Origin of the sequence: Sphingomonas quercus (assembly GCF_018863195.1) — a bacterium.
GTDB classification, from domain to species: domain Bacteria; phylum Pseudomonadota; class Alphaproteobacteria; order Sphingomonadales; family Sphingomonadaceae; genus Solisphingomonas; species Solisphingomonas quercus.
Window position 1 is genome coordinate 224437 of the sequence record NZ_JAHKRT010000004.1, and the last position, 109072, is coordinate 333508.

Here is a 109072-nt window from a genome sequence, read left to right on the forward strand (position 1 = left end):
GGATGGCCATAAGGTGCTGATCGGCGCGACCAACCTCACCAACGGCAAATTCTACGTCGCCGACATGCGCGAGGTGGCGCGCAACGGCGCTGCCGCCGATGCCTGCTACACCGAATGGCTGCTCGCCTCGGCGGCGGTGCCGGCCTCCTTCCCGCCGCGCTTCATCGACGGCCACGGCTATGTCGATGGCGGCGTGCGATTCGGCGCGTTTCTCGGCAACGACGTGCAGCGCGTGGTGCGGCGGACCCGCGCGCCGGGCGATCCCCTTGCCGATGCCGATGTGCGGGTGAACCTGATCGCGCTGTTCAACAATCCGGTCACCGCCAACAGCCCGGCACGGGATCCGGCCGCCGCGCTCGCCTGCGACCGGTCGACGCTGGCCACCGCGGCGCGGGATTGCCCGGCGGTGAAGAACAAGCTGATCGACCTCGCGCTGCGCTCGGCCGGCGATATCATGACCCACCAGGTCTATCTCGACTCGCTCTATCGCCTGCAGCGCGAGCTGGAGGCGGCGGGCATCCTCGGCCTCAGCAAGTTCATCTATGCCGCGCCGGCGCAGATCGCGGCCAAGGGCTGCCGCGCGACGACGAGCGACCAGTTCGACCGCGGCTACATGGATTGCCTGTACCAGCTCGGCTACGAGATCGCCCAGGATCCGGCGCGGTGGCAGAATTTCGACACCGTCCCGCGCGGCGCGCGGGCCAATGAAAGGCGTTGATCCATGGCCGCCGCACCCGCCCCCTTCGCGCTCGAGCGGCGCGATCCGGACTATGCGATCATCGAGATCTTCGCCGGCGACAATAACCTCGCCAACTTCGTCGCACCCGACCTGCAGGAGGCGCTGAACGGGCTGGGCAGCGCCGGGTCGATGCTGGCGCTGGTCGATTATGCCTCGCGGCCGACCGAGGTGCTGGAGATCACCAACGGCCGCGCACGGCGGATCGAGGCGCCCGGCGAGATCGACACCGGCGACGCGAAGACGCTCGCCACCTTCCTCGCCCGCGCGCTGGCGAGCTATGCCGCCGACGTGCCGGTCGCCATCGGCTTCTGGGATCACGGCAGCGGCGTGTTCGACGAGCGCGACCGCAACGGGGAGCTAGTGTCCCTCGCCCGCGATGCCGCAGCGCGGCCGCCGCGGCGGCTGGTGCCGTCGGGCAGGCTGTTCGGCCGCGGCGCCAGGGGCAGCGCCGGCGACGTCCGCATCGAGGCGATGCTGAACGACGACAGCAGCGGCGGCCTGCTGACGACGCGCGAGGCTGGCGCCGTGCTGCGCGCCGCCGTGCGCGACGGCAAGCGCAAGGTGACGGCGATCTTCTCGGACGCCTGCCTCAACGGCATGGTCGAGGTGGTCCACGAATTCGGCGACATCGCCGAGGTGGTGATCGGCTCGCAGGAGCTCGAGCCCGGCGACGGCTGGGACTATACCGGCTTCCTCACGCAACTGGCGGCGCCCTATGACGCGCCCGCCTTTGGTCGCGCCGCGGTCGAGGCCTATGGCGCCTGTTATCGCACCCGCCTCGACCAGCAGCCGATAACCCTGGGCGCGTTCCGCACCGGGGACGGGATCGCCACCGCCTTCAAGGCGCTCGTCCAGGCCGCGGAAGCGGGCGGCGATGCCGCCTTTCGCCTGCTCGATCGCGCGCGCGCGGCGGCGACCAGCTTCGCCGGGCGCGACAGCTACGACCTGATCGAGTTCGCGCGCGCCGTGGTGAAGCTCGGCGCCGGGCCGATCGCGGCTGCGGCGACGGCGCTCGCCGAGGCGGGCGAGGCGGCGCGGATCGACAGCGTCGCGATCGGATCGCAGGTGGCGCGCGCCACCGGCCTGTCCTTCTGGTTCCCGCGCGATGCCGCCGCGCTGGCGCGCGATCGCGACACCTACCGCACGCTGCAGTTCGACAAGGCGACCGGGTGGAGCGCTTATCTCGACCGCCATCGCAGCATCGCCACGGCCGGCCATGCCCGCGCCGCGCCCGCAGCCGGCCGCAGCACCCCGCGCGAGCCCCTCGCCCTCGGCACCAGGGCGGTGCCGACGGTGGTCTACGTCCACGGCATCGGCAACAAGCCGCCGGCGGCGGTGCTGAAATGCCAGTGGGACCGGGCGTTGTTCGGCAACGAGATCGGCGACCGCAGCCGCATGTGCTATTGGGTCAATCGCGATTATTACCCGGTGCCTGCCACCGACAGCTGCGCGGGCAGCGACGTCGTCCAGGTCGACGATGCGGAGATATCGACCCGCGCCGTGATCGCGCTCGCGTCAGGCGAGGAGGGGTCGGAGGCCCGCGCCATCGCCGGCGAGATCGAGGCGCTCGCCAGGACCCCCAAGCAAAAGCGCACGCTGGCGGCGATTGCCGCCAAGCTGGAGGCGAGGCGCGATCCGCCGGCCGCCGCCGCGCTCGATGTCTCGGCCAGGCTGATCCCGCTGCCGGACACGTTGCGCGACCTGATGGCCGGGAAATTGACGAGGGCGTTCCTGCGCGACGTCAACGATTTCCTGTTCAAGCCCGAGCGTCGCGAGGCGATGAAGCAGGCCGTGCGCGAGCGGCTGGGCGATGGCGGCACCTACGCGATGGTCGCGCACAGCCAGGGCACGATGATCGCCTTCGACGTGCTGCACGATCTCGATCCGGCGAAATATCACGTGCCGCTGTTCCTCACCATCGGATCGCCGCTCGGCATGGAAGAGGTGAAGGATCGCTTCAAGACGTGGAAGGTGCCGCGCGAAATCCCGCCCTGCGTGCAGCGCTGGGTCAATGTCGCCGACATGCTCGACCCGGTCGCGATCGATTCCGACCTGTCGGGAGATTATGCCGGCGGCGTCGAGAACCATAACCGCTTCTTCCTCAATCCCGATTCTCCCCGCCATCCGCATTCGGCGACCGGCTATCTCGGCACCGGCTTCGCACGGAAGCCGGTGATGGAGACGGTCGGCGCCTCGTTCGGCCAGATCATCGCGCCGGTGGTCATCGCCAAGGATCTTGTCGAGCTCATGGAGAATGCACGCCACGACGAACGCCAGAATGTGCTGATCCAGCTCGCCAGCGCGACCTCGGCAACGGCGGCGGACCTCGACGCGGCGGCGTCCGGCATCGAGGCGCGGATCCACGCGCTGGTGGCGGCGGGCGGCGGCGACCCGGACGATGCGCAGGTCGACCGGCTGCGCCGCTATGTCGCCGCGAGGCTGACGCGCGGTGAGATGGACGGCCTGCGCGCCGCCTATCGCGACCTGTCGATCAAGATGGCGTGGCGCGACAGCGAGAAGCGCGCGCTGATCGCGGATTCGACCAACACCATCCAGGCGAGGCCGGCCAATCTCGGCTATGGCGCCGACGGCCATGACATCGCTTGGGCGGTGCTCGACAGCGGCATCTGCGCCGACCATCCCCATTTCGCGCGCACCGGCTATGGCCGCAACGCGGTGATCGCCCAATATGATTGCCTCGGGCGCGGCGCGCCGCAGCGGCTGGTGCCGGGCGATGCCGCGTTCGGCCGCCTCGACGGCAATGGCCACGGCACCCATGTCGCCGGCATCATCGCCGGCGAGGGCCAGGCGATGCGCGACGGCGTCGCCACCTGGTTTCGCGGCATGGCGCCGGCGGCGCGGCTTTATGGCTTCAAGGTGCTCGACGATGACGGCCGCGGCCGCGATTCGGCGATCATCAAGGCGCTGGACGCGATCGCCGACATCAATGAGCGCGCCGGGCGGCTGGTCATCCACGGCATCAACCTCAGCCTCGGCGGCGCGTTCGACCCCAGCGTCTATGGCTGCGGCCACACGCCGCTCTGCGAGGAGATCAAGCGCCTGTGGCGGCAGGGCGTGCTCACCGTCGTCGCCGCCGGCAACGAAGGCTATGCCGTGCTCGACGGCGCGAGCGGCGCGATCCAGGCCAACATGGACCTGTCGATCGGCGATCCCGCCAATCTCGACGAGGCGATCGCCGTCGGATCGGTCCACAAGACCAATCCGCACAGCTACGGCATCTCCTATTTCTCCTCGCGCGGGCCGACCGCGGACGGGCGCGCCAAGCCGGACCTCGTGGCGCCGGGCGAACGCATCATCTCGGCCCGATACGACTGGCAGACCAGCCGCGCGGCGATCCCCGAAGTCGAGACGCTCTATGCGGAGATGAGCGGCACCAGCATGGCCGCCCCCCATGTCTCGGGTCTGCTCGCCGCATTCCTGTCGCAGCGGCTGGAATTCGTCGGCGAGCCCGACAAGGTGAAGCGCATCCTGCTCAACGGCTGCGTCGACCTGCGTCGGGATCGCTACATGCAGGGATCGGGACTGCCGAACCTGATCAAGATGCTCGCTCTCGAATAGGCGCCCACGGCCGGTCTTCCTTCCGGCGGGCGGGCTCCCTAAATGCCGGCCATGGCCCCCTCCCCCTCCGATGCGCTGAAGCGAGCCGCCGCCGAGGCCGCGGTCGACGAGGTGAAGTCGGGGATGATCGTCGGCCTCGGCACCGGCAGCACCGCCGCCTTCGCCATCGAGGCGCTGGCACGAAAGGCGCGCAACGGGCTCGACATCCGCGCCGTGGCGACGTCGGAGCGCAGCGCCGCCCAGGCGCGGGCGGAAGGCATCACGCTGATCGACATGGACGGACTGGCCGCGATCGACCTCGCCATCGACGGCGTCGACGAGATCGACGCCCGGCTCCGCGCCATCAAGGGTGCCGGCGGGGCGATGCTGCGCGAGAAGATCGTCGCCGCCGCCGCCCGCCGGATGATCGCCGTCGCCGACGTCTCCAAGGCGGTGGACCGACTCGGGCAGAGGCCGGTGCCGGTGGAGGTGCTGCCGCTGGCGCAGGGCTATGTCGCGGCGGCGATCCGCGCCCTTGGCGGCGATCCGGCGCTGCGGGCGGGCACGCGCACCGATCAGGGCAATGTCATCCTCGACTGCCGCTTCGCCGCGCTCGACGATCCGGCGGCGCTCGCCGACCGGCTCGCGGCGATCCCGGGCGCTCTCGGCCACGGCCTGTTCGTGACGGAGATCGACGCGCTCTATCTGGCGACGCCCGGCGGGATCGTGGTGCGGGCGCGGCCGGGCTGATCCAAATTAGTTCGGGCCGGCGTGCATCCTTCCCCGGGACGCCGGCGTTGCGCCCCTGCCCCCGCAAGGATTGATCCCTTCATGACTGCTGCCCCCTCGCCCGAGCGGCTCGCTATCGACACCATTCGCACGCTCGCCATGGATGCGGTGCAGAAGGCCAATTCCGGCCATCCCGGCACGCCGATGGCGCTGGCGCCGGTCGCCCACACCTTGTGGTCGCGCTTCCTGCGCTACGATCCGGCGGCGCCCGACTGGCCCAATCGCGACCGTTTCGTGTTGTCCTGCGGCCATGCCTCGATGCTGCTTTACGCATTACTCCACCTGGCAGGGGTCGAAGAGATCGACGCGGACGGCAACAAGACCGGCCAGCCGGCGGTGAGCCTCGACGACATCAGGCAGTTCCGGCAGCTCGGCTCGAAGACGCCGGGCCATCCCGAATATCGCATCACAACCGGCGTCGAGACGACCACCGGCCCGCTCGGCCAGGGCTGCGGCAATTCGGTCGGCATGGCGATCGCGGCGCGCTGGCTGGCGAGCCGGTTCAACCGCGACGGCTTCACCCTGTTCGACAATGACGTCTACGTCTTCTGCTCGGACGGCGACCTGATGGAAGGGGTGGCCAGCGAGGCGGCCTCGATGGCGGGGCACCTCAGGCTCGGCAATCTCTGCTGGGTCTATGACGACAACCACATCACCATCGAGGGCGACACCGCACTCGCCTTCGACGAGGACGTGCCGGCGCGGTTCGCGGCCTATGGCTGGCAGACGATCGTGCTCGACGATGCCGAGGATGTGGAGGCGTTCGCCCGTGCTCTCGACCAATTCAGGGCGACCGACGACCGGCCGACGCTGATCGTCGTCAAGTCGATCATCGGCTATGGCTTCCCGACCCGCGCCGGCACCCACAAGGCGCATAGCGACGCGCCCGGCGAGGAGGAGATACGCGGCGCCAAGAAAGCCTATGGCTGGCCGCAGGACGCTCAGTTCCTCGTGCCGGAGGAGGCGAAGCGCTCCTTCACGGAGGCGGTCGCCGGGCGCGGCCGGCCGCTGCGCGAGGCGTGGGAGGAGATGTTCGCGCGCTATCGCGAGGCGCATCCGGAAATGGCGGAGGCGCTCGACCAGCTGCGCCGCGGCCGCATGCCGGACGATTGGGCGGCGGCGCTGCCCGGCTTCCCGGCCGATGCCAAGGGCATGGCCAGCCGCGAGGCGAGCGGCAAGGTGCTGAACGCGATCGCCGCCAAGGCGCCGTGGCTGGTCGGCGGCGCGGCAGACCTGTCGCCCTCGACCAAGACCGACGTCAAGGACGCGCCCTCGCTGGAGGCGGACAGCCCGGGCGGGCGCAACATGCATTTCGGCATCCGTGAGCATGCGATGGGCTCGATCGCCAACGGCATGGCGCTGACCTATCTGCGCCCCTACACCGGCACGTTCATGGTCTTTTCGGACTATATGCGCCCGCCCATCCGGCTGGCCGCGATCATGGAATTGCCGGTGATCTTCGTCTTCACCCATGATTCGATCGGCGTCGGCGAGGACGGGCCGACCCACCAGCCGATCGAGCAGCTGGCGGCGCTGCGTGCCATTCCCGGCCTCGACACGATCCGCCCCGGCGATGCCAACGAGACGGCGGTGGCGTGGAAGGTGGCGCTGACCCACACTCACGAGCCGACCGCGCTGATCCTGTCGCGTCAGCCGATCGCGACGCTCGATCGGGGACGCTATGCCCCCGCGGATGGACTGGAGAAGGGCGGGTATGTGCTCGGCGACTGCGCGGGCACGCCGGAGATCATCCTGATCGGCACGGGATCGGAGCTGCCGCTGGTCGTCGCCGCCCATGAGCGGCTGGCCGCCGACGGGGTGCGATCGCGGGTGGTGTCGATGCCGAGCTGGTATCTGTTCGAAAAGCAGGATCGCGCCTATCGCGACACCGTGCTGCCGCCAGGCGTGCGCGCGCGGCTGGCTGTCGAGCAGGGCGGCGCGATGGGGTGGGATCGCTATGTCGGCACGGACGGCGAGACGGTGACGATGTCCACCTTCGGCGCGTCCGCCCCGATCGCCAAGCTGCAGGAGAAATTCGGCTTCACCGTCGATCAGGTCGTGGACAAGGCACGGGCGCTGGCGAAGCGGCTCGGCGACAACTGACTTTTGGCACAGACAAGGAAGGAAACCGGCGCATGCGCTTGGCAATGATCGGCCTCGGCCGCATGGGCGCGAATATCGCGCGGCGCTTGATGCGCGGCGGGCACGAGATCGTCGCCTATGATCGCGACCATGCAGCGGTCGAGGCGCTGGCGAAGGATGGCGCTGTCGGCGCCGCCTCGCTGGACGCGGTGAGCGGCATGCTGGACGGCCCGCGCGTCTTCTGGGTGATGCTGCCCGCCGGCGAGCCGACCGAAACGACGATCGCCGCGCTGCTCGATCGGGCCGGCCCCGGGGACGTGATCATCGACGGCGGCAACACCTTCTACAAGGACGATATCCGCCGCGCGAAGCTCTGCGCGGAGCGGCAGGTCGCCTATGTCGATGTCGGCACTTCGGGCGGCGTGTGGGGGCTGGACCGCGGCTATTGCATGATGATCGGCGGCGACAAGGCGGTGGTCGACCGGCTCGACCCGATCTTCGAGACGCTGGCGCCCGGCCTCGGCACCATCCCGCGCACGCCCGACCGGCTGAACCGGGAGGGCTGCGATCCGCGTGCCGAGAAGGGCTATATCCATTGCGGCGACGCAGGCTCCGGCCATTTCGTGAAGATGGTCCATAACGGCATCGAATATGGGCTGATGGCCGCCTATGCCGAGGGCTTCGACGTGCTGAAGAGCAAGTCGTCGGAGCGGCTGCCCGAAGACGAGCGGTTCGACCTCAACCTCACCGACATCGCGGAGGTGTGGCGGCGCGGCTCGGTGATCTCGTCCTGGTTGCTCGATCTCACCGCCTCGGCGCTGGCCAAGGACCAGGCGCTCGAAAATTTCAGCGGCAAGGTCGCGGATTCCGGTGAAGGCCAGTGGACGATCCATGCCGCGATGGAGGAGGCGGTGCCGGTCTATGCGCTGTCGGCGGCGCTGTTCGCGCGCTATCGCAGCCGTGTCGACACCACGTTCGGCGACAAGCTCCTCTCCGCGATGCGCTTCGGCTTCGGCGGGCATGTCGAAATGCCGCAATGAGCGAGGCACCACGGGCGCCGGCCGCCACCATCGTCATCTTCGGCGCGATGGGCGATCTCGCCCGCCGTCTGCTGGCCCCGGCCCTGCTCAATCTCGAAAAGGCCGGCCTGCTCGACGCCGACACCTCCATCCTCGGCATCAGCCATGGCGAGGGGGACGATGCGCGGCTCGCCGAACATCTCTCGGCGATGGTCGAGGACAAGGCGGCGTGGCAGGGCTTCGCCGGGCGCATCCATTATCTGCGCGGCGATTTCGCGGAGGACGGGCTCTACGCCGCGCTGAAGGAGCGGCTTTCGGGCAACGCCGTCTTCTACCTGGCGACGGCGCCGTCCTTCTTCGCGCCGGTGGCCGAGCGGCTCGGCAAGGCCGGGCTGCTCGGCGAGGCGGACGGGTTTCGCCGCGTCGTCATCGAGAAGCCGTTCGGCACCGACCTCGCCTCCGCGCAGGCGCTCAACCGTTGCGTGCTGGCCCATGCGAGCGAGGCGCAAATCTACCGGATCGATCATTTCCTCGGCAAGGAGACGGTGCAGAACATCGCCGTCGCCCGCTTCGGCAATCCGCTGATCGAGGCGGTGTGGAACAGCCGCTACGTCGATCATGTGGAGATCACCGCCGCCGAGAGCGTCGCGGTCGGCACCCGCGGCAAATTCTATGACGAGACCGGCGCGCTGCGCGACATGGTGCCCAATCATCTGTTCCAGCTGCTGGCGCTGGTCGGCATGGAACCGCCCAACAGCTTCGATGCCGAGGCGGTGCGGAGCGAGAAGGCCAAGGTTATCGCCGCCGTGCGGCCGATCGCGCCGGAGGATGCGGTGCGCGGCCGCTATCTGGGGGGCGAGGCCGGCGGCGAGGCGGTGCCCGCCTATCGCGACACGGCCGACGTGGCGGCCGACAGCCGCACCGAGACCTATGTGGCGATGAAGGTCGCGGTGGAGACGTGGCGCTGGCACGGCGTGCCCTTCTACCTGCGCACCGGCAAGGCGCTGGCGGCGCGCGATACCGAGATTGTGCTCACCTTCCGCGAGGCGCCGCTGACGCTGTTCCGCGACACCGCCGCGCCGACCCTGCCGCCCAACCGGCTGGTGCTGCAGATCCAGCCGGACGAGGGCATCCATCTCGACATGGCGGTGAAGAAGCCCGGGCCGCTGATCGAGACCGCGCCGGCCACGCTCGACTTCGCTTATGGCGAGCATTTCGAGCTGGGCCATCGCACCGGCTATGAGACATTGCTCTATGACGTGCTGATCGGCGACCAGTCGCTGTTCCAGCGCGCCGACCAGATCGAGGGCGGATGGCGCGCGGTGCAGCCGCTGCTCGATGCCTTCAGGACCGGCGAGCCGGAGGATTATGCGCCCGGCGGCACCGGCCCCGCCTCGGCCGATGCGCTGCTCGCGCGTGACGGCCGGACATGGAACCCGATCGCATGACCGATATCCGCCTGCTCATCTCCGATGTCGACGGCACGCTCGTCCGCTCCGACAAGACGCTGAGCGACGCCGTCATCGCCGCCGCCGGCCGGCTGGAGGCGGCGGGGATCATGATGTCGCTGATCAGCGCGCGGCCGCCGAGCGGCATCGGCTGGATCGCCGGGCGGCTCGGCCTCAAGGGCGCGATCGGCGCGTTCAACGGCGGCACCTTGCTCGGCGGGGACGGCTCCATCCTGCGCGCCGAGCGGCTTGCCGCTGACACCGCCGCCGCCGCGCTCAGCGCGATCGACCGGCCCGACGTCATCAAATGGCTGTTCGCCGACGGGCAATGGCACACCGACCGGCTCGACGATCATTACACCCCGCGCGAGCGGCGATCAGCCAATCAGGAGCCGGTGGTGTGCACCGATTTCGGCCGCTTCCTCGACCGGGTCGACAAGATCGTCGCGGTGTCGGCCGATCACGCCATGCTGGCCGGGCTGGAGGCCGCGGTGGCCGGCACGCTCGGCGACGGCGCCAATGTCGCGCGCTCCCAGCCCTATTATCTCGACATCACCGCACCGGCCGCCAACAAGGGCGACGGCGTCGCCGCGCTGGCCGAGGCGGCCGGCGTGACGCTGGACGAGGTGGTGGTGATCGGCGACCAGTATAACGACCTGCCGATGTTCCGCCGCGCCGGCCGCGCCATCGCCATGGGGCAGGCGCCGGAGGATGTCCGCCGCGCCGCCGCCGACGTGACCGACAGCAATGACGAGGACGGCGTCGCCAGCGCCATCGACCGGCTGCTGGCCCGATGAAGCAGCTTATCGCCTTCGACCTCGACGGCACGCTCGCGGAGAGCAAGCAGCCGCTTGGCGAGGAGATGGCCGGCCTGCTCGGCGAGTTGCTCGGCGTGGCGATGGCGGCGGTGATCTCCGGCGGGGACTGGCCGCAGTTCCAGAAGCAGGTGGTGGCACGGCTGCCCGCCGCGACCCGGCTGGATGGCCTGTTCATCATGCCCACCACCGGCACCAAGCTCTATCGCTTCGAGGGTGGCGACTGGCGGCAAATCTATGCCGACAGCTTCGACGCGGCCGAGCGCGACCGGATCGTCGCGGCGATCCGCACCGCCGTCGACAGGACCGGCCTCGCCGAGGCCCGTACATGGGGCGAGACGATCGAGGATCGCGGCACCCAGATCACCTTTTCCGGCCTCGGCCAGCAGGCGCCGCTCGACGCCAAGGCGGCGTGGGATCCTGATCGCGCCCGGCGCACGAAATTGCAGGCGGCGCTGCGCGAGATGCTGCCCGATCTGTCGATCAATGTCGGTGGCTCGACCTCGATCGACATCACTCGCCAGGGCATCGACAAGGCCTATGCCATTCGCCGGCTGACAGCGGCGAGCGGCGTGACGGCGGCAGGCATCCTGTTCATGGGCGACGCCATCTATCCGGGCGGCAACGACGATCCGGTGCGCGAAGCCGGCGTCGACACGATCGCGGTTCGCGATCCGGCGGAGACCGCCAATGTCGTACGCGGCATCATCGCCTGCCTCAGCGGGCGTGGGGCCGGCTGAGATAGGGCGAACCCCTGAGGCAGAACCGCCATGGCGTCTCCACGCCGCGGGTGATGCCGATACGCGGACCGATGGCGATTTCCGCCGCGCCGGTCGCCGGCAGCAGGGCGAAGGGCGGGCGATCGAGCGGCAATCCGTCGAGGCGCCGGTCGATGGCCAGCGCCTGACAGAGGCGGCCCGGCCCCGAGCAGAGCCGCGCCGGTTCGAGGCCGCCGCGGCGGGCCTGCATGATGTCGAGGCCGGCCAGGGGCTCGAGCGCGCGCACCAGCACGGCGCTGCCGATGCCGTCGCCACAGACGAAGTTCAGGCACCAGTGGATGCCGTAGATGCGATAGACATAGGCGTGACCGGCCGGGCCGAACATGCTGGCGTTGCGCGCGGTGGGGCCGCGAAAGCTGTGCGACGCCGGGTCCATCGCATCATAGGCCTCGGTCTCCACGATGCGGCCGCCGACGCCGTCGACGAGCAGGGTGGCGCCGATCAGCGCGCGGGCGACCGTTTCGGCGCGGTCCGCGAAGAAACCCGGCGGCAGTGTGATCGCCGGGCTGCCTATTTCAGCCGGCCGGCCGCCGCGTCGAGCGCGTCGCGGTCATTGCCGTGGCGCGCGATCAGCTCTTCGGCCTGGGCGCGGGTGATGCCGTGCTTGCGAGCGAAATAATCGACCTCATAGCCTTCTCCGCCCGCCACCTGGCGGCGATCCGCGCCACCCACCTTGGTCTTGTCGTCGGACATCGTCTCTCTCCTTCGCCGTCGAGAATCGGTGGCGGGGGGCGTTGGTTCCCGTCCTCGAATGGCGAGTGTCGGCGGGCGGAGCTTAACCGCGGACGCATTAGCCGCTATGAAGGCGCTCCGGAAGATCGACCCCGAGAGGACCAAGGCCGCCATGTGATCCGCCCCTGACCGCAAAGCCCATGCCGCCTTGCCGTTCGGGAGATCCTTGTGTCCGCGCCTTCGCTTTCCGTTGCCGATATCTGCTGGTCCACGCCTGATGGACGCCGTGTCCTGTCCGGACTTTCGCTCGATTTCACACAGGAGCGCGCTGGGCTGGTCGGGCGCAACGGCGTCGGCAAGAGCACGCTGCTGCGGCTGCTCGCCGGCACGCTGGCCCCCGATCGCGGCCGCGTCGTCCGCTTCGGCACGGTCAGCACCATGCGCCAGCTGGTTCGGATCGAGCCCACCGAGACCATCGCCGGGCTGATGGGCATTGCGCCCGGGCTCGACCTGCTGCGGCGGGCCGAGACCGGGCGCGCCTCGCTCGACGAACTGGCCGAGGCCGACTGGACGCTGGCGGCGCGGGCTGCCGAGGCGCTGGCCCAGGTCCGGCTCGGCCTGCCGCCAGAAACACCGCTGATCGCGCTTTCAGGCGGGCAACGGACCCGGGCGGCGCTGGCCGGGGCGGTGTTCGCCGCGCCCGACTTTCTGTTGCTGGATGAGCCGACCAACGATCTTGACCGGGATGGGCGCCGCGCCGTCGCCGAGCTGCTGGCCGGCTGGCGGGCCGGCGCGATCGTCGTCAGCCACGACCGGGAACTGCTCGACACGATGGACGCCATTGTCGAGCTGACCAGCCTCGGCGCCACCCGCCACGGCGGCAACTGGAGCGCGTATCGCGCGCGCAAGGAGACGGAGCTTGCTACCGCCGAGCAGCATCTCGCCCTCGCCGAGCGCCGCGCCGGGGAGGTGAAGCGCCGGGCGCAGGCCGCCGTCGAACGGCAGCAGCGGCGCGACGCCGCCGGCCGACGCAAGGGCGCCCGCGGCGATATGCCGCGCATTCTGATCGGCGCACGTCGCGACAAGGCGGAGAACAGCGGCGGAGACAATGCCCGGCTCGCCGAACGGCAGGGGTCCGCTGCCGAGCGCTCGCTGAGGGAGGCGCGGAGCCGGGTGGAGCGGCTGGAGCCCCTTGTCGTCACGATCGCGCCAAGCGGGTTGTCACCGGCGCAGCGCGTGCTGGTCGCGGACGGGCTCACTTATGGCCATGTTCACGGCAGTGCGATGCTGCGGGAATTCAGCCTGACCGTCACCGGGCCGGAGCGCATTGCGCTGCGCGGTCCGAACGGCGCGGGCAAGTCGACCCTGCTGGCGCTTCTCGCCGGACGGCTGAAGCCATGGTCGGGCAGCGCCCGCGTCCTCGTGCCCTTCGCCTGGTTCGATCAGGGCATGTCGATGCTCGACCCGGAAGCCTCGGTGGCGGCGAATTTCGCGCGCCTCAATCCCGGCATGGGCGGCAATGCCTGCCGCGCGGCGCTGGCCCGCTTTGGATTTCGCGGGGACGACGCCGACCGGCTGACCGGCGATCTGAGCGGAGGACAGATGCTCCGCGCCGGCCTCGCCTGCGTGCTCGGCGGCACGCGCGCGCCGCAGCTGCTCATCCTCGACGAGCCGACCAACCACCTCGATCTCGAGGGGATCGCGGCGGTGGAGGCAGGACTTGCCGGCTATGACGGCGCGCTGCTCGTCGCTAGCCACGACGAGGCGTTCCTGCACGCGCTGCGCATAACGCGGCCGCTCGCCATCGGGTAGCGAGCGGCCGGTTCAGCGTCAGAAGTGGAAGACGACGCCGGCCATCGGCCGGATGCTGTCGAAATCATAGGTCTTGGCTTCGAGGCGAAGGCGCGGACCGGCAGCGCCGCCGAACAGGCCGCCAAGGCCGATATCCTTGGGGCCGACCTCCAGGCCGACGCCGTAGATCCAGGAGCTGCGATCGGGATAGCCGCGGCTGCCCTTGCCCTTTTCCCACTGATAGCCGGCCGAGACATAGATCAGGCCGCTATCGCCGGCGCGCGCGCCGACACGGCCGGACACGCCATATTCCCAATCGATATCCTTGAAGCCCTTGGCGACATTGCCCTCGGCACCGACGAACATCGGGCCGAGCGGCAGGTTCACGCCGGCGACGCCCTCGATCAGCGCGCCGTCCATCCGTCCGCGCGAGCCGGAGGTGCCGAGCTCGCTCTGACGATCGAAGCTGTGATAGCCGCCGAGCACGCCGACATAGGGCTCGAGGCCGAAGGGCCGGGAGCCGTCCGGGGCGCTATCCTGCGCAGATGCGGCAGCGGGGATAGCAGCCGCGGCGATCGCAACCAGCATCAAGCTCTTCATGGTGAACTCCTTACGCAACAAATACATGGCCGCCTTGGACGGTCCGGCAGCTAACGGGCGGGGGAGGGTATGTTTCCGTTTGAGGTCATTCCGGACGGCAACTGTTGTCGCAATGCAACACATCGGATGACGCGGGTTGCCAGGCCGGGGCGGAACCTTGCGCGGTCTCGCTCGTCCCCGCTGCGATGGCCGCCACCCCCTCGCGCATTGCCCGCGCCACCATGCTCGCGGGCGCCCTGGTGGCGGCGTTGCTGCTCCTCGTCGCGGTGGCGTTTCCGGTCGGCTGGCTGAAGGCCGCGGCGGAGCGGCAGCTTTCCGCCCATTTTGGTACGCCGGTGCGCATCGGCGCGATGGAACGCGAGAGCCGCCTCTCATTGCGTCCGGTGATCCGGCTGGCGGACGTGCATGTCGCGCAAGCGCCCTGGGCCGGCACCGGCGAGCTGGCGGCGATCGGCGCGCTGCGCGTCCGGCTGCACCTGCTCCCGTTGCTCGTCGGGCTTCTCGACACCGATCTGATCGCCGTGCGCGATGCCCGCCTCGATCTGGTGCGTGCCGCCGACGGCCGGCGCAACTGGGCGCAGAGCGAGCAAGATGGCGGCGGCGGCGCCGGGCTGACCGGCGTGCGGATCGAGCGCGCGCACATCCGCTATCGCGATGCCGTACAGAATCGCTGGGTCGCGATCGACCTCGACATCGACCCGCAGGCGCGGCTGACGGCGGTCGGCCGCGGCGCGGTGGACGGCGCGCCGATCTCCGTCCGCATCGCCGGCGCGCCGGCGGCCGGCGGGCGCTGGGGGTTCGACGCCGCGCTTGATGGCGCCGCCCTCTCCATGCGCGCCACGGGCAGCATGGCGCGCATGCTCCGCGCCGACGACATGGCCTTTCGCGTCACCGCGCGCGCCGATGACCTGAAGCGTATCGACCGGGTGATCGAGGCGGGCCTGTTCGGCACCAGGGCGGTGACGCTGGCCGCCGATGTCCGGCACACGCCGGACACCTGGACGATCGGCAAATTGTCCGGGACGATCGGCCGCAGTGACCTGACCGGCCGGCTCACCGTCCGCAAGCAAGAAGGGCGCACCCGGCTGGATGGCGAAGTGCGGTTCGGACAGCTCGATTTCGACGATCTGGCGAGCGAGGCCGGCCGGGCGAGCGCCGCGGCGCTGGAACGCGCCCAGGGACTGAGGCTGGTGCCCGACACGCGCGTCAATATCCGCCGGATCGATCACACCGATGGCCGCATCGCCATTCGCGCGGACCGGGTGCTGGCTGGCCGACGGCCGAGCGCGATCACCGCGGTGAGCGGCGTGCTGACGCTCGACCACCGGCTGCTGACCGCCGATCCGTTGCGCATCCAGTTGCGGCGCGGCGCCATTACCGGCCGCGCCGTCGTCGACCAGCGTCAGGGCCAGGCCGAGCCGCTGGTGACGCTGGCCCTCGACATGACCGGCAGCAGCATCGCCGCGCTGGCCGACAGCGGGGGCGGCAAGGTGGATGCGCGGGTCGACGGCCGCGCCCGGATCAGCGGCGTCGGCAGCACGATCCGCGCCGCGGTCGGGCGGTCGAGCGGCACGCTGGCGCTCGTTGCCCGCGACGGCATGCTGCCCGAGCCGATCGCGGCGCTGCTCGGCTTCGATATCGGCAAGGGGCTGTTCGGCGATGACGAAAAGGGGGTGGCGCTCCGCTGCGGCGTCATCCGGCTGGCGATGCGGGACGGCGTCGGCACGATCGATCCGCTGCTCGTCGATACCGGCATCAGCCAGACGCAGGGGCGCGGCACCGTCCGCTTTCCGGACGAGGCCCTCGATATCACGCTGAGCGGCGCGCCGAAGGACGGCGCCGCCCTGCGCTTGCCGGGGACAGTGCGCGCCGGGGGCACGATCCGCGATCCGGATATCGTCATCCCCAAGGGCACGCGATCGGTGCGCAACATCCTCAAGGCGGTCGGCCGAGCGCTGTCCGGGCGCGAGGCGCCGCCGCCCGAGGATGCCGACTGCGCGGCGCTGGTCCGCGCCGCGCTCCGCTAGCGGACGCTGTTCTCGACCGCCGCGTTGCCGGCCGCCTGGAGGGCGTTCTGAGCCGTCGAATTGGGTGCGGAGAGATCCCCCGTGGCGCCGTCGTTGCGGATCGCCTCGGCCTGATCATTGAGCGCCGCGGCCGCGGCCGGATCGCTTTGCGCGGCAGCGTTGTCGAGCGCCTCGGCCGTATCATGGCTCTTGCCACAGGCGGCGAGCGCGAGGCCGCCGAACAGGATCACCGTCAAATGTCGCATCCGCATCATCTTGCTCCTTCGCAGAACAAGGCAAACGCCGCACGGCAATCACCGTTGCACCATTTCCGCCACGTCAATCATCGAGATGGCAAAAACGGCTATAAATAAGAAACTGAGATGAAACGACTTTATTTTCAGGCAGCGGATATCCCGGCGATTGGCGCGCGTTCATCCCCACACCGATAAAGGAGAGGACAATGCGTATCTTCGTCATAGGAATGGCGGCGTTCGCGACGATGAGTTCGGCAGCCGTGCTGGCGCAGGGCGCGATGAATCCGGGTACGCCGCCAACCACCGGCAACCCGGCCAGCTCCGGCGGCATGCAGCCGCAGCCGACCGACCCGATGCAGGCCAATCCGGCCATGCCCGAGACGCCTGCCGGGCCGGACAATAGCGGCCGGATGATGCCCGGCCAGGCGCCGGGCGCGAGCACGGCGACCCCCTCGGGCGACCGCAGCACGACGATGCCGGACAGCACCGCCGCCGGCGATCGCACCACCAACTCGACGACCACCAACGATATGCACAACAAGAAGGCGAAGCGGCCGCGCTGATCCGACGTGACACTGGCGCAGTGTCGCGCCTTCGAGGGACCGGGAGGCCGAGGCTTCCCGGTTCCGTTTCGTCAGCCGCCCGCCAGCAGGCCGAGAAGCGCGCGCACGGCCCGCTCGAGGTCCCGCGGCGCCGGATTGGTAACGCCGAGCAGCAGCCCGCGCACCCCCGCCTGCTCCACATACCAGGGCGATAGCGGCGCCGGCGCCAACCCCCGCGCGACGGCCGCCGCGGCGAGGCGGACATCGTCGACGTCGGGCGCGAGCCTGACCAGCACGGCAAGCCCGGCCATCATCGTCTCGTCGCCGCCGAGGCCGAGACGGGCGACGAGCGCGCGGCGCCGCTCACCATAAAGGCGCTTCATGTGGCGCAGGTGGCGCAGATAATGGCCATCCGCGATGAACGCCGCGACCGCCATCTGCGTGGCGATGTCGGGCGCCGGACCAAGCAGGGCGGCGGCCTCCGCGAAGCGCTCCGCCAGCGCCAGCGGCAACACCGTGAAGCCGAGGCCCAGCGCCGGCGACAGCGTCTTGCTGAAGCTGCCGATATGGATGACGCGGCCGTGGCGATCCCCGGCGAAGAGGGCGGGCGCCGGGCGGCCGCGCAATTGCAGCTCGCTGAGATAGTCGTCCTCGATCACCCAGGCGCCGGCGCCGGCCGCCCAGTCCAGAAGGGCGCGACGGCGCGCGGGCGAAAGCGCAACGCCGAGCGGCGCCTGCTGGCCCGGCGTGACGATGGCGAGCGCGGCCCCCGGCGCCTTCGCAATGCCGCACGCGACGTCTAGCCCCTCGCCGTCGACGGGCACCGGCACGGCCTCCAGGCCGGCCAGCGTCAGCGCGCGCCGGGTGAGCGGAAAGCCGGGCTCCTCCGTCCACACCTCGGCGCCGGCCGGCAGCGCGAGCGCGCGCAACGCCAGCGCAAGGCCGCCGCGAAAGCCGCCCGTGACCAGGATCTGGTCGGGCACGCAGGCGATGCCGCGCGCCATCGCAAGATAGGCGGCGAGCTGCTCGCGTAGCGCCGGCTGGCCGCGCGGATCGGCATAGCTGGTCGGGCCCAGCGCATCGGCCCGCACCGCACGCAAGCGCGCCCGCGCCCAGCTCTTGGCGGGAAAGCCATCCTGCGCCGGCACGCCCATCTGGAATGCGAGGGGCGGCTTCGAGAAGCCGTGGATCATGTCGGCGAGCGGACGCCGGATCGCCGCCGGCTCGGCGGCGCCGGCCGCGACGGTCGCGGCCGGCGCGGCGACGCGGGTGCCGGCGGCGCCCGCCGTCGCCACCAGCATCTCATCGGCGAGGCGATCATAGGCGGCGCGCACCGTGCCGCGCGCGACGCCGAGCTGTGTGGCGAGATCGCGCCATGACGGCAGCCGCGCGCCGGCCGCGATCCGCCCCTCCAGAATTGCCGCACGCAGCGAGAGGTGGATCTGCTCGGCCAGCGGCAGCGCGCCGGCGCGATCCAGGTTCAGATCGGGCAGCCCGGCGGTTGGTGCAGGCATTTCGTCCTCTCTTGGTCCTGTGCGACCATAACGCGGACTCGTAAGAGATGCGTTATGGAACGGAGCGAACCCCCTGTCGAGCCGCGGCCGACGGTCAGCCTCTATGGCGCCTCGGTCGAATATGCGCTGCACTGCATGATGTGGCTCATCCGGCCGCGCGAAAAGCCGGTGAGCGCGCGTGATCTCGCCGCGATGCAGGGGGTGTCGCCGAGCCTGCTCGCCAAGATCATGCCACGGCTGGAAAAGGCGGGGCTGGTCGAATCGACCGGCGGCATCGGCGGCGGCTACCGGCTCGCCTCGCCGGCCGACGACATCACCGTGCTCGACGTGGTCGACGCGGTGGAAGGCGGGCGGCGGCTGTTCGAATGCCGGGAGGTGCGCCGCAACTGCACGCTGTTCGACGGCGAGCCGCCGGCCTGGTCGAGCTGCGGCACCTGCGGCATCCACGCCGTGATGCTCCGTGCCGAACGCGCGATGCGCGCCGAGATGGAGCGTACCTCGCTGCTCTCGCTGGCGCGTAGCGTCCGCTACCCGCCGGAATTCCAGGCGCAGGTGAGCGAGTGGTTCGACGAACGCGCCGCCGCCCGCGAAGACGCGCGGGTCACCGCGATCCGCGCCGGCGCCGGCCGACGACGAGGCCCTTCGGCCCCCTGACCCACCCCTCACCAACGGTCACCAACGACGGAGCGGCGCTCCGGCGGGCGACCCGTCATGCCCCAATCCACCAAGGAGGTTTCACCATGTCTCAACGCATCGTCATCGTCGGCAGCGGCTTTGCTGGCCTCTATGCCGCGCTCGCCGCGGCGCGGCTACGCGACTGCCATGGCGTCGCCGACGAGGCGCTGGACATCGTCGTCGTGTCGCCCGAGCCGGTGCTGACCGTGCGTCCGCGCCTTTACGAGCGGCTGCCCGGCGACATGAAGGCCGACCTCAGCGCGCTGTTCGACGAGACCGGCATCGGCTTCCTCGCCGGCGAGGTGACGCGCATCGACGCCGCGGCGCAGGCGATCATGGTCCATACCGAAAGCGGCGAGGAGCGGCTCGGCTATGACCGGCTGGTGCTCGCCGCCGGCAGCCGCGCGGCGCATCCGCCGATCCCGGGCCTCGCCGAGCATGCCTTCAGCAACGACCAGCGCGACACCGCCGACCGGCTGTGGCGGCATGTCCAGTCGCTGGCCGGCCGCCCGGCATCAGAGGCGCGGGACACGGTGATCATCGCCGGCGGCGGCTTCACCGGCATCGAGACAGCGGCCGAATTTCCGCACTGGCTGCGCGAGGCGCTGGGTGCCGAAGCGCGGCCGCGCGTGATCATCGTCGAGCGGGCCGACACGATCGGCCCCGATCTCGGCCCCGGCCCGCGCCCGGTGATCGAGGAGGCGCTGGATATGCTCGGCATCGAGCGGCGGCTCGGCCATGCGGTGGCGGCGATCGACGCGGACGGCGTCGTCCTCGACAATGGCGAGCGGATCTACAGCGCCACGGTGGTGTGGACTGGCGGCCTCCGCGCCACGCCGCTCAACGCCGATATCGCCGCGCCCAAGGACGCGCTCGGCCGGCTGATTGTCGACTCCGGGCTGCGCGTGCCGGGCGTCGCGGCGATATTCGCGGCGGGCGATACCGCCAACGCCGCCACCGACGAGGCCGGCAACCGCACCCTGATGTCGTGCCAGCACGCGATGCCGCTCGGCCGCATCGCCGGCCACAATGCCGCCGCCGAGCTGCTCGGTCTGCCGACGATGATCTATGAGCAGCCGGTCTACGGCACCTGCCTCGACCTCGGGCCGTGGGGCGCGGTGGTGACGCAGGGGTGGGAACGGCAGGTCGTGCTCGCCGGCGCCGAGGCCAAGGCGCTCAAGACCCAGATCAATTCGGTGTGGATCTATCCGCCCGCCGCCGAGCGCACCGCCGCCTTCGCGGCCGCGGAGCCCGGCACCTACGCCACCGTCTGACCCGTCGGGATAAGGAGTTTTCGTCATGCGACACGTCATCACCGCCATCACCCTGCTGCTCGGCGCCACCGCAGCGCAAGGCGCCGGAGTTTCCGCCCGGCCGAGCTTCGCCGCCGCGATCCCGAACATCCCGGGCAAGTCGCTCAAGGTCGTCGAAGTCAGCTTCGCGCCGGGCGCCGTGGACGGATCGCATCGCCATGCCAGCAGCGCGTACATCTACGCGCAGGTGCTGGAAGGCGCGATCCGCAGCCAGGTGGAAGGCGAACCGGCCCGCATCTTCCGCGTCGGCGAGCATTGGGACGAGAAGCCCGGCGCCCACCATATCGGCGCGGCCAATGCCAGCAAGACCCGTCCCGCGCGCCTGCTCGCCGTGTTCGTCGTCGACACCGACGACACCATTCTCACCACCCCCGACAAGAAGTGAAGGAGGCTCCAATGACCGATCGTCTCGACATCTATAAGGTCGCGCCCGACGCGATGAAGGCGCTGGCCCAGACCCATGGCTACCTCACCACCCAGACGGCACTGCCGAAGACCCTGATCGACCTCGCCTTCCTGCGCGCCTCGGAGATCAACGGCTGCGCCTACTGCATCGACATGCATTCGCGCGACCTGATCAAGCAGGGCGTATCGGCGGACAAGCTGTTCCTGGTCCCCGTGTGGCGGGAAGCGGCGTGGCTGTTCGACGCGCGCGAGCAGGCCGCGCTGGCCTGGGCCGAGACGGTGACCAACGTCGCCGCGAGCCATATCCCCGACGAAGCCTATCAGGCGGCGCTGGCGGTGTTCGGGGACAAGGACCTCGCCGACCTGACCGTCGCGATCGCGCTGATGAACGCCTATAACCGGATCGGCGTCGGCTTCCGCATCAAGCCGGCGGCCAGGGCCTGATGCCGAACAGCCGGGGGGAAGCCATGAATGCGCACATCCTGACCAGCCTCGTCTTCCTGCTCGCCGGCGCGTGCCACGCGCAGGAGGAGCGGCAGATGCCCGATCCACAGGCCGCGGCGCCGCGTCCGGACGATAATGGCTATGTCGCCGAGGATCCGCAGCTTGCCGCGCTGGTCGGCCGGCCGGCACCGGCGATGACGCTGAGGACGGTCGACGGCGGCGCCCTCGACCTCACCAGCCTCTATGGCACCCAGCCCGTCTATCTGAAGCTGTGGGCGACCTATTGCATCCCATGCCGCGTGCAGATGCCGGGTTTCGAGAAGCTCTATGAGAATTATGGCGACCGCATGAAGGTCGTCGCCGTCAATGCCGGGTTCGGCGACGACGCCGCCAAGGTCCGCGCCTTCGTCGCCCGGGCGGGGATGCGGATGCCGGTGGCGATCGACGACGGCAGCCTCGGCGCGTGGCTGCACATGGAGGCGACGCCGCTGCACCTGCTGATCGGCCGGGACGGCCGCATCACCTATGCCGGCCATCAGGACGGAGCGCCGCTCAACGCCGCGATCCGCAAGCTCGTCGCCGAGGCGACGGCAGCCGGACCGGTCGCCTCGGCCCGGGTCGAGACGGTGCCGGCGCTCAGGCCGGGCGACGCCGTTCCGGCGCTGATGCTGCGCGACGCCGACGACCGGCCGATGCCGCTGACGGCCGGCGCCGCACCCAATGGACGCGCCATCCTGTTCACCGCGAGCTGGTGCGAAAGCTATCTTGCCGAGACGGAGCCCGCCAACGCCGCGCAATGCCGCAAGGCCCGCGAACAGGCCGGGGCCGAGGCGAAGAAAGGCGGGCGGGACTGGACCGTGGTCGTCGCCCATCTGTGGACGACGCCGGATGCGATCAACCGCTTCCGGGCCGGGTTCGACGGGCCGGTGCGGATGGGCTTCGACCGGGACGGCCTCGCCTTCCGCCGTTTCGGCATCAGCCATTTCCCGGCGGTGGCGCTGATCACGCCCGATGGCCGGCTGGAGAAGATCGTCTCGCCGGCTGGCGGCTGAATTGAACCGCCAGCCGACTTCGCGGCATTCACATGCGGGCGCTGGACAGGGTCGACCTGATATAGTCCCATGGTCCGGGCTATCGCGAGATCGAAATGGTGAGCATCCTTCCCTTGCGCGGGCGGCCGCATGATCAGGTCCGGCAGCTGCTCGCCTGGTATGTCAACGGCACGCTGACGGCGCCGGAAACCGCGATGGTCGAGGCGCATCTCGCCGCCTGCGCCGAATGCCGGGCGGAGCTTGCCGCCGAACAGGCGCTGGCGGGCGCGGTGAAGGACATTCCGGTCGTCGCGGGCGATGGCTGGGCGGCGATGGCGGCGCGCATCGCCGCCGGCGAGACGCCGGCCGGCGATGACGATGACGATGACGATCTTGCCGACATCGCCGCCGATCGCCGCAACATGCCGGTGCCGTTCCTGAAGCGGCGGGTGGCGATGGGCTGGGTGGTCGCCGCCCCGCTCGCCGCGGCCTGCGCGGCGGGGATGATCGTCGCCGCCCTGCCGGAACGGGCGGCGGCACCCGCCACCTATATCGCGCTCGGCACCGCGCCCGCCGCGCGGCCCGGCAACCTCCTCCTCCAGTTCCGGCCCGACACCCGGGAGGCGCGGGTGCGCGCGCTGATCGGCGCCGCCGGGGCGCGGCTGGTCGACGGGCCGACGGCGACCGGGGCCTATGTCCTGCGCGTCGACCCCGAACGCCGGCCGGCGGCGGTCAGGCTGCTCGGCGGCGCGCCGGAGGTGACCCTCGCCCAGCCGATCGATCCCGGCCCCTGACATGATCCCGAGGCTCCTGAGAGGCGCGGCGCTGATGCTGGCGCTGGCGCTCGCGCTCGTGGCGCTGCCCACGCCGCCGGCCGCCGCCGCCGCCGCGGAGACGGTTGCGACGGCCGGCGACGCGCAGATCCTTGTCATGCTCCGCATCGCCCCGCCGCGCCTGCGGCCGGGCGCCGGCTATGGCGGCAGCTATGGCGATGCCGCGGCGGTGGCGGCGCGCAAGCGGCTGGCGCGCGGCATCGCCCGGCGCAACGGGCTGACGCTGGTCGACGGCTGGCCGATGCCGATGCTCGGCGTCGACTGTTTCGTGATGCGCGTGCCGCGCGACAAGCCGGTCGACGCGATGATCGCGGCCATTGCCCGGGACGCCAATGTCGCCTGGGCGCAGCCGATGCAGACCTACGAGGCGCGGGGCAATCCGCCCGCCACCGGCGACCCGCTCTACCTCGCCCAGCCCGCCGCCTCCGCGTGGCATCTCGACGCGCTGCATCGGGTGGCCACCGGGCGGGGCGTGCGCATCGCCGTCATCGACAGCAAGGTCGAGACCCGCCATCCCGATCTCGCCGGCCAGTTCGTCGCCGACGAGGATTTCGTGTCGACCACGGCTGCGGCCCCGGAATGGCATGGCACCGGCGTCGCCGGCATCATCGGCGCCAGGGCCAATAATGGCATCGGCATCGCCGGCATCGCGCCGGGGGCGCGGATGATGGCGTTGCGCGCCTGCTGGCAATCGAGCCCGGCGACCATCCGCGCGCCGACCCTGTGCAGCAGCCTGACCCTCGCCCGCGCGCTGCAATTCGCCATTGAGCATCAGGCCGGCGTCATCAACATGAGCCTGAGCGGGCCGCCCGATCCATTGCTCGCGCGGCTGATCGCCATCGCCCTTGATCGCGACATCAGCGTCGTCGCCGCCTATGATGCGCGCCTGCCGCGGGGCGGTTTTCCGGCGTCGCTGCCGGGGGTTGTTGCCGCCACCAATGAAAGCATGCAGAAGCTGGGCGGGGAGGTCTACAGGGCCCCCGGCGACGACGTCCCCACCACGCAACCGGGAGGCAAATGGGCTCTCGTCAATGGCTCCTCCTTCGCAGCCGCCCATAGCAGCGGCCTCATCGCGATCGTCCGGGAGCGCAGCCGCGGCGGCAAGGTGGCGCTGGCGCGGCTGGCCAATGGCGCGATCGACGCCTGCGCCACGCTCGCCCGCAGCCTGCCGGCCGACTGCCGCTGCGGCTGCGACCTTGCCGGCGTCGCCGCTGCCGACGGCGCCCTTCGATCCGCCCGCTAGGGCCCGCCGGCAGCTCTGGCACGCGGCCGCCGTCCTCATCCTCCAGCATCCGCTGACCGGGGCGGCCCCCGCCCAGCTCGGCGGCGGCATCGGGGTCGAAAGCGACTATCGGCTGCGCGGCTATTCGCTGAGCGCGGGCCGGCCGGTGGCGACCGGCCAGCTCGGCTATGATCACTCCTCCGGCCTCTATGTCGACGGCTACGCCGTGGCGATGTTCGCGCAGGGGCGCGCCCATTTCCTCGGCTGGGATACCAATATCGGCTATGCGCGGCGGCTCGGCACCGGCGCCGCCGCCGATCTCGGCGTGATCCGCCGCCAGTATCGGGCGAGCTACGCCGGCGGGCGCGCCAGCCGCTACACCGAGCTTTATGCAGGCCTGACCCTGCAGCCGATCGTGGTGCGCCTCTATTATTCGCCCGATTCCTTCGTCCGTGACGCTTCCACCCTTTACGGCGAGGTGGAGGGGACGCTGATCCCGTCGCGCGACTGGCGTATCGGCGGGCACGTCGGCGCGCTCGCCTTTGTCGACGACGGCGGGGGCCGGCCCGTCCGCTATGACTGGCGGCTGTCGGCCACCCGCCTGCTCGGCAGCTTCGATGTCCACGCCGCGCTATCCGGCGGCCGGCCCGGGCGGCAATATTATGACGGCCGCGCCCATGACCGCACCGCGCTCACCGCCGGCGCAAGCTGGAACTTCTGACCGACGCGATTGAACCGGCTTGCATCGCCGCGCCACCTACGGGCATCCCGGGCGGAGGTCGTCTTGACTGGACAGGGCATGGCAGATCGGCGTGACGCGACGCGCCCAGGCGACAGCGGCGAGGCGGCGCTGATCGAGCGGGTGCGCGCGCGAGACCTGAAAGCGTTCGAGGAGCTTTATCGCCGCTATCATCCACGCCTGTCGCGCTTCCTCACCAACCTCGTCCGCCGACCGCATCTCGTCGAGGAGGCGCTGAACGACACGATGATGGTGGTGTGGCATCGGCTGGACGGGTTCAACGGCGCCAGCAAGCTTTCGACCTGGATCTTCGCCATCGCCTATCGCACCGCGATGAAGGCCGCCCGCCGGCAGGACGTGCCGATCGAGGACCCCGCCGCCGCCACCCGCGAGAGCGCCGATCCCCTGCCCGACGAGGGCGTCGGGAAAGCGCGCATCCAGCGCGCGCTGGCCGAGGCTATGGCGGGATTGTCGCCGGACCACCGGCTGGTCGTCGACCTCACCTATTTCCATGACATGGGCTATCGCGAAATCGCGGAAATCATGGGCTGCCCCGTCGATACCGTGAAGACGCGGATGTTCTATGCGCGGCGGCGGCTGAGGGGCGCGCTGGCCGGCGAGCTGCCCGACTGGCTCTGACCCGGTGTCCAACATCATCCCGCTCCATGACCGCCACGAGGCGACGCGGCAGCTTCTGCCCTGGTACGCCAATGGCTCGCTCGACGGCGCCGAGGCGGCACGCGTGGCGGCGCACCTTGCGGGCTGCGCAGGCTGCCGCGCCGAGCTTGATGCCGAGCATCGCCTGAAGCGGGTGGTGGCGGCGCTGCCTTCCGATCCGCGCGCAGGCTGGGCGGCGCTGCGCGCGCGCGTCGCCGCCGGCGAGGCGCCCCGTCCGCGCCGGCCGGGCTGGCTGATCGCGGCGCAGGCGGCGGCGCTGATCGCCGCGACGGCCATCGCCTTCCGCCCCGCCGCCATCGACACCGCTCCGGCCTATCACGCGCTCGGCTCTGCCCGGCAGGGCGACGCCGGCAACGTCATCGTCCTGTTCCGCCCCGAGGCGCGCGAAACCGAGATGCGCGCGGCACTGCGCGCGGCCGATGCCCGGCTGGTCGGCGGGCCGACCGCGGCCAACGCCTATCTGCTCAGCGTCGCCGCCGCCGAACGGGGGCGTGCGGTGGCGCGGCTCCAGGCCTCGCCCGTCGTCCGCCTCGCCCAGCCGATCGACCAGGACCCGGCGTCCTGAGCTCAGGGCGCGGGAAAGCTCTTCTCCAGCCAGCGCAGGATCGTCGCCGCCAGCGCGATGCGGTGATCATTGTAGCTATGGTCGGTGGTCATATGCACCGTCTCCGGCTTCGGGCCACCGGCAGCGGCGATGGCCCTGGCGGCCGCCTCGCCGGTCGGCGCCAGCCCGTCGTCCGAGGTCAGCACCAGCACTGGCCGGCCGGCCATCAGCGCCGCGCGCCTGTCCCAATCCCAGTCGGCGGCGTGAGCGCGGGCATCGGCGATCAGGCTGTCGATGCTGGCATTGGTGTAGCCGGCATCATCGGCAAAGCCGCCGCGCCGGCCGGGATTGTCGGCCAGTGCCAGGGCGCTGCGCCCCATGTTCGCAGCCGAGATCAGCACATAGCCGGCCACCGCCCTGTCGTCGCCGAGCATCACGGTGGCAAAGCCGCCCATGCTGTGGCCGAGCACGACGATCCGCTTCGGATCAATGCCGTGGGCAGCAGCGGCAGGCGAGCGCAGCCAGGCCAGCGCCGCATGGGCATCCTCGACGACATGGCCGAAGCTGAACTGTCCCGGCCCGCCCCACACGCCGCGATAATGGACGGCCATCACGTTCCAGCCGGCGCGCTGGAAGACGCGGGCGAGATCGAGGTTCAGCTCGGTGCCCGGAAAGCCGTGCAGCAGCAGCATCGTCGGATGCGTTCCCGCCCCGCCGGCGACGAACAGCCGCGCCGGCACCTCCAGCCCGCCGGTGGGGTAGCGGATCTGCTCGAGCCTGGCGGGGTGGCCGGCGACGGCGGGCGGATCGCGGGTGAGCGCGTCGGGCAAGGTCTGCGCGCCCGCCGGCACCGCCAGCAGCGCGAGGATGGGAAGGATGCGTCTCATTCGTTGCCTCTCCGAATCGACTGTCGAGCCCAGATTAGCGCGGCGATCAGGCAGCGTCGTGGAAGATGATGCCGAGCGTGTGGCGCCGGCCCGAGCGCAGGCGGCTGACGCCGTGGCGCATGTGGACGCGATAGTCGCCGCGCGCGCCGCGCACCGGCCGGTCGTTGACGGCGAAAGCGACGCCATCCCCCTGCCCGAGCGGCACCACCTCGCAGCGGCTCTGCATGCGCGGGCGCTGCTCGGTCAGCACGAACTCGCCGCCGGTGAAGTCCTCGCCCGGCACCGACAGCAGGATGGCGACCTGAATGGGGAAGACATGCTCGCCATAGAGATCCCGATGGAGGCAATTATAGTCGCCCGGGCCGTAGCGCAGCAGCAGCGGGGTCGGCCGCATCTGCCCGGCCGCGTGGCAGCGCTCGAGGAAGCCGGCATGGTCGGCCGGATAGCGTACGGCGTTGCCCATCCGCGCATTCCACCGGTCGGCAAGGCCGGCGAAGCGCGGGTAGAGCGCGCTGCGCAAGGCCGCGACCGGATCGGGCAGCGGATAGCGGAAATAGCGATATTCGCCCCGCCCGAAGCCATGCCGCGCCATTTGCACATGGCTGCGGAACCGGTCCTCCTCGTCATAGAGCGCGGCGGCGGCGCGGCATTGCGCGGGCGAAAGCAGGCCGGGCAGGACGGCGCAGCCGCGTTCGTCCAGCTCGTCGATGAGCGATGTCCAGTTCATGCCGTCACCCTGCCGCCGATCGTGAACCGCGGCTTCCCGGCGCTTGCGGTCAAACCCCGCAGGCCGCGGCGCGGGCGAGAAGGAAGGCCCTTTCGCGTTCATTGCCGGTGAGGCTGGCGGCCCGCTCGAACTGGGGCCGGGCTTCGGCGAGGCGCCCGGCACGGAACAGGAAATCGCCGCGCGCCGCCGGCAGGGGCGCATAATTGCGGAGCAACGCCGCCTCAGCGAGTGCGTCGACCAAAGCGAGCCCGGCCTCCGGGCCGAAGGCCATGCTGTGGGCGACGGCGCGATTGAGCTCGACCACCGGCGACGGCATCGCCTCGCGCAGCCGATCATAAAGGCCGGCGATGCGCGGCCAGTCGGTGTCCTCGAACCGGCGGGCGCGGGCGTGGCAGGCAGCGAGCGCGGCCTGGAGCGCATAGGCGCCCCCCGCCCCGCCAAGGGCCTCGGCGCGGGCGAGCGCGGCGAGGCCCCGGCGGATGAGCAGCTGATCCCAGCGCGCGCGGTTCTGCTCGCCAAGCGGCACGATCGCGCCGTCCGGGGCGGCGCGGGCGGCGAGGCGCGAGGCCTGGATCTCCATCAGCGCGACGAGCCCGAACACCTCGGCGTCCTCCGGCATCAGCCCGGCGAGGATGCGGCCGAGCCGCTGCGCCTCCATGCACAGCGACGGGCGGATCGCATCCTCGCCCGCCGTCACCGCATAGCCCTCGTTGAAGATCAGGTAGATCACCTCCAGCACAGAGGCGAGCCGCTCGGCGCGCTCCCCGCCGCGCGGCACCGCGAAGGCGATGCCGGCGTTGCCGATCGTCTTCTTGGCACGGACGATACGCTGGGCGATGGTCGGCTCGCTGGACAGGAATGCGCGGGCGATCTCGCCGGTGGTCAGCCCGCCGACCAGCCGCAGCGTCAGCGCGGCGCGCGCCTCGGCCGAGATCACCGGGTGGCAGGCGGCGAAGATCAGGCCGAGCAGCTCGTCGCCGAGATCGTCATCCATGGCGGCCTCGATCTCCGCGACCGCGGCCGAGCGGTCGCTCTCCTCGAGCGTGTGGGCGATTTCCGCGTGCTTGCGCGCGCGCATGCGATCCCGGCGCATGAGGTCGAGGGCGCGGCGCCGGGCGGCGGTCATCAGCCACGCGCCGGGCCGGTCGGGCACGCCCCTCTTCGGCCATTCGGCAAGCGCCGTGATCAGCGCGTCCTGCGCCAGCTCCTCGGCGCGGTCGACATCGCGGACCAGCCGGGCGAGGCCGGCGATCAGCCTCGCCCGCTCGATCCGGAACACCGCCTCGATCGCCCGGTTGGTCTCGTCCGCCGCCATGCCGCCTTGTCGGCGATGGCAGCGGACGAGACAAGCGGCGAGAGCTTACCGCCCCTCGAGCGCCTCGCGGTTCTGCTCGAAACGCTCCTTCAATTCCGGGGTCAGCACTTCGGCGAAGTCGGCCATCTCGTAATGGGGACGGATTTCCAGCTCGCTCGGCCCGGGCATGGGATTGGGGCAGCGCTTGGCCCAGGCCACCGCCTCGTCCATGTCCTTGACCTCCCACAGCCAATAGCCGGCGACCAGCTCGCGCGTCTCGGCGAAGGGGCCGTCGATGACGGTGCGATTCGGCCCGTCGAACGCGATCCTCTTGCCGTGGGACGAGGGCTTCAGCCCATCGCCACTGACCATGATGCCGGCGTTGGTCAGCTCTTCGTTGAACTTGCCCATCGCCTCGAACAGCTCGACCTCCGGCATGACGCCGCGCTCGCTATCCTCGGTCGCCTTCACGAACACCATCACACGCATTGCCCGTCTCCTTCTCGGAGAGGCCGGGACTGGCCTCTATTCGGACGACGAACGGACCGGCGCGGATTCGACAGGCCCGCCGCAAAATATTGCGCGGTCGCGTGCGGCCGTGTAGCGCGACGGCCATGGTTCCCTTTTCGTTCGCGGGACAGGCGCTCACCGCGCTCGGCGAAGGCGCGCTTTATTGGGAGCGGCGCCAGGCGCTGATCGTCGCTGACCTGCATTTCGAAAAAGCGAGCTTCTTCGCCGCCGCCGGCCAGATGCTGCCGCCTTATGATACGCTGGCGACGCTGGCCGCCCTCACCGCGCTGGTCGAGCGCACGGCGGCGCGCGAGATCTGGTGTCTCGGCGACAGTTTCCATGACGCGGCGGGCTGCGAGCGGCTGGCGCCCGAGGCGCGCACCCGGCTGCGCGGGCTGACGGCGCGCACCGGCTGGCACTGGATCACCGGCAATCACGACGCGAAGACGGCACGCGGCGACTGGGCCGACCATTGCGGCGGCACCATCGTCGAGGAGGCCGAGGTGGACGGGCTGGTGCTGCGCCACGAAGCGGAGCCGGGCGAGGTTCGCCCGGAGCTGTCCGGCCATTTCCACCCGCGACTCTATCTGTCGCTGCGCGGCCGGCGGGTGGCGCGGCGCTGCTTCGTGGAGGGGCCGGCCAAGCTGATCCTGCCGGCCTTCGGCGCGCTCACCGGCGGCATGGACGCGGGCGACCGCGCCATCCGCCGCGCGCTCGGCCCCGGCCCGGCGCGGGCGCTGGTGCCGGTGGCCGACCGGCTGCTGCGCTTTCCGCTCTAGTTTCGCCCGGCAAGCGGGGAAGAAGGACTCGTCACGCTCCGACCAGCACCGGCTTCACCTGCCAATCCTGCGGGAAGAGGCGCTTCAGCGCCTCGACCTTCGGCATGTCGTTGATGGCGATATAGGGGACGCGCGGGTTGCGGTAGAGATAGTCCTGGTGATGCGCCTCGGCCGGGTAGAAACCGCGCGCCGGCTCGATCCGCGTCACGATGGGCCTGCCCCAGATATGAGCGCGTTCGAGCTGGGCGATATAGGCGATCGCCACGCGGCGCTGGTCCTCGCTCTGCGGAAAGAAGGCGGTGCGATACTGGCTGCCGTGGTCGGGACCCTGATAGTTCAGCGTCGTCGGATCGGCGACCACCGAGAAATAGATCTGCAACAGCCGGCCATAGCTGACGACGCGCGGGTCATAGGTGACCTGCACCGATTCGGCATGGCCGGTATCGCCACCCGACACCGCGTCGTAATTGGCCTTGGCCACCGGCCCGCCGGCATAGCCGGAAACGGCGCTCTTCACGCCCTTCACATGCTGGAACACGCCCTGCACGCCCCAGAAGCAGCCGCCGGCGAACACCGCCGTCTCGGTGGTGCGCGCCGCGCCCGGCATGTCGAGCGCGGGCGCCGGAACGCGCACCGCCTGGTCTGCCGCCACCGCCGGCACCGCGTGGAACATCACCGTCGAGCCCAGGCCAAAGGCGAGCACGCCCGCCAGCGCCGCCGCGCCGATCCGCCCGCCCTGAAACCATTCGCGCCGCTTCATGCCATGCCTCCATCCGCCCCCGCTGAAAACGGAATGTGGGACGGCGCGGCCGGCGCGGCAAGCGGCACTTATTTGAGCGCGGCGCAGGCCTGTTCGATGCGATCGCACGCTTCCGTGAGGATCGCTTCCGAGGTCGCGTAGCTGATGCGGAACGCCGGGGAGAGGCCGAAGGCGGCGCCCTGCACCGGGGCGACCTGCGCCTCGTCGAGCAGATAGCCGACCAGCGCCTCGTCGTCGGTGATCACGGCGCCCTTGGGCGTCGCCTTGCCGATCAGGCCGGAGACGTCCGGATAGACGTAGAACGCGCCCTCCGGCGTCGGGCAGTTGATCCCGGGCACCGCGTTCAGCCGGCCGACGACGAGGTCGCGCCGCTTCTGGAAGGCCGCCTGCCGCTCGATCAGGAAGCTCTGATCGCCGGTCAGCGCCGCTGTCGCCGCCGCCTGGCTGATCGAGCAGGGGTTGGAGGTGGACTGGGACTGGAGCTTGGCCATCGCCTTGATCAGCCACGCCGGTCCGCCGGCGAAACCGATGCGCCACCCGGTCATCGAATAGGCCTTGGAGCAACCATTGACGGTCAGCGTCCGCTCGTAGAGCGACGGGCAGACCTCCGCGATGGTGGCGAAGCGGAAGCCGTCATAGACGATATGCTCGTACATATCGTCGGCCATGATCATCACGTCGGGATGCCGCTCCAGCACCTCGCCCAGCGCCTTCAGCTCGGCGGCGGTATAGGCGGCGCCGGTCGGGTTGGACGGCGAATTGAGGATTACCCAGCGCGTCTTCGGTGTGATCGCGGCGTCGAGCTGGGCGGGCGTGATCTTGTAATTCTGGTCGGCGCCGGCGGCGACGATCACCGGTGTGCCGCCGGCGAACTCGACGATGTCCGGATAGCTCACCCAATAGGGGGCCGGGATCACCACCTCGTCGCCGGCGTCGATGGTCGCGACCAGCGCGTTGAACAGGGTGTGCTTGCCGCCGGAATTGACGCTGATCTGCGCCGTCTCATAGGCGAGGCTGTTGTCGCGCTTGAACTTGGTGGCGATGGCCGCCTTCAGCTCGGCGGTGCCGTCGACGACCGTGTACTTGGTCTTGCCGGCGCGAATCGCCGCGATCGCCGCCTCTTTCACGAAATCCGGCGTGTCGAAATCCGGCTCGCCGGCGGCGAGACCGATGACATCGATCCCCTTCGCCTGGAGCGCGATCACGCGGGAGGTCATGGCGAGGGTGGCGGACGGCTGGATGCGGCCGAGCGCGGCGGACGTGCGGTTCATGGCGAGATATGCCCCTTTTCCTGCGGCGGGGGCGCTATAGGAAGACTATCCCGCGTCCGCAACCAGCCGTGCCGGCATCAGCCCGCGCAGGGTGTTGCCGATGAGGAAGCCGCGCTCCAGGTCGGCAGGGCGCAGATCGGCTTCGATCGCCCGCCCCTCGTCGAGCAGCCGGCCGCGCAGCGTCCCCGGCAGCAGCCCGCGCGCCGCCGGCGGGGTGACGAGCAGCCCGTCGCGCTCCAGGAACACGCTGGTGAAGCTGCCTTCGGTGATGAACCCATCGGCGTCGTAGAACACCGCCTCGAACACGCCCGCGGCCTGGCGCGGGCGATCGTAGAATTCGCGATCGCTGGTCTTGTGGTAGAGCCGGAAATCGTCGCGGTCGACGGCGCGTGGCATCAGCCGCACCGACACCGGCCAGTCCGGCTCCGGCGGCAGCCGGTCGATGGCGATGGCGGTGGCGCCGGAACGGCCGAGGCGCAGCCGCACCCGCGCATCGTGGCGCACCGGGAAGCTCGCCGCCTGCAGCTCGTTACGCACCTGATGACGGTCAAAGCTGAAGCCGAGAGCCTCGGCGGACTCCTTGATCCGCTTGAGATGCCGCTCCAGCTCGACAAAGCCGTCGAGCGCCTCGAAGCGCATCGTCTCGATGAGGTCGAAAGCCTGTTGTCCGGCGGTCACGAACACCCCTTTCGCGGCACATTCGGCCCACTCCGCGCTCGCCGACGAATCGGCGACGATCGCGGACCCGAGGCCGAGACTAGCATCGGACGCGCCCTCCGCCACAACGAGGGTGCGGATGGCGACGTTGAACGCCGCCTCCCCCGGCGCGTCGATGCGCCCGATCGCGCCGGTATAGGGGCCGCGCGGCCATCCCTCGACGGCGTCGATCACCTCGATGGCGCGGATCTTCGGCGCGCCGGTGATCGAGCCGCAGGGGAAGAGATGGCCGAGCAGGTCGACCGCGTCACGGCCCTCGGCGAGCGCGGCGGTCACCGTCGAGGTCATGTGGTGGACGGTTGGATAGGTCTCGACCGTGAACAGCTCCGGCACGGCGACGCCGCCGGGCCGCGCGACATGGGCGAGATCGTTGCGCAACAGGTCGACGATCATCAGATTCTCGGCGCGTTGCTTGGCGTTGGCGCGCAGCGCCGCCGCCGCCGCGGCATCCATCTCCGGATCGGCGTGGCGCGCCGCCGTGCCCTTCATCGGCCGCGCCGTCGCCACGCCCGCGGTCACGGTGAAGAACAGTTCCGGCGAGGCGGAGAGCAGCCAATGGGCGCCGGTGAAGGCCACCCCGCCCCATCCCGCCTGCTGGCCGCGCAGCCGCGCATAGGCGGCCAGCGGATCGCCCGCCACCGTCACGTCGCACTGGAAGGTGAGGTTCGCCTGATAGATGTCGCCCGCCGCGATCAGCGCCTGCACCCGGGCGACGGCGGCGGCATAATCGGTATAGCCGATGCGCGGCCGCGGCTCGCCGAGATGGGCGCCGGCCGGATCGCCGAGCAGCGCATCGAGGGCGTCCGGATCGAGCCCCTCGACCGCGTCGAACAGGCCGAACCACAGCAACGGCGGCGCGTCCGCCGCCGGCGCCCGGGCGATGCCGGCAAGGCGCGGTTCCAGCGCCGCGCCCGCCTCGTATGAGAGAAACCCCGCCGCCCGCGCGCCGCCGGCCACCGCCGCGCGCAGCCGCGCCAGCGCGGGTGCGACCTCCCCCGGCTCGCGCGCCACGATCAGCGCATGCGGGGCGTGATAGAGGGTGGCGCCCGCGCCGCCGGCCCGCGCATCGTCGAGCAGCACGAAGGGATTTTCGCGATCGAACGCCATGGCGAACCCCCTAGGGTCTGACGCCCTTGCGTGGAAGCGCGACCATCGTCACAGCATCGGCCGATGAGCAACACGCCCGAGCCGCCGCTGCGCGCGGTGATCATCCCGGTCACCGCCTTCCAGCAGAATTGCACGCTCCTGTGGTGCACGCAGACGATGCGCGGCGCGTTCGTCGATGCCGGCGGGGACCTGCCCAGGTTGCGCGCCGCCGCCGAGGAGCATGGCGTGACCATCGAGAAGCTGCTCGTCACCCATGGCCATATCGATCATTGCGGCGCCACCGGCGTGCTCGCGCAGGAGCTGGGCGTGCCGATCGAGGGCCCGCACGAGGCCGATCGCTTCTGGATCGCCCGGCTCGGCGACGATTCGCGCGGCTTCGGCATACCCGGCACGCCGTTCGAGCCGGACCGCTGGCTCGAGGATGGCGACAGCGTGACGGTCGGCGCGCTGACCTTTGCGGTGCGCCATTGCCCCGGCCACACGCCCGGCCATGTCGTGTTCCACCATGCGGCGTCGAAGCTGGCGCTGGTCGGCGACGTGCTGTTCCAGGGATCGATCGGACGGACCGACTTTCCGCTCGGCAATCACGACGACCTGATCCGCTCGATCACCGAGCGGCTGTGGCCGATGGGCGGAGACACGCGATTCGTGCCCGGTCACGGCCCGATGTCGAGCTTCGCTCACGAACGTGCGAGCAATCCCTTTGTGGGCGATCGCGCATTGGGCGGAGCGGCCTGACCGCCCGACGGGACTAGCCCGGCAGCGTCGTCGTCAGCGCCGGCGCGCCATAGGCGATGGCCAGGCCGTAGCCGGCAAGCGCGAGCAGCACCAGCCAGGTCGCCAGGATGCCGCCGGCGCGCAGCACGCTCGGCGCCGAGCGGTCCATGCCGAAGGCGTGGGCGATCCGCCCGAACACGAAGACGAAGGACGCCGCCCACAGCCAGGTCTGGCTGCCCTTGGCCATTTCGATGAGGCCGAGCAGGATCAGCACGAACGGCGCATATTCGGTGAAATTGGCGTGCGCGCGCATGCGCCTCGTCATCACCGGATCGCCACCGTCGCCGACCTCGACCCGCTTCGCCGCGCGCAGTCGCACCACCCGCGAGGCGAGCCACAGGTTGATCAGCGCGCACGCCGCGGCGATGGTGAGCGTGATCGGCAGCATGGTCTTCTCCGGCGAAGCAGTGTCGGCCATCTCGCATGCGGTAGAGAAGCTTGCAACTTTACCGGATATCGCTATAGGCCCGTCCGCTCGCGACGAGCCCGGCCGCTGGGGTCCGCGGCCTGATTCTAGGCCGTCGTTATCCTGCGTTCGCGGCGATGTCGCAAACCGAACACCAGATGAGATAAGGTGCCGACATGGCCGTCCCTAAGAGAAAAACCTCGCCCTCGCGGCGGAACATGCGCCGCAGCCATCATGCGCTGAGCGTCGACTCGTTCCAGGAATGCTCGAACTGCGGTGAGCTGAAGCGCCCGCACAATCTGTGCAATGCCTGCGGCCATTATAACGGCCGCGAGATCGTGGCGGTCGAGGCCTGATTCCAACAGGGTCGGACGGGTCCTGATGCTACAGGCCCGGAGCGGGGAGACGGCAAGAGTGGGCCAGGCGCCGCGAATCGCCATCGATGCGATGGGTGGCGACCAGGGGGCCGAGGTGATGCTAGCCGGCGCCGCCAGTGCGCGCGTGCGCTGGCCCGAACTCGGCTTTCTCGTCTTCGGCGACGAAGCGGCGATTCGCGCCCAGGTCGCGCGGCACCCGGCGCTGCGTGAGGGCGTTGAGATCGTCCACACCGACGACGTCATCGCCGGCGCCGACAAGCCCAGCCAGGCGATCCGCCGCGCCAAGACCAGCTCGATGGGCCGCGCCATTGCCGCCGTGAAGGCCGGCGAGGCGGGAGCCGCCGTCTCCGCCGGCAATACCGGCGCGCTGATGGCGATGGCCAAGCTGGCGCTGCGCACGATGAAAGGCATTGATCGCCCGGCGCTGGCGGCGATGCTGCCGACCCTCGGCGACAATGACGTCGTCATGCTCGACCTCGGCGCCAATACCGAGTGCGACGCGCAGAATCTCGTCCAGTTCGCGGTGATGGGCGCGGCCTATTCCCGTGTCGCGCTGGATATTGCGCGGCCGCGCGTCGCGCTGCTCAACATCGGCACCGAGGAGCTGAAGGGCACCGACGGCATCCGCGACGCCGCCGCCATGCTCCGCGCCGCCGACTATCTGCCGATGGAGTTTTGCGGCTTCATCGAGGGTGACCGGACCTCGCGCGGCGACATCGACGTCGTCGTCTCCGACGGCTTCTCCGGCAACATCGCGCTCAAGACGGCGGAGGGCACGGCCCGCTTCGTCACCGACCTGCTGCGCCGCTCCTTCACCTCCTCTTTCCGTTCGAAGATGGGCTTCCTGCTGTCGCGGCCGGCGCTGCACATGCTGCGCCATCATCTCGACCCCAATAATCACAATGGCGCCGTCTTCCTCGGCCTGCAGGGCATCATCGTGAAGAGCCACGGCTCGGCCGACGCCAAGGGCGTGGCGAACGCGATCCACGTCGCCGCGAAGCTCGCCAACGCCGACATCACCCGCCGTATCGCCGAGGATCTCGCCCATATGCAGGCCCATGCCCCCGCCCAGGCCGCGCCGGGAGCGGTCGCGTGACGATGCGCCGTGCCGTCATCGCCGGCACCGGCGCCGCGCTGCCGGCGCGCCGGGTCAGCAATGCCGAGCTGGCCGAAACGGTCGACACCTCCGACGAATGGATCGTCGAGCGCACCGGCATCCGCGCCCGCCACATCGCGGCGCCCGAGGAGACCACCGCGACGCTCGCCGCGGAGGCCGCACGGCGCGCGCTGGAGGCCGCCGGAGTGGCGCCGCAGGCGGTCGGCCTGATCGTCCTCGCCACGGCGACGCCGGACCAGACCTTCCCGGCCGCGGCGACGCGCGTGCAGACGATGCTCGGCATCGACGACTGCATCGCGTTCGATCTCGCGGCGGTGTGTTCGGGCTTTCTCTACGCGCTGTCGGTGGCCGAGAGCATGGTGCGCACCGGCGCCGCCGACACCGCGCTGGTGATCGGCGCCGAGACATTCAGCCGCATCCTCGACTGGGAGGATCGGGCCACCTGCGTGCTGTTCGGCGACGGCGCCGGCGCGGTCGTCCTTCATGCCGAGGAGACCGAAGCCGACCCCGCCTCCCCGCAGGCGCGTGGCGTGCTCACCACCAAGCTCCACGCCGATGGCCGTCACAACCAGCTTCTCTACGTCGATGGCGGCCCGTCGACGACGGGCACGGTCGGCAAGCTGCGCATGAAGGGCCGTGAGGTGTTCCGTCACGCCGTCGTCAACCTCGCCGAGGTGATGACCGAATCGCTCGCCGCGGTCGGCCTCACCGCCGCCGACGTCGACTGGGTGGTGCCCCACCAGGCCAACCGCCGAATCCTCGAGGCGACCGCGCGCAAGCTCGACCTGCCGGCCGAGCGCGTGGTGATCACCGTCGACGAACATGCCAACACCTCGGCCGCCTCGGTGCCACTGGCGCTGGACGTCGCCGTGCGCGACGGGCGCATCAAACGGGGCGATCTGCTCGTGCTGGAAGCGATGGGCGGCGGCTTTACCTGGGGCGCTGCCGTCGTTCGCTGGTAGTTTCGCGCGACCGCCTGTTGACAAGACCCTCTGTTCTCCCGGAATTGTGCACGGTGGCGGGCTCTCGCTCGTCAGGTCGGCTTTAGGGGGGAGATTAGGGTATGGCTGGTGACGGCCTCGATGGCGAAGAGAGTCTTGGCACGCTTACGCGCGCCGACCTGTGCGAGGCGATCCACGCCGCGACCGGACTGCCACGCTCGGAATCCTCGCGCATGGTGGAGCAGGTGCTCGGCCATATGTCGGATGCCCTCGAACGCGGCGAAAACGTGAAGATCTCGGGCTTTGGCAGCTTCGTGCTCCGCGACAAGGGCGAGCGGATCGGCCGCAACCCCAAGACCGGCGTCGAGGTGCCGATCGCGCCGCGCCGCGTGCTCACCTTCCGCGCCAGCCACATGATGCGCGACCGCATCGTCAAGGCGGGCTGAGGCAGGCGGAGCCGTGCCGGAACGTCCACCCAAGGCCGAATCGGCTCTGCGCACGATCAGCGAGCTATCCGACGAGCTGGGCGTGCCCCAGCATGTGCTGCGCTATTGGGAAACGCGCTTCCCCCAGTTGCGCCCGATGCAGCGCGCCGGGCGCCGTCGCTATTATCGGCCGGAGGACGTGGCCCTCGCCCGCCAGATCCACCGGCTGCTCGACAGCGAGGGCTATACGGTGCGCGGCGTGCAGCAGTTACTGGCGGCAAGGGCGCCGGTGCCGGAAAGGCTGCCCGCGCTCAGCGAAATTCGCGAGCGACTGGCGAGGGCGCTGGCGGCGGATCAGGCGTAGCGCGCGCCCGGCGCCTGCTCGGCCTGGTTGGCAGTCCTGGCCTATCCTCCCGGTCCCAGCGCCGGGTCGATGTCGCGGGGCCGGACGAAGCGGGCCAGCGTGCCTTCACCACGGCGGATGTGCCGCCAGTCACTCAACGGCAGCGCGATGGTGGCGAGGGCGGCGGTCGGGAATTTCTCCTCCACCGCCTCGCGCATCGCATCGCCGGTATCGGGCACGAGCAGCAGGATCAGATCCTCAAGCCCCGGATTATGGCCGGAAAGCAGCAGCTCCTCCACGTCCGCCGGGGTTTCGCGGACCAGCTCGAGCAGCGTTTCGGCGGCGGCGAGATAGATGCGCTGGTCCCACGCCACCGACAGCCGCTGGCCGAAACCCTCGGCCATGGCGTCCAGCGTCTCGGCGACGCGCACCGCCGGCGAGGCGATGACGCGGTCGAAGCGCATGCGCTCGTCGCGCATCATCCGGCCCATGATGCGGGCGGCACGGCGGCCCTTCTCGTTCAACGGGCGATCGAAATCCCGCGCGGCAGGATCGTCCCAGCCGGACTTGGCGTGGCGAAAAAGGGTGAGGCGCTTCATGCCGAGACCTGATGCCCGATCCGCCCGGCGCTGGAAAGCCGCCCGGCGACCCGCGCCACCGCCTCGTCCAGCGTCACCCGCGTCACCGCCACGCCGGGCGGGAAGGCGTTGAGCAGCCGCGACGGCGTGGCGGCGGAGAGCAGCACGAAACAGCCCTTGTCGTCGGCCCGCCGGATCAGCCGGCCGAACGCCTGGGCAAGGCGGGCGCGCACCACCTGATCGTCATAAGCCGATCCGCCGCCGGCGGCACGGCGGGCGGCGTGGAGCACGGTCGGCCGCGGCCACGGCACCGCTTCCATCACCACCAGCCTGAGCGAATGGCCGGGGACGTCGACGCCATCGCGCAACGCGTCCGTGCCGAGCAGCGAGGCGCCAGCTTCGTCGCGGAAGATGTCGATCAGGGTGCCGGTGTCGATCGGGTCGACATGCTGGGCGTAGAGCGGCAACCCCTCGCGCGCCAGCCGGTCCGCGATGCGGGCATGCACCGCCTTCAGCCGGGCGATGGCGGTGAACAGGCCGAGCGTGCCGCCGCCGGCTGCGCGGATCAGCCGGGCATAGGCGCCGGCGAGCTGGCCGAGATCGCCTTTCTTCACGTCGGTGACGACCAGCACTTCGGCATTGTCGGGATAGGCGAAGGGCGAGGCGGCGGCGAAATGAGCGGGGGTCTGGCCGAGATGGGCGGCGCCGGCCCGCGCCTCGGCCCGCGCCCAATCCTCCTGGCCGCGCAGCGTCGCGGAGGTGACGAGCACGCCATGTGCCGGCTCCAGCACCGCGGCAGCGAGCGGGCGGGCAGGATCCAGCCAGTGGCGGTGCAGGCCGATATCATATTCGCGCCCGTCCACCCGGTCGACGGCCAGCCAGTCGACGAAATCCGGGTCGGCCGGCCCGCCGACGCGGGCGAGCAACGCGATCCACGCCGTCAGCGTCTCGGTGCGCAGCGCGAGGCCGGCAATGGCACCCTCGACGCGGGCACGGGCGGCGCCGTCCAGCCAGTCAGGTGCGTCCTCCATCACCGCCTGCAGCCGCTGGCGGAGGCGGGCGAGCGGGCGGCGGAGCGCCTCGAGCGCCTGCGCGGCGGCGCCGGCCGCCTCGACCAGCGCGCCGTCCGGCTCGGCGATCTCGGTCTCCAGCGAATAGCCGGCGTCCTGGGTGGTGGCGCGGGCGAGCACCGTGTCACGCACCGCCGCCAGCAGCCGCTCCACAGCGCCGAGCGGCAGCCCTTCGGCGAGCCGGCCCAGCCAGCTGTCGGCCGGCAGCTCGCGCGCGGCGGCGATCGCCGCCTCGATCGCCAACGCGCCGGCCTCGTCATAGGAAGCGACGTCGGAAAGGCGCGCCGCCAGCCCCCGCCGCCGCCCGCGCGCCCGCGATTCGGGGCCGACGATCCAGCGGCGCAGCTCGATCGTCTCCTGGCCGGTAAGCGCCGTGGCGAAGGTCGAATCGGCGGCGTCGAACAGATGATGCCCCTCGTCGAAGACGAGGCGGGCGAGCGGTGCGCCCTCGTCCCGTCTCCGCGCGGCGAGCAGCATGATCAGCGCGTGATTGGCGATGACGAGGTCCGCCCCATCAGCGCCGCGCACCGAACGCTCGATGAAGCAGCGGCGATAATGGGGGCAGCCGGCATAGATGCATTCGCCACGGCGGTCAGTGAGCGCGGTCGACCCGGCCCGGCGGAACAGCGTGGGCAGCCAGCCGGGCAGGTCCCCGCCGACCATGTCGCCGTCGCGGCTATAGGCCGCCCAGCGCGCCGCGAGCTGGGCAAGAACCGCCGCGCGCCCCTGAAAGCCGCCCTGCAGCGCGTCCTCGAGATTGAGCAGGCAGAGATAATTCTCCCGCCCCTTGCGTACCGCCACCCGCGCGCGGCGCACCGCCGGATCGGGAAAGACGCGCATCGTCTCGCGATCCAGCTGGCGTTGCAGCGCCTTGGTGTAGGTGGAGATCCACACCGTGCCGCCGGCCTGCTCGGCCCATAGCGATGCCGGCGCGAGATAGCCGAGCGTCTTGCCGATGCCCGTCCCCGCCTCGGCGAGAAGCAGATTGGGCCGGCCTTCGGTGAGGCGAGGGGCGAAGACGTGGGCGGCGGCGGCGGCATAGTCGCGCTGGCCCTGGCGGGTCTCGGCGGCGCTGCCGACCAGCGTCGACAGTCGCTCGGCCACCGCCTCGCCCGCCAGCCGGATCGGGCGCGCGGGCGGACGCGGCGCCGCTTCTTCCCATTCCGGCAGGCGCGAGAACAGCCAGCGTTCGGCCTCGGCGGGCCGGCGGATATGGCGCCCGGCAAGCATCGCCCATGGCCAGCGCAGGCGGGCCAGCGCCTGGAGGCTGGACCACGCCCCTTCCCGCTCCGGCCAGTCCTCCGCCTCCATGCGCGCGAGCAGGGCGGCGGCGGCAGCGCGCAGGAAGGCCGGCGCGTCGGCATCGCTTGCCGGCGGCACGAGATCGAGCGCGCGGGCAAGGCCGGCCGGCGTCGGCACGCAGAAGCGCGCCGGATGGACGAAGGCGAACAGCTCCAGCAGGTCGAGGCCGGACAGCTCCGGATAGCCGAGCCGCTGCGCCACCAGCGGCGCGTTGAGGAGGATCACCGGGGTGTCCGCCGCCCGCGCGATCGCCTCGCCGCGCGACAACGCGCCGGTCTCGCCGTCGGCCCCGGCGATCCAGATGCCGCCATGGGTGGCGTGAAGCGCGGGCACGGGCAGCGCGGACATGACGGGCTCAGGCAAAACGGGCGAGCGCGTCGACGAAGCGGGCGGCGTCCGGCAACCGGTCGAAATGGATCATGCCATGCTCGTCGCCGGCCGGATCGCCGGGAAAGAGCAGGATCGCGGCCGGTGCCCAGCCGCGCGGGCTTGGCTCGCCGAGCAGGCCGCCGCGCACGCGCATGCCGTCAATCTCCAGCAACGGCTCGGCCCGCCAAGGCAGGGTCCACATCACCCGCCGGTCCGTCACGGTCAGGCGGATGAACGGGATGAGGAACAGCTGGCGGATGAATTCCATGCGCTGGCGGACGAGGAACCACAGCACCGTCAGCGCCAGCACCGCGATGAGCACGGTGCAGCCGATCGCGAACAGCTCCCCGCTGGTGGTGCGCGGCGCCGGCCACCAGATCGCCCACAGCAGCACGCCGATCGGCACCAGTTGCAGGCCCGCAAAGCCGAGCACCGCGCCGCCGCCCTCCGGCAGGGCGCCCAATCCGGGACGCCGGGCATAGGCCACCTCCTCCGGCGTGCGCACGGCATAGCGCCGCTCGGCCGTGGTCGCGCGCACGGCGGGCAGTCGGGAATCGCCTGGGGCCTTCATGTCGTGGCCCATTTGAGGCTAAGGAGCGCAGGAAATCCAGCAGAAATTCGGAACATATGGAAAACGACGCGATGCGTGCCGCCGGACTCGCCAGCAAGGCATGGCCTTTCGAGGAGGCGCGCAAGCTCCTCAAGCGCTATGAAACGGCGCCGCCCGACAAGGGCTATGTCCTGTTCCAGACCGGCTACGGCCCCTCCGGCCTGCCGCATATCGGCACCTTCCAGGAGGTGGCGCGCACGACGATGGTGCGCCGCGCCTTCGAGACGATGAGCGACCTGCCGACCCGACTGGTGTGCTTCTCCGACGACATGGACGGCATGCGCAAGGTGCCGGCCAACCTGCCCAACCACGACATGATGCTGGAGCATCTCGACGAGCCCCTGTGCCGGGTGCCCGATCCGTTCGGCACGCATGACAGCTTCGCGGCCCACAACAACGCGCTGCTGCGCAATTTCCTCGACCGCTTCGGCTTCGACTATGAATTCCGCGCGGCGAGCAAAGTCTATGCCGAGGGCGGCTTCGACGGCACCATGAAGGCGGTGCTGCGCCACTATGGCGCGATCATGGACGTGATGCTGCCGACCCTCGGCGAGGAGCGTCGCAAGACCTATTCCCCGGTCTTCCCGATCCATCCCGAGACCGGCAAGGTGCTACAGGTCGCGGTCGAGGTGGTCGACGCGGAGGCCGGCATCGTCGCCTATCTCGATCCGGAGACCGGCGGGCGGCGCGAGCAGTCGATCCTCGGCGGCCAGGCCAAGCTGCAATGGAAGGTCGACTGGGCGCAGCGCTGGGTGGCGTTCGGCGTCGATTACGAGATGTACGGCAAGGACCTCATCGACAGCGCCACCCAATCCTCCAAGATTGCCCGCATCCTCGGCGCGCGGCCGCCCGAGGGCTTCAACTACGAGCTGTTCCTCGACGAGGACGGCACCAAGATCTCCAAGTCCAAGGGCAATGGGCTGACCATCGAGGAATGGCTGAAATACGCACCCGCCGAGAGCCTCGCTTTCTATATTTATCGCGAGCCGCGCAAGGCGCGGGTGCTGAGCTTCTCGGTCATCCCCAAGGCGGTGGACGAGTATAACCAGTTCCTCGCCGCCTATCCGGGGCAGGAGGTGAAGGAGAAGCTCGGCAACCCGGTGCATCACGTCCATGAGGGCCATCCCCCGACGCCCTCGATGCCGCTCAGCTTCGCGATGCTGCTCAACCTCGTCGGCGTCGCCGGCACCGACGATCGCGACGTGGTGTGGGGCTTCGTGCGCCGCTACGCGCCGGAGGCGGCGCGCGAGACCCATCCGGAGCTGGACCAGCTGATCGATCTGGCGCTCGCCTATTTCCGCGATTTCGTCGCCGCCTCGCTGCGCCGCCGCGCGCCGGACGAGAAGGAGGCCGCAGCGCTGCGCGATCTCCAGCGCCGGCTGGAGTCCCTGCCGGAGGACGCCGATGCCGAGGCGATCCAGAACGAAGTCTACGAGGCCGGCAAGGCGGCCGGCTATGAGCAGCTGCGCGACTGGTTCCGCGCGCTCTACGAGACGTTGCTGGGCTCGGCGCAGGGGCCGCGCATGGGCAGCTTCTTCCGCCTCTACGGACTGGCGAACAGCCGCCGTCTGATCGCCGAATCGCTGGCGGCGTGAACCATCGGGCAACCTGCGGACACATAGGACGTTCGTCCCATCGAATGGATATGAGAGGATTCGCAATCTGATGCGCGGCGCTGCACGGCTCATCCTTGGCCTCGCGGTCGCCGGCTTCATCGCCACCGCCCCCGCCGGCGCCGCCACCTCGCGGGAGATCCTCACCAACGCCGCGTTCGTGACGCAGGACAAGGCCCAGGCGCTGGCCCAGATCGACAGCGCGCTGCAGCTCTCCCTCGCCGCCCTCGCCCGCGATCCACATGATCGCGAGGCGCAGCTCCAGCAGGCGATCGCGATCGGCTATCGCGCCAAGCTGAAGCACGGCTTCGCCGACGCCAAGGAGGCGCGACGGCTGATGGAAGTGCTGATCGCGCAGGATCCGAACAACGCCGAGGCACATGCCGCGCTCGCCGGCTGGCATCTCGACGCGGTGGCGCAGCTCGGCAATTTCGTGGCGCGGACGATGCTCGGCGCGAAGAAGGACGATGGCCTCGCCGAGCTGGACACCGCGCTCCGCCTCGGCGGCAACCGCGCGCTGTTCCCCGCGATGGCGGCGCTGACCCGCATCCAGGTCGACCGTGGCGACGTCGTCGCCGCCCGCGCGCTGGCCGCTCGCGCGACGACCGCCGAGACGCCGACGGTGGTCGATCGCGTGCTGCAAAAGGCGGCGGCGACGCTGCTGCCACCGCTGCGCCAGAATGACGGCCGTACCGCCCAGGCGATGGCCGAGCGACTGCTGCCGTTCGGGCGATTGAACTAGCCGGCCGCCTGCGGCAGGTTATCGGCCACCGGCCTTGGCCCACTCCGCGATCTTCTTCTCGAGCACCGGCATCGGCAACGCGCCGGTGTCGAGCACCTGGGCGTGGAAGGCGCGCGGGTCGAACTTCGCGCCGAGCGTCTTCATCGCCCCGGCCTTGGTGCGCGAAATGGTCAGCTGGCCGATCTTGTAGGCGAGCGCCTGGCCGGGAATGGCGATGTAGCGCTCCACCTCGGCGACGACATCGGTGCGCGACATCGGCGAATTGTCGAGCATATAGTCGATGGCCCGCTGGCGGCTCCAGCCCTTGGCGTGGATGCCGGTGTCGACGACCAGCCGCATCGCGCGCAGCATCTCGTCGTTGAGGCCGCCCATGCGCTGATAGGGGTCGGTCTCCATGCCGAGCTCCTTCCACAGCGTCTCGGCATAGAGGCCCCAGCCCTCGACATAGGCGGTATTGCCGCCGAAACGCATGAAGGCGGGCAGCGCCGGATCCTCCTGGGCGAGGCTGATCTGGAAATGATGCCCCGGTACGCCTTCATGGAGATAGAGCGTCTCCATCTCCCACATGTAGCGGGATGGGAGATCATAGCTGTTATAGTAGAATACGCCCGGCCGCGTGCTGTCCGGCGTGCCCCCCTGATAGGAGCCGCCGGCGTCGGTCTTCTCCTTGTAGGCGGGGACCGGGCGGATCTCGAGCGCCGTCTTCGGGATCAGCGAGAATTGCTCGCGCACGCGCGCATCGACGCGTTTGCCGATCGCGAAATAGCCGTCGCGCAGCTGCTCCTTGCTCTTCGGCTGGAAGCGCGGATCGGTGCGCAGGAAGGTGAAGAAGTCCGCGAGGCTGCCCTTGAAGCCGACCGCCTGCCGCTGCACCTCCATCGCCGTGCGGATGCGCGCCACCTCGGACAGGCCGAGCTTGTGGACGGCGTCGGCGGTGAGCGGCAGGGTCGTGTTCTGCTCGATCAGATACGCGTAGAGCCTTGCTCCGCCCGGCATGCCGGACAGCCCGATGCTGTCGCGCGCCGCCGGCAGATAGTCGTTCCTGAGGAAATCGCGCATCCGCGTCTCCGCGGGGATGATCCGGTCGCGGATCATCGCGGCATAGTCGGCGCGCAGCCGCGCCTGCACGCCGGGGGCGATGCCGTCGGGGAATTGCGTCACCGGCGCATAGAAGGTCGAGCCCTCGACGCCCTCGCCGATGAGATTGTCGAACTGGGCGATCATGTTGTTGACGACCAGCTTCGGCTGAACGACGCCGGTCTTCATTCCCTCCCGGAAACGTGCGATGCCGGCATCCAGCATGCGCACATAATCGGCATGCCGCTTCAGGTTGTTCTCATAATCGGCCTGGGTGCGGAAGGGCGCCGCGCCCTGACCGGAGGCGATGTCCGGATAATAGACGTGGAAGCCGTTGAAATGATCGAAGGGGCGGACAATCGTCAGCGCGACGATCTCCGGCGAATAGCCGCGCAGGTCGATGCGGCGCTGCCAGTCGAACACGTCATAGGCGATCTGGTCGACATGGCTGAGCTTGGCACGGTCGATGGCGTGAAGGCGGGCGAGGTCATCTTCCGCCGCCTGGCGCTCGGCAGCAATATAGGCGTCGGAGAAGGGCTCGCCGATATGATCGGCGTAGCGCATGTCGCCGCGGAACAGGCCGTTCAGCGGATTGCGGCGCAGGCTCGCCTCGTCGCTGTCGTAGAACAGGCGCTTGAGCGCCATGTCCTCGGCGGTGTCGCCGGGCAAGCGCGAAGGCGGCGGCAGGGCCTGGGCGAGAGCGGGGGCGGCGGAGGTCATCAGCAGAGCGGCAAGAACCAGGCGAATACGCATCACGGAAACCTCGAAACGGATGCGAGGCTCTATGAGCGCAAGCCGCCCGGAGCGCCAGACGGGCGCCCCGGGCAAAGCCGCTTAAATCAATAGAAGAAGCCGTAGATCGCGTCGCGGATCTGGCCGGTGTAGATATCGACCAGCAGCACGTCGTTGTAATAGCGCACCCAGCGATAGGGGCCGTAGACCGGCGGCAGGCGATAGGCCCACGGGTCCGCGATCCAGTAGCGCTGCGCGAAGAACGGCGCGCCGATCCTCACGCCGACGCCGTAGCGGCGATAGGCATAGCCGCTCGGCCCGTAATAGCGCGGCAGCGTATAGAAGCGGCGATTGGTGTCGCGGTAGCGCTGCCAGTCAAAGCGGCGGTCGTCGCGCCAGCGATCGTTCCAGGCGCCCTGGCCGGGGCGGCCATTGTTCCAGCCGGGCCGGCCATCGGGGCCACCCGGACGGCCGCCATTCCAGCCCGGCCGGCGACCATTGTCGTTCCAGTCGTCGCGGCGCATGTCCTGGCGCAGCTCGCGCTGGGCGCCCTGCACCTCGCGACGATCGCGATTGGCCTCGCGATAATCGCCCTGGCGCAGGTCCTGCCGATATTCGCGCGATTCGCGGCGCACGTCACGCTGGTCCTGGCGGATCTCGCCGGGGCCCGCCTGGGCGAAGGCGGGGACGGAGATGGCCGCCGAAGCGGCGAGGATCAGGGCGGAAAGGGCCTGACGCATGGCTTTGTCCTTTGCTCTCACACGGCGCCAACTTCGCCGAACGTGGCGATGGTATGCGGCGCGGCGTTTGAGCGAATGCTGAACCCGTCAGTCAGCGATCCGAAAGCTTGGGCGGCGGGCTCAGCGCCGGCACCGCGGCGGCGGCATCGGCGGGATCGATGCCCGGCGGCGGCGCGGCGGCGAGCGGCTCGCCGCGGATGACGCGGCCGGCATGGGCGATGGCGCGGCGGATGCGCGGATAGGTGCCGCAGCGGCAGAGATTGGTGATCGCCGCGTCGATGTCGGCATCGCTGGGGTTGGCGTTGCGCTCGAGGAGCGCGGCGGCGGCCATGATCATGCCCGGCTGGCAGAAGCCGCATTGCGGCACCGCCTCGGCCACCCAGGCCTGCTGCACCGGATGGCCGCGATCGCGCGACAGCCCTTCGATGGTGGTGACGAAGGCGCCCTCGATGGTTCCGATCGGCACCTGACAGGCGCGCCGGGCGAGCCCGTCGATATGCACGGTGCAGGCGCCGCACTGGCCCATGCCGCAGCCATATTTGGTGCCGGTGAGGTTGGACGCATCGCGCAGCGCCCAGAGGAGCGGCGTCCGCGGATCGAGCCGGTAGTGCACCGGCTGGCCGTTCACCGTGAAGCTGGTCATGCGATGCGGATAGGCGGATGAGCGCTGCTTGTCAGCAGCGAAGCCGGCGACGATGAGGGCTACCCACGCCCATCGCCGCCGGCTCCCGACGCGCTCCCCATCGAGGAGGCAGAGCTAAGCTACGCTACGCTATACTTGACTGCCGGCCGGCTGCCCCCGGGGAAAGGCACCCGACCGGCAGTTCCTCAGCCGTGCCGTTGCGGCAGCGCGGTGAAGATCTGGGCTGAAACCTGGTCGCGCTGGAGGCGGAGCCCCCGTTCCTGGCGCTCCGCCGGCGACGCGGAAAGCACGAGCAGCGCGGTTACAAAGAAAGCTGCGACGCCCGTGGCGAGCTGTCGGCTGAAGCTGATCGTGGTCACGGATATTCCCCTTCGGCTCACCATCGCCTAGCCCTGCGCGGCTTACCGGTCGCTCTCCTCACGACCGGCATAAGCTTCCCTGCGACGGGCGCTTGGTCGGCACGACGAATCCGACGCGCCGTGCGATGAAGAGGTGAATCCCCGCGGCTCGCGGGAAAGCGCTATTCGGGCAGCAGCCAGCCGGCCGCCTCGGCCGGGCTCTTCTTGTCGGCGTCGCGATCGACCAGATAGTTGGCGGTCCGCATCCGCGCGACCGGGATCGCGCCGATCAGCGGCCCGAGGGCGGCGCGAATCGCTGGATCGCCGCCGGCGCGGTGGCCGACCAGCAGCAGCGCGTCGTAGGCGGGCACGGCATGCGCCGGATCGGCGAGGACGATGAGCCCGTCCGCCGCGATCCGCCCATCCGAGGAAAAGGCCGAGATGACGTCCGCCTGCCCGCTGGCGAGCGCGCGGTACATGAAGCTCGGCGCATAGGCGCGGGTGGCGGCGAAGCGCAGGCGATAGGCGGAGCGGATCGCCGCCCATTCCGGCCGGTCGAGAAATTCGAGATCGGCGCCCAATGTCAGCTGCGGCGCCGCGCGGGCGAGGTCGGCCATCGAGGCGATGCCGAGCGCGCGGGCGCGATCCCCCCGCATCGCCAGCGCATAGGCATTTTCGAAGCCGAGCGACCCGAGCACCGTCACGCCGGCCGTCGTCCATGCCCAGCGGCCGATCTCTTCATTCATGCGCGCCGCCGGCGGCGTGTCCCGCCGGCCCATGGCGTTGGCCCAGAGCGTACCGGAATAATCGACATAGACGTCGATATCCCCCTGCCCCAGCGCCCGCCAGGCGACACCCGAGCCCAGCCCCTCGCTATAGCGCACGCGATATCCGGCCCGCTCCAGCCGCGCGCCGATGACGCGGGCGAGGATGAACTGCTCCGAGAAATTCTTGGCGCCCACGGTGATCGTCGGTCGGTCGCCGCGCGGGGCGAGCGGCAGCGCGGCGCCGGCCAACCCGAACGCGATGCCGGCAAGGCCGAGCCACAGCGGCAGACGCCGCCGCGCCGCCAGCCCACGCTCGATCAGGGCGAGCAATCCGTCCGCCGCCAGCGCCAGCCCGGCCGCGGCGACGCAGCCGGCGACGACCAGCACCCAATTCTCGGTCTGGAGGCCGGCAAAGATGAGATTGCCGAGGCTCGGCTGGCCGACAGTGGTGGCGAGCGTCGCCGTCCCGATCGTCCACACCGCCGCGGTGCGCACCCCGGCCATCGCCACCGGCGCGGCGAGCGGCGCTTCGACCAGCCGCAATTTCTGGGCCGCCGTCATGCCCATGCCGTCGGCCGCCTGCAGCACGGCCGGATCGAGGCCGGCCAGCGCGGCCAGCGCGTTGCGCAGGATCGGCAGCACCGCATAGACGGTGAGCGCGAGCAGCGAGGGCAGGAAGCCCAATGCCGGCACGCCGCCGCCGAGCAGCGCCGACAGGGCGAGCAGCAACGGGTAGAACAGCGCGAGCAGCGCGAGGCCGGGAATGGTCTGCACCAGCCCCGCCGCCGCCAGTGCCGTCGCGCGCAGCCGCGGCCGGCGGCGCGCGGCGAGGGCCAGCGGCAGGCTGATGAACAGGGCGAGGCCAAGCGCTGCGGCGGCGAGCAGCACGTGCTGGGCGGCCAGCCCCGGCACCTGCGCAAAGGCCGCGATCCAGCGCGGATCGCTCATCGGGCGAGCGCCGCCAGCGCCGCCGCCTGCCGCGCCGGCACCGCCACCAGCGCCGCCGCTTCCGGCCCGGCCTCGCCGGCCAGCATCCCGGCAGGGGTGGCGTCGGCGACGATGCGCCCGGCCGCCATCACCAGCACGCGATCGGCGAGCAGCAGCGCCTCGGCCATGTCGTGCGTGACCATCACGCTGGTGAGGCCCAGCCGGTCGTGCAGCGCGCGATAGGCCCGGCCGAGCGCGTCGCGGGTCACCGGATCGAGGGCGCCGAACGGCTCGTCAAGCAGCACCAGCCGCGCCTCGGTGGCGAGCGCGCGCGCCACCCCGACGCGCTGCTGCTCCCCGCCGGAAAGCTCGGCCGGACGGCGCGTGCCATAGTCCTCGGGCAGGCCGACCAGCCTGAGCATCGCCGCCACGTCCACGGATCGGCCCGACAGGCGCGGGCCGATGGCGATGTTCTCGGCCACGCTCATGTGCGGGAACAGGCCGATATTCTGGAAGACATAGCCGATCGAGCGCCGCAGCCGCGCCGGCTCCTCCGCGGTGACATCCCGCCCTCCGACGCGGACGATGCCCGCGTCGGGCCGCACCAGCCCGTTGATCGCGCGCAGCAGGGTCGACTTGCCGGAGCCGGACGCGCCGACCAGCGCCACGAAGCTGCCCCCGGCGATGCGCAGCGACACGTCGACGAGCGCGGCGTGGCCGCCATAGCTGTGCGTCAGACCTTCGATCGCAATGTCCAACGTGGCTGGCCTTTCACGCCTCGGCCGGTTTATGTCGCCTTCCTATGACGATCCGTCAAACCATCGGCACCGCGCCGGACGCGACCGCGATCGAGGCGATCGCGCGCGACGCGCTCGAACGGCTGCCCGAGCCTTTCCGCCGCCATCTCGGCGACATCGTGCTGCGCGTCGAGGATTTCGCGGACGAGGAGACGCTGGCGGCGCTCGGCATCGACGATCCCTTCGACCTCTCCGGCCTCTACACCGGCCGGCCGGTGGGCGAGAAAAGCTCGCAGGATTCGGGCGCGCTGCCCGACATGATCCACCTCTATCGCCGGCCGCTGCTCGACGAATGGGCCGAGGGCGGCGAGACGCTGGAGGCGCTCGTCTCCCATGTGCTGATCCACGAGGTCGGCCATCATTTCGGCCTGTCGGACGCCGACATGCACGCGCTGGAGCGGATGGCGGAGTGAGCCCGTCGCTCGGCTGGTCCGGCCTCGGTTGCCTGCGCGGCGGCCGCATCCTGTTCGAAGGGCTGGACGGCCGGCTCGGCCCGGGCGAGGCGCTGCTCGTGCGCGGGCCGAATGGCGTCGGCAAGTCGAGCCTGCTGCGCATCCTCGCCGGGCTGCTCCGGCCGGCGGCGGGGAGCGTGACGCGCGACGGCGGGGTGGCGCTGGCGGACGAACGCAGCGCGCTCGACCCGCGCCTGCCGCTGGCCGGCGCGCTCGGCTATTGGGCGCATCTCGACGGACGCGGCGCGGATGCCGTCGCCGATGCGCTGGCGGCGATGGACCTCGGCCACATCGGCGCGGTGCCGGTGCGCATGCTCTCCACCGGCCAGCGCAAGCGTGCCACCCTCGCCCGGCTGATCGCCGGCGGCCAGCCGCTGTGGCTGCTCGACGAGCCGGGCAACGGCCTCGACGACGCCTCGCTGGATCGCCTCGCCGCCGTGATCGAGGGGCATCGCGCGTCCGGCGGCATCGTCGTCGTCGCCACCCACCAGCCGCTCGGCCTCGGCCCGGCGGCGGAGCTGGTGCTGGCATGATCCTCATCCGCATCATGCTCCGCGATCTCGCCGCCGGCTGGCGGGGCGGCGGCGTGCTGCCGCTCGCCTTCTTCCTGCTGGTGGCGACGCTGTTCCCGTTCGCGATCGGGCCGGACACGCAGCTGCTCGGCCGGGCCGGCGGCGGCGTGATGTGGATGGCGGCGCTGCTCGCCGCGCTGCTGCCGGTCGACCGCCTGGTGGAGCCCGATCTCGCCGCCGGCACGCTGGATCAATATGCCGCGCGCGGGATCAGCGACGAAGGCGTCGCCGCCGCCAAGATCGCCGCCCATTGGCTGGGCTTCGGACCACCCCTGATGCTGGCGGCGCTGCCGGCCGCCGCGCTGCTCCGGCTGGACGGACCGACGCTGGCGCTGACCGAGGCCGGGCTGGCGCTGGGCACCCCGGCGCTGGCCGCGCTCGCGGTGACGGTGAGCGCGCTGACGGCGGGCCTGCGCGGCGGCGGCGCGCTGGCGGGGCTGATGATGCTGCCGCTGGCGGTGCCGCTGCTGATCTTCGGGGCTGGCGCCGCCCAGCCCACCGCGCTCAGGCTGCTCGCCGCGACCAGCCTGATCATGCTGGCCGGCGCACCGTTCGCGGCCGGCGCGGCACTCCGCGCGACGCGGGATTGAATTGGCAGCGAACAGCCGTCCCTGAATGGGTGTTTGAGTTGCCGTGGTTCTCGGCGAAGCCGCCTGGCCCAGGTCCCGACCGTCACCCTGAACTTGTCTCAGGGTCCACTCCTCCACAAGCGCCGCAGTTCGTGGCCGGCTGGATGCCGAAACAAGTTCAGCATGACGACGAAGGAGCGCGTCGGAACGCTCCTAGGCGGCGTCATTGACCCAGCGCGCGAAGATCGCGGTCGGCAGCAGCAGCCCGCGCGCCTCCTCCCGGATCGCCAGTTCGCCGCATTCCACACGGCCGGGCAGGCCGGCCATCGCCTGGGCGAGCAGCTCGCCGATCGCGAGCGCGGACATGCGCACCGCATAGACCGTCAGGAACAGGAAGCGGGAGCGCTCGTCGAGCAGGCGACGGCAATCGGCGACGAGGCCGGGCAGGCCATCCTCAAGCCGCCACAGCTCGCCCTCCGGGCCACGGCCGAACTTGGGCGGATCGAGGATGATGCCGTCATAGCGCCGGCCGCGGCGCACCTCGCGCGCGGCGAACTTCGTCGCGTCGTCGATCATCCAGCGAATTGGGCGGTCGTCCATGCCGGCGAGGCGGGCATTGGCCTTGCCGGCCTCGACCGATTTCTTCGACGCGTCGACATGGGTGACGCGCGCCCCCTTGCCGGCCAGCGCGAGGCTGCCGACGCCGGTATAACCGAACAGGTTGAGCGCCTCCGACCCGTCGCCCACCCGCTCGCGCATCCACGCCCAGACCGGCGCCATGTCCGGAAAGAAGGCGAGGTGGCGGAACGGCGTGTTCTGCGCGGTGAAACGCAGCTCTTCCCAGCCGAGCGGCCAGCCTTCGTGCGGCACGTCGCGGGACAGGTGCCAGCGGCCGCCGCCCTCCTCGTCGGATGCGCCGATGAACTCGCCGTCCGCCTTCCAATCTGCCGAGGCCGGCGCCCACATCGCCTGCGGCTCGGGCCGGATGAAGCGGAAACGGCCGTAGCGCTCGAGCTTGCGGCCGTGCCCCGAATCGACGAGGCCATAGTCTGCCCAGGGTTCGCCGACGATGGTGACGAGCGGGTTCATGCCGCCTTGGCGAGCCTGCCGCCCACCGTCGCCAGCACTTCTCCGCCGTCGAGGGCGCGGCGGCCGGCGGCGCGCGCCTGATCCAGCGTCACCGCATCGATCTGCGCCACCGTCTCGGTCGCCGGCACGATGCGGCCGTGGATCTGGATCTGGCGGGCGAGATGATCGCAGCGGCCCTGCACCGATTCGAGGCCCATCAGCAGACCGGCGCGGGATTGGGCGCGGGCGCGATCCAGCTCCTCAGGTGTCAGCCCGTCGGCAACCGCCGCCATCGTCTCGCGCGCGAGCGCCAGCGCGCGGGACGCGTCCGCCTTCGCCGCGGCGAGATAGACGCCGAGCAGCCCCGTTTCGGCGAAGGACTGCACCCAGCTATAGATGGAATAGGCGAGGCCGCGCGCCTCGCGCAGCTCCTGGAACAGGCGGGAGGACATGCCCCCGCCCGCGGCCTGCGCGAACAGCGAAAGGGCATGCTGGTCGGCATCGGTGTGGCCGACGCCCGGCCAGGCGAGGGCGAGATGGACCTGATCGAAACGGCGGGCATCCTGATGGGCGCCGCCGCCGGTGAAGCTGGCCGGCGCCGGCCGCTCCGGAGCGCCGGGCGCGAGGTCCCCGAAGCGCGCCTCGGCAAGGCGAAGCAGCGCATCCTCGTCGATCTTGCCGGCCGCGGCCAGCACCAGCCCCTCCGGCCGATATTGCGTCTCCGTCCAGCCGCGCAGGTCGGCGGTGGTGACGGCAGCGATGCTCGCCTCGTCGCCGAGCACCGGCAGGCCGAGCGGCTGGCCGGGAAATGCGGTGATCTGGAGATGATCGAAAATAATGTCGTCGGGCGTATCCCGGGCCTCGCCGAGCTCCGCCAGCACCACGCCCTTCTCGCGCTCCAGCTCATCCTCGGCAAAGCGCGGCGCGCGGGCGAGATCGGCGATGATGTCGACGCCGAGGGCAAGGTCGCCGGCGAGCAGACGGGCGTGAAACACGGTATGGTCGCGCGCCGTCCACGCGTTGATCGAGCCGCCGACATCCTCGATCGCTTCCGCGATGCCGCGCGCGTCGCGACCGCCGGCGCCCTTGAACACCATATGCTCGACGAGATGGGCGAGACCGGACAATCCCGCCGGCTCGGAGCGCGCACCCGCATCGGCATAGAGGCCGACCGCCAGCGTCTCGACCCCGGCCATCGGCTCGACGGCCACGGTGAGGCCGTTGGCGAGCCGGTGCAGCCTCGCCGTCACACCCTCTCCACAGCGTGGCCCGCGACGTAATCGCGGATTGCCTCGCGGGTCGCCGGCAGCGTGGTGAAGCGCTCCTCGCGGTCGAACAGGCCGGCGAAGCGCGCCGGCAGGCTCGGCCGCACGCCGGTGGCGCGCTCCACTGCGTCGCGGAACTTGGCGGGATGGGCGGTGGCAAGGGTCACCACCGGCACATTGCGGGCGAGCCCCGCCTCGCGCGCGGCGGCGAGGCCGATGGCGGTGTGCGGATCGATCAGCTCTGCCGCCCGCTCGAACGCCCAGCGCATCGCCATCGCCATGCCGTCCTCGTCGATGCGGGCGCTGGAGAAGAGGCCCGACGCCTGCCCGCGCATCGCGTCGGTGAGGCGCAGGGCGCGGCTCGTCTCGAAGCCGCCCATCGTCGCCGCCAGCGCGGCACCGTCGCGGGCGTGCAGCTCGAACAGCAGCCGCTCGAAATTGGAGCTGACCTGGATGTCCATCGACGGCGCGGCGGTTGGCGTCACCTGCCCGACCGAATAATCGCCCTCGGCGATCGCGCGATGGAGGATGTCGTTGACGTTGGTCGCCACGATCAGGCGCGCCACCGGCAAGCCCATGCGCGCCGCGGCATAGCCCGCGAACACGTCGCCGAAATTGCCCGTGGGCACCGAGAAGGCCACCGCCCGCTCCGGCGCGCCGAGGCGGACGGCAGCGTAGAAATAATAGACGATCTGGGCCATCAGCCGCGCCCAGTTGATCGAGTTGACGGCCGACAGATCGAATCGGGTGGCGAAATCGCGGTCGGCGAACAGGCCCTTCACGATCGCCTGCGCATCGTCGAAGCTGCCCTGGATGGCGATGTTGTGGACGTTGGGCGAGAGCACCGTCGTCATCTGCCGGCGCTGCACGTCGGACACGCGACCCAGCGGGTGGAGCATGAACACGTCCACCTTGGCGCGACCCGCGAGCGCGTCGATCGCCGCGGAGCCGGTGTCGCCGGACGTCGCGCCGACCACGGTCAGGTGGGTGTCGCGATTGCTCAGGAACCGCTCGAACAACAGGCCGAGCAGTTGCAGCGCCACATCCTTGAAGGCGAGCGTCGGCCCGTGGAACAGCTCCATCAGCCAATGCTGGCCGTCGAGCTGGGTGAGCGGCGTCACCGCGGCATGATCGAAGCGGCCATAGGCCTCCTCGCACAGCGCGCGCAATTCGTCGCTGGTCAGCGAATCGCCGACGAACGGGGCCATGATGCGCACCGCCGTCTCGGCGTAGGAAAGGCCCGCCAGGCCCGCGATGTCGTCGCGCGACAGGCTCGGCCAGGCCTCGGGCACGTAGAGCCCGCCATCATTGGCCAGTCCGGCGAGGGTGACCCCCTCGAAATCGAGCGCGGGGGCGGCCCCGCGGGTGCTGATGTAGCGCATGGTGGCGGGGGACTTAGCGGGCGCAGGGCGATCGGGCAATCAACCCGTCTTCCCGGCGTCCTCGCGCTTCCAGCGCTGAATGAGCGCGATGACGTAGATGATCAGCGCGATCGCCGCGAAGCTGAACCACTGTACCGCATAAGTGAGGTGGTTGTTCGGCTCCTCATTCGGGTCCGGATAGGCGCTGGGGGCGAGGCCCGGTGCAGCCTGGTCGGCGACGAGCAGGATACGGCGATCACGGTCGCGGCCGATGATGCCGGAGACCTTGCCGCCGATCCATCTGGGCGGCGCGTCCGGGGTGCGCGACCAGCCGATATCGACGAGCATGCCCGGCCCCTCGGCGCCGGTGCGGCAGGCGGCGAGGTGGCGCCAGCCGGGATTGCCGCGCCGATCCTCGCCGGCGCGCGCGCTGAACCCGGTAACGGCAAGGCAGAAGCCGTCGGCGCGGCGATAGATCAGCGAATCATCGGCGGGGGGCACCGTCGGCCAGGCGACCGGCGGCATGGTCCGCGCCGCCGACCAGCTGGCGAGCAGCCCTTCCTTCCATTGCCGCCGGTGAAGCTGCCACACGCCGAGCGCGATCATGGCGGCGACCGCGGCGAGCACGAGCAGCGTCGGCAGGATGGGGATGCGGCGAATCACTGTCGGCCCGTCCGCGCCTCGGCGGCGCGATTGCGATATTCCTGCGCCGCCAGCCACCCCTTGGAAAAGCGCAGCGCGCCGATCACGGCGAGCGCGGTGAGCGGCGGCCAGATCAGGAAGTGCAGCCAGAAGGGCGGATGGCCGGCCAGCTCCAGCGTAATCGCGCCGGCGGTGACCAGCCCGCCGATGCCGAAGGTGAGGAAAGCCGCCGGCCCGTCGCCGACGTTGAAGGCGGAGAAATCGAGCCCGCAGGCCCGGCAGGCAGGCGCGAAGCGGACCATGCCGGCGAAAAGGCCGTGCGCGCCGCAGCGCGGGCACAGCCCCTTGAGGCCGACGGCGGCAGAGGCGGGAGAGTCGGGCACGGCCGGCTTATAGGCCCCGGGAGCCTCAAAGAAGAAGGGCGGAAACGTCGCCGTCCCCGCCCCCTTTCATCTGTTTGCGATCCGAAGGGATCAGCCGGCGTGAACCGGCGCGCCCCAGCCGCCCCACACATAGATGGTGACGAAGAGGAACAGCCACACCACGTCGACGAAGTGCCAGTACCAGGCAGCGGCTTCGAAGCCGAAATGCTGGCGCGGCGTGAAATCGCCTTTGTAGGCGCGAATCAGGTTCACGATCAGGAACAGCGTGCCGACGATCACGTGGAAGCCGTGGAAACCGGTCGCCATGAAGAAGGTCGCGCCGAAGATGTTGCCTTTGAAGGCGAACGGCGCGTGGGCGTATTCGAAGGCCTGGATCGAGGTGAACAGCAGGCCGAGCAGGATCGTCAGCCACAGCCCCTTCTTCAGCCCGTCGCGATCGCCATGGATCAGCGCATGGTGCGCCCAGGTCACCGTCGTGCCCGAGCAGAGCAGGATCAGCGTGTTGAGCAGCGGGAAGGCGAAGGGATCGATCACCTCGATGCCCTTGGGCGGCCACACCCCGCCGACGGCCTCGACCGCCTTGGGGAACAGCGAAGCATCGAAATAGGCCCAGAACCAGCCGACGAAGAACATCACCTCGGAGGCGATGAACAGGATCATGCCGTAGCGCAGGTGCAGCTGCACCACCGGCGTGTGATCGCCCTGGTGCGCCTCGCGAATCACGTCGGACCACCAGGAGAACATCGTGAAGAGCACGCCCGCCAGGCCGGCGAAGAACACCCAGCCGCCATAGGCCGCACCGTGCATCCACATGATGGCGCCCGACGCCATGACGAGCGCCGCCATCGAGCCGACCAGCGGCCACGGGCTCGGCGCCAGGATGTGGTAATCGTGGTTCTTGGCGCCTGCCATATGCACTCAGCCCCTGTTAGCTCGGTCTTTGATTCCGGCTTGCCTTAGCCGGCCGAATCCGTCTGGTCCACTGGGTAGAAGGTGTAGGACAGCGTGATTTCGCTGATATCCTTCGCATCCTCGTCCTTCAGCAGCGCCGGGTCGACATAATAGACCACCGGCATGCGCACCGTCTCGCCCGGCTTCAGCGTCTGCTTGGTGAAGCAGAAGCACTGGATCTTGACGAAATACTGGCCTGCCTGATCCGGCGTCACGTTGAACGCGGCGGTGCCGGTGACGGTGTGGTCGGAAAGGTTGGTGGCATTGAAAAAGGCCATCTTGCGCGCGCCGACAGCGACCCGCTCGACGCCCTCTTCGGGCGCGAATCGCCATTTGAGCTTGGGCGAGACATTGCTGTCGAACCGGACGTTGATGATCTTGCCGACCGCGCCCGGCGCATGGGCATTGACGTCGATGCGCGCGGTCCCGTCATAGCCGGTGGCCTGGCAGAACATGCGGTAGAAGGGCACCGCGGCGAAACCGAGGCCGACCATGCCGGCGGCGACGGCGGCGAAGATCAGCCCGGTGCGGGCGTTGCGGTCGATCGCGTGGCCCATCACGCCATCTTCGCGATCGAGATGGCGTAGAACAGGATCACCAGCCCCCCCAGCACCAGCGCCATGGCCAGCGCCCGGCTGCGCTGGCGCTTGCGGATCTCGGCGTCGGTGATCGGGCCGTCCGGCAGCGGCGCGGTCATGCGATCACCATGCGATCGACCACCAGCACCGCGAACATCGCGAACAGGTAGAAGACGGAATAGCCGAACAGCCGGCGCTCCGGCCGCATCAGCGCAGGATCCGTCTCCCGGCTCAGCGACACCTGCGCGGCGAGGGCGAGGAACGCCGCGGTCAGCGCCACCGCCGTCACGCCGTACAGCACGCCGGTAAGGCCGAGCGCCCAGGGCGCCACCGCCGCGGCGGCCATCGGCAGGCTGTAGAGGAACACCTGGATGCGGGTGGCGCGGGTGCCGGCGACCACCGGCATCATCGGCACGCCGGCATTGGCATAGTCGCTGCGCACGAACAGTGAGAGCGCCCAGAAATGCGGCGGCGTCCACAGGAAGATCAACGCGAACAGCAGCACCGGCAGCGCCTCGACGCGGCCCGTCGCCGCTGCCCAGCCGATCAGCGGCGGGAAGGCGCCGGCGGCGCCGCCGATGACGATGTTCTGCGGCGTGCGGCGCTTCAGCCACACGGTGTAGATCATCACGTAGAAGAGGATGCTGACGGCGAGGATCGCGGCGGCAAGCACGTTCACCGCCAGCCCCATCAGCAGCACCGAGAAGGCGGCGAGGCCGACGCCGAAATGGAGCGCTGCCTGCCGGTCCATGCGGCCGGCGGGCAGCGGCCGGCGCGCGGTGCGGCGCATCGCGGCGTCGAGATCGGCCTCATACCATTGGTTGAGCGCGCCGGCGGCGCCGGCACCCAGCGCCACGCAGAGGATGGCGGTGAAGGCGATGACCGGATGGATCGGCACGCGCGCCGCGAGCAGGCCGCAGAGCGCGGTGAAGACGACCAGCGTCATCACGCGCGGCTTGGTCAGCGCCAGGAAGTCGCGCCAGTCGGCGGGCAGCCGATCGACGGGGGAGCGGGCGATGGGATGGGATGCCATGGCGCGGCCTATAGCCGAGCGCACGGAGTCGGGAAAGCCATGGGAAATGGTCTGTTCCGCTTCCGGACGATGCGTTGGCAATGGGCCACAGCGCCACGCCGAGCACCAAGGGAAAGGGGCCCCGGATCGCTCCGGAGCCCCGATTTCCTTCCGGCCGATACGCCGCCCGCCGACATCAGTCTATGCGGGGGAGCGTCTCGAACTGGTGGTAGGGCGGCGGGCTCGACAGGGTCCATTCCAGCGTCGTCGCGCCATCACCCCAGGGATTGTCCGGCGCCTTCGGACCGGCCACCAGCGACCAGATCACGTTGATGAAGAAGAAGGCCAGGCCGACGACCATCACCTCATAGCCGTGGGTAGCGACGCCGTTCCACTTGGCGAACGCATCCGGATAATCCGGGATACGGCGCGGCATGCCGTCGAGGCCGAGGAAGTGCATCGGGAAGAACAGGATGTTCACGCCGATGAAGAAGATCCAGAAGTGCAGCTGGCCGAGGACCTCGCTGTACATCTTGCCGGTGATCTTCGGGAACCAATAGTAGAAGCCGGCGAACAGCCCGAACACCGCACCCAGCGACAGCACATAGTGGAAGTGCGCCACCACATAGTAGGTGTCGTGCATGTAGTTATCGATGCCGCCATTGGCGAGCACCACGCCGGTCACGCCGCCGACGGTGAACATGAAGATGAAGCCCAGCGCCCAGACCATCGGGGTCTTGAACGACATGGATCCGCCCCACATCGTCGCGATCCAGGAGAAGATCTTGATGCCGGTCGGCACCGCGATCACCATCGTCGCCGCGGTGAAGTACATCTTGGTGTTCACGTCGAGGCCGGTGGTGAACATGTGGTGGGCCCACACGATGAAGCCGACCACGCCGATCGCGACCATGGCATAGGCCATGCCGAGATAACCGAACACCGGCTTGCGGCTGAACGTCGCCACGATCTGGCTGACGATGCCGAAGCCCGGCAGGATCATGATGTACACTTCGGGGTGGCCAAAGAACCAGAACAGGTGCTGGTAAAGCACCGGGTCGCCGCCGCCCGAGGCATCGAAGAAGGTCGTGCCGAAGTTACGGTCGGTGAGCAGCATCGTGATCGCCGCGGCCAGCACCGGCAGCGCGAGCAGCAGCAGGAAGGCGGTGACCAGCACCGACCACACGAACAGCGGCATCTTGTGCAGCGTCATGCCCGGCGCGCGCATGTTGAAGATGGTGGTGATGAAGTTGATCGCGCCGAGGATCGACGAAGCGCCCGCGAGGTGGAGCGAGAGGATCGCCATGTCCACCGAGGGGCCGGCCGAGCCGCTGGTCGACAGCGGTGCGTAGACCGTCCAGCCCGTGCCCGCGCCGAGACCGGTGCCGCCGGACACGAAGGTCGAGCCGAGCAGCAGGGTGAAGGCGGGGATCAGCAGCCAGAAGGAGATGTTGTTCATGCGCGGGAACGCCATGTCGGGCGCCCCGATCATGATCGGCACGAACCAGTTGCCGAAGCCGCCGATCATCGCCGGCATGACCATGAAGAACACCATGATCAGGCCATGGGCGGTGATCAGCACGTTCCAGTGATGCAGCGCCTCGTCGAGCGTGGCGACGCTGCCGACGCCGATCGGCCAGGCCTTGGTCAGGATCTGGATACCCGGCTCGGCCAGCTCGGCGCGCATGATGCCCGAAATCGCGCCGCCGATGATGCCGGCGATGATCGCGAAGATCAGATAGAGGGTGCCGATGTCCTTGTGATTGGTGGACATGAACCAGCGGGCGAAGAAGCCCGGCTTATGGTCCGCATCATGATGATGCTCGTGGCCGTGATCGGCGTGGAAGGCCGAAGGCGTTGCGGCGATATCCGTCATGGCTCAATTACCCTGGTTGCCAGTGGCGCCCTGCGCCGTGGGTGCGGCCGTGCCGGTCGCGTTCTCGGCCGGGGCGGGCGTCGCCATCTCGTTGCTGGCGGCGCCGGCCGTGTCTGCCGTGGGAGTGGAGGCGGGCTGGGCGGCGGTGGCGTCCGTGCTGCCCGTAGCGCCGCCGATGGTGCCGCCCTTGGCAGCGACCCACTGGGCGAACTGCTCCTGGCTGACCACCTCGACCGCGATCGGCATATAGGCGTGGCGGGCGCCGCAGAGCTCGGAGCACTGGCCGTAATAGAGGCCCGGACGATCGACCTTGAACCAGGTCTCATTCAGCCGGCCGGGGACCGCGTCCATCTTGGTCCAGAAGGCCGGGACGGCGAAAGAGTGGATGACGTCGTCGGAGGTGACGATGAGCTTCACCACCGCGCCCACCGGCACCACCATGCGCTCGTCGACGCCGAGCATGCGCGGCTCGCCGCGTGCCTTGTCCTGATCGTCCTTCAGGATGTTGGAGACGATCTCGAAGTCGCCATTGTCCGGATACTGGTAGGACCAATACCATTGGTGGCCGATCACCTTCACCGTCAGGTCCGCCTTGGGCGGGGCATATTGCGCGGCGAGAAGCTTGATCGAGGGCACCGCGATCACCACCAGGATGAGCACCGGAACGAGCGTCCAGATCACCTCGATGACGGTGTTGTGCGACGTCCGCGACGGCACCGGGTTGGCGCCGCGGCGGAAGCGCGCGACGACCCACAGCAGCAGCGCCAGCACGAACAGGCAGATCACGGTGATGATCGGCATCAGCACGACGTCATGCATCCAGCGCGCGTCCTGCCCGATGGCGGTAACCTGGGGCTGGATGTGGATGCCGCCATCGGGCTGGCCGATGCCGGGGGTCGGCTTGAAGAATTGCGGCGTGGCGGGCGCGGCCGGCTTGGCGGCGGCTTCGCCACCCGCGGGCGCAGCGGCGCCGGCCGGAGCGGCGGCGGCGCCGGCGGCCGGGGGATTGATCGCGGCATCGCCAGGCGTCGGCGTGGTGGCGCCGGCGGCAGCGGCGGCCGCATGGGCGCCGGGGCTGGCCGAAGCGGGGAGCGCGGCGATCGTCATCGCCATCATGCCCGCCACAAGGATCGTCTTCAGATGCTTCATCTTACCCCCGTCGGCGCCGCTTGCGGGAACGTTGGAATCGGTGCGCCGTGTTTGAGCTTGGTCAACCCTATAGGCAGATGATTCCCGCGTCTCAAGCGGGCCAATGCCTATAAAATCGCGCGGTTGTGAGGTCGCGGCCGCGCGCCTATCAGGTGGCCGCCGGGCTGGCAATCGGGGTTGCTGAAATGACCAATGAGGAAGTGCTGGACGAATTCCGCGCCGCGGGCGCGTTGCTGGAGGGGCATTTCATCCTGTCCTCGGGCCTGCGCAGCGCCGCCTATCTGCAGTGCGCGCGCGTGCTGATGGATACCAGGCGGGCCGAGCGGCTGGCGACGGCGCTTGTCGCCAGACTGCCCGAGGCGGTGCGCGCGCGGGTGACGGCGGTGGTCGCGCCGGCGATGGGCGGGGTGATCATCGGCCATGAGGTGGCCCGCGCGCTCGGCGCGCGCTCCCTGTTCGTCGAGCGGCCGTCCGGCACGTTCGAGCTGAGGCGCGGCTTCGCGCTGGCGCCGGGCGAAGCCGTGCTGATGGTCGAGGATGTCGTTACCACCGGCCTGTCCTCGCGCGAGGCGATCGCTGCGATCGGCGCCGCTGGCGGCGAGGTGATCGCCGCGGCCTGCCTGGTCGATCGCTCCGACGGCAAGGCCGATGTCGGCGTGCCGCTGACCTCGCTCACCCGACTCGCCGTGCCGACCTACCCGCCCGACGCGCTGCCGCCGGAGCTGGCGGCGATTCCCGCCGTGAAGCCGGGCAGCCGGGCCGCGGCATGAGCGCCGGCCTGCGCCTCGGCGTGAACATCGATCATGTCGCCACCGTGCGCAACGCGCGCGGCGGCGCCTATCCCGATCCGGTGCGTGCCGCGCTGCTCGCCGCGGCGAATGGCGCGGACGGCATCACCGCCCATCTCCGCGAGGATCGCCGCCACATCACCGACGGCGACATCGACCGGTTGACGACCGAGCTGACCGTGCCGCTGAACCTGGAGATGGCGGCGACCGACGAAATGCTGGCGATCGCGCTCAGCCACCGGCCGCACGCCGCCTGCATCGTGCCCGAGAAGCGCGAGGAGCGCACCACCGAGGGCGGGCTCGACGCCGCCGGCCAATATGAGCATCTCGCCCCGCTCGTCGCGGCGTTGAGCGGAGCCGGCATCCGCGTGTCGCTGTTCATAGAGCCAGATCCGCGCCAGATCGAGGCGGCGATGCGCCTCGGCGCACCGGTGGTCGAGCTGCACACCGGCCGCTATGCCGAACTGGACGGCGCGGGCCGCGCCGCCGAGCTGCGCCGACTGTCCGACGCCGCCGCGCTCGCCGCCAGGAACGGCATCGAGGTCCATGCCGGCCACGGCCTCACCTATGAGAATGTCGCGCCGATCGCGGCGATCCCGCAGGTGCGCGAACTCAATATCGGCCATTTCCTGATCGGCGAGGCGGTGTTCGTCGGGCTGGCTGAGAGCGTCCGGCAGATGCGCGCGCTGATGGACGCGGCGCGTTGATCATCGGCCTCGGCTCCGACCTCTGCTCGATCGAGCGTATCCAGCAGTCGCTGGATCGCTTCGGCGAGCGATTCCTCGCGCGCGTGTTCACCGATGTCGAGCGCGCCCGTGCGGAGCGCCGTCCGTTCACCCGCGCCGGCACCTATGCCAAGCGATTCGCCGCCAAGGAGGCCTGTTCCAAGGCGCTCGGAACCGGCTTCAAGGCGGGCGTGTTCATGCGCGACATCGGAGTCGTGAACCTGCCCTCCGGCGCGCCGACGCTGGCGCTGACCGGGGGGGCACGGCAAAGGCTTGACGCGCTGATCCCGGAGGGCCACGCCGCCCACATTCATCTCACCATGACTGACGATCACCCCTGGGCGCAGGCCTTCGTCGTGATCGAGGCCCGCCCCATCCAAGGACAGAGATTTTGAACGACCCGCAGCCTCCCGTGGCGACATCGCAGACGACGCAAAGCCCGGCCGCGCGCAAGGGCACAGACTGGTGGGCCGAGATCAAGGGCATATTGTGGCTGGTGGTGGCCGTGCTCGCCTTCCACAGCCTGATCGCCAAGCCTTTCTACATCCCGTCCGAATCGATGATGCCGACGCTGCTCAAGGGCGACCGGCTGGTTGTCACCAAATTCCCGTTCGGCTGGTCCTGGGTGTCGCCGAGCTTCCATGTGCTGCCGCCGATCAAGGGCCGCATCTTCGGCCATATGCCCGAGCGCGGCGACATCGTTATCGTGACCCCGCCCGGCCAGTCTTCCGACTATATCAAGCGCGTCATCGGTCTCCCGGGCGACACGGTGGAGATGCGCGGCGGCCAGCTCTATCTGAACGGCAAGCCGGTGAAGCGGGTGCTCGCCCAGCCGGCGATGATCCCGGTCGACGCCAACATACCTTGCGATGAAGGCCCGCAGGCCGGCCATCAGGTCACCGGCAAGGACGGCAAGCTCTATTGCCAGCTGACCGTGTTCCGCGAGACGCTGCCCAACGGCCGCAGCTACGACACCATCGATTTCGGCTACATGCCGCAGGGCGACGATTACGGCCCGATCACGGTGCCGGCCGACCATGTCTTCCTGATGGGCGACAATCGCGATCAGTCGGCGGACAGCCGCTTCCCGCTCGTCGCGCTCGGCCTGGGCGGGCCGGTGCCGTTCGAGAATGTCGGCGGGCGCGCCGAGTTCATCACCTTCTCGCTCGACGGCACCTCGCAAATCTGGAACCCGGTCAGCTGGATCACGGCGCTGCGCTCCGGCCGGGCCGGCACCAGCCTCCACCCGTCCCGCGATCCCACCGTGGCGGCGCAGCCGGCACGATGAGCGTGAAGCGGCCAGGCGAGAAGGTCGGGCCGACCGAGGTTCAGGATCCTCTGGTCCGGGACGAGATCAAGCGCGCGGCGGTGTGGCTGGGGCTCGCCACCACGATCGTGCTGATATGGTTTCTCGCCCAGCCGATCCTGCTGATCGTCGGCGGGCTGGTGTTCGCGACGATGCTCGACGGCGGCACCCGGCTGCTCGGCCGCGCGCTGCCGGTCGCGCGCGGCTGGCGGCTGGCGATCGTCGCCATCGGCGCGCTCGCGTTCATCGCCGGCGCCTTCTGGATGACCGGCCTCGAGCTGGTCAACCAGTTCGAGGCGCTGAAGACGGTGGTTCAGGGCCAGCTGGAGCAGATGGGCCGCTGGGCGGGCTCGCTCGGGCTGGTGCCGGCGGGCGGCGGCGCCGAGGCGATCTCCCGCCAGCTGATGGGCTCGTTGGGCCAGCTCACCAACGCCGTCGGCACCGCCCTGGGCGCGATCTCAAGCCTGGCGATGATCGTCGTGCTTGGCCTGTTCATCGCCGTGGAGCCGCGGCTCTACGAGCGCGGGCTCGCCTGGATGGTGCCGCTGGCCAACCGCCAGCGTTTCTATCGCACCATCGACGAAATGGCCTTCACGCTGCGCCGGCTGATGGCCGGGCGCCTGCTCGGCATGGCGTTCGAGGGCGTGTTCATGTGGGTCGCGCTCAGCTTCATCGGCGTGCCGATGGCGCTGGCGCTCGGCTTCCTCACCGGCATCCTTGCCTTCCTGCCCAATATCGGGGCGATCGTGTCGGGCGTGCTGGTGGTGCTGGTCGGCTTTTCAGCCGGCACCGATACCGGGCTGTGGGCGATCGGCGCCTATCTCGCGGTGCAGATTTTCGACGGTTATATCGTCGTGCCGACGGTGGCGCGGCGCTCGGTCGATCTCGCCCCGGCGCTGGTGCTGGGCGCGCAGCTGCTGTTCGGCGCGCTGTTCGGCATATTGGGGCTGGCGCTCGCCGACCCGATCGTGGCGATGATCAAGGTCGCGCTGGAGCGCCGCTCGGCCGCGCTGGCTGCAGACGGGGCGGGAGAGGCCTGACCGGCCTCTCCGCGGATCACATCCCGCCTGGCGCGCCGCCGCCGGGCATGCCGCCCATCGCGCCGGCCGGCACCACGCCGAGCAGCGTCACGTCGAAGACCAGCACGGAATTGCCGGGGATCGCCACCTGGCCGGTGCGCGGATCGGGAATGTCGCGCTCGCCATAGCCGAGCTCCGGCTTGATCCACACGCGATACTTGCCGCCCGGCTGCATCACCTGCAGCGCCTCGGAGAAGCCGGGGATCATCTGCCCGACCGGCATCGGCGCCGGGCCGCCGCCATGCTCGGCGGTGCTGTCGAAGGTCTTGCCGGTGGCGGCGAGACGCCCCTCATATTCGACCAGCGCGGTATCCATCGCCGTCGGCCTGGCGCCCTTGCCCGGCTCCAGCACCTTGTACTGGAGGCCCGACGGCGTGGTGATCACGCCCGGCTTGCCGGCGTTCGCGGTGAGGATCTCGGCCGGCGTCATCGCCGCCATCACCGCGCCGCGCGTGCCGGCCCAGGCCAGCCCGGTCCCGATCAGCACCAGCGCCGCGACGCCCACCCACAGCCTGGTGATCGAGCCCGCGCGGATTGGACGGAGGGGAACGGCGGTAACGTCGGACATGGGGCTCTCGCTCTCTGCTTCGCGCCGGTCCCTAGCGCGGATGCGCCGGCAAAGCCAAGCGCCGGCTTTACGCTTCCCCTCGCGCGAGGCTTCTGACAAAGGGCGCCCCTGCCGGGCCGAAGCGTTTTCCCCCGGCGAATCAACCGGCAGGGAGAGGGCGATGGGCGAGACCGATCCGGACAGCCATCCCCTTGGCGACGCCGCCACCGCCGCGTTCGACGCGCCCGCGCCCGAGGCCAGCCACGACGAGGATGATCGGCTTACCCCGGGCTTCGTCGACGCCGTCATCGAGCGCGTCGAGGCCGGCGATGTCGAGGGCGCGCGCGCGCTGGTCGACCCGCTGCATCCCGCCGACATCGCCGATCTGTTCGAGCTGGCGCCGAGCACGGCGCGCCGCGCGCTCGCCGAGGCGATGGCCGACCGACTCGACGGCGAGGTGCTCGCCGAGATGAACGACTGGGTGCGCGACGAGCTGATCGGCGAACTCAACGCCAATCAGGTCGCCGAGCTCGCCGGCCAGCTCGACACCGATGACGCGGTGGCGATCATCGCCGACATGGAGGAGGACGATCAGCGCGCCGTGCTGCGCGCGCTCGATCCCGACGATCGCGCCGCCATCGAGGAAGCGCTCTCCTACCCCGAGGAATCCGCCGGCCGCCTGATGCAGCGCGAGCTGATCGCCGTGCCCGAGCATTGGACGGTCGGCCAGATCATTCAGTATCTGCGCGACAATCCCGATCTCGCCACGGATTTCTGGGAAATCTTCGTCGTCGATCACGCCCATCATCCGATCGGCACCTGCAAGCTGTCCTGGGTGCTGCGCACGCCGCGCGACATCGCCATCTCCGATGTCATGCAGCGCGAGCAGACGCTGATCCCGGTCGACATGGATCAGGAGGAAGTGGCGCTCCGCTTCCAGAAATACGCGCTGATCTCCGCCGCGGTGGTCGATCCGGCGGGGCGGCTGGTCGGCGTGATCACCGTCGACGACATCGTCCACATCATCCAGGAAGAGGCCAGCGAGGACATTCTGCGCATGTCCGGCGCCGGCGACGGCGATATCAACGAGCCGGTCGTCGACAGCTATAAGAGCCGGGTGCGGTGGCTGCTCGCCAACCTGCTTACCGCGCTCGTCGCCTCGTCCGTCATCGCCCTGTTCGAGGGCACTATCGCGCGGATGGTGGCGCTGGCGACGCTGATGCCGATCGTCGCCGGCGTCGGCGGCAATGCCGGCACCCAGACGATGGCGGTGGCGGTGCGCGCCATCGCCACCAACCAGCTCACCCAATCGAACACCCTGCGCACCATCGTCCGCGAAATCCGGGTCGCCTTGCTCAACGGCGCGACGGTGGCGGCGGTGATCGGCGTCGGCGTGACCATCGTGTTCCACAACCCGACGCTGGGCATGGTCATCGCCGCGGCGATGATGACCAACATCTTCATCGCCGGGCTCGCCGGCGTGCTGCTGCCGGTGACGCTCGACCGCTTCGGCGCGGACCCGGCCGTCGCCTCCTCGGTGTTCGTGACGATGACCACCGATTCAATGGGCTTTCTGGCCTTCCTCGGCCTCGCCACCCTGTCGGGGCTGACCGGGTGAGCGCGCTTCATCTGACAAAGGTCGCGGTCGGCGCCGATTCGATCGAGGCGCTGCGCAGCGCGCTCGGCGGCCGCGCCCGCGACGGCGAGACCTACATCACCACCCGCTACAAGCCGACCCGCGCCGAGACGCTGGTCGGCGGCTCGCTCTTCTGGATCATCAGGCACCGGCTGATCGCGCGCGCCGAGATCCTCGGTTTCGCCGAGGGCAAGAATGGGGAAGGCCGGCCCTGCTGCGTGATCCGGCTGGCCAACGACATCGTCGCGGTGCGCGCCCAGCCGCGGCGGGCGCATCAGGGATGGCGCTATCTCGAGGACAAGGATGCGCCGCCCGACCTCGCCGGCGGCGACGCGGACATCGCCGCCCTGCCGCCGGAACTGGCCAGCGAGTTGTCGGGAATGGGGCTGATCTGAGCGCGCTGCCGCCGCTCATCCACCGCTTATTTCTACTCTGCCGTCCAGCCCCCGTCGACCGAGAGGTTGGCGCCGGTGATCTGGCTCGCCTCGTCGCGGCAGAGGAACAGGGCCAGCGCCGCGACCTGCTCCGGCGTCACGAACTGCTTGGTCGGCTGGCTGTCGAGCAGCACGTCGTTGATCACCTGATCGCGGGTCAGGTTGCGCGCCGCCATGGTGTCGGGGATCTGCTTCTCGACCAGCGGCGTCCACACATAGCCGGGCGAGATGCAGTTGGCGGTGACGCCGAACGTCGCCAGCTCCAGCGCGATGGTCTTGGTGAAGCCGGCGATGCCGTGCTTGGCGGTGACATAGGCCGACTTGAACGGCGAGGCGACGAGCGAATGGGCGGAGGCCGTCTGGATGATACGGCCCCATTTTTTCCCCTTCATATGGGGCACCGCCAGCCGCGTCGTATGGAACGCGGCGTTGAGGTTGAGGGCGATGATCAGGTCCCATTTGTCGATCGGGAATTGCTCGACCGGCGCGACATGCTGGATGCCGGCATTGTTGATGAGGATGTCGACACCGCCGAGGGCGTCGGCGGCCTGCGCCATCATCGCCTCGATCTCCGCCACCTTGGTGAGATCATGGCCGCTGTAGATCGCCCGGCCTCCGCTGGTTGCCTCCAGGGCGGCGCGCTCGGTCTCGATGGCGACGGCGTCGCCGAAGCCGTTGATGACGAGGTTCGCGCCTTCGGCCGCCAGCGCCTTGGCATAGGCGAGGCCGATGCCGGAGGTGGAGCCGGTGACGAGTGCGGTCTTGCCTTTGAGGAACATGGGAACTCCCTAACGCGGGGTGAGATCGAAGGCGGCCGTGCGCCCGTCGAGGATGTTGCGGGCGAGCAGCGCCGAGCTGTCCATCGTCGCCGCCACCGCGGCGCGGCCGGCGGCCATATGCTCTTCCGCGGCACGGGCCGAGAATTCATAGTCGCGCTGGCCGCCCTCCCAGGCATTGGCGCGATAGATGAGCTGGACGAGGTTGACCGCGTTCTCGCGCGATTGTGCCTCCAGCGCCTGCACCTCGGGATCGTCGCGCAGCCCCTCGGGCAGCCTGGCGAGCACGCGACGCACCAGCTCGCGCTCCTGACGGCGCTTGAGATAGGTATCCGATACCTGCCGCGTGCGGCTGGAGAACTGGATTTCCTTGGCCCGCGCCATGACGTCGAGGATGGTCTTCGGCAGGCCGCTGGAGGCGGAGAAGAGGTCGACCTGGAAGATCAGCAGGTCGGTCGTCTGGGTGTCCAGCACATGGCTGAGCGGCGTGTTGGAGACGAGGCCGCCATCCCACCAATATTTGCCGTCGATCTCGACCGGCGGCAGGCCCGGCGGCAGCGCACCCGAGGCCATGACGTGGCGAGCGTCGATGCGATCGCTGGCGGTGTCGAAGAAGCGGAAATTGCCGCTCTCCAGCTCCACCGCGCCGACCGACAGGCGCACCGGGCCATTGTTCACGCGATCCCAGTCGACCAGCTCGTCGAGCGTCTTTGCGAGCGGCGTGGGGTCATAGAAGCTCATCGCCTCGCAGCTGCCCGGCACGGCGAAAAAGGGCGATACGGGGCGCGGCCCGAAAAATCCCGGTACGCCGAACAGCGAGACGAATCCCGCCGACCAGCCGTGCATCGCCTCGCGCACCTGATCGCCATGCCAGATCGGAAAGCTCGGCAGCCACGCGCCCAACCGGTCCCAGAAAGTGCGCAGCCGCTCGACGCGGCGCTCGGGCGGATTGCCCGCGATCAGCGCGGCGTTGACGGCGCCGATGGAGATGCCGGCGACATGATCGACCTCGATCCCCGCCTCTGCCAGCGCCTCGTAGACGCCGGCCTGATAGGCGCCGAGCGCGCCGCCACCCTGCAACACCAGCGCGACCTGATCGGGGAGCGGCATGCGGGCATGGCTGCGGTGCCGCCTGGGATCGACCTCGGACATGCAACGATTGTGCGCCGCAACGAGGGCGGCTTCAAGCGCGTGCTTTGCAACCGACCCGTTCGGGGTGCATTCTGTCGAAAGGTCCAATGGGAGCGGAAGCGATGCGTCTCGACGATTATCGGGAAAGCGAGAATGTCGGCGACCAGCGGGGCCAGAGCTTCGGCGGCGGCGGCGGGCTGGGCGGTGGGCTGGGGCCGATCGCGTTCATGATCGGCAGCCGATTCGGCATTGGCGGCATCATCGTCGTGGCCATCGGCATGATGCTGTTCGGCATGAACCCGCTGTCGCTGGTGGGTGGTGGCGGCACCGCGGTGTCGCCGCAGCAGCGTACGCAGGTGACCCAGGCCGGCGCGGCCAAGGCCTGCGCCGTCAACGACGCCAGCACCTTTTCCTGCCGCGTGCTCGCCTCGACGGAGGACACGTGGGGCAAGATCTTCCAGCAATCCGGCCAGCGTTACCAGCCGGCCGGGCTGATCTTCTACGGCGGCACGGGCAGTTCGGGCTGCGGCGTGGCGCAGTCGGCGATGGGGCCATTCTATTGCCCGTCGGATAACCGCATCTATCTCGACACCAGCTTTTTCGACGAGCTGGCCAGTCGCTTCCACGCCGCCGGCGATTTCGCCCAGGCCTATGTCGTGGCGCATGAGGTCGGCCATCATATCCAGTTCCTGACCGGTGTCGCCGACAAGGTGCAGCAGGCCCAGGCGCGCGCCTCGTCCACCGAAGGCAATGCCATCCAGGTGCGCATGGAGTTGCAGGCGGATTGCTATGCCGGCGTCTGGGCGGCGCATAACCGCGACCGCATCGAGCCCGGTGATGTTGAGGAAGGCATGCGCGCCGCCCAGGCGATCGGCGACGATACGCTGCAGAAGCAGGCGCAGGGCCGCGTCGTCCCGGAGAGCTTCACCCACGGCACGTCTGCCCAGCGCATGAGCTGGCTGAAGCGCGGCCTCGACAGCGGCGATCCGGCGCAGTGCGACACCTTCGCGGCAGGTGCGCTGAGCTGAGGCGTCGCGTACGCATTCCCCAGCGAGCGACGACATGGATGCTGGATCAAGTTCAGCATGACGTCGAGCGGGGGGAGCCACCCCGCCCGCACCGTCCACTACGTCACCCCGGACCTGATCCGGGGTCCATCTCACCAGGAGCACTGTCGCACGTGGCGAATGGATGCTGAATCAAGTTCAGCATGACGTCGGGCGGGGGTGAGCCACCCGCCCGGAGGTCGCTACTTCCCGGCCGGCTCCAGCCGCACCTCGTAGAGCTTCGGCCAGTTCTTGCCGGTCAGGAACAGGCGGCGCCCCTTCGCGTCCCAGGCGATGCCGTTGGCGACGTCGGTCACGCCCCACACCCGCTCGGCATCCGGCAGCAGGCCGCGAATATCCACCCAACCCTTGACGTCGCCGGTGGCGGGATCGATGCGCGCGATGATCTCGGTCTGCCAGATGTTCGCCCACACCTCGCCGTCAATATATTCGAGCTCATTGAGGTTGGCGATCGGCCGGCCCTCGGCGCGAACGGTGATGCGGCCGGTCTCCTTGAGCGTCTTCGGATCGAGGAAGCGAAGCTGCGGCGTGCCGTCGCTCATGATGATGCGCCGGGCGTCCTTGGTAAGGCCCCAGCCCTCGCCCGTGTAGCGGAAGCTGCCGAGCGGCTGGAGGCCGGGGAAGGACCAGGTGGTGCCGCGCCCGCTCTGCCATTCCAGCGCGACCAGCCGATTGCCCCACTCGATGATCCCCTCGCCGAACACGCTGGCGGGCAGATCGCGGCGGCGCAGCACCGCACCGTCGCTCAACCGCACTTCGCGGAGCGATGATTTGCCGTTGAGGCCGGTGCTCTCGAACAACCGGCCATCCTTCCAGAACAGACCTTCGGTGAAGGCATCGGTGGCGTGCGGATAGGCGCGCACCACCGACACGCGCTGCACCGGCAGGACCGCGGGCGATACCGCGCTGGTCGCCGCGGCGAGCAAGGCTGACAGGCGGGAAAGGAGGCGAAAGCTGCGCATCGGACGGTTCATGCGGGAGGACGGCGCCGGCAACCGGGCCAAAAAACAAAGGGCGGCCCGCACCGGACCGCCCCTCGGATCAGCAGATCGCGCGTCGGCGATCAGAAGGCGCCATAGGCCTCGTTGCCGACAAAGCCCATCTTCGTGATCTGGGCCTTCTTCGTCACCGAAAGCACCCGGTCCACCGTATCGTAGCGGGCCTGGGCATCCGGCTGCAGGTGCAGCTCGGGCTCCGGGTTCATGTTCTTGGTCAGATCCAGATACTGGCGCAGCGTCACCAGGTCGACCGGCGTGCCGTTCCAATAGATGATGCCGGCCGGGTCGATGGTGATCTTGTTCTTCACCGGATCGACGGGGGGCGGCGTCTGATCATTATTGTTCTGCGGCAGGTCGAGCTTCACCGCATGCGTCTGGATCGGAATGGTGATGATGAACATGATGAGGAGCACCAGCATGACGTCGATAAGCGGCGTCGTGTTGATGTCCATCATGGGCTCGCCTTCGGCGGCGCCACCAGCGCTCATTGCCATGATCGTCTACTCCTGCTGGGCGCGCCGCCAAGGGCGCGCCCCGATCTAATTACATGCGCTCGTTGCCACCGGGCGGCGGCTCGGAGATGAAGCCGACCCGGGCGAAACCGGCGCGCTGCAGGTTGAACAGCGCACCGCCGATGCAGCGGTAAGGCGTGTTGATGTCACCGCGCAGGTGCGCCTCGGGAAGCTCGAGGCCGGGGGCGTTCGGCCCGCCCTGCTTGTCGATCTCCAGCTTCAGCTTGGCGACTGCACGGTCGACCAGTTCCTGCGCGTTGACGCGGGTCAGGCCCCAATAGACGCCGCAAGAGCCATCCGATTCGGCCTTGATCGAGAGCGAGACGTTCTCGGGCTTGGTGGTGGTCGGCTCGTGGCGGACGTTCGGCAGCTTCACCGGCACGGTCTGCACCACGACGGGAACGGTAATCAGGAAGATGATGAGGAGCACCAGCATGACGTCCACGAGGGGCGTCGTGTTGATGTCGGACATCGGCGCATCGTCGCCGCCTTCGGCGCCCACGCTCATGGCCATATCGTCGCTATCCTATCCTTGTGGCGCGAAGGGTTGGGCGATGCCGGCACCCGGGAACAGCCCGGGTGCCGGCCATTGCCGTCTTCAGGCCTTGGTCGCCGGAGCCGGGGCCTTCACGGCCGGGGCAGCAGCGAGCTTCGGAGCGGAGGTCACCGGGCGGACCGCGCCGTTGGAGACCATGTAGGCGTGCAGGTCCGAACCGAAGGCCGACAGCTGCTCGAGCGCGGCCTTGTTGCGGCGCTGCAGCCAGTTGAAGCCGAGCACGGCCGGAACGGCCACGGCCAGACCGAGGGCGGTCATGATCAGCGCCTCACCGACCGGGCCGGCGACGGCGTCGATCGAAGCCTGACCGGCAGCGCCGATCTTGATGAGGGCGCGATAGATGCCGATCACGGTACCGAACAGACCGACGAACGGCGAGGTCGAACCGACGGTGGCGAGGAAGGCCAGGCCGTTGCCGAGCTTCGAACCGATGGCGGCTTCGGAGCGACGCAGCGAGGTGTGCATCCACTCGTGGCGATCGATCGGATCGTCGAGCTTGGTGTGCTGCTCCTGGGCGAGGATGCCGTCATCGACGAGCTGGCGGTAAGCGGAGTTCTTCTCCAGCTTGTTGGCGCCTTCGCGCAGGTTCGGCGCGGACCAGAAGCTGGCGCGGGCGCGCTTCGCCTGATTGAAGATCTTCTGCTGCTCGAGGAGCTTGGTGAACATGATGTACCACGACACGGCGGACATGATCACCAGAATAGCGAACACCGACTGCGCGATGATACCACCCTGCTCAAGGGCGGCCATCAGGCCATACGGGTTGGAATTGGCGCCGGCAGCGGCAGCGGGGGTAGCCATGATTCGTCGATCCTCTTGTATAGAGCTGTCTTCTGAACCGGCGGCCGAAAAGGGGCCGCCGGTGGCGTCAATGGGATTGAGGCTTACTCCGGGAGCCTCCAGGTGAACCGCAGCGTCTTGGTGCCGCCGGACATCGGGTTGCCGGCCTGGTCGAGCGCCGGCGAATAGCGGCCGCGACGGACGACAAGCTTGCAGGCGGTGTCATCGAGGAGAGGCGAGCCGCTGCTGGCGGTCACGCGGCAATTCTCGATGCGTCCCTGCGGATTGATGTCGAAAGTGAGCTGGCTGGTGCCCTGGATGCCGTCACGGATGGCGGACGGCGGATAGTCGTCGGTCGTCACCCAGGAGCCCGGGTTACCGCGCGCTTCGGCGGCCTTGGAAGGCTGCGGCGGGGGCGGCGGCGGGGGCGGAGCCGGCGGCGCCTCCTGGTGGATCACCACCGGCGGGGGCGGCGGAGCCAGCATCGGCGGCGGCGCGGCCGTCTGCACCTGCACGATCGGCGGCGGCGCCACGACGGGCGGCGGCTGGACCTGCTGAGGCTGAGGCGGCGGCGGCGGCGGGGCCTCCGGCGGGGGCGGCGGCTCGTCTTCCACGTCAAAAGTATTAAGGTCTTGGGCGACCTTCTTGACGACGTTGTAGGCGAGCCCAGATATGAACGCATAGCCGAGCGCGGCGTGCAGGAGCACGACGAGCGTGAGCGACACGATCTTACGTGTGCTTACCTGTTGATCTGCGTAGGCCATTAAAGATGGTCTCTCCCTAAGCCGGACGCGAAGCCCTGTGTACGCTTATACGCCGCACGCGAGCCCGCCCTGCCGACCGGAGTCGCCGACTGAGACATGCGTGGGGGTCGGCGACATAGTATCATCGACGAACGCGATGTCTATCGCCCGTTTCCGGCCGGCGCAAACTGTTTGTCGGTCGCTTGCAGGACAATGTCCCGGCATGCGACATGATCACGGTCAATATGCCGGGATGCGGCTTAAAATGCTGCATCTGCGTTATAATCCGGCGTGAATAATTTTGGAGATTAGCGTGCGGGCCCTGTCTTTGTTGATCGCCCTGGGTGTTGCCAACGCCGCACCGGCGGTGTCGCAAACGCGCGCCGCGGCTGACGCCGGGCCGGCATCAGCCGCGGCGGCGCCGGTGCTTCCCGGCTATGCGGACCTTGCCGACCTGGCTTTCCGCGCGCCGGTGGCCGCGGTGGTGACGGTCGTCGATGCCATCCGCCTCAAGAAGGAACAGGCCGTCGGCGTCGCGCCGGGTCAGTTCCGCTTCTACGTCACGGCGACGGTCGATTCGCTGATCAAGGGCAGCGGCGGCCTCACCGGCCAGGTGAGCTATCTCGTCGATCTGGACGCCGATGCGAAAGCCCGGCCGCCCAAGCCGAAGGGGATGCGCTTCCTGCTGCTCGCCGACCGCGTGCCCGGCCGCGACGCCGAGCTGCGCCTGGTCGCGCCGGAGGGGCATATGGTGTGGAGCGCCCCGCTCGAACAGAAGCTGCGCGACATCCTCACCGCCGCAGCCGCCGCCGATGCGCCGCCGATCATCACCGGCGTGCGCAACGCCTTTCATGTCCCCGGGGCGCTGCCGGGCGAGAGCGAGACGCAGATCTTCCTGGATACGGCGGACAAGCGCCCGATCTCCCTCAACGTGCTGCGCCGGCCGGGCGAAGCGCCGCGCTGGGCGGTGGCGCTGGGCGAGATCGTCGACGAATCGGCCAAGCCGCCGGCACCCGACACGCTGCTCTGGTATCGGCTCGCCTGCGCGTTGCCGCCGTCGCTGCCGGCGCAGAGCACCGCCAATCTTTCGGGCGGCGACGTCGACGCGGCGCGCGCCGATTATGCCCTGGTGCTGAAGGGCCTCGGCCCCTGCGGGCGGACGGCGCGGGGGAATTAGCTTGAAAGCGGGTCGGGGCCGTCTTTAGGGATCGGCCATGACCCAACCCCTTCGTCTCGGCACGCGCGGCTCGCCGCTCGCCCTGGTCCAGGCCCATATGGTGGCCGATGCGCTCGCCCGCGCTCATGGCTGGGCGGCGGATGCAATCGCCATCGTGCCGATCCGCACCAGCGGCGATCGCATTCAGGATCGCGCGCTGGCGGAGGTTGGCGGCAAGGCGCTGTGGACGCGCGAGCTCGACCGCGCGCTCGACGACGGCGCGATCGACTTCGCGGTGCATTCGATGAAGGACATCGAGACGATCCGCCCGGCCGAGATCGTCATCGCCGCGCTGCTGCCGCGGGCCGATGTGCGCGATCGGCTGATCGGCGCCGAGCGCATCGCGGACCTGCCGCACGGCGCGCGCATCGGCACCTCCTCGCCCCGCCGCGCCGCCCAGCTCCGCCGGCTGCGCCCGGACCTCGCCACCACCCTGTTCCGCGGCAATGTCGCCACCCGCCTCGCCCGGCTCGAGGCCGGCGAGGCGGAGGCGACGCTGCTCGCCGCCGCCGGGCTGGACCGGCTTGGCCATCCGGAAATCGGCCACGCCATCCCGGTCGAGACGATGCTGCCGGCCCCGGCGCAGGGCGCGGTCGGCGTCGAGACGCTGGCGGCGCGGCGCGAGCTTCGCGACCTGATCGGCGCGATCGATCACGCCCCGACCCGCGCCTGCGTGATGGCCGAGCGTGCGCTGCTCGCCGCCCTCGGCGCCGACTGCCGCTCGCCGGTGGGTGCGCTGGCGGTGGCGGAGGCGGACGGACTGTGGCTGCGTGCCGAAATCCTGTCGGAGGATGGCGCCCTCGCCCGATCCGCGGAGGCGCGCTTCCCGGCCGATGATGGTGCCGCGCCCGCCCGCCTCGCCGCGGCGTTGCTCGATTCCGCCCCGCCGGCGCTCGCCGCCCTGTTCCGGGGATGACGACAGTCCTGGTGCTGCGGCCCGAGCCCGGCGCCACCGCCAGCGCCGCGCGGGCGGAGGCCGCCGGGTTTCGCGCCGTGACGGCGCCCCTCTTCACCATCGCGCCGGTCGACTGGGCACCGCCGACGGAGCCGGTCGACGCGCTGATGCTGACCAGTGCCAACGCGGTGCGCCACGGCGGCCCGGCGCTGGCGCTGTTTCACGACCTGCCAGTGCACGCCGTCGGCATCGAGACCGCCGCCATCGCCAGCGCCGCCGGGTTTCGCGACGTGCGGATCGGGCCGGGTGATGCCGCCGGCCTCGTCGCCGCGCTGCCCGACGGGTTGCGCGTGCTCCATCTCGCCGGGCGGGAGCATCGCCCGGCGCTCCCTGCACAGGGCCTGCGCCGCATCGTCTATGCCGCCGACCCGGTGACGGCCCTCCCCGACGCGGCGCGCGAGGCGCTGGCCGGCGGCGCCATCGCCCTGCTCCACTCGGCACGGGCGGCGGCGACGTTCGCCGCTCTCGTCGAGACGGCCGGGCTCAGCCGCGCCGGCATCGCCGTCGCCGCGCTCAGCCCCGCCGTCGCCGCCGCCGCGGGCATCGGCTGGCGACGCTGCGCCATCGCCGGGGCCCCGGACGACGAGGCGCTGTTCCGGGCCGCCAATTGCCGCTAGACCATTGCCGGGAAACGGATCGGGAGGCCTGATGGCGAGCGTGTTCGAAGACGGACCGGGGGAGGCTCCGCCCGCGTCCGCTTTTGTCCCACCGCCGCCGCGCCGCCGCGGCTGGCTCGGCCAGTTCATCCTGCTGCTGCTCGCCTTCGCGGCCGGCATTGCCGCGACCGGCTGGGCGCTGCGCCATTGGGCGCCGGCCGCGCGCTATCTCGCCCCGCCCCCTCCGGCCGCCGCGCCGGTCGTGCGGGTGGTGCGGGTGCCGGTGGCGACCGCCGCCGGAAAGACGGACGCGGTCGATCCGGCACTTGCCCGGCAGGTCAGCGCGATCGATGCCAAGCTCGATGCCATCGACGCGCGCGCGCGCGAAGCGGTCGGCGGGGCGGATCGCGCCGAGGGGCTGCTCGTCGCCTTTGCCGCGCGACGCGCGATCGAGCGCGGCGTCGATCTCGGCTATATCGAGGGGCTGATCCGCGAGCATTTCGCCGCCACCCAGCCGCAGGCCGTCGCCACCGTCATTTCCGGCTCACGCGCGCCGGTGACCCTGGCCGAGCTGCGCACCGGACTTGCGGATGCCGAGGCGGCGCTGACCCAGGGTGGGCCCGCCGAATCCGCCTGGACCTCGTTCAGGCGGGAGCTTTCCAACCTGCTCGTGCTCCGCCGCACCGGCACGGATTCGCCGGCCCCGGTCGATCGCTTCGATCGCGCCACCAAGGCGATGGAATTCGGGCAGGTCGACATGGCGCTGGCCGAGGTCTCCCGCATGCCCGGCCGCGACGGGGCGGCAGCGTGGATCGCCAAGGCCCGCCGCTATATCGCCGTGCGCAACGCGCTCGACACGCTGGAGACGGCGGCGCTGGTCGATCCGCGGCCGGTGCCGTCCGCCGCTACGCCGGCGCCCTAGCCACCAATCGTCATGCTGAACCTGTTTCAGCATCCTCCCGGAAGCTTGTGGCGGCGTGGAGGCCGGGTTCGGCGCGACAAGACGGGTGGCAGGGTCCCCCCGCCCCGGCACGCCGAGGGTCAGGCCGCCCCCAGCTCGGCGGGGGCGGCAGCGCGGTTCAGCGCGCGATCGAGCGCGGCGTGATCGAGCGCACCTTCCCACCGCGCCACCACCACCGTCGCTACTGCATTGCCGATGAAATTGGTGAGGCTGCGGCATTCGCTCATGAAGCGGTCGACGCCCAGGATCAGGGCCATGCCCGCCACGGGCACGGTCGGCACGATCGACAGCGTCGCCGCCAATGTGATGAAACCGGCGCCGGTCACTCCCGCCGCGCCCTTTGACGACAGCATCGCCACGGCCAGCAGCAACAATTCCTGGCCGAGCGTGAGGTGGACGTCGCAGGCCTGGGCGATGAACAGGGCGGCGAGCGTCATGTAGATGTTGGTGCCGTCGAGGTTGAACGAATAGCCCATCGGCACGACCAGCCCGACGACGGGCTTGGCGCAGCCGGCCTGTTCCATGCGGTCCATCAGGCTGGGCAGCGCCGCCTCCGACGAAGAGGTGCCGAGCACCAGCAGCAGCTCCGCCTTGAGATAGCGGATCAGCTTCAGGATCGAGAAGCCCATCGCCCGCGCCACCGCGCCGAGAACGACCAGTACGAACAGGATCGACGTCAGGTAGAAGGTGGCCACCAGCGCGGCGAGATTGACGAGGCTGCCGACGCCATATTTGCCGATGGTGAAAGCGATCGCGCCGAACGCGCCGACCGGCGCCGCGCGCATCAGGATGCCGACCAGCCGGAACACGATCATGCCCAGCCGATCGAGCAGATCGAGCACCGGATCGGCCGTCCGCCCGACCAGCGACATGGCGATGCCGAACAGGATCGCCACCATCAGCACCTGCAGGATGTTGCCGTCGACGAAGGCGGAGACGAGCGTGTCGGGGATGATGCCGATCAGGAAGCCGGTGAGCGAGGTCTCATGCGCCTTGTGGGCATAGTCCGCCACCGCCTTGGCATCGAGCGTGGCCGGATCGATGTGCAGCCCGACGCCCGGCTGGACGACATTGGCGACGACCAGCCCGACGATCAGCGCCAGCGTCGAGAAGACGAGGAAATAGGCGAAGGCCTTGCCCGCCACCCGGCCGACCGAGCCCAGCTCGCGCATGCCGGCGACGCCGGTCACCACCGTCAGGAAGATGACCGGGGCGATGATCATCTTCACCAGCTTGATGAAGCCATCGCCGAGCGGCTTCAGCGCCTCGCCAAGCTCCGGCCAGACATGGCCGATGATCGTGCCGAGCACGATCGCCACCAGCACCTGGGCATAGAGATGGCCGTACCAGCGGCGTGGGGTACCGCCGGCGGCGGCAGGTGGAGCAGGAGCCATGATGTGCATGGGCAGGCAGAAGCACCAAAGCCTCGGGGCTTTCAAGCCCCGGCCCGGACCGCTCCGGAGCGATCCGGTCGCCGCGCCAGCCAGGCGCGCAGCGGCCGTTCATAATAGCGTTCGGCGAACGCCGCGCAGGCCAGCGACGCGAGCACCACCAGCGTCTGCCAGAGAACGAAGTCCGGCCAGGGCAGGGCGAGCTGGCCGACGAATTTGGTTGCCGGCCCGTGCAGGATGTAGAGCGGGTAGGAAATGCGGCCGAGCCACGCCGCCGGGCCGCTCCACCTCTGCTCGCCCGCCCCGATGCCGGCGAGCAGCACGAGCGGGAAGACGATACCGACGCAGAGCAGGCTGCCCGCCATCGCCGGCAGCGGCGCCGCGAGCGCCAGCACCAGCAGCAGCGGCGCCACCCCGGCGGCGACTGGCGGCGGGCGGAGCGCGCCCTCCCGGATAAGGCGGAAGGTCAGCAGGCCCAGGCCGAAGCTCCATCCGACCCGGGGAAAGGCGCCGAAAAACTCCCTCGCGCTTCCCTGCCAGCCGAGACTGAGATCGCCCATCGCCCATGCGATGCCGATCAGCGCCAGCCCGCTCACGGCGATCAGCCCCGCCAGCCGCCGCGTCGTCAGCCACGGCAGCGCCAGCCCGTAGCCGACGCAGGCGGCGAGCTCCATGAACAGCGACCAGACCGGCGCATCGGGCGGAAACGCGTCGACATCGCCGAAGATCGGGATGACCAGAAGGTTGAGCAGCAGCAGCGGGCTCAGCGTCGGCCGGGCCGGGCTGCACGCCATCAGCGCGAGGCCGAATGCCAGGCCGGCCAGCAGCATCGGATAAAGCCGCCGCAGCCGCGCCAGGATGAACCCGGCGGGCGACAGCCGGCCGTCCGCCAGCCGCTCCTCATAGGCAAGCCCGATCACGAATCCGCTCAGCAGGAAAAAGAAATCCACTGCCAGATAAGCATGCGGCATGAGCGGCCGGAAGGCATGGAGCAGCAGTACGCACAGCGCAGCGATCCCGCGCAGCTCGTCGAGTATGGGATAGCGGTGCGGCATTGCTGCGTGCTGCATCGTCCAGTTCGTCGCCCCGTCCGACCCCCGGGGCTCTACCGGATAAATGCTAACGATCGGCACCCCTCTGCGCCGGCACGCCGGCCGGGCCGCCGCGTCGACACGACGGCCGCGGCCGAGCGCGGCCTATCGGCTCGAAGCCAGCCCTAGCCCAGCCCCTCGGCCATTTCGGCGAGGGCCAGCCAGCGCTCCTCGGCGGCATCGCGCTTCGCGCGGGCATCGTCGATCGCGGCGGAGAGCAGCGCGAAGCGCGAGGGATCGCGCGCATAAAGGTCGGGATCGGCCAATGCCGCCTCGTCGCGGGCGATCCCGGCCTCGATCTTCTCGATCTCGGCGGGCAGCATGTCGAGATCCCGCTGATCCTTGTAGCTGAGCTTGGTGCGGGTGCGCGGCGGCGGAGGGGCTGCGGCGGCGGGCCTCGCCGGCGCGGCGCGCCTCGGCTCCGCCCGCCGCGCCGCCCAATCCTCATAGCCGCCGGGGACGATATCGACCTGCCCCGAGCCGTCGAGCCCGAGCGTCACCGTCACCGTGCGATCGAGGAAGTCGCGATCGTGGCTGACGATCAACACCGTGCCGTCATAGTCTGCGATCACCTCCTGCAGCAGGTCGAGCGTCTCAAGGTCGAGATCGTTGGTCGGCTCGTCCAGCACCAGCAGGTTGGAAGGTCTTGCGAATTCGCGCGCGAGCAGCAGGCGCGAACGCTCGCCGCCCGACAGCGAGCCGATGCGCGCCTCGGCGATCGACGGATCGAACAGGAATTCCTTCAGATAGCCGGCGACATGCTTCTTGACCCCGCGCACCTCGATCCAGTCGCCGCCGTCGGCGAGCACGTCGCGGACCCGTTTCTCGGGGGCCATCAGGCTGCGCTGCTGGTCGATGACGATGCCGTCCAGCGTCTTGGCGAGCTTCACCATGCCCGAATCCGGCGCCAGCTCGCCGGTCAGCAGCTTGAGCAATGTCGTCTTGCCCGCGCCGTTGGCACCGACGATGCCGACCCGGTCGCCGCGGGTGACGCGGAAACTGAGGTCGCGGATCACCACCCGGTCGCCGAAGCTCTTGGTGACATGCTCGGCATCGATGACGACCTTGGTGCGCACATCGTCCGAGACGAGGCCGATCGCGGCGGTGCCCGCCGGGCCGAGCATCGCCTTGCGCTGGGCGCGCATCTCGACGAGCTTGGCGAGCCGCCCCTGGTTGCGCCGCCGCCGCGCCGTGACGCCGCGCAGCAGCCAATGCTCCTCGATCTTCAGCCGCGCGTCCAGCCGCTCGGCGTTGCGCGACTCCTCGGCCGCAACCCGCTCCGTCCACGCCTCGAACCCGCCGAAGCCGACCTCGGCGCGGCGCACCATCCCGCGATCCAGCCAGAGCGTGGAGCGGGTCAGGCGGGTGAGGAAGGTGCGGTCGTGGCTGATGACGATGAAGGCGCCGTTGAAGCGGCCGAGCCACCCCTCGAGGAATTCGATCGCGGCAAGGTCGAGATGGTTGGTCGGCTCGTCGAGCAGCAGCACGTCCGGCGACTGGGCCAGGGCGCGGGCGATGGCGGCCCGCCGCCGCTCGCCGCCGCTCGCCGTTGCCGCCTCGCGCGAGAGGTCGATGCCGAGCTGGTCGGCGATGGCGTCGACCTCGTGCGCGGCCGGCGCCTCGGGCTCGGCGAGCGCGAAGTCGCGCAGGGTGGCGCAGCCGCTCATCGCCGGCTCCTGCTCCAGCAGCACGACGCGGGTGCCGGGGACGATCGTGCGCAATCCTTCATCCGCCTCGATACGATTGGCGAGGATCTTGAGCAGGGTCGTCTTGCCGGCGCCATTGCGCCCGATCAGGGCCAGCCGATCCCGTTCGCCGACATAAAGATCGAGGCCGCGGAATAGCCAGCCGGCGCCCTGGACGAGGCCGGTGCCCTGAAGCGAGAGAATGGGTGCGGACATGGTGCAACACTGATCCGATGAAGGGAGGGGATGGCGGGTGAAGAACTATTCAGGGCCTATTAAAGGCTTCGTCGCCATGCCACGAGCCATGCCCGACATGAAGGCCCTCCCTGCCATCGCGCTGATTGCGCTCGCCCTTCACGTCCCGGCCGACGCGCAGCGCCGCCGGGATCAGGACGAGGCCTATCAGGCGCAGCGCAACGGCGCGATCATGCCGCTGCGCGAGATCGAGGCCCGGGTCATCGCCCATATGCAGGGCGCGACCTATCTCGGCCCGGAATTCGATCCCGGTTCGGCAACCTATCGGTTGAAGTTCATGCGCGGCGGTCAGGTGATCTGGATCGACGTCGATGCGCGCACCGGGCGCGAGATCAGCCGCTCGGGGAAGTGAGCGCGACAGGTTGCGCACCACCCAGCTCCCGCTCGCCGCCGCCTGAAGGAGCAACGCCGCCGGCTCACCCTCGGGAGCCGGCGGCGTTTGCGACCATCGGGCGCTCGGGAGGCTGGACCCAGCAGCCCGTGTCGTCGCAGAGGAGGTGGCGCCGGCTTTCCCCTCACCGGCGCCGCCCCTGCTATTTACCAAGCAATTTCCGTACCAAATCCGGAAAAAGCCCGGAAAACAAACGCGCCGCCGGTCGGGACCGGGGCGCGTCTGTAAGATATTCCGGCACTTTTACCGGAAATGTGGAAGGACCGGCAGATCAGCCCCCGGTGCCGGCAGCGGCGGCCGGCTTGGCGGCGCCAGCCGCGGCGGGCGCCGCGCCAGTGGCGCCGGCAGCCCCGGCGGCCGGCGCGAAGCCTTCCTGATAGGTGATCTTGGCGGTTTCCTTGAGCGTCTTCATGCGGCCGCTGATCATCTGGTTGAACTGCTTCTCGCGCCAGCCATTGGTGGCGACCTGCCTCGCCTGATCCGCAGGCACCGGCACGGCCTGGCGAGCGACAATGACATTGATCGTCAGGAAGCCCCGGGCCGGCAGCACGAACGGCTCCGTCGAGGGCAGGTCGGCGATCTTCTTGACCACCGCCTCGGGCAGCTGGGCGGTGTCGATGACCGACCGGCCGCGCTCGAACGGGACGTTGCGCTCCTTGAGGGCGGCGGCGACGCCGTCCTGGGTGTGGACCGCTTCGAGGCCCTTCAGGATGCTGTTGTCCGACGGCGGACGGAACCGGATCTGGTCCACGGCGAGCTGCTCGCGCTGGGCGAACATGTTGGGATTATCGCGCATGAAGCCGTCGAGATCGGCCTGAGTGGGCTGCGCGATCGCCGACGCCTGCTTGCGGACGAGCTGCTGGGCGAGCAGGGTTTCGTCAACGCGCATGCGCTGGGCGACATATTCCGGCGTCTTGTCCAGCTCCTGCTTCTTCGCCTCATCGACGAGGAGCTTGCGGTCGATGACCCGCTGCAACGCGTCGCGCTGCACGGCCTTGCGGTCGGCATTTTGCGGCAGCTGCACGCCGGCAAGCTCCGCATTCACCTCCTGCAAGGTGACTTCCTGGCCGTTGACCGTCGCCACGACCTGGCCCGTCGGGGCCCCTTCCTTGCTGCCGCACGCAGCGAGCGCCAGCGCCATGCCGGAGCAGACCAGCAGCGCCTTAATCTTGTGAGACATTCCCCAACCTCCAATTGTCACGGCGACCCCGGACGTTTCGGTCTTGCAGCGACGAATAGCCTTCCGCCCGATCCAAGTCCATCAGGCCGCTGTAACTGCCAAAGTGTTACCGATTCGCGCTAAGCGCGGCACAAGCTACGGAAAAATCGGGCGAAGCTGCCTGGCGGACGAGAGATGGTGGAGGGGGCTGGATTCGAACCAGCGTACGCTTGCACGGGCAGATTTACAGTCTGCTGCCTTTAACCACTCGGCCACCCCTCCATGGGTCCGCCTGAGATGCGAGGCGCGCTCATGGCGAAAGCGGTCTTGCGTGTCAACTTAGGGTCGTGGAAATGCGGGTGCATGCGTAAAGGTCATCGCCCATCCGTCGCCGCGCCCGGCCGTCCCCGTTTCTGGGGCCGTCACGCCGTCACCGCCGCACTTGCCAACGAGGCGCGCACCGTGCGCCGCATCTGGGGCACGCGCGAGGCACTGGCCCCGCTGACGCTGCCCGCCAGCCTGCCGGTGACGATCGCCGACGTCGCGGATCTCGGCCGGCTGGTGCCATCGGACGCGCCGCACCAGGGGCTTGTCGCCGAGGTCGATCCGCTGCCCGAGCTGTGGCTGGGTGACGTGCTGGTCGGCGAGCGCGACATGCGCCGGCCGCTGATCGTGCTCGACCAGGTCACCGATCCGCATAATGTCGGCGCGATCCTGCGCTCGGCCGCCGCGTTCGACGCCGTCGGCGTCATCACCCAGGATCGCCATGCGCCGCCCGAATCGGGGGCACTGGCCCGCGCCGCCTCCGGCGCGCTGGAGCTGGTGCCGTGGGTGCGGGTGGTCAACCTCGCCCGCGCGCTCGACGAGATCGCCGAGGCCGGCTTCTGGCGGGTCGGCCTGACCGGCGAGGCGAATTCGACTCTGGGCGAGGCGATGGGCATGCATCCGGTGGCGCTGGTGCTCGGCGCGGAGGGCGAGGGGATGCGCCAGAACACCGAGACGCATTGCGACGAGCTCGCCCGCCTGCCGATCAGCGAGCGGGTGGAAAGCCTCAACGTGTCGAACGCCGCCGCGATTGCGCTTTATGCGGCGGTGACGCGCTAAGGCCAAGCCGGGGCGTCGGGAGATTTCCCCCCGTTCGCCCTGAGCCGAGGTCCGGCGAGCGGGTTTCCGGCAATGGCCGCCCTAGTCTTCCGGCGCGATCCGCACCTTGAGGCCATCCAGCGCCGGGCCGAAAGGGAGCTGGCAGGACAGGCGCGAGGTGGCGGCGCGGTGGCTGGAACTGTCCAGCAGGTCGTCCTCGTCGACGCTGATCGCGGGCAGCGCGCCAGCGAACGCCTCGTCCACCTGGACGTGGCAGGTGGCGCAGGAACAGCAGCCGCCGCACAGCGCGAGAAGTTCATCGAAACCGGCGTCGCGGATCACTTCCATCACCGACAGGCCGGTCTCGCCTTCGATGACGTGCTCGGTGCCGTCGCGGGTGACGACGATAAGCTGCGGCATGATTGCGGTCTCCATCGGCTTGGACAAGGTAAGGCGCGAGCGGCTATGTCCGCGCCGTCGAAGGGAATCAAGGCGAACGAGGGATATGGGCCTGTCGGCGGAACAGCTCGCGGCATCGGTGGCGGCGCTCGGCGAGATCGAGCCCGCCTTCGGGCGCGTCGTCGCCGCGGCCGGCCCGCCCGCCCCGCGCATCTCGGAACGCGGCTATGTCACGCTGTTGCGCACGATCGTCGGCCAGCAGGTGTCGGTAGCCTCGGCTGCGGCGATGTGGCGCAAGCTGGAGGCCGCGCTCGGCGGCGACGCCGGCGATCCGGCGCGCCTCGCCACGGCCAGTGACGAGACATTGCGCGGCGCCGGCATGTCCCGCCAGAAAATGGGCTATGCCCGCAGCCTCGCCGACCTCGTGCTCGCCGGCACGCTCGATCTCGCCGCGCTGCCGGCCGATGACGAGGAGGCGATCGCCCGGCTGGTCGCGGTCAAGGGCATCGGCCGCTGGTCGGCGGAGATCTACCTGCTGTTCGCGGAAGGGCGGCCGGACATCTGGCCGGCCGGCGACCTTGCCGTGCAGATCGCGGTCGGCCGGCTGCTCGGCCTCGACGAACGCCCGGGCGAAAAGCAGGTGCGCGCGCTCGCCGAGCGATGGCGGCCGCATCGCGGGGCGGCAGCGATCCTTGCCTGGCACCACTATAACAGCGGGATGGCACCGATCTGACCGAATCCGGCGTGCAAACCGGGCTTCGCGCCGCGATCCTGCGTCCTGCCCGAGGCTTGGCCACAACCCGCTTGCCAAGCAGCCTTGAGCGGCTAGGTTCGCGCGATTGATCAAACGGCGGCGCCGCGGCGTGCGTCATTCGGGGGTCCTGCCAGACATGATATTCGGGCGCGTCAAGCCACTCGACGCCATTCTCGCGACCGCAGAGAAGAAGGGGCTTCATCGCACCCTCGGCGCCTTCCAGCTCACCATGCTCGGCATCGGCGCCGTGATCGGCACGGGTATCTTCGTGCTCACCTCCGAGGCCGCGCAGAAGGCGGGGCCCGGCATGATGCTGAGCTTCGTCATCGCCGGCTTCGTCTGCGCGGTGGCGGCGCTCTGCTACTCCGAGCTGGCGTCGATGGTGCCGGTGTCGGGCTCGGCCTATACCTACACCTATGCGGTGATGGGCGAGCTGCTTGCCTGGATGGTCGGCTGGGCGCTGATCCTCGAATATGCGGTCGGCGCCAGCGCCGTCGCGGTCGGCTGGTCGGGCTATGTGGTCGGCCAGCTCAAGGGATGGCTGGGAATCGACCTGCCCCTGGCGCTGGTCGCCGGACCCTATGCCGGCGGCATCATCAACCTGCCGGCGGTGTTCATCTCGGCGATGGTCACCTGGCTGCTGATGATCGGCACCAGCGAGAGCGCCAAGGTCAACGCGGTGCTCGTCGCGGTGAAGATCGCGGCGCTCATCCTGTTCATCGTGCTGGCGATCCCGGTGATGAACGCGGACCATTTCGAGCCGTTCATGCCGCTCGGCACGGTCGGCGTGTTCGGCGCCGCGGCGTCGATCTTCTTCGCCTATGTCGGCTTCGACGCCGTCTCCACCGCCGCGGAAGAGACCAAGAATCCGCAGCGCAACGTGCCGATCGGCCTGATCGCCTCGCTCGCCGTCTGCACCCTCTTCTACCTGCTGGTCGCCGCCGGCGCGATCGGCTCCCCGCTCGGCGCCCAGCCGGTCGCCGGCCCCAATGGCGAGGTGCTGGCGCCGGGCTCGACCGCGCTCGCCGCGCAGTGCCAGGCGATCGTCGCCGGCGGCGGGCTGGAGCCCCTGCCCTGCTCGAAGGAAGCGCTGGCGCATGTGCTGCGCGTCATCGGCCATGTGAATATCGGCAACCTGCTCGGCCTCGCCGCCACCATCGCGCTGCCCTCGGTGGTGCTGATGATGATGTTCGGCCAGACCCGCGTCTTCTTCACCATGGCGCGCGACGGCCTGCTGCCGGAGAAGCTCGCCTCGGTGCATCCCAAATGGCGCACGCCGCATGTGGTGACGGTGGTCACCGGCACCGCGGCGACGATCGCCGCCGCCTTCCTGCCGGTCGGCAAGCTCGCCGATTATTCCAACTCCGGCACGCTGTTCGCCTTCTTCATGGTGGCAGTGTCGGTGATGGTGCTGCGCAAGGTCGATCCCGACCGGCACCGGCCGTTCCGCACGCCGGCGGTGTGGGTCATCGCGCCGCTGGCGATCATCGGCTGCATCAGCCTCTATCTCTCGCTGCCGCTGCTGGCGATCCTGGTGCTGCCGGTGTGGGGCGCGATCGGGCTGGTCATCTATTTCGGCTATAGCCGCCGGCACAGCCATGTCGGCCGCGGCATGTTCGACGTTCCGGAGGCGAGCCCCCCGCCCGAGCCCCACGTCCCGGGGGCTTTCTAAATCCGCCGGGGGGAGGGCCCAGGCCCTCCCCTGCGTCGTTCAGCCCAGCCGGGCGGCGACCAGCGCCTTGAGGTCCGCCTCGGGCCGGGCGCCATAATGGCTGATCACCTCGGCAGCGGCGACCGCGCCCATGACCAGGCAATCCTCGAGGTTTCGCCCCTCCACATAGCCGGCAAGGAACCCCGCCGAGAACAGGTCGCCGGCGCCGGTGGTGTCGACGACGCGGTCGATCGGCTCGGCCTTCACCGCGACCCGCTCCTTGCCCTGCACGGCGATCGCGCCGTCGGCGCCGCGCGTGGTGACGAGCAGCGGCACCCGGGCCGCCGTCCACGCCACCGCCGCCTCGAAATCGTCGACGCCGGCCAGTGCCAGCACCTCCTCCTCATTGGCGAAGAGGATGTCGACATCGCCGCGCTCGATCAGGTCGATGAAGTCGGCGCGATGACTGAGGATGCAGAACACCGCCGACACGCCGAGCGCGATCTTGCGGCCGGCCGCGCGCGCGGCGCGTACGGCGCGCTGCATCGCCGCGCGCGGCTCCAGCGGATCCCACAGATAGCCTTCGAGCAGCAGGATCGAGGCGCTCGCCACCAGCGCCTCGTCAACCGCCGCCGCCGGCAGATACTGGGCGGCGCCGAGATAGGTGTTCATCGTGCGTTGGCCGTCCGGGGTGACGAGGATCAGGCAGCGCGCGGTCGGCACGTCGCCACCGGCCAGCGCCGGCATGTCGAAGGCGACGCCCTGGGCGCGAATGTCATGGGCGAACACCTCGCCGAGCTGATCGTCGGCCACCTGACCGATAAAGGCGCAGCGGCCGCCCAGCGCGGCGAAGCCGGCCAGTGTGTTCGCCGCGGAGCCGCCGCTGATCTCGCGGCCCGCGCCCATCCGGGCATAGAGCGCGGTCGCCTGCTCGGCGTCGATCAGCCGCATCGCGCCCTTCTCCAGCCCCTCGGCGGCGAGAAAGGCCTCGTCGGCCTGGGCGAGGACGTCGACGATGGCGTTGCCGATCGCGAGAATGTCGAGCGTGGGTTCGGACAAGGTGGAGACTCCCGGGAAAATGGTCGATCCGGCGCCTATACGCGCGGCAATGGGTGCGCAACCGGCGGCGAAGGTAGCGGGCGCCGGCTTGCCCGCTGCGCCCGTCCATGCTTGGGAAGGGGCATGAAGCTGTTGTGGCGCATCGGCGGTCTGGCCCTATCCTTCGCCCTCGGTGCCTGCGTGAGCGGGCCGCCGCGCCGTCCCCCGCCCGCCGCTTCCGCCCCCACCCCTGCCCCGACGGGCACGCCGGCGCCGGTCGTCGGCCTCGATCGGGTGATGGGCCGCACCGCGACCCAACTCGTCCAGCTGTTCGGCAATCCGGAGCAGGATCTGCGGGAGCGCACCGCGCGGCGCCTCCAGTTCACCGGGGCGTGCGTGCTCGACGCCTATCTTTATCCCCCGCCGCGCGGCGGCGAGGCGGTGGTGACGCATGTCGACGCCCGCCTGTCCAACGGCGCCAGCACCGATCGCGCGGCCTGCATCGCCGCCCTCGTCAGGCGGCGATAGCCACGCTCTCCCATTCGGCGCGGACGGCCGGATCCCTCTCGCCCTCCCGCCGGCGCCCGGCCTCGGCCGCGAAACGCGCCGGGTCGAGCCGTCCGAGCGCCCACACCGCCGCCCCGCGCACCACCGGCGCGGCATCGTCGAGCAGCGCGACCACCCGTGACACCAGCGCCGCCTCGCCGCCATTGCCGGCGCAGATCAGTGCGTTGCGCACCATCCGGTCGCGCCCGATACGCTTGATCGGCGAGCCCGCGAACACCTGACGGAAGGCCGCGTCGTCCAGCGCCAGCAGGTCGGCAACCTCCGGCGCGGTCAGCTCGGCACGGGGGGCGAGGGCGAGATGGGCATGGGCGGCGCTCGCGAACTTGTTCCACGGGCAGACCGCCAGGCAGTCGTCGCAGCCATAGACACGGTTGCCGATCGCGGCGCGAAACTCCGTCGGGATGGGCCCCTTATGCTCGATGGTCAGATAGGAGACGCAGCGCCGCGCATCGAGCCGGTAGGGCGCCGGAAACGCATTGGTCGGGCAGGCCGCGAGGCAGGCGGTACAGCTGCCGCAGTCGCCGCCCGACCGCCCGTCCGCGGGCAGCGCCAGCGTCGTGTAGATCGCGCCGAGGAGCAGCCAGCTGCCATGATCGCGGCTGACGAGATTGGTGTGCTTGCCCTGCCAGCCGAGCCCGGCCGCCTCGGCCAGCGGCTTTTCCATCACCGGCGCGGTGTCGACGAAGACCTTGAGATCGCCGCCGGCGCGCGCCACCAGCCAGCGCGCCAGCGCCTTCAGGGCGCGCTTCATCACGTCATGATAATCGGCGCCCTGCGCGTAGACGGAAATGCGCCCGACGCCACCCTCGTCGGCCAGCGCCAGCGGGCTCGTCGCCGGCGCATAGCTCATGCCGAGCATAATCACCGATCGCGCCTCCGGCCACAGCGCCTGCGGGCTGCCGCGTCGCTCGGCGGTGGTCTCCATCCAGTCCATCGCGCCATGAGCGCCGGCCTCGAGCCATTGCCGGAGACGCCCGGCGGAAAGCGGGATGGCGCCGTCTGCCGACGCCACGCGGCACTCGGCAAAGCCGAGCGCGGCCGCTTCCGCCCTGATCGCGGCGGCGAGGTCTCCATCCATGGTCACCCCGTCCCTATAGCCCGCGCCAGTCATTTCCGCGAAAGCTGCAATGCGCTAAACGTCGCATCCCAAGAGGATAAAGCCATGAACTTCACCAGACGCGAGGCGATTTTGGCGGGCGGGACGGCGGCGGCCGCGCTCGCACTGTTCGGGGTCGGCGGCCTCTTCGCCGGCGAGGGCGAAGCGGCGCAGGGGAATTTCCCGGTGACCCACAGCGACGCCGAATGGCGCGCGATGCTGAGCCCGGACGCCTACAATGTGCTGCGCCGCGAGGCGACCGAGCGCGCCGGCACCAGCCCCCTACTCAAGGAGCATCGCGCCGGCACCTTCGGATGCGCCGGCTGCGCCCAGCCGCTCTTCTCGTCGCGCACCAAGTTCGAGAGCGGCACGGGCTGGCCGAGCTTCTGGAAGCCGCTGCCCAAGGCCGTGGGCGAAACCCATGACAGGAGCTTCGGCATGGAGCGCACCGCCGTCCATTGCGCCCGCTGCGGCGGGCATCTCGGCCATGTCTTCAACGACGGGCCGCAGCCGACCGGCCTGCGTTACTGCATGAACGGGGTGGCGCTACGCTTCACGGCCGGCCAGGCGGCGTGATCCACTGGCCCGCCCGGCCTGCGATCCCGGCGGGCATGCGCGCCTATGTGCTGACCGGCATCCATGGCGACGCCATGCTGATGGCCGAGCGGATCAACCGTATCGTCGCGGACATGGGCCGGCGGGCGGAGCTGCCCACCCATCTCATCATCAATGGGGATCTGATCGGCGGTCTCGAAAGCGCCGGGGTGATCCTGCGCGCGATGCGGCTCGACGAGCCCTTCGCGGCGCTGGCCATCCTGCGCGGGCCGCCGGAGACGGCGCTGCTCGCCGCGCTGGAAGGCGATGACGCCGCCGCCGATCACGTCCCGGACACGCTGGCGGCCGGCTGGGGCGTCACCCCATGGCGGATGGCCGGGGTGCATGGGCGCGAGCGGGTGGCGCTGCTGCGTGAGGCGGTGCCGCTGACTGTGCATCACTGGCTGCTGCGTCGCCCGGCGACCGCGCGACTCGGCGGCTATGCGCTGGCCGACGGGCAGCTCCATGCCGGCCATCGCGTGATCCGCGGCGAGATGATCGGGCTGGAGGGCAATCAGTGCTGGACGGTGAAGGGCTGAAAAGGCGGGTGCCGGGTGGCCCCTCGCCGATACCCGGCGCCCCGCATCGACAGGGTCAATGACCGCCCGCGGCCTCAGTGCACGAAGCGCGCCACCACATCGCGGTAGGAACGGCTGACCTTCACTTGCGCGCCTGAGTCCAGAACCAGGAAACATTCGCCGTTGGTGTGCGGCTTCACTTCCTTGACGAGGTCGAGATTGACGATGGTGGAGCGGTGCACCCGCTGGAAACGGCGCGGATCGAGGCGCTTTTCGAGATCCTTCATCGTCTCGCGCAGGATCAGCGTGTTGTCGCCGGTATAGATGCACATGTAATCGCCGGCGGCGTCGATGCGCTCGATCGTATCGACATCGACGCGGAAGATCTGGCCGCGATCCTTGATGTTGATAAGCTTCTCGAAGCGGCTGGCCGAATGCTGATCCCCGGATTCGGCGACGATCGCCTCGGCGGCCTCCGGCGCATGCTCGGCGAGCGCCTCCTTCAGCCGTTCCGCCTCCTCGCTCGATCGCTTGGCGGCGAGCCGCTGGCGGACGCGGTCGAGCGTGTCGGCGAGCCGCTCCTCCTCGACCGGCTTCAGCAGATAATCCACCGCGTCCGCCTCGAAGGCACGCAGCGCGTGATCCGTATAGGCGGTGACGAAGACGAACAGCGGCGGCTCGACCTCCATCAGCCCCTGCACCACCGAGAAGCCATCGAAGCCGGGCATCTGGATGTCGAGGAAGACGAGGTCCGGCTTGTTGGTCTTGATCGAGCGGATCGCCTCCCGCCCGTTGGTGCAGGTGTCGATGATCTCGACATCCTCATGCGCTTCCAGGCGGAGTTGCAGGCCCTGGATGGCCAGCGTCTCATCATCGACGAGGATGGTGCGGATGGTCATGCGGCTTCTCTGGGACTTTCCGTCAAAGGTATCTCGATGGTGACGCCGAAGCCCCCCGCGGCGGTCGCGCGCACGTCGAAACGGTGGTCCGGGCCATAGGCCTGGGCCAGCCGGTCGCGGATATTGGCCAGTCCAACCCCCGTTGACTGGACATTCCCGCCCCGGCCCGCATCGCTCGGCTGCGACCCACCATAACTGGGCGCACTGTTGCCCGGAGGCAACCCCGGGCCCGTATCGGACACGGTGATCCGCACCCAGCCCCCGGCGAGCCGCGCCGAAACCGAGATGTCGGCGCCTTCTTCCTGGGGGGTGACGGCATATTTGATCGCATTTTCGACCAGAGGCTGCAGCAGCAGCGACGGCAGGCGGGCGCGCTCGACCCGCGGGTCGATCTCGAAATGGGCGCGCAGCCGCTCCTCGAAGCGCATCTTCTCGATCTCGAGATAGAGTTTCAGCGTCTCCACCTCCTGCGCCAGCGTCACCTCCGCGCTCGGCTCGTTCACGATGGTGTAGCGCAGGAAGGAGGACAGGCGCGACAGCATCGCATTGGCCCGATCGGTCTGCTTCAACAGCACCAGCGTCGAGATCGAGTTGAGCGTGTTGAACAGGAAATGCGGGTTGAGCTGGTAGCGCAGCATGGCGAGCTGCGCCGACGAGGCCTGCGTCTCCAGCCGCAGCAGCTGGTGGGATTGCTGTTCCAGCTGGATGTAGAAATTGATCGCGTAATAGAGCGAAGACCACGCCGCCAGCAGCGCGAAATCGAGCAGGATGGCGCCGAGGAACTGCACGCCCTCCGGCCGCGAGCCGGGCCGGTAGAAGGTGGCATGGGCCCACACCTCGATCGTCGAGAAGGCGAAGGAGGCCGCGCACAGGATCGCGATCGACACCGTCCAGGTGATGAACGGCCGCATGTTGATCAGCCGGCGAAAGGAAGCGGCCATCAGGAGCGTCAGCGAATAGCCGGTGGCGGTGGACAGCGCCGACGGCACCACGAACAGCCAGCCCATGTTGTTGGCGAGGCCGCCCAGCGAGCGCAGCACGAAATAGCCGCCCCAGCCGAGCGACTGCAGCACCCAGAAGGCCCGGTTCTTGTCGTCGAAAAAGGGCTTCGACCCGAGGCTCAGCAAAGGCATGGTCCGCCTCATAAGTGATTTGCGCGGGCGGCCCAACTGTCTTCCTGTGGCAAGCCGTTTCGGTTCCTGCTATGTTCCGGGCACATGGGGCCGCGCAAGATCATCCATGTCGATATGGACGCCTTTTACGCGTCGGTGGAGCAGCGCGACGATCCGTCGCTGCGCGGCCGCCCGGTGGCGGTCGGCGGATCGCGGGCGCGGGGCGTCGTCGCGGCGGCGAGCTATGAGGCGCGCCGCTTCGGCGTACGTTCGGCGATGCCGTCGGTGACGGCGCAGCGGCGCTGCCCGGACCTCGTGTTCGTCAAGCCGCGCTTCGAAGTCTATCGCGCCGTGTCGCAGCAGATCCGCGCCATATTCCGCGACTATGCGGATGCGGTGGAGCCGCTTTCGCTGGACGAGGCCTATCTCGACGTCAGCCTCGACAAGCGCGGCGTCGGCTCGGCCACCGCCATCGCCGAAGAAATCCGCGCCCGCATCCGCGAGCAGACCGGCCTCACCGCCTCGGCCGGCGTCTCCTACAACAAGTTCCTCGCCAAGCTCGCCTCCGACCAGAACAAGCCGGACGGGCTGTGCGTGATCACCCCGGCGAGAGGACCGGCGTTCGTCGCCGCGCTGCCGGTGGCGCGCTTCCACGGCGTCGGACCGCGCACCGCGGAGAAGATGGCCCGCCTCGGCATCCACACCGGCGCCGACCTTTGCGCACAGAGCCTCGCCTTCCTCACCGAACAGTTCGGCAAATCCGGCGCCTATTATCACCGCGCCGCCCATGGCGAGGATGATCGGCCGGTGCGCGCCGATGGCATCCGCAAGTCGCTGGGCGCGGAAACCACCTTCTTCGAGGATATCGCCGAAGAGGCCGGATTGCAGAACCGGCTGACCGGCATCATCGAGGAGGTCTGGACGCGCGCCGAAAAGGCGGACGCCCATGCGCGCACCGTCACGCTCAAGCTGAAATATAGCGACTTCCGCATCGTCACCCGCGCGCGCAGCTTCGCCGGGCCGGTGGACCGGGCGGGCTTCGAGGCGGTGGGACGCGCCCTGCTCTCCGGCCTGTGCCCGGTGGAGCGTGGCGTCCGGCTGATCGGGCTCACCCTTTCCGGCTTCGGCGAAGCCGCCGAGGCGGCGCAAATCGGGCTCGACCTGCCTCCGCCTTCCGGGGCATGATGGCCGGATGTGCTTCTTTTCCATGCCGAAGCGGCGCTGATGAGCGTCGCCTTTCGCCGCGAAAGCGATGACGAGCATCTCGAGCCCCGCTTCGAGTTGCCGATCCCGCCCGGCCCCAATCGCGTCACCCCGCGCGGCCTCGCGCTGATCGAGGGGAAGATCGCGGCGCTGGAGGCGGCGGTTTCAGCCGGCGGCAGCGAGGAGGAGCTGAAGGCGCTGCGCCGCGACCTGCGCTATTGGCGGACCCGCGGCGCCACCGCCGAACTGATGCCCCCCTTCGCCGGCGAGGAGGCCGATTTCGGCGCGCGCGTGCGCTATCGCGACGGCAGGAAGGAGAATGCGGTGACCATCGTCGGCCATGACGAGGCCGAGCCCGCCGCCGGCCGTATCGCCTTCACCGCCCCGCTGGCCCGCGCGCTGACCGGCGTGGCGGAAGGCGATCTGGTGCCGTTCGCGGGGCGGACGCTGGAGATATTGGCGGTGGAGCGCGGCGACGTCGAATAGGCGCTGGGACTTGGCGGCCTTCCTCGGCTAAGCCGTTGCGATGACCCGCTTCGCCCGCATGGCCGCCGTCGCCCTGCTGCTCCTGCCCGCCGCGCTCTTCGCCCAGCGCGAGCGGGAGGCTCGGCCCGATCCCTGTGCGGCACGGCCTCAACTCTATATCGCGCCGATGGGGGCGGTGTTTCGCGCGCCGGCCGACGCGGCCTATCCCTCGGCGATATGGTTCGCCGCCGCCGACGCCGATCGTGACGGGCGGCTGACGCTCGCCGAGTTCCTCGCCGATGCGGAGGCGAGCTTCGCCCGCTTCGATCTCAATCACGACGGCGAGATCGATCCCACTGAGATGACCGCCTATGAGGGCGACGTCCCCGAGATCAGCCTTTATCAGCGTGGCCAGCGGCTGCCTGCCAATGGGCGCGAGCGCAAGGAGGCCGCGCGCTATGGCGGCGCGCTCGGCGCCGGCCGCTATGCCCAGCTCAACATCCCGCAGCCGATCGCGTCGGCCGACCTGGATTTCAATCGCGGCGTGTCGCGCGACGAATGGCGCACCGTCGCCGCCCGGCGTTTCCAGCTGCTCGGGCCGGTGGACGGCGCCCTCACGCTGGCCGCGCTGAAGCCGACGCCGGCGCAGGAGACGATGCTCCAGTGCGCCGCCGACGCGGCGAAAAAGGCGAAAAAGCGCTGATCCGCGCGGATCCGCATCGTCCGCCTCAGCCGCTGTTGCGCAGCGCCGTGGCAATGGCGTTGATCGACAGCTCGATGCCCTCGCGGATGTGCGGATTATCCTCGCCGGCGCGGTGACGGCGGAGCAGCGCGATCTGGAGGTGGTTGAGCGGCTCGATATAGGGCAGCCGCAGCAGGATCGAGTTCTCCAGCACCGGATTCTTCTCGAGCAGCCGGGTCTGGCGGGTGACGCTGAGCAGGCTGTCGTGGGTGACGTGCCAGGCATCGCGGATGCGGCCGAAGATCGCGCCGGCCATCTCCTGATCCTCGACCAGCCCGGCATAGAGCTTGGCCAGCCCCATGTCCGACTTGGCGAGCACCATCTCGAGGTTGGCGAGCGTCGCCTGCAGGAACGGCCACGCCTCGACCATCTCGCGCAGCAGCGCCATGTCGCCGAAGCTCTTCAGCGCCTGACCGACGCCATACCAGCCCGGCAGCATCACCCGCGCCTGCGCCCAGGAGAACACCCAGGGGATGGCGCGCAGGTCCTCGATGCGATCGGACTTGGTGCGGCTGGCCGGGCGCGAGCCGATCTTCAGCCCGGCAATCTCCGGCAGCGGCGTCATCTGGCGGAAGAAGGTGCGGAAGCCTTCGGTGCCGTAGACGAGATCGCGATAGGCGGTGAAGGCCGTCCCGGAGATGGCGTCCATCGCCTCGGCGAAGCGCGCCTGGTCGGCCGGCGACAGGGCCGGCGGCTCCAGGCTGGCGAGCAGGGTGGCGGACGCCATCGCCTCGAGGTTGGCGGCGGCGCTCTCGCGCGTGCCATATTTGGCGGCGATCACCTCGCCCTGCTCGGTGATGCGGATGCGGCCGTTGACCGTGCCCGGCGGTTGCGCGAGAATCGCCGCGAAGGAGGAACCGCCGCCGCGGCCCACCGCGCCGCCGCGGCCGTGGAACAGCTGCATGCGCACGCCGGCTTCCTCGAACACCGGCGCCAGCGCGCGGCCGGCCTGATGCAGCGACCACACCGAGGTGAGGTAGCCGCCATCCTTGTTCGAATCCGAATAGCCGACCATCACTTCCTGCCAGCCGGTGGCGCGCGCGGCCTTGGCCACTTCCGGAAGGCCGAACCATTCGCGCATCACTGCCGGCGCGTTTTCGAGGTCGCCGATCGTCTCGAACAGCGGCACCGCCATGATCGCCGCGCCCTCGCCCGGCCGATACAGCCCCGCCTCGCGCAGCAGGATGTGGACCTCGAGCATGTCCGACACGCTTTCGGCCTTGGAGATGAGATAGACGGTGATCGCCGCCCGGCCATAGGTGCGATGGGCCTCGGCAGCGGCGTGGATGATGTCCAGCTCCGAGCGCGTCTCTTCCGAATATTCGGCCCCGGGGAAGGAAAGCGGGCGCGGGCCGGCCAGCTCGCGGCGCAGCAGGGCGACGCGCCCCGCCTCGTCCAGCGCGAGATAATCCGCCTCGACGCCGGCGACCTTGAGCAGTTCCGCCACCACGCGCTGGTGGACATCGGCATTCTGGCGCAGGTCCAGCGTGGCGAGATGGAAGCCGAACGTCTCGACGGCGCGGATCAGCCGGCCGAGCGCGCCGCCGCCGGCCGCAGCACCGCCGCCGCGGGCGAGGCCACGGGCCAGCGCGACGAGATCCGCGCGCAGCGCCTGCGGGGATTGATAACGCTCCGCTACCGTCGCGGCAGGACGCGGCGGCGCACGACCGACGATCGCCTGATAGGTGGCCGCGGTACGCGCATAGATGCCGGTGATGGCGCGGCGATAGGGTTCGTCCGCCCGCGCCGGGGATTCGTCGTGGCTGGCGACGGCGAGCGCCTCCACCGCCTCGTCCGCCGGCCCGAGCTCGGTGGAGATGGAGAGTTCCGCGCCGAGCGCGTGCAGTTCGCGCAGATAATGGCCGAGCACCGTCTCCGCCGAGCGCGCGAGCACGTGACGCAGCGAATCGGCGAGCACGTTGGGATTGCCGTCGCGATCGCCGCCGATCCAGTTGCCGAGCCGCACGAAGCTGGGCGGCCGCGCGTTCAGCGCCCGCTCCCAGCGCGTGTAGAGCGCCGGCAGCGCCGGCAGGAGGCTGTCGCGCATATAGGCGAGCGCGGTCTCGATCTCGTCGACGACGTAGAGCCGCTCACGCCGCAGCGGCCGGGTGCGCCAGAGCAGCGCGATCTGGCGCGCGATCGCTTCCTCGACAAGATCGCCGTCCGGCGTCTCGGTGGCGCCCGTATCGCGCAGTGCCATCAGTTGGGCGATCAGGTTGCGATGATCGATCACGCTCTTGCGCCGCACCTCGGTCGGGTGCGCCGTGAGCACCGGCACGACCAGCGCATGATCGAGCAGCGCCATCACCCGATCGCGCCCGATGCCCTGCTGTTCCAGTCGGCTGACGGCGTGGGCGACATCCGCACCGCTCTCGGCGGCGACGCCCTGGCGATCCTCGGCGAGGTTGGCGAGCATCGAGAACAGCATGAAGCCGCGGGTGAAGGCGAGGGTCTCCTCGAGGCTCAGCGCGTCGAGGCCCGGGTCGATCGCATCGGCATCGGCGATGCCACGGGCGCGATCAACCGAGGTCGAGCGGATATATTCGGTGCGGCGGAACAGCGCTTCGCCGCCCTCCTGGCGGATGACGTCGCCGAGCAGGCGGCCAAGGAAACGGATGTCGGGGTTTTGCGCGATAGATCGTGATGCCATGGTTTCGACGCTGCATTGCGGCAAGAAACTGGTCAAGCGCGGCTCCGTCAAAAACGTACAATCGAGGGAGAAACGGCCTCGCCGGTACGTTCATGTCCTGTTACATATTTCTGACAACACCGCTGGTGGAGCCCGCCTTGGCCCTGTTGCCTTTTCTTCCCTTGCTGGCCGCGGGCTTTGCCTGTCTCGGTACCGATGCCGACGCCGGTACCAACGCCATGGCCTCGGTGCAGTGGGCGGACACGATCGGCCCGGTCCACGCGGTGGTCGCGGCGTTGTTCCTCATCGCCACGCTCAAGCTGGCGCGCGGCACCTACCGCCGCTGAGCGGACGCCGCGCGGCCTCACGCCTCCAGCGGCACGTCCCAATAAAGCCAGTCCCGCCAGCTCTCGTGCAGATAATTGGGCGGGAACCGCCGGCCATTGTCCTGCAGCTGCCAGCTCGTCGGGCGGTGGGGGTTGGTGTAGAGCGCCATGTGCGCCTGACGCGGGGTGCGCCCTCCCTTGCGCAAATTGCAGGGCGCGCAGGCGGTGGCGACATTCTCCCATGTCGTGCGCCCACCCTGCGCGCGCGGCACGACATGGTCGAAGGTCAGCTCATGCCCGCTGCCGCAATATTGGCAGGTGAAGCTGTCGCGCAGGAACAGGTTGAAGCGGGTGAAGGCCGGAAAGGCGCTTGGCCGCACGAATTGCCTGAGCGCGATCACCGAGGGCAGGCGCATGCGCGCCGACGGGCTGTGCACCTCGCGCTCATAGGTGGCGACGATGTCGACGCGCTCCAGGAACACTGCCTTGACCGCGGTCTGCCACGGCCACAGGCTCAGCGGATAATAGCTGAGCGGGGTATAGTCCGCATTCAGCACCAGCGTGGGGCAGCTGTCGGGATGCCGGATGACGTCGGGATGGTACATCGCTCGAAACGGCCTTTCAAAGCGGGAAACCCGCCCGTGCCGCCGAAGCCCGCCCCTGTCGCACTCAGGACGCAGATGCCGGAGGCCGGCCGCGTTCCCTGTCGTCGCGCCCTATGACGGAGGTGCGTGACGGGGGCATGACAGCATGGACCGCGACTCGCGGTCAAGAGCCCGCTTCGCGCGCGCCGGTCACCACGCGCTTCGCGCCGAGCCCGACCGGGCGGCTGCACCTCGGCCACGCCTTTTCCGCCCTCCTCGCCCATGATTTCGCGCGCGCGGCGGGCGGCCGCTTCCTGCTGCGCATCGAGGATATCGACGGCACGCGCTCGCGGCCCGAGCATATCGACGGGATCGTCGAGGATCTGGCGTGGCTCGGCTTGCGCTGGGACGAGTCCGTGCTGCGGCAGACGGAGCGGCTCGCCGCCTATGCCGAAGCGCTCGGCCGGCTCAGGGCCGCGGGTCTCGTCTATCCCTGCTTCTGCACGCGCAGCGACATCGCCGCCGCTGCCAGCGCGCCCCACGGCCCGGCCGGCGCCCTCTATCCCGGCACCTGCCGCGCGCTGGCACCCGACGCCCGCGCCGCGAGGCTGGGCGAGCCGCATGCCTGGCGGCTGGACATCGCCGCCGCCCGCGCCGCCGCGCCCGCGCGACTGTTCTTCGACGATGGCCGCCTCGGCCGCATCGAGGCGCGGCCCGAGCGGCAGGGCGACATCGTCCTCGCCCGCAAGGATGCGCCGTCCTCCTATCATCTCGCGGCCACGCTCGACGATGCGTGGACGGGGGTGACGGACGTCGTGCGCGGCGAGGACCTGGTCGAGGCGACCCACGTCCACCGCCTGCTACAGGCGCTGCTCGGCCTGCCGACCCCGCGCTATCACCACCACCGGCTGCTCGCCGGGGCGGACGGACGCCGCCTCGCCAAGCGCGATGGCGCCCCCTCCCTCGCCGGGATGCGCGCCGCCGGCGCCGATCCGGCGGCGCTGGTGGCGGAGCTGCGCGCGCGGGCAATATCGTTGGCATCTGACGGCGAAGGGCCTACATTGCGGCAATGAATACACTCCTCGTCATCCTGCTCGTGCTGGCGATGATCGCCACCGTCGGAGCGCTGGTCCGCGGCGTCGTCATCCTGCTCAAGACCAAGGAGCACGAGCTGATGTCGGGCACCGGCCCCACCCATTCCGGCCTTCAGCAGAACAAGGCGATGCGCGCGCGCATCATGTTCCAGGCGCTGGCGGTGTTGATCGTGGTGCTGTTGCTGATGCTGCGCCGCTAGCGCGGTGGTCCGCCTCAACAGGATTTATACCCGCACCGGCGACGACGGCACCACCGGGCTCGTCGACGGCTCGCGCACGGCCAAGCACGCCCCGCGCATGGCCGCGATCGGGGCGGTGGACGAAGCCAATTGCGCGATCGGCGTCGCCCTGCTCCAGCCGCTCGACGAGGGCCAGGCGGCGATGCTGTCGCGCATCCAGAACGAGTTGTTCGACCTCGGCGCCGACCTCGCCACGCCGGGCACGGAGTTCACGCCAGACGAGATGACGTTGCGCGTCGTGCCGGCCCAGGTGGCGCGGCTGGAGGCGGAGATCGACGCGATGAATGCGGGGCTGGCCCCGCTGAAGAGCTTCATCCTGCCGGGCGGCACACCGGCCGCGGCGCACACCCATGTCGCCCGCGCTGCCGTGCGCCGGGCCGAGCGCGCCGCTACCGAGGCGGCGGCTGCCGAAACGCTCAACCCGGCCGCGCTCGCCTATCTCAACCGGCTGTCCGATCATCTGTTCGTGCTCGCGCGCGTCGTCGCGGGCGATCATGAGGTGTTGTGGCGGCCGGGCGCCACACGCGCCCCTTGCGACAGCCCCGGCGGAACCTAAGTTCGGGCCGGCCGGTTTTTCCGGCGGAAGGGGCCGGAGATGGACGACATGGCAGCGCGGGCGACCCCCGCCACCGACCCGCTGGCGGCCCAGTTCGCGGCCGTGCGCGCCCTCAGCACGGCGCTCGCCGCGCCGCTCAGCGACGCCGACGCCACCGTCCAGCCGATGGACGACGCCTCTCCCGCCAAATGGCATCTCGCCCACACCACCTGGTTCTTCGAAACCTTCGTGCTGCGCGATCACCTTCCCGGCTACCGCCTTCATGACGAGCGATGGCCGTTCCTGTTCAACAGCTATTACGAGGCCGAGGGCGCGCGCCATCCACGCGGCCGGCGCGGCATGATCACCCGGCCTTCGCTGGCCGAGGTGATCGGCTGGCGCGAGCATGTCGACGCCGCCTTGCTGGCCGCGCTGGATCGGCTCCCGCCCGCCGCGCGCGACCTCGTCACGCTCGGCCTCAACCATGAGCAGCAGCATCAGGAACTGCTCCAGACCGACATCCTCGCGCTGTTCGCCGAGAATCCGCTGGCGCCGGCGATATGGGACGCGCCCCGCAACCGGCCGACCCCGGTCCCTGACCCGATCCGCTGGATCGAGGGGCGCGACGGGCTGGCCGAGATCGGCCATGACGGCGCCGGCTTCGCGTTCGATTGCGAAGGGCCGCGCCACGCCGTGCTGCTTCATCCGCATGCCCTCGCCGACCGGCCGGTGATCAATGCCGAATGGGAGGCGTTCATCGCCGACGGCGGCTACGGCCGCCCCGAGCTGTGGCTGGCGGACGGCTGGGCGTGGGTCTGCCGGGAGCGGATCGAGGCGCCGCTCTACTGGCGCCGCATCGACGGCAAGTGGCATCAGTTCGCGCTGGACGGGCTGCATCCGCTGCGGCCGGCGGCCCCGGTGAGCCACATCAGCTATTACGAGGCCGACGCCTATGCCCGCTGGGCCGGCGCCCGCCTGCCGACCGAGGCGGAATGGGAAGTCGCCGCCGCCGGGCAGGATCCGGCCTCGGGCAACCAGCTCGACGCCGCGGGCCCGGTCCGCGCCAAGGCCGAGGGCGTGCACCGCGTCGGCCTGCATCAAATGTTCGGCGACGTCTGGGAATGGACCGCCTCGGCCTATCTTCCCTATCCGGGCTTCCGCCCCGCCGAAGGTGCGGTCGGCGAATATAATGGCAAGTTCATGTCCGGGCAGGCCGTGTTGCGCGGCGCGAGCTGCGCCACACCGCGCGGCCATTCGCGGGCCAGCTACCGCAATTTCTTCTATCCCCACCAGCGCTGGCAGTTCACCGGCCTGCGCCTCGCCAAGGATGCCTGATGCTGCTGGAGGAATCCCGCGCCGACACCGCGACGGCCGCCGCCGACCCCGCCTTTCGCCGTGACGTTCTGGCCGGCCTCGCCGCCACCCCAAGGGCGATCCCAGCCCGGTGGTTCTACGATCAGGCGGGCTCGGAGCTGTTCGAGCGGATCACCCACCTGCCCGAATATTACCCCACCCGCACCGAAACCGGCATCCTCGCCAGCAAGGGCCTGGAATTCGCCTCGCTGATCGGCGCCAACCGCGCCGTGATCGAGTTCGGTTCGGGCTCTTCTACGAAGACGCCGCACCTGCTGCGCGCGATCCAGCCGGCGGCCTATGTGCCGATCGACATTTCCGGCGACTTCCTGCGCAGCTCGGCCGAGGCCCTTTCACAGCGCTTTCCCGATCTGCCGGTGCTGCCGGTGGAGGCCGATTTCATGCGGCCGATCGCGTTGCCGGGGCCGGTGTCGCGGCTGCCAAAGCTCGGCTTCTTCCCCGGCTCGACGATCGGCAACATGGTGCCGCCGACCGCCGTCGACCTGCTGCGCGCCATGGCCGACACGCTCGGCGGCAATGGCGCGATGCTGCTGATCGGCATCGACCGCATCAAGAGCGAGGACATCCTCGTTCCCGCCTATGACGATGCAGCCGGCGTCACCGCCGCCTTCAACCTCAACCTGCTCCACCGCATCAACCGCGAGCTGGGGGGCGATATTCCGGTCGAGGCCTTCCGCCACCGCGCGCTGTGGAACGAGGGAGAGGCGCGCATCGAGATGCATCTGGAGGCGCTGCGGGACGTGGCGTTCACCGTCTCCGGCCGCGCTTTCCGCATGGCCGCGGGCGAGACGATCCACACCGAGAACAGCCACAAATACGGCCCCCGCGATGCGCGCCTGCTGCTGCGCGCCGGCGGCTGGACGGTCGCCAGGGAATGGACCGACCCGGACGGCCTGTTCGCCCTGATCCTCGCCGAGGCGACCCCGCCGAGGGCGGCGCCCTAGACCAGCGACTTGAGCGGCACCTGCGCGTCGGCGAGCGCCGCCGGATCGGGGTGCACCCGGCCGAGGATCAGCGCGCGACCCTGCACATAATCCCGCGTGGCGTTGACGCAGTCGAGCGCGATCACCCGGCCCTCTTTCAGATAGACCAGCGAAAAGGCGCGAGTTGCCGGGTCGCCACGCAGCACCGCCGCGTCATGCCCGCCGGACAGCCCCACCGTCTGCAGCCTGAGGTCATACTGGTTGGACCAGAACCACGGGATGGCGTCATAGGGTTGCGGTTGGCCGGCGATGAAGCGGGCCGCGGTCGTCGCCTGATCATTGGCGTTCTGCACCGATTCCAGCCGGATCACCGCGCCATCCGCGAAGCGATTGGCATGCGCCGCGCAATCGCCGACTGCAAAGATGTCGGGGAGGCTGGTGCGGCAATGATCGTCCACCGTCACGCCGTCGCCGCCGGCCGCGCCCGCCGCCAGCAACGGCGCCACCGCCGGCACGATGCCGATGCCGACGATGACCATCTCCGCCGGCAGCACCGCGCCGTCGGCCAGCCGCACGCCGGTGGCCCGGCCGTCCGCGCCCTCGATGCCGGCAACCGCCGCCGACAGGCGCAGATCGACGCCGTGGCGGCGATGCTCCTCCTCGTAGAAGCGCGACAATGCCGGCCCGGCGACCCGCGCCAGAACCCGGTCGAGGGCCTCGACCAGCGTCACCTGCTTGCCGGATTTGGTCAGCACCGCCGCCGCCTCCAGCCCGATATAGCCGCCGCCGACGACGACCACGCGGCGTGTCGCGGGCAGCTCGGCGATCAGTCGATCGACATCGGCGCGGGTGCGGATGGCATGCACGCCGGCGAGATCGCCGCCCGCGCAGGACAGCCGCCGCGGCGCCCCGCCCCCGGCCCAGATCAGCCGGCCATAGCCGATCGTCGCGCCGTCGGCGGTGGTGACGCGACGCGCCTCGGGGTCGATCGCGGTGACGCGGCGGCCGAGCAGCAACGCGACGTCGCGCTCCCCCCAGAACCCGGCCGGCCGGATCAGGATACGCTCGAACGGCTTGTCGCCGGCGAGATAATCCTTCGACAGCGGCGGTCGCTCATAGGGCGGCTCGGGCTCGTCCCCGACGATCGCGATCGAGCCGGCAAACTTCGCCTGCCTGAGCGCCAGCGCGGCCTGCGCACCACCATGGCCGGCGCCGACGATCAGCACGTCGTAATGGGGTGCCCCTTCGCTCAGAGCCCGAGCACCTGTTCGAGCCGCTTCAGATAATTGGGGCCGACCTGCACCTGCGCGCCGTCTTCCAGCACCAACGTTACGTTGCGGCCTTGCCGGCGCACCTCGGCAACGCGATCCGGCCGCACGATCGCCGAGCGATGCACGCGCATCAGCCGCGTGCCGGTGAGCCTTTCCTCCAGCGCGCCCATCGTCGTGCGGACCATGTGGCTGCGCGTCGGCGTGTGGAGCAGCACATAATCCTTGGCCGCCTCGATCCAGCTGATCGCGTCGAGCGGCACGCGCCGCTGGCCGTGCCGCTCCGGCACCCAGAAGCCGTCATCCTCCAGCCCCGGCTCGACGCCGGGGGCGTTGGCGCGCATCTGCGCCATCTCGGTTTCGAGCGCATCGACGCGGCCCGCCTGATCGCGCAGCGCGCGACGGCGGCGCGCCCGCTCCACCGCCTGACGCAGACGATCGAAGCGCACCGGCTTCAGCAGATAGTCGGCTGCGTCGACCTCGAACGCGTCGGGCGCGTAATGTTCGTGGGCGGTGACGAAGATCAGCTCCGGCCGCGGCTCGACATTCAACTCGTGCGCGGTGCGCAGCCCGTTGCGGCCCGGCATCTCGACATCGAGCAGCACCAGATCGGGCAACAGCCGGGCGACCGCCTCGACCGCTTCCTGCCCATCGGCGGCCCGGCCGATCAGCTCGACCTCCGGGATATCGCCGAACAGCACCTCCAGGCGATCCAGCGCCAGAGGCTCGTCATCAACAATCAGCACGCGCATGGAAGTTGGGCCCCTCAACCCTCATATCGGATGGCGCAGGTCGCCATCCCTGTGCAGCGGCAACCGGATGGTGGCGGCATAGCCTTTCCCAGTCGGCCCCGCCTCCAGCTCCGCAGCGCGACCATAAAGTATGTCGAGCCGATTGCGTATATTCTCCAGACCGGTTCCGGTGCCGTGCGGACGATCAGAGGTCAAGTCCGCGCCGTCGTCGCTGACCTGCATGGCGAGCTGCCCCTCCTCCGCGGACACGGCGAGCCTGATGGTGGCGCCGCGCCGCGACGGGCCGACCGCGTATTTCACCGCATTCTCGACCAGCGGCTGCAGGATGAAGCCCGGCACCAGCGCGTCCTCAAGCTCCGGCGGGCATTCGAGATCGAAGCGCAGCCGCTCGCCGAATCGCACGCCCTCGATGTCCAGATAGGCGGACAGCGTGTCGAGCTCGTCGGCCAGCACCACCGTGTCGGACGGCCCGCCGGCCAGCGATGCGCGCAGGAAGCCCGACAGCCGGCCCAGCATCTCATCGGCCTTGCCCGGCTTGCCGGTGACGATCAGGCTCGAAATGGCGTTCAGCGTGTTGAACAGGAAATGCGGATTGATCTGGAATCTGAGCGCGGCCAGCTCCGCCTGATGGCGGGCGATGCGGGCCGCGACCAGCTGGCGTTCGCGCACCTGGCTGGTGGCCGCCGACAGGATCAGGCCGATCGCAGTGGCATAAAGCTCGTAGATCCAGACATAGGTCAGGAACCTGGTCATCAGCCGCTCCACCGTGACCGGCGCGTCGGCGACGAACATGCCGCGCAGCAGCATGGTGATCGATACGTCCAGCATCGAATGCAGCCACGCCGCCAGCACCGCGGCGACCCCCGCCGCCATCATGCGCGGCACGAAATGACGCCGTCGCATCGACCAGAGCAGCAGATAGACCGGCACCGACAGCAGCACGCCCGGCGCCACCGCCGCGGCGATGATCGGATAATCATACCAGGCGAGCACGGCGCGGTCGGCGAAGCTCGGCATCAGGAAGGTAAGGTAGGTGAAGCACCACAAGCCGATCGTCAGCCAGGCGCTCTGCCGTCGCCCGGAGCGGTCGCGGATGTCCATTGCCGTCATCGTGTCAAATGCCCGTCCCTCCGATCCTGCTTATCGCAGAGGGCGGGCGCGGGATCACCAGCGCGGACGGCTTCTTGGTCGCCCGACTCGTCGGCTTCGTCGATGGATCGGGCCGGATCGACTTGCCGCCCGCGCGCGACTGCCCCCGGCCCGTCCGCGCCGAGCCGGCATTGGCTTGTCGGGATGCCGCATCGAAGGGCCTTGGCGTGGCGCCCTTTCGCTT

General features: G+C 69.9%; 115 protein-coding genes, 1 tRNA gene and 1 pseudogene (1 of these 117 cut by a window edge). 61 read left to right on the forward strand and 56 right to left on the reverse strand.

Annotation, left to right across the window (positions count from 1 at the left end; all coding sequences use genetic code 11):
• The 8 genes from KOF26_RS09440 to KOF26_RS09475 form a co-directional block, all read left to right on the forward strand.
• On the forward strand, positions 1-718 hold the 3' portion of the coding sequence (locus KOF26_RS09440) for a patatin-like phospholipase family protein (protein ID WP_216323677.1). It extends 578 nt beyond the left edge of the window; 718 of the gene's 1296 nt are visible here — the last part of the coding sequence; its start codon lies off the left edge, out of view; the stop codon is at positions 716-718.
• Positions 719-721: 3 nt separating this feature from the next.
• Positions 722-4318, forward strand: coding sequence for a S8 family serine peptidase (locus tag KOF26_RS09445; RefSeq protein ID WP_216323680.1), 3597 nt, complete (start codon positions 722-724; stop codon positions 4316-4318).
• A 51-nt stretch (positions 4319-4369) separates the two neighbouring features.
• Positions 4370-5047, forward strand: a complete 678-nt coding sequence (gene rpiA, locus KOF26_RS09450; protein ID WP_216323683.1) for a ribose-5-phosphate isomerase RpiA — start codon at positions 4370-4372, stop codon at positions 5045-5047.
• Positions 5048-5128: 81 nt separating this feature from the next.
• Complete coding sequence (tkt, locus tag KOF26_RS09455) at positions 5129-7189, forward strand: transketolase (protein ID WP_216323685.1); 2061 nt, start codon at positions 5129-5131, stop codon at positions 7187-7189.
• A gap of 32 nt (positions 7190-7221) precedes the next feature.
• The gene (gnd, locus tag KOF26_RS09460) at positions 7222-8208 is read left to right on the forward strand and encodes a phosphogluconate dehydrogenase (NAD(+)-dependent, decarboxylating) (RefSeq protein WP_216323688.1); all 987 of its coding nucleotides are present in this window, start codon (positions 7222-7224) and stop codon (positions 8206-8208) included.
• The gene (gene zwf, locus KOF26_RS09465) at positions 8205-9635 is read left to right on the forward strand and encodes a glucose-6-phosphate dehydrogenase (RefSeq protein ID WP_216323691.1); all 1431 of its coding nucleotides are present in this window, start codon (positions 8205-8207) and stop codon (positions 9633-9635) included. Before gnd ends, zwf begins: the two co-directional genes overlap by 4 nt.
• A complete protein-coding gene (locus KOF26_RS09470) occupies positions 9632-10432 on the forward strand; it encodes a Cof-type HAD-IIB family hydrolase (protein WP_216323694.1) in 801 nt (266 codons plus the stop codon). The genes zwf and KOF26_RS09470 overlap by 4 nt, the downstream gene beginning before the upstream one ends.
• Positions 10429-11190, forward strand: a complete 762-nt coding sequence (locus KOF26_RS09475) for an HAD-IIB family hydrolase (protein WP_216323697.1) — start codon at positions 10429-10431, stop codon at positions 11188-11190. The genes KOF26_RS09470 and KOF26_RS09475 overlap by 4 nt, the downstream gene beginning before the upstream one ends.
• Here KOF26_RS09475 and KOF26_RS09480 read toward each other — a convergent pair.
• Together KOF26_RS09480 and KOF26_RS09485 are read right to left on the reverse strand one after the other, a co-directional pair.
• Positions 11168-11743, reverse strand: a complete 576-nt coding sequence (locus KOF26_RS09480) for a DNA-3-methyladenine glycosylase (protein ID WP_363182222.1) — start codon at positions 11741-11743, stop codon at positions 11168-11170. The genes KOF26_RS09475 and KOF26_RS09480 overlap by 23 nt on opposite strands.
• Positions 11740-11922 (reverse strand): DUF3606 domain-containing protein, encoded by a 183-nt coding sequence (locus tag KOF26_RS09485; RefSeq protein WP_216323700.1) that lies wholly within the window; start codon positions 11920-11922, stop codon positions 11740-11742. The genes KOF26_RS09480 and KOF26_RS09485 overlap by 4 nt, the downstream gene beginning before the upstream one ends.
• Positions 11923-12129: 207 nt before the next feature.
• On the opposite strand from KOF26_RS09485, the gene KOF26_RS09490 reads away from it, so the two are divergent.
• A complete protein-coding gene (locus KOF26_RS09490) occupies positions 12130-13713 on the forward strand; it encodes an ATP-binding cassette domain-containing protein (protein WP_216323703.1) in 1584 nt (527 codons plus the stop codon).
• Positions 13714-13731: 18 nt separating this feature from the next.
• On the opposite strand, the gene KOF26_RS09495 is transcribed toward KOF26_RS09490, so the two are convergent.
• Positions 13732-14292: an opacity protein gene (locus KOF26_RS09495; protein ID WP_216323706.1), complete on the reverse strand. Its 561-nt coding sequence runs from the start codon at positions 14290-14292 to the stop codon at positions 13732-13734.
• Positions 14293-14513: 221 nt separating this feature from the next.
• Here KOF26_RS09495 and KOF26_RS09500 point away from each other — a divergent pair, with 221 nt between their 5' ends.
• Complete coding sequence (locus KOF26_RS09500) at positions 14514-16319, forward strand: AsmA family protein (protein WP_216323709.1); 1806 nt, start codon at positions 14514-14516, stop codon at positions 16317-16319.
• On the opposite strand, the gene KOF26_RS09505 is transcribed toward KOF26_RS09500, so the two are convergent.
• A complete protein-coding gene (locus KOF26_RS09505; RefSeq protein WP_216323712.1) occupies positions 16316-16570 on the reverse strand; it encodes a hypothetical protein in 255 nt (84 codons plus the stop codon). The two genes, KOF26_RS09500 and KOF26_RS09505, sit on opposite strands and share 4 nt — an antisense overlap.
• Positions 16571-16761: 191 nt before the next feature.
• Between KOF26_RS09505 and KOF26_RS09510 the strand changes: the two genes are divergently transcribed.
• Positions 16762-17118 carry a hypothetical protein gene (locus tag KOF26_RS09510; protein WP_216323715.1) on the forward strand — a complete coding sequence of 119 codons (357 nt, stop codon included), beginning with the start codon at positions 16762-16764 and terminating at the stop codon, positions 17116-17118.
• A gap of 71 nt (positions 17119-17189) precedes the next feature.
• Here the strand turns inward: KOF26_RS09510 and pdxR are convergent, their stop codons facing one another.
• Complete coding sequence (gene pdxR / locus KOF26_RS09515; RefSeq protein ID WP_216323718.1) at positions 17190-18611, reverse strand: MocR-like pyridoxine biosynthesis transcription factor PdxR; 1422 nt, start codon at positions 18609-18611, stop codon at positions 17190-17192.
• A gap of 54 nt (positions 18612-18665) precedes the next feature.
• Here pdxR and KOF26_RS09520 point away from each other — a divergent pair, with 54 nt between their 5' ends.
• The 10 genes from KOF26_RS09520 to KOF26_RS09565 all read left to right on the forward strand — a co-directional run bounded on the left by KOF26_RS09520 (position 18666) and on the right by KOF26_RS09565 (position 26516).
• Positions 18666-19265 (forward strand): RrF2 family transcriptional regulator, encoded by a 600-nt coding sequence (locus KOF26_RS09520; RefSeq protein ID WP_216323721.1) that lies wholly within the window; start codon positions 18666-18668, stop codon positions 19263-19265.
• 86 nt (positions 19266-19351) lie between these two features.
• On the forward strand, positions 19352-20560 hold the full coding sequence (locus tag KOF26_RS09525) for an NAD(P)/FAD-dependent oxidoreductase (protein WP_216323724.1): 1209 nt from the start codon (positions 19352-19354) through the stop codon (positions 20558-20560).
• 25 nt (positions 20561-20585) lie between these two features.
• Complete coding sequence (locus KOF26_RS09530) at positions 20586-20984, forward strand: cupin domain-containing protein (RefSeq protein WP_216323727.1); 399 nt, start codon at positions 20586-20588, stop codon at positions 20982-20984.
• An 11-nt stretch (positions 20985-20995) separates the two neighbouring features.
• Positions 20996-21448: a carboxymuconolactone decarboxylase family protein gene (locus KOF26_RS09535; RefSeq protein ID WP_216323730.1), complete on the forward strand. Its 453-nt coding sequence runs from the start codon at positions 20996-20998 to the stop codon at positions 21446-21448.
• Positions 21449-21471: 23 nt separating this feature from the next.
• Positions 21472-22500: a TlpA family protein disulfide reductase gene (locus KOF26_RS09540; protein WP_216323733.1), complete on the forward strand. Its 1029-nt coding sequence runs from the start codon at positions 21472-21474 to the stop codon at positions 22498-22500.
• Between the two features lie 95 nt (positions 22501-22595).
• Positions 22596-23273, forward strand: a complete 678-nt coding sequence (locus KOF26_RS09545) for a zf-HC2 domain-containing protein (protein WP_216323736.1) — start codon at positions 22596-22598, stop codon at positions 23271-23273.
• Position 23274: 1 nt separating this feature from the next.
• Positions 23275-24555 carry a S8 family peptidase gene (locus tag KOF26_RS09550; protein WP_253201298.1) on the forward strand — a complete coding sequence of 427 codons (1281 nt, stop codon included), beginning with the start codon at positions 23275-23277 and terminating at the stop codon, positions 24553-24555.
• Positions 24509-25255 carry a TorF family putative porin gene (locus KOF26_RS09555; RefSeq protein ID WP_216323739.1) on the forward strand — a complete coding sequence of 249 codons (747 nt, stop codon included), beginning with the start codon at positions 24509-24511 and terminating at the stop codon, positions 25253-25255. The genes KOF26_RS09550 and KOF26_RS09555 overlap by 47 nt, the downstream gene beginning before the upstream one ends.
• A gap of 78 nt (positions 25256-25333) precedes the next feature.
• Positions 25334-25912, forward strand: a complete 579-nt coding sequence (locus KOF26_RS09560; protein WP_216323742.1) for an RNA polymerase sigma factor — start codon at positions 25334-25336, stop codon at positions 25910-25912.
• Between the two features lie 4 nt (positions 25913-25916).
• Positions 25917-26516, forward strand: a complete 600-nt coding sequence (locus KOF26_RS09565) for a zf-HC2 domain-containing protein (protein WP_216323745.1) — start codon at positions 25917-25919, stop codon at positions 26514-26516.
• Between the two features lie 2 nt (positions 26517-26518).
• Here the strand turns inward: KOF26_RS09565 and KOF26_RS09570 are convergent, their stop codons facing one another.
• The 4 genes and pseudogenes from KOF26_RS09570 to KOF26_RS09585 form a co-directional block, all read right to left on the reverse strand.
• Positions 26519-27382, reverse strand: a complete 864-nt coding sequence (locus KOF26_RS09570) for an alpha/beta hydrolase family protein (RefSeq protein ID WP_216323748.1) — start codon at positions 27380-27382, stop codon at positions 26519-26521.
• Positions 27383-27428: 46 nt separating this feature from the next.
• Positions 27429-28109: a 2OG-Fe(II) oxygenase gene (locus tag KOF26_RS09575; RefSeq protein ID WP_216323750.1), complete on the reverse strand. Its 681-nt coding sequence runs from the start codon at positions 28107-28109 to the stop codon at positions 27429-27431.
• A 49-nt stretch (positions 28110-28158) separates the two neighbouring features.
• On the reverse strand, positions 28159-29424 hold the full coding sequence (locus tag KOF26_RS09580; RefSeq protein WP_216323753.1) for an RNA polymerase sigma factor: 1266 nt from the start codon (positions 29422-29424) through the stop codon (positions 28159-28161).
• Positions 29425-29535: 111 nt separating this feature from the next.
• Positions 29536-29892, reverse strand: a pseudogene (locus tag KOF26_RS09585) (YciI family protein); the annotation flags it as partial.
• Positions 29893-30017: 125 nt separating this feature from the next.
• Here KOF26_RS09585 and pdeM point away from each other — a divergent pair.
• Positions 30018-30692 carry a ligase-associated DNA damage response endonuclease PdeM gene (gene pdeM, locus KOF26_RS09590; RefSeq protein WP_216323759.1) on the forward strand — a complete coding sequence of 225 codons (675 nt, stop codon included), beginning with the start codon at positions 30018-30020 and terminating at the stop codon, positions 30690-30692.
• Between the two features lie 31 nt (positions 30693-30723).
• Here the strand turns inward: pdeM and msrA are convergent, their stop codons facing one another.
• The 3 genes from msrA to pabB form a co-directional block, all read right to left on the reverse strand.
• Positions 30724-31365, reverse strand: coding sequence for a peptide-methionine (S)-S-oxide reductase MsrA (gene msrA / locus KOF26_RS09595; RefSeq protein WP_216324075.1), 642 nt, complete (start codon positions 31363-31365; stop codon positions 30724-30726).
• 155 nt (positions 31366-31520) lie between these two features.
• A complete protein-coding gene (locus KOF26_RS09600) occupies positions 31521-32723 on the reverse strand; it encodes a pyridoxal phosphate-dependent aminotransferase (protein WP_216323762.1) in 1203 nt (400 codons plus the stop codon).
• Positions 32724-32768: 45 nt separating this feature from the next.
• Positions 32769-34547: an aminodeoxychorismate synthase component I gene (pabB, locus tag KOF26_RS09605; RefSeq protein WP_216323765.1), complete on the reverse strand. Its 1779-nt coding sequence runs from the start codon at positions 34545-34547 to the stop codon at positions 32769-32771.
• Between the two features lie 63 nt (positions 34548-34610).
• On the opposite strand from pabB, the gene KOF26_RS09610 reads away from it, so the two are divergent.
• Positions 34611-35285, forward strand: coding sequence for an MBL fold metallo-hydrolase (locus tag KOF26_RS09610; RefSeq protein ID WP_301183130.1), 675 nt, complete (start codon positions 34611-34613; stop codon positions 35283-35285).
• 13 nt (positions 35286-35298) lie between these two features.
• On the opposite strand, the gene KOF26_RS09615 is transcribed toward KOF26_RS09610, so the two are convergent.
• Entirely contained in the window at positions 35299-35742 is a 444-nt protein-coding gene (locus KOF26_RS09615) for an MAPEG family protein (RefSeq protein WP_253201299.1), read from the reverse strand.
• A gap of 164 nt (positions 35743-35906) precedes the next feature.
• Between KOF26_RS09615 and rpmF the strand changes: the two genes are divergently transcribed.
• From rpmF to KOF26_RS09640, 5 genes are all read left to right on the forward strand, one after another.
• Positions 35907-36086, forward strand: coding sequence for a 50S ribosomal protein L32 (gene rpmF / locus KOF26_RS09620; RefSeq protein ID WP_216323768.1), 180 nt, complete (start codon positions 35907-35909; stop codon positions 36084-36086).
• Between the two features lie 91 nt (positions 36087-36177).
• The gene (gene plsX / locus KOF26_RS09625) at positions 36178-37203 is read left to right on the forward strand and encodes a phosphate acyltransferase PlsX (RefSeq protein WP_253201321.1); all 1026 of its coding nucleotides are present in this window, start codon (positions 36178-36180) and stop codon (positions 37201-37203) included.
• Positions 37204-37205: 2 nt separating this feature from the next.
• Positions 37206-38186: a beta-ketoacyl-ACP synthase III gene (locus tag KOF26_RS09630; protein WP_216324089.1), complete on the forward strand. Its 981-nt coding sequence runs from the start codon at positions 37206-37208 to the stop codon at positions 38184-38186.
• A 101-nt stretch (positions 38187-38287) separates the two neighbouring features.
• A complete protein-coding gene (locus tag KOF26_RS09635; RefSeq protein WP_216323770.1) occupies positions 38288-38611 on the forward strand; it encodes an integration host factor subunit alpha in 324 nt (107 codons plus the stop codon).
• A 13-nt stretch (positions 38612-38624) separates the two neighbouring features.
• Positions 38625-38954 carry a MerR family transcriptional regulator gene (locus tag KOF26_RS09640; RefSeq protein ID WP_216323772.1) on the forward strand — a complete coding sequence of 110 codons (330 nt, stop codon included), beginning with the start codon at positions 38625-38627 and terminating at the stop codon, positions 38952-38954.
• Positions 38955-38995: 41 nt separating this feature from the next.
• On the opposite strand, the gene KOF26_RS09645 is transcribed toward KOF26_RS09640, so the two are convergent.
• The 3 genes from KOF26_RS09645 to KOF26_RS09655 are packed head-to-tail and all read right to left on the reverse strand — an operon-like array spanning position 38996 to position 42823.
• On the reverse strand, positions 38996-39532 hold the full coding sequence (locus KOF26_RS09645; protein WP_216323775.1) for a SixA phosphatase family protein: 537 nt from the start codon (positions 39530-39532) through the stop codon (positions 38996-38998).
• Positions 39529-42231, reverse strand: a complete 2703-nt coding sequence (locus KOF26_RS09650; RefSeq protein ID WP_216323778.1) for an ATP-dependent DNA helicase — start codon at positions 42229-42231, stop codon at positions 39529-39531. The genes KOF26_RS09645 and KOF26_RS09650 overlap by 4 nt, the downstream gene beginning before the upstream one ends.
• A gap of 7 nt (positions 42232-42238) precedes the next feature.
• Positions 42239-42823, reverse strand: coding sequence for a hypothetical protein (locus KOF26_RS09655; protein WP_216323781.1), 585 nt, complete (start codon positions 42821-42823; stop codon positions 42239-42241).
• 56 nt (positions 42824-42879) lie between these two features.
• Between KOF26_RS09655 and KOF26_RS09660 the strand changes: the two genes are divergently transcribed.
• Positions 42880-44457 (forward strand): lysine--tRNA ligase, encoded by a 1578-nt coding sequence (locus KOF26_RS09660; RefSeq protein WP_216323784.1) that lies wholly within the window; start codon positions 42880-42882, stop codon positions 44455-44457.
• A 70-nt stretch (positions 44458-44527) separates the two neighbouring features.
• Positions 44528-45217: a hypothetical protein gene (locus KOF26_RS09665; protein ID WP_216323788.1), complete on the forward strand. Its 690-nt coding sequence runs from the start codon at positions 44528-44530 to the stop codon at positions 45215-45217.
• 18 nt (positions 45218-45235) lie between these two features.
• Here the strand turns inward: KOF26_RS09665 and KOF26_RS09670 are convergent, their stop codons facing one another.
• The 6 genes from KOF26_RS09670 to KOF26_RS09695 form a co-directional block, all read right to left on the reverse strand.
• Complete coding sequence (locus tag KOF26_RS09670; RefSeq protein WP_216323792.1) at positions 45236-47047, reverse strand: DUF885 domain-containing protein; 1812 nt, start codon at positions 47045-47047, stop codon at positions 45236-45238.
• 86 nt (positions 47048-47133) lie between these two features.
• Positions 47134-47766: an RcnB family protein gene (locus tag KOF26_RS09675; protein WP_216323794.1), complete on the reverse strand. Its 633-nt coding sequence runs from the start codon at positions 47764-47766 to the stop codon at positions 47134-47136.
• A gap of 91 nt (positions 47767-47857) precedes the next feature.
• The gene (locus tag KOF26_RS09680) at positions 47858-48409 is read right to left on the reverse strand and encodes a (2Fe-2S)-binding protein (RefSeq protein WP_216323797.1); all 552 of its coding nucleotides are present in this window, start codon (positions 48407-48409) and stop codon (positions 47858-47860) included.
• Positions 48410-48594: 185 nt separating this feature from the next.
• Entirely contained in the window at positions 48595-48768 is a 174-nt protein-coding gene (locus KOF26_RS09685) for a hypothetical protein (RefSeq protein ID WP_216323801.1), read from the reverse strand.
• A gap of 161 nt (positions 48769-48929) precedes the next feature.
• Positions 48930-50462: an ABC transporter permease/substrate-binding protein gene (locus tag KOF26_RS09690; protein ID WP_216323804.1), complete on the reverse strand. Its 1533-nt coding sequence runs from the start codon at positions 50460-50462 to the stop codon at positions 48930-48932.
• Positions 50459-51193: an ATP-binding cassette domain-containing protein gene (locus KOF26_RS09695; protein ID WP_216324091.1), complete on the reverse strand. Its 735-nt coding sequence runs from the start codon at positions 51191-51193 to the stop codon at positions 50459-50461. Before KOF26_RS09695 ends, KOF26_RS09690 begins: the two co-directional genes overlap by 4 nt.
• Positions 51194-51243: 50 nt before the next feature.
• On the opposite strand from KOF26_RS09695, the gene KOF26_RS09700 reads away from it, so the two are divergent.
• The 3 genes from KOF26_RS09700 to KOF26_RS09710 are packed head-to-tail and all read left to right on the forward strand — an operon-like array spanning position 51244 to position 52852.
• A complete protein-coding gene (locus KOF26_RS09700) occupies positions 51244-51651 on the forward strand; it encodes a metallopeptidase family protein (RefSeq protein ID WP_216323806.1) in 408 nt (135 codons plus the stop codon).
• Positions 51648-52223, forward strand: coding sequence for a heme ABC exporter ATP-binding protein CcmA (gene ccmA / locus KOF26_RS09705; RefSeq protein WP_216324130.1), 576 nt, complete (start codon positions 51648-51650; stop codon positions 52221-52223). Before KOF26_RS09700 ends, ccmA begins: the two co-directional genes overlap by 4 nt.
• Entirely contained in the window at positions 52220-52852 is a 633-nt protein-coding gene (locus KOF26_RS09710; protein WP_216323809.1) for a heme exporter protein CcmB, read from the forward strand. The genes ccmA and KOF26_RS09710 overlap by 4 nt, the downstream gene beginning before the upstream one ends.
• A 192-nt stretch (positions 52853-53044) precedes the next feature.
• Here the strand turns inward: KOF26_RS09710 and KOF26_RS09715 are convergent, their stop codons facing one another.
• The 11 genes from KOF26_RS09715 to coxB form a co-directional block, all read right to left on the reverse strand.
• Positions 53045-53920, reverse strand: a complete 876-nt coding sequence (locus KOF26_RS09715; protein ID WP_216323812.1) for a class I SAM-dependent methyltransferase — start codon at positions 53918-53920, stop codon at positions 53045-53047.
• Entirely contained in the window at positions 53917-55149 is a 1233-nt protein-coding gene (locus KOF26_RS09720) for a M16 family metallopeptidase (RefSeq protein ID WP_216323815.1), read from the reverse strand. The genes KOF26_RS09715 and KOF26_RS09720 overlap by 4 nt, the downstream gene beginning before the upstream one ends.
• Positions 55146-56546, reverse strand: coding sequence for a threonine synthase (gene thrC / locus KOF26_RS09725; RefSeq protein WP_216323817.1), 1401 nt, complete (start codon positions 56544-56546; stop codon positions 55146-55148). The genes KOF26_RS09720 and thrC overlap by 4 nt, the downstream gene beginning before the upstream one ends.
• A gap of 39 nt (positions 56547-56585) precedes the next feature.
• Positions 56586-57188 (reverse strand): SURF1 family protein, encoded by a 603-nt coding sequence (locus tag KOF26_RS09730; RefSeq protein ID WP_363182191.1) that lies wholly within the window; start codon positions 57186-57188, stop codon positions 56586-56588.
• Positions 57185-57550, reverse strand: coding sequence for a DUF983 domain-containing protein (locus tag KOF26_RS09735; protein WP_363182193.1), 366 nt, complete (start codon positions 57548-57550; stop codon positions 57185-57187). The genes KOF26_RS09730 and KOF26_RS09735 overlap by 4 nt, the downstream gene beginning before the upstream one ends.
• A gap of 90 nt (positions 57551-57640) precedes the next feature.
• Positions 57641-58462 carry a cytochrome c oxidase subunit 3 gene (locus KOF26_RS09740; RefSeq protein ID WP_216324096.1) on the reverse strand — a complete coding sequence of 274 codons (822 nt, stop codon included), beginning with the start codon at positions 58460-58462 and terminating at the stop codon, positions 57641-57643.
• A gap of 44 nt (positions 58463-58506) precedes the next feature.
• Entirely contained in the window at positions 58507-59058 is a 552-nt protein-coding gene (locus KOF26_RS09745) for a cytochrome c oxidase assembly protein (protein ID WP_216323820.1), read from the reverse strand.
• The gene (locus KOF26_RS09750; RefSeq protein ID WP_216323823.1) at positions 59058-59198 is read right to left on the reverse strand and encodes a cytochrome c oxidase system small membrane protein; all 141 of its coding nucleotides are present in this window, start codon (positions 59196-59198) and stop codon (positions 59058-59060) included. Before KOF26_RS09750 ends, KOF26_RS09745 begins: the two co-directional genes overlap by 1 nt.
• A complete protein-coding gene (locus tag KOF26_RS09755; protein WP_216323826.1) occupies positions 59195-60112 on the reverse strand; it encodes a heme o synthase in 918 nt (305 codons plus the stop codon). Before KOF26_RS09755 ends, KOF26_RS09750 begins: the two co-directional genes overlap by 4 nt.
• 175 nt (positions 60113-60287) lie before the next feature.
• Complete coding sequence (gene ctaD / locus KOF26_RS09760; protein WP_216323828.1) at positions 60288-61967, reverse strand: cytochrome c oxidase subunit I; 1680 nt, start codon at positions 61965-61967, stop codon at positions 60288-60290.
• A 3-nt stretch (positions 61968-61970) separates the two neighbouring features.
• The gene (gene coxB / locus KOF26_RS09765) at positions 61971-63116 is read right to left on the reverse strand and encodes a cytochrome c oxidase subunit II (protein WP_216323831.1); all 1146 of its coding nucleotides are present in this window, start codon (positions 63114-63116) and stop codon (positions 61971-61973) included.
• Positions 63117-63301: 185 nt separating this feature from the next.
• On the opposite strand from coxB, the gene pyrE reads away from it, so the two are divergent.
• Genes pyrE through KOF26_RS09790 form a run of 5 tightly spaced genes read left to right on the forward strand, consistent with a single transcriptional unit; the run spans position 63302 to position 66975 of the window.
• Positions 63302-63886, forward strand: coding sequence for an orotate phosphoribosyltransferase (pyrE, locus tag KOF26_RS09770; RefSeq protein WP_216324098.1), 585 nt, complete (start codon positions 63302-63304; stop codon positions 63884-63886).
• Complete coding sequence (locus KOF26_RS09775; RefSeq protein ID WP_216323834.1) at positions 63883-64611, forward strand: pyridoxine 5'-phosphate synthase; 729 nt, start codon at positions 63883-63885, stop codon at positions 64609-64611. Before pyrE ends, KOF26_RS09775 begins: the two co-directional genes overlap by 4 nt.
• Positions 64608-65024, forward strand: coding sequence for a holo-ACP synthase (gene acpS, locus KOF26_RS09780; protein WP_216323837.1), 417 nt, complete (start codon positions 64608-64610; stop codon positions 65022-65024). Before KOF26_RS09775 ends, acpS begins: the two co-directional genes overlap by 4 nt.
• Before the next feature lie 17 nt (positions 65025-65041).
• A complete protein-coding gene (lepB, locus tag KOF26_RS09785) occupies positions 65042-65917 on the forward strand; it encodes a signal peptidase I (protein WP_363182196.1) in 876 nt (291 codons plus the stop codon).
• Positions 65914-66975: an AI-2E family transporter gene (locus KOF26_RS09790; protein ID WP_216323843.1), complete on the forward strand. Its 1062-nt coding sequence runs from the start codon at positions 65914-65916 to the stop codon at positions 66973-66975. Before lepB ends, KOF26_RS09790 begins: the two co-directional genes overlap by 4 nt.
• A 16-nt stretch (positions 66976-66991) precedes the next feature.
• Here the strand turns inward: KOF26_RS09790 and KOF26_RS09795 are convergent, their stop codons facing one another.
• Entirely contained in the window at positions 66992-67582 is a 591-nt protein-coding gene (locus KOF26_RS09795; RefSeq protein ID WP_216323846.1) for an FKBP-type peptidyl-prolyl cis-trans isomerase, read from the reverse strand.
• A gap of 160 nt (positions 67583-67742) precedes the next feature.
• Between KOF26_RS09795 and mgtE the strand changes: the two genes are divergently transcribed.
• Together mgtE and KOF26_RS09805 are read left to right on the forward strand one after the other, a co-directional pair.
• A complete protein-coding gene (gene mgtE, locus KOF26_RS09800; protein WP_216323849.1) occupies positions 67743-69179 on the forward strand; it encodes a magnesium transporter in 1437 nt (478 codons plus the stop codon).
• A complete protein-coding gene (locus KOF26_RS09805) occupies positions 69176-69592 on the forward strand; it encodes a DUF1489 family protein (RefSeq protein ID WP_363182197.1) in 417 nt (138 codons plus the stop codon). Before mgtE ends, KOF26_RS09805 begins: the two co-directional genes overlap by 4 nt.
• A gap of 32 nt (positions 69593-69624) precedes the next feature.
• On the opposite strand, the gene KOF26_RS09810 is transcribed toward KOF26_RS09805, so the two are convergent.
• Positions 69625-70410 (reverse strand): 3-hydroxybutyrate dehydrogenase, encoded by a 786-nt coding sequence (locus KOF26_RS09810; RefSeq protein ID WP_216323853.1) that lies wholly within the window; start codon positions 70408-70410, stop codon positions 69625-69627.
• Between the two features lie 9 nt (positions 70411-70419).
• A complete protein-coding gene (locus tag KOF26_RS09815) occupies positions 70420-71559 on the reverse strand; it encodes a patatin-like phospholipase family protein (RefSeq protein WP_216323855.1) in 1140 nt (379 codons plus the stop codon).
• 101 nt (positions 71560-71660) lie between these two features.
• Here KOF26_RS09815 and ypfJ point away from each other — a divergent pair, with 101 nt between their 5' ends.
• Positions 71661-72566 (forward strand): KPN_02809 family neutral zinc metallopeptidase, encoded by a 906-nt coding sequence (gene ypfJ / locus KOF26_RS09820; protein ID WP_216323858.1) that lies wholly within the window; start codon positions 71661-71663, stop codon positions 72564-72566.
• A gap of 221 nt (positions 72567-72787) precedes the next feature.
• Here ypfJ and KOF26_RS09825 read toward each other — a convergent pair whose 3' ends face one another.
• The 5 genes from KOF26_RS09825 to KOF26_RS09845 all read right to left on the reverse strand — a co-directional run bounded on the left by KOF26_RS09825 (position 72788) and on the right by KOF26_RS09845 (position 76215).
• Positions 72788-73567 (reverse strand): glutaminyl-peptide cyclotransferase, encoded by a 780-nt coding sequence (locus tag KOF26_RS09825; RefSeq protein WP_216323860.1) that lies wholly within the window; start codon positions 73565-73567, stop codon positions 72788-72790.
• Between the two features lie 101 nt (positions 73568-73668).
• Positions 73669-74097: an ExbD/TolR family protein gene (locus KOF26_RS09830; protein WP_216323863.1), complete on the reverse strand. Its 429-nt coding sequence runs from the start codon at positions 74095-74097 to the stop codon at positions 73669-73671.
• Positions 74098-74146: 49 nt separating this feature from the next.
• Positions 74147-74629, reverse strand: a complete 483-nt coding sequence (locus KOF26_RS09835) for an ExbD/TolR family protein (protein WP_216323866.1) — start codon at positions 74627-74629, stop codon at positions 74147-74149.
• 84 nt (positions 74630-74713) lie between these two features.
• Positions 74714-75472, reverse strand: a complete 759-nt coding sequence (locus tag KOF26_RS09840; protein ID WP_216323869.1) for a MotA/TolQ/ExbB proton channel family protein — start codon at positions 75470-75472, stop codon at positions 74714-74716.
• A gap of 83 nt (positions 75473-75555) precedes the next feature.
• Positions 75556-76215 carry an energy transducer TonB gene (locus KOF26_RS09845; RefSeq protein WP_216323873.1) on the reverse strand — a complete coding sequence of 220 codons (660 nt, stop codon included), beginning with the start codon at positions 76213-76215 and terminating at the stop codon, positions 75556-75558.
• A 292-nt stretch (positions 76216-76507) separates the two neighbouring features.
• Between KOF26_RS09845 and KOF26_RS09850 the strand changes: the two genes are divergently transcribed.
• From KOF26_RS09850 to KOF26_RS09865, 4 genes are read left to right on the forward strand one after another with little or no spacing between them, the layout of a single operon-like run.
• Complete coding sequence (locus KOF26_RS09850) at positions 76508-77371, forward strand: hypothetical protein (RefSeq protein WP_363182201.1); 864 nt, start codon at positions 76508-76510, stop codon at positions 77369-77371.
• Between the two features lie 37 nt (positions 77372-77408).
• Positions 77409-78326 carry a hydroxymethylbilane synthase gene (hemC, locus tag KOF26_RS09855; RefSeq protein ID WP_216323876.1) on the forward strand — a complete coding sequence of 306 codons (918 nt, stop codon included), beginning with the start codon at positions 77409-77411 and terminating at the stop codon, positions 78324-78326.
• Positions 78323-78982 (forward strand): uroporphyrinogen-III synthase, encoded by a 660-nt coding sequence (locus KOF26_RS09860; RefSeq protein WP_216323879.1) that lies wholly within the window; start codon positions 78323-78325, stop codon positions 78980-78982. The genes hemC and KOF26_RS09860 overlap by 4 nt, the downstream gene beginning before the upstream one ends.
• Before the next feature lie 31 nt (positions 78983-79013).
• Positions 79014-79883 carry a hypothetical protein gene (locus tag KOF26_RS09865; RefSeq protein WP_216323882.1) on the forward strand — a complete coding sequence of 290 codons (870 nt, stop codon included), beginning with the start codon at positions 79014-79016 and terminating at the stop codon, positions 79881-79883.
• Positions 79884-80002: 119 nt separating this feature from the next.
• Here KOF26_RS09865 and KOF26_RS09870 read toward each other — a convergent pair whose 3' ends face one another.
• The 3 genes from KOF26_RS09870 to KOF26_RS09880 form a co-directional block, all read right to left on the reverse strand.
• Entirely contained in the window at positions 80003-81325 is a 1323-nt protein-coding gene (locus KOF26_RS09870) for a dicarboxylate/amino acid:cation symporter (RefSeq protein WP_216323885.1), read from the reverse strand.
• A 32-nt stretch (positions 81326-81357) separates the two neighbouring features.
• Positions 81358-82383, reverse strand: a complete 1026-nt coding sequence (locus KOF26_RS09875; protein ID WP_216323888.1) for an acyltransferase family protein — start codon at positions 82381-82383, stop codon at positions 81358-81360.
• Between the two features lie 146 nt (positions 82384-82529).
• Positions 82530-84305, reverse strand: coding sequence for an ABC-F family ATP-binding cassette domain-containing protein (locus KOF26_RS09880; RefSeq protein WP_216323891.1), 1776 nt, complete (start codon positions 84303-84305; stop codon positions 82530-82532).
• An 88-nt stretch (positions 84306-84393) separates the two neighbouring features.
• Between KOF26_RS09880 and KOF26_RS09885 the strand changes: the two genes are divergently transcribed.
• Entirely contained in the window at positions 84394-84696 is a 303-nt protein-coding gene (locus KOF26_RS09885) for a PepSY domain-containing protein (RefSeq protein ID WP_216323894.1), read from the forward strand.
• 310 nt (positions 84697-85006) lie between these two features.
• Here the strand turns inward: KOF26_RS09885 and KOF26_RS09890 are convergent, their stop codons facing one another.
• On the reverse strand, positions 85007-85915 hold the full coding sequence (locus KOF26_RS09890) for an EpsD family peptidyl-prolyl cis-trans isomerase (RefSeq protein WP_216323897.1): 909 nt from the start codon (positions 85913-85915) through the stop codon (positions 85007-85009).
• Between the two features lie 175 nt (positions 85916-86090).
• Positions 86091-86176: transfer RNA gene (locus KOF26_RS09895), tRNA-Tyr, on the reverse strand.
• Positions 86177-86257: 81 nt separating this feature from the next.
• On the opposite strand from KOF26_RS09895, the gene rlmB reads away from it, so the two are divergent.
• Entirely contained in the window at positions 86258-86998 is a 741-nt protein-coding gene (rlmB, locus tag KOF26_RS09900; protein ID WP_216323900.1) for a 23S rRNA (guanosine(2251)-2'-O)-methyltransferase RlmB, read from the forward strand.
• A gap of 81 nt (positions 86999-87079) precedes the next feature.
• Here rlmB and KOF26_RS09905 read toward each other — a convergent pair whose 3' ends face one another.
• Positions 87080-87397 carry a 2Fe-2S iron-sulfur cluster-binding protein gene (locus tag KOF26_RS09905; protein ID WP_216324104.1) on the reverse strand — a complete coding sequence of 106 codons (318 nt, stop codon included), beginning with the start codon at positions 87395-87397 and terminating at the stop codon, positions 87080-87082.
• An 85-nt stretch (positions 87398-87482) separates the two neighbouring features.
• On the opposite strand from KOF26_RS09905, the gene KOF26_RS09910 reads away from it, so the two are divergent.
• Both KOF26_RS09910 and KOF26_RS09915 read left to right on the forward strand, forming a co-directional pair.
• Positions 87483-88109 carry a DNA-3-methyladenine glycosylase family protein gene (locus KOF26_RS09910; protein WP_216323903.1) on the forward strand — a complete coding sequence of 209 codons (627 nt, stop codon included), beginning with the start codon at positions 87483-87485 and terminating at the stop codon, positions 88107-88109.
• 157 nt (positions 88110-88266) lie between these two features.
• Entirely contained in the window at positions 88267-89802 is a 1536-nt protein-coding gene (locus tag KOF26_RS09915) for an amino acid permease (protein WP_216323906.1), read from the forward strand.
• 39 nt (positions 89803-89841) lie between these two features.
• Here the strand turns inward: KOF26_RS09915 and KOF26_RS09920 are convergent, their stop codons facing one another.
• Complete coding sequence (locus tag KOF26_RS09920; RefSeq protein ID WP_216323908.1) at positions 89842-90840, reverse strand: adenosine kinase; 999 nt, start codon at positions 90838-90840, stop codon at positions 89842-89844.
• Positions 90841-90963: 123 nt separating this feature from the next.
• Here KOF26_RS09920 and KOF26_RS09925 point away from each other — a divergent pair, with 123 nt between their 5' ends.
• Complete coding sequence (locus KOF26_RS09925; protein WP_216323911.1) at positions 90964-91347, forward strand: hypothetical protein; 384 nt, start codon at positions 90964-90966, stop codon at positions 91345-91347.
• Here KOF26_RS09925 and queG read toward each other — a convergent pair.
• Positions 91334-92464: a tRNA epoxyqueuosine(34) reductase QueG gene (gene queG / locus KOF26_RS09930; protein ID WP_216324107.1), complete on the reverse strand. Its 1131-nt coding sequence runs from the start codon at positions 92462-92464 to the stop codon at positions 91334-91336. The two genes, KOF26_RS09925 and queG, sit on opposite strands and share 14 nt — an antisense overlap.
• 84 nt (positions 92465-92548) lie before the next feature.
• On the opposite strand from queG, the gene msrB reads away from it, so the two are divergent.
• Together msrB and KOF26_RS09940 are read left to right on the forward strand one after the other, a co-directional pair.
• The gene (msrB, locus tag KOF26_RS09935; RefSeq protein ID WP_216323914.1) at positions 92549-93058 is read left to right on the forward strand and encodes a peptide-methionine (R)-S-oxide reductase MsrB; all 510 of its coding nucleotides are present in this window, start codon (positions 92549-92551) and stop codon (positions 93056-93058) included.
• Positions 93055-93615 carry a hypothetical protein gene (locus KOF26_RS09940; RefSeq protein WP_216323918.1) on the forward strand — a complete coding sequence of 187 codons (561 nt, stop codon included), beginning with the start codon at positions 93055-93057 and terminating at the stop codon, positions 93613-93615. Before msrB ends, KOF26_RS09940 begins: the two co-directional genes overlap by 4 nt.
• A gap of 74 nt (positions 93616-93689) precedes the next feature.
• On the opposite strand, the gene KOF26_RS09945 is transcribed toward KOF26_RS09940, so the two are convergent.
• Both KOF26_RS09945 and KOF26_RS09950 read right to left on the reverse strand, forming a co-directional pair.
• The gene (locus KOF26_RS09945) at positions 93690-94493 is read right to left on the reverse strand and encodes a LytR/AlgR family response regulator transcription factor (protein ID WP_216323920.1); all 804 of its coding nucleotides are present in this window, start codon (positions 94491-94493) and stop codon (positions 93690-93692) included.
• Positions 94490-95626, reverse strand: a complete 1137-nt coding sequence (locus KOF26_RS09950; protein ID WP_216323922.1) for a sensor histidine kinase — start codon at positions 95624-95626, stop codon at positions 94490-94492. The genes KOF26_RS09945 and KOF26_RS09950 overlap by 4 nt, the downstream gene beginning before the upstream one ends.
• Positions 95627-95710: 84 nt before the next feature.
• Between KOF26_RS09950 and dinB the strand changes: the two genes are divergently transcribed.
• From dinB to KOF26_RS09965, 3 genes are read left to right on the forward strand one after another with little or no spacing between them, the layout of a single operon-like run.
• Positions 95711-96790, forward strand: coding sequence for a DNA polymerase IV (gene dinB / locus KOF26_RS09955; RefSeq protein ID WP_216323924.1), 1080 nt, complete (start codon positions 95711-95713; stop codon positions 96788-96790).
• A 39-nt stretch (positions 96791-96829) separates the two neighbouring features.
• Entirely contained in the window at positions 96830-97294 is a 465-nt protein-coding gene (locus KOF26_RS09960; protein ID WP_216324110.1) for a GreA/GreB family elongation factor, read from the forward strand.
• 40 nt (positions 97295-97334) lie between these two features.
• Positions 97335-97976, forward strand: coding sequence for an EF-hand domain-containing protein (locus KOF26_RS09965; protein WP_253201301.1), 642 nt, complete (start codon positions 97335-97337; stop codon positions 97974-97976).
• Between the two features lie 25 nt (positions 97977-98001).
• Here KOF26_RS09965 and ppc read toward each other — a convergent pair whose 3' ends face one another.
• Positions 98002-100665, reverse strand: coding sequence for a phosphoenolpyruvate carboxylase (ppc, locus tag KOF26_RS09970; RefSeq protein ID WP_216323926.1), 2664 nt, complete (start codon positions 100663-100665; stop codon positions 98002-98004).
• A gap of 137 nt (positions 100666-100802) precedes the next feature.
• Here ppc and KOF26_RS09975 point away from each other — a divergent pair, with 137 nt between their 5' ends.
• Positions 100803-100991 (forward strand): hypothetical protein, encoded by a 189-nt coding sequence (locus KOF26_RS09975; protein WP_216323928.1) that lies wholly within the window; start codon positions 100803-100805, stop codon positions 100989-100991.
• A 17-nt stretch (positions 100992-101008) separates the two neighbouring features.
• Here KOF26_RS09975 and KOF26_RS09980 read toward each other — a convergent pair whose 3' ends face one another.
• On the reverse strand, positions 101009-101575 hold the full coding sequence (locus KOF26_RS09980) for an HNH endonuclease (protein ID WP_216323930.1): 567 nt from the start codon (positions 101573-101575) through the stop codon (positions 101009-101011).
• Positions 101576-101712: 137 nt separating this feature from the next.
• Between KOF26_RS09980 and gluQRS the strand changes: the two genes are divergently transcribed.
• Genes gluQRS through egtD form a run of 5 tightly spaced genes read left to right on the forward strand, consistent with a single transcriptional unit; the run spans position 101713 to position 105740 of the window.
• Positions 101713-102627, forward strand: coding sequence for a tRNA glutamyl-Q(34) synthetase GluQRS (gene gluQRS / locus KOF26_RS09985; RefSeq protein WP_216323932.1), 915 nt, complete (start codon positions 101713-101715; stop codon positions 102625-102627).
• A complete protein-coding gene (locus tag KOF26_RS09990; RefSeq protein WP_216323934.1) occupies positions 102624-102848 on the forward strand; it encodes a twin transmembrane helix small protein in 225 nt (74 codons plus the stop codon). Before gluQRS ends, KOF26_RS09990 begins: the two co-directional genes overlap by 4 nt.
• A 4-nt stretch (positions 102849-102852) precedes the next feature.
• Positions 102853-103443: a cob(I)yrinic acid a,c-diamide adenosyltransferase gene (locus tag KOF26_RS09995; protein ID WP_216323938.1), complete on the forward strand. Its 591-nt coding sequence runs from the start codon at positions 102853-102855 to the stop codon at positions 103441-103443.
• 48 nt (positions 103444-103491) lie between these two features.
• Complete coding sequence (gene egtB, locus KOF26_RS10000; protein WP_216324116.1) at positions 103492-104757, forward strand: ergothioneine biosynthesis protein EgtB; 1266 nt, start codon at positions 103492-103494, stop codon at positions 104755-104757.
• Entirely contained in the window at positions 104757-105740 is a 984-nt protein-coding gene (gene egtD / locus KOF26_RS10005) for an L-histidine N(alpha)-methyltransferase (protein ID WP_216323941.1), read from the forward strand. The genes egtB and egtD overlap by 1 nt, the downstream gene beginning before the upstream one ends.
• Here the strand turns inward: egtD and KOF26_RS10010 are convergent.
• Genes KOF26_RS10010 through KOF26_RS10020 form a run of 3 tightly spaced genes read right to left on the reverse strand, consistent with a single transcriptional unit; the run spans position 105737 to position 108840 of the window.
• Positions 105737-106945 (reverse strand): NAD(P)/FAD-dependent oxidoreductase, encoded by a 1209-nt coding sequence (locus KOF26_RS10010; RefSeq protein WP_363182211.1) that lies wholly within the window; start codon positions 106943-106945, stop codon positions 105737-105739. The genes egtD and KOF26_RS10010 overlap by 4 nt on opposite strands.
• A 23-nt stretch (positions 106946-106968) precedes the next feature.
• Entirely contained in the window at positions 106969-107739 is a 771-nt protein-coding gene (locus KOF26_RS10015; RefSeq protein WP_216323944.1) for a LytR/AlgR family response regulator transcription factor, read from the reverse strand.
• Positions 107740-107760: 21 nt separating this feature from the next.
• Positions 107761-108840, reverse strand: a complete 1080-nt coding sequence (locus KOF26_RS10020) for a sensor histidine kinase (protein ID WP_216323947.1) — start codon at positions 108838-108840, stop codon at positions 107761-107763.
• Positions 108841-109072 lie beyond the last annotated feature (232 nt).

Excerpts from the sequence above, each read along its gene's own strand:
- KOF26_RS09445 (WP_216323680.1), top strand. The coding sequence starts at position 722 with ATGGCCGCCGCACCCGCCCCCTTCGCGCTCGAGCGGCGCGATCCGGAC.
- rpiA (WP_216323683.1), top strand. The coding sequence starts at position 4,370 with ATGGCCCCCTCCCCCTCCGATGCGCTGAAGCGAGCCGCCGCCGAGGCC.
- tkt (WP_216323685.1), top strand. The coding sequence starts at position 5,129 with ATGACTGCTGCCCCCTCGCCCGAGCGGCTCGCTATCGACACCATTCGC.
- gnd (WP_216323688.1), top strand. The coding sequence starts at position 7,222 with ATGCGCTTGGCAATGATCGGCCTCGGCCGCATGGGCGCGAATATCGCG.
- zwf (WP_216323691.1), top strand. The coding sequence starts at position 8,205 with ATGAGCGAGGCACCACGGGCGCCGGCCGCCACCATCGTCATCTTCGGC.
- KOF26_RS09470 (WP_216323694.1), top strand. The coding sequence starts at position 9,632 with ATGACCGATATCCGCCTGCTCATCTCCGATGTCGACGGCACGCTCGTC.
- KOF26_RS09475 (WP_216323697.1), top strand. The coding sequence starts at position 10,429 with ATGAAGCAGCTTATCGCCTTCGACCTCGACGGCACGCTCGCGGAGAGC.
- KOF26_RS09485 (WP_216323700.1), bottom strand. The coding sequence starts at position 11,922 with ATGTCCGACGACAAGACCAAGGTGGGTGGCGCGGATCGCCGCCAGGTG.
- KOF26_RS09495 (WP_216323706.1), bottom strand. The coding sequence starts at position 14,292 with ATGAAGAGCTTGATGCTGGTTGCGATCGCCGCGGCTGCTATCCCCGCT.
- KOF26_RS09500 (WP_216323709.1), top strand. The coding sequence starts at position 14,514 with ATGCTCGCGGGCGCCCTGGTGGCGGCGTTGCTGCTCCTCGTCGCGGTG.
- KOF26_RS09505 (WP_216323712.1), bottom strand. The coding sequence starts at position 16,570 with ATGCGGATGCGACATTTGACGGTGATCCTGTTCGGCGGCCTCGCGCTC.
- KOF26_RS09510 (WP_216323715.1), top strand. The coding sequence starts at position 16,762 with ATGCGTATCTTCGTCATAGGAATGGCGGCGTTCGCGACGATGAGTTCG.
- pdxR (WP_216323718.1), bottom strand. The coding sequence starts at position 18,611 with ATGCCTGCACCAACCGCCGGGCTGCCCGATCTGAACCTGGATCGCGCC.
- KOF26_RS09520 (WP_216323721.1), top strand. The coding sequence starts at position 18,666 with ATGGAACGGAGCGAACCCCCTGTCGAGCCGCGGCCGACGGTCAGCCTC.
- KOF26_RS09525 (WP_216323724.1), top strand. The coding sequence starts at position 19,352 with ATGTCTCAACGCATCGTCATCGTCGGCAGCGGCTTTGCTGGCCTCTAT.
- KOF26_RS09530 (WP_216323727.1), top strand. The coding sequence starts at position 20,586 with ATGCGACACGTCATCACCGCCATCACCCTGCTGCTCGGCGCCACCGCA.
- KOF26_RS09535 (WP_216323730.1), top strand. The coding sequence starts at position 20,996 with ATGACCGATCGTCTCGACATCTATAAGGTCGCGCCCGACGCGATGAAG.
- KOF26_RS09540 (WP_216323733.1), top strand. The coding sequence starts at position 21,472 with ATGAATGCGCACATCCTGACCAGCCTCGTCTTCCTGCTCGCCGGCGCG.
- KOF26_RS09545 (WP_216323736.1), top strand. The coding sequence starts at position 22,596 with ATGGTGAGCATCCTTCCCTTGCGCGGGCGGCCGCATGATCAGGTCCGG.
- KOF26_RS09550 (WP_253201298.1), top strand. The coding sequence starts at position 23,275 with ATGATCCCGAGGCTCCTGAGAGGCGCGGCGCTGATGCTGGCGCTGGCG.
- KOF26_RS09560 (WP_216323742.1), top strand. The coding sequence starts at position 25,334 with ATGGCAGATCGGCGTGACGCGACGCGCCCAGGCGACAGCGGCGAGGCG.
- KOF26_RS09570 (WP_216323748.1), bottom strand. The coding sequence starts at position 27,382 with ATGAGACGCATCCTTCCCATCCTCGCGCTGCTGGCGGTGCCGGCGGGC.
- KOF26_RS09575 (WP_216323750.1), bottom strand. The coding sequence starts at position 28,109 with ATGAACTGGACATCGCTCATCGACGAGCTGGACGAACGCGGCTGCGCC.
- KOF26_RS09580 (WP_216323753.1), bottom strand. The coding sequence starts at position 29,424 with ATGGCGGCGGACGAGACCAACCGGGCGATCGAGGCGGTGTTCCGGATC.
- pdeM (WP_216323759.1), top strand. The coding sequence starts at position 30,018 with ATGGTTCCCTTTTCGTTCGCGGGACAGGCGCTCACCGCGCTCGGCGAA.
- msrA (WP_216324075.1), bottom strand. The coding sequence starts at position 31,365 with ATGTTCCACGCGGTGCCGGCGGTGGCGGCAGACCAGGCGGTGCGCGTT.
- KOF26_RS09600 (WP_216323762.1), bottom strand. The coding sequence starts at position 32,723 with ATGAACCGCACGTCCGCCGCGCTCGGCCGCATCCAGCCGTCCGCCACC.
- pabB (WP_216323765.1), bottom strand. The coding sequence starts at position 34,547 with ATGGCGTTCGATCGCGAAAATCCCTTCGTGCTGCTCGACGATGCGCGG.
- KOF26_RS09610 (WP_301183130.1), top strand. The coding sequence starts at position 34,611 with ATGAGCAACACGCCCGAGCCGCCGCTGCGCGCGGTGATCATCCCGGTC.
- KOF26_RS09615 (WP_253201299.1), bottom strand. The coding sequence starts at position 35,742 with ATGGCCGACACTGCTTCGCCGGAGAAGACCATGCTGCCGATCACGCTC.
- rpmF (WP_216323768.1), top strand. The coding sequence starts at position 35,907 with ATGGCCGTCCCTAAGAGAAAAACCTCGCCCTCGCGGCGGAACATGCGC.
- plsX (WP_253201321.1), top strand. The coding sequence starts at position 36,178 with ATGGGTGGCGACCAGGGGGCCGAGGTGATGCTAGCCGGCGCCGCCAGT.
- KOF26_RS09630 (WP_216324089.1), top strand. The coding sequence starts at position 37,206 with ATGCGCCGTGCCGTCATCGCCGGCACCGGCGCCGCGCTGCCGGCGCGC.
- KOF26_RS09635 (WP_216323770.1), top strand. The coding sequence starts at position 38,288 with ATGGCTGGTGACGGCCTCGATGGCGAAGAGAGTCTTGGCACGCTTACG.
- KOF26_RS09645 (WP_216323775.1), bottom strand. The coding sequence starts at position 39,532 with ATGAAGCGCCTCACCCTTTTTCGCCACGCCAAGTCCGGCTGGGACGAT.
- KOF26_RS09650 (WP_216323778.1), bottom strand. The coding sequence starts at position 42,231 with ATGTCCGCGCTGCCCGTGCCCGCGCTTCACGCCACCCATGGCGGCATC.
- KOF26_RS09655 (WP_216323781.1), bottom strand. The coding sequence starts at position 42,823 with ATGAAGGCCCCAGGCGATTCCCGACTGCCCGCCGTGCGCGCGACCACG.
- KOF26_RS09660 (WP_216323784.1), top strand. The coding sequence starts at position 42,880 with ATGGAAAACGACGCGATGCGTGCCGCCGGACTCGCCAGCAAGGCATGG.
- KOF26_RS09665 (WP_216323788.1), top strand. The coding sequence starts at position 44,528 with ATGCGCGGCGCTGCACGGCTCATCCTTGGCCTCGCGGTCGCCGGCTTC.
- KOF26_RS09670 (WP_216323792.1), bottom strand. The coding sequence starts at position 47,047 with ATGCGTATTCGCCTGGTTCTTGCCGCTCTGCTGATGACCTCCGCCGCC.
- KOF26_RS09675 (WP_216323794.1), bottom strand. The coding sequence starts at position 47,766 with ATGCGTCAGGCCCTTTCCGCCCTGATCCTCGCCGCTTCGGCGGCCATC.
- KOF26_RS09680 (WP_216323797.1), bottom strand. The coding sequence starts at position 48,409 with ATGACCAGCTTCACGGTGAACGGCCAGCCGGTGCACTACCGGCTCGAT.
- KOF26_RS09690 (WP_216323804.1), bottom strand. The coding sequence starts at position 50,462 with ATGAGCGATCCGCGCTGGATCGCGGCCTTTGCGCAGGTGCCGGGGCTG.
- KOF26_RS09700 (WP_216323806.1), top strand. The coding sequence starts at position 51,244 with ATGACGATCCGTCAAACCATCGGCACCGCGCCGGACGCGACCGCGATC.
- KOF26_RS09710 (WP_216323809.1), top strand. The coding sequence starts at position 52,220 with ATGATCCTCATCCGCATCATGCTCCGCGATCTCGCCGCCGGCTGGCGG.
- KOF26_RS09715 (WP_216323812.1), bottom strand. The coding sequence starts at position 53,920 with ATGAACCCGCTCGTCACCATCGTCGGCGAACCCTGGGCAGACTATGGC.
- thrC (WP_216323817.1), bottom strand. The coding sequence starts at position 56,546 with ATGCGCTACATCAGCACCCGCGGGGCCGCCCCCGCGCTCGATTTCGAG.
- KOF26_RS09740 (WP_216324096.1), bottom strand. The coding sequence starts at position 58,462 with ATGGCAGGCGCCAAGAACCACGATTACCACATCCTGGCGCCGAGCCCG.
- KOF26_RS09745 (WP_216323820.1), bottom strand. The coding sequence starts at position 59,058 with ATGGGCCACGCGATCGACCGCAACGCCCGCACCGGGCTGATCTTCGCC.
- KOF26_RS09750 (WP_216323823.1), bottom strand. The coding sequence starts at position 59,198 with ATGACCGCGCCGCTGCCGGACGGCCCGATCACCGACGCCGAGATCCGC.
- KOF26_RS09755 (WP_216323826.1), bottom strand. The coding sequence starts at position 60,112 with ATGGCATCCCATCCCATCGCCCGCTCCCCCGTCGATCGGCTGCCCGCC.
- ctaD (WP_216323828.1), bottom strand. The coding sequence starts at position 61,967 with ATGACGGATATCGCCGCAACGCCTTCGGCCTTCCACGCCGATCACGGC.
- coxB (WP_216323831.1), bottom strand. The coding sequence starts at position 63,116 with ATGAAGCATCTGAAGACGATCCTTGTGGCGGGCATGATGGCGATGACG.
- pyrE (WP_216324098.1), top strand. The coding sequence starts at position 63,302 with ATGACCAATGAGGAAGTGCTGGACGAATTCCGCGCCGCGGGCGCGTTG.
- KOF26_RS09775 (WP_216323834.1), top strand. The coding sequence starts at position 63,883 with ATGAGCGCCGGCCTGCGCCTCGGCGTGAACATCGATCATGTCGCCACC.
- KOF26_RS09790 (WP_216323843.1), top strand. The coding sequence starts at position 65,914 with ATGAGCGTGAAGCGGCCAGGCGAGAAGGTCGGGCCGACCGAGGTTCAG.
- KOF26_RS09795 (WP_216323846.1), bottom strand. The coding sequence starts at position 67,582 with ATGTCCGACGTTACCGCCGTTCCCCTCCGTCCAATCCGCGCGGGCTCG.
- mgtE (WP_216323849.1), top strand. The coding sequence starts at position 67,743 with ATGGGCGAGACCGATCCGGACAGCCATCCCCTTGGCGACGCCGCCACC.
- KOF26_RS09810 (WP_216323853.1), bottom strand. The coding sequence starts at position 70,410 with ATGTTCCTCAAAGGCAAGACCGCACTCGTCACCGGCTCCACCTCCGGC.
- KOF26_RS09815 (WP_216323855.1), bottom strand. The coding sequence starts at position 71,559 with ATGTCCGAGGTCGATCCCAGGCGGCACCGCAGCCATGCCCGCATGCCG.
- ypfJ (WP_216323858.1), top strand. The coding sequence starts at position 71,661 with ATGCGTCTCGACGATTATCGGGAAAGCGAGAATGTCGGCGACCAGCGG.
- KOF26_RS09825 (WP_216323860.1), bottom strand. The coding sequence starts at position 73,567 with ATGCGCAGCTTTCGCCTCCTTTCCCGCCTGTCAGCCTTGCTCGCCGCG.
- KOF26_RS09830 (WP_216323863.1), bottom strand. The coding sequence starts at position 74,097 with ATGGCAATGAGCGCTGGTGGCGCCGCCGAAGGCGAGCCCATGATGGAC.
- KOF26_RS09835 (WP_216323866.1), bottom strand. The coding sequence starts at position 74,629 with ATGGCCATGAGCGTGGGCGCCGAAGGCGGCGACGATGCGCCGATGTCC.
- KOF26_RS09840 (WP_216323869.1), bottom strand. The coding sequence starts at position 75,472 with ATGGCTACCCCCGCTGCCGCTGCCGGCGCCAATTCCAACCCGTATGGC.
- KOF26_RS09845 (WP_216323873.1), bottom strand. The coding sequence starts at position 76,215 with ATGGCCTACGCAGATCAACAGGTAAGCACACGTAAGATCGTGTCGCTC.
- hemC (WP_216323876.1), top strand. The coding sequence starts at position 77,409 with ATGACCCAACCCCTTCGTCTCGGCACGCGCGGCTCGCCGCTCGCCCTG.
- KOF26_RS09860 (WP_216323879.1), top strand. The coding sequence starts at position 78,323 with ATGACGACAGTCCTGGTGCTGCGGCCCGAGCCCGGCGCCACCGCCAGC.
- KOF26_RS09865 (WP_216323882.1), top strand. The coding sequence starts at position 79,014 with ATGGCGAGCGTGTTCGAAGACGGACCGGGGGAGGCTCCGCCCGCGTCC.
- KOF26_RS09870 (WP_216323885.1), bottom strand. The coding sequence starts at position 81,325 with ATGCACATCATGGCTCCTGCTCCACCTGCCGCCGCCGGCGGTACCCCA.
- KOF26_RS09875 (WP_216323888.1), bottom strand. The coding sequence starts at position 82,383 with ATGCAGCACGCAGCAATGCCGCACCGCTATCCCATACTCGACGAGCTG.
- KOF26_RS09880 (WP_216323891.1), bottom strand. The coding sequence starts at position 84,305 with ATGTCCGCACCCATTCTCTCGCTTCAGGGCACCGGCCTCGTCCAGGGC.
- KOF26_RS09885 (WP_216323894.1), top strand. The coding sequence starts at position 84,394 with ATGCCCGACATGAAGGCCCTCCCTGCCATCGCGCTGATTGCGCTCGCC.
- KOF26_RS09890 (WP_216323897.1), bottom strand. The coding sequence starts at position 85,915 with ATGTCTCACAAGATTAAGGCGCTGCTGGTCTGCTCCGGCATGGCGCTG.
- rlmB (WP_216323900.1), top strand. The coding sequence starts at position 86,258 with ATGCGTAAAGGTCATCGCCCATCCGTCGCCGCGCCCGGCCGTCCCCGT.
- KOF26_RS09905 (WP_216324104.1), bottom strand. The coding sequence starts at position 87,397 with ATGCCGCAGCTTATCGTCGTCACCCGCGACGGCACCGAGCACGTCATC.
- KOF26_RS09910 (WP_216323903.1), top strand. The coding sequence starts at position 87,483 with ATGGGCCTGTCGGCGGAACAGCTCGCGGCATCGGTGGCGGCGCTCGGC.
- KOF26_RS09915 (WP_216323906.1), top strand. The coding sequence starts at position 88,267 with ATGATATTCGGGCGCGTCAAGCCACTCGACGCCATTCTCGCGACCGCA.
- KOF26_RS09925 (WP_216323911.1), top strand. The coding sequence starts at position 90,964 with ATGAAGCTGTTGTGGCGCATCGGCGGTCTGGCCCTATCCTTCGCCCTC.
- queG (WP_216324107.1), bottom strand. The coding sequence starts at position 92,464 with ATGGATGGAGACCTCGCCGCCGCGATCAGGGCGGAAGCGGCCGCGCTC.
- msrB (WP_216323914.1), top strand. The coding sequence starts at position 92,549 with ATGAACTTCACCAGACGCGAGGCGATTTTGGCGGGCGGGACGGCGGCG.
- KOF26_RS09945 (WP_216323920.1), bottom strand. The coding sequence starts at position 94,493 with ATGACCATCCGCACCATCCTCGTCGATGATGAGACGCTGGCCATCCAG.
- KOF26_RS09950 (WP_216323922.1), bottom strand. The coding sequence starts at position 95,626 with ATGCCTTTGCTGAGCCTCGGGTCGAAGCCCTTTTTCGACGACAAGAAC.
- dinB (WP_216323924.1), top strand. The coding sequence starts at position 95,711 with ATGGGGCCGCGCAAGATCATCCATGTCGATATGGACGCCTTTTACGCG.
- KOF26_RS09960 (WP_216324110.1), top strand. The coding sequence starts at position 96,830 with ATGAGCGTCGCCTTTCGCCGCGAAAGCGATGACGAGCATCTCGAGCCC.
- KOF26_RS09965 (WP_253201301.1), top strand. The coding sequence starts at position 97,335 with ATGACCCGCTTCGCCCGCATGGCCGCCGTCGCCCTGCTGCTCCTGCCC.
- ppc (WP_216323926.1), bottom strand. The coding sequence starts at position 100,665 with ATGGCATCACGATCTATCGCGCAAAACCCCGACATCCGTTTCCTTGGC.
- KOF26_RS09980 (WP_216323930.1), bottom strand. The coding sequence starts at position 101,575 with ATGTACCATCCCGACGTCATCCGGCATCCCGACAGCTGCCCCACGCTG.
- gluQRS (WP_216323932.1), top strand. The coding sequence starts at position 101,713 with ATGACAGCATGGACCGCGACTCGCGGTCAAGAGCCCGCTTCGCGCGCG.
- KOF26_RS09990 (WP_216323934.1), top strand. The coding sequence starts at position 102,624 with ATGAATACACTCCTCGTCATCCTGCTCGTGCTGGCGATGATCGCCACC.
- egtB (WP_216324116.1), top strand. The coding sequence starts at position 103,492 with ATGGCAGCGCGGGCGACCCCCGCCACCGACCCGCTGGCGGCCCAGTTC.
- egtD (WP_216323941.1), top strand. The coding sequence starts at position 104,757 with ATGCTGCTGGAGGAATCCCGCGCCGACACCGCGACGGCCGCCGCCGAC.
- KOF26_RS10015 (WP_216323944.1), bottom strand. The coding sequence starts at position 107,739 with ATGCGCGTGCTGATTGTTGATGACGAGCCTCTGGCGCTGGATCGCCTG.
- KOF26_RS10020 (WP_216323947.1), bottom strand. The coding sequence starts at position 108,840 with ATGGACATCCGCGACCGCTCCGGGCGACGGCAGAGCGCCTGGCTGACG.